Origin of the sequence: Candidatus Nitrospira neomarina (genome assembly GCF_032051675.1) — a bacterium.
Classification (GTDB): Bacteria; Nitrospirota; Nitrospiria; order Nitrospirales; family UBA8639; genus Nitrospira_E; species Nitrospira_E neomarina.
Map to the genome: position 1 here is coordinate 4,674,398 of NZ_CP116968.1, position 115,343 is coordinate 4,789,740.

General features: G+C 51.3%; 99 protein-coding genes (1 of these 99 cut by a window edge). 53 read left to right on the top strand and 46 right to left on the bottom strand.

Annotated features, from left to right (window positions below; translation table 11 throughout):
* The 3 genes in view from PQG83_RS20280 to PQG83_RS20290 are tightly spaced (at most 6 nt apart) and all read left to right on the top strand, a layout consistent with a single transcriptional unit that may run on beyond the window.
* On the top strand, positions 1-563 hold the 3' portion of the coding sequence (locus PQG83_RS20280) for a glycosyltransferase (RefSeq protein ID WP_312744999.1). Its footprint begins 520 nt before the window's first position; the window shows 563 of its 1,083 coding nt (coding positions 521-1,083); its start codon lies off the left edge, out of view; its stop codon occupies positions 561-563.
* Positions 564-569: 6 nt separating this feature from the next.
* Entirely contained in the window at positions 570-1,754 is a 1,185-nt protein-coding gene (locus PQG83_RS20285; protein WP_312745001.1) for a glycosyltransferase, read from the top strand.
* Positions 1,748-3,148 carry an undecaprenyl-phosphate glucose phosphotransferase gene (locus PQG83_RS20290; RefSeq protein ID WP_312745003.1) on the top strand — a complete coding sequence of 467 codons (1,401 nt, stop codon included), beginning with the start codon at positions 1,748-1,750 and terminating at the stop codon, positions 3,146-3,148. Before PQG83_RS20285 ends, PQG83_RS20290 begins: the two co-directional genes overlap by 7 nt.
* A 207-nt stretch (positions 3,149-3,355) precedes the next feature.
* Here the strand turns inward: PQG83_RS20290 and metG (PQG83_RS20295) are convergent, their stop codons facing one another.
* The 4 genes from metG (PQG83_RS20295) to tmk form a co-directional block, all read right to left on the bottom strand.
* The gene (gene metG / locus PQG83_RS20295; RefSeq protein ID WP_312745006.1) at positions 3,356-3,736 is read right to left on the bottom strand and encodes a methionine--tRNA ligase subunit beta; all 381 of its coding nucleotides are present in this window, start codon (positions 3,734-3,736) and stop codon (positions 3,356-3,358) included.
* Positions 3,737-3,830: 94 nt separating this feature from the next.
* Positions 3,831-5,342, bottom strand: coding sequence for a methionine--tRNA ligase (gene metG / locus PQG83_RS20300; protein ID WP_312745009.1), 1,512 nt, complete (start codon positions 5,340-5,342; stop codon positions 3,831-3,833).
* An 86-nt stretch (positions 5,343-5,428) separates the two neighbouring features.
* Positions 5,429-6,460, bottom strand: coding sequence for a DNA polymerase III subunit delta' (gene holB / locus PQG83_RS20305; protein WP_312745012.1), 1,032 nt, complete (start codon positions 6,458-6,460; stop codon positions 5,429-5,431).
* Entirely contained in the window at positions 6,420-7,217 is a 798-nt protein-coding gene (gene tmk / locus PQG83_RS20310; protein ID WP_312745014.1) for a dTMP kinase, read from the bottom strand. The genes holB and tmk overlap by 41 nt, the downstream gene beginning before the upstream one ends.
* Before the next feature lie 165 nt (positions 7,218-7,382).
* Between tmk and PQG83_RS20315 the strand changes: the two genes are divergently transcribed.
* From PQG83_RS20315 to PQG83_RS20350, 8 genes are all read left to right on the top strand, one after another.
* Positions 7,383-8,060 (top strand): DUF502 domain-containing protein, encoded by a 678-nt coding sequence (locus tag PQG83_RS20315; protein ID WP_312745016.1) that lies wholly within the window; start codon positions 7,383-7,385, stop codon positions 8,058-8,060.
* Between the two features lie 34 nt (positions 8,061-8,094).
* Positions 8,095-9,606 carry a bifunctional UDP-N-acetylglucosamine diphosphorylase/glucosamine-1-phosphate N-acetyltransferase GlmU gene (gene glmU, locus PQG83_RS20320; RefSeq protein WP_312745019.1) on the top strand — a complete coding sequence of 504 codons (1,512 nt, stop codon included), beginning with the start codon at positions 8,095-8,097 and terminating at the stop codon, positions 9,604-9,606.
* A 132-nt stretch (positions 9,607-9,738) separates the two neighbouring features.
* The gene (gene glmS, locus PQG83_RS20325; RefSeq protein WP_312745021.1) at positions 9,739-11,568 is read left to right on the top strand and encodes a glutamine--fructose-6-phosphate transaminase (isomerizing); all 1,830 of its coding nucleotides are present in this window, start codon (positions 9,739-9,741) and stop codon (positions 11,566-11,568) included.
* 76 nt (positions 11,569-11,644) lie between these two features.
* Positions 11,645-12,739 carry a dTDP-glucose 4,6-dehydratase gene (rfbB, locus tag PQG83_RS20330; RefSeq protein ID WP_312745024.1) on the top strand — a complete coding sequence of 365 codons (1,095 nt, stop codon included), beginning with the start codon at positions 11,645-11,647 and terminating at the stop codon, positions 12,737-12,739.
* Between the two features lie 72 nt (positions 12,740-12,811).
* Positions 12,812-13,687 carry a glucose-1-phosphate thymidylyltransferase RfbA gene (gene rfbA / locus PQG83_RS20335; protein ID WP_312745027.1) on the top strand — a complete coding sequence of 292 codons (876 nt, stop codon included), beginning with the start codon at positions 12,812-12,814 and terminating at the stop codon, positions 13,685-13,687.
* A 6-nt stretch (positions 13,688-13,693) separates the two neighbouring features.
* Complete coding sequence (gene rfbC / locus PQG83_RS20340) at positions 13,694-14,248, top strand: dTDP-4-dehydrorhamnose 3,5-epimerase (protein WP_312745030.1); 555 nt, start codon at positions 13,694-13,696, stop codon at positions 14,246-14,248.
* A complete protein-coding gene (gene rfbD, locus PQG83_RS20345; RefSeq protein WP_312745033.1) occupies positions 14,245-15,081 on the top strand; it encodes a dTDP-4-dehydrorhamnose reductase in 837 nt (278 codons plus the stop codon). The genes rfbC and rfbD overlap by 4 nt, the downstream gene beginning before the upstream one ends.
* 68 nt (positions 15,082-15,149) lie before the next feature.
* Positions 15,150-15,959, top strand: a complete 810-nt coding sequence (locus tag PQG83_RS20350) for an undecaprenyl-diphosphate phosphatase (protein WP_312745035.1) — start codon at positions 15,150-15,152, stop codon at positions 15,957-15,959.
* 37 nt (positions 15,960-15,996) lie between these two features.
* Here PQG83_RS20350 and PQG83_RS20355 read toward each other — a convergent pair whose 3' ends face one another.
* Positions 15,997-17,475: an NAD-dependent malic enzyme gene (locus PQG83_RS20355; RefSeq protein WP_312749157.1), complete on the bottom strand. Its 1,479-nt coding sequence runs from the start codon at positions 17,473-17,475 to the stop codon at positions 15,997-15,999.
* 448 nt (positions 17,476-17,923) lie between these two features.
* Here PQG83_RS20355 and PQG83_RS20360 point away from each other — a divergent pair, with 448 nt between their 5' ends.
* Entirely contained in the window at positions 17,924-19,384 is a 1,461-nt protein-coding gene (locus PQG83_RS20360; protein ID WP_312745038.1) for a CPBP family intramembrane glutamic endopeptidase, read from the top strand.
* Positions 19,385-19,418: 34 nt separating this feature from the next.
* Here the strand turns inward: PQG83_RS20360 and PQG83_RS20365 are convergent, their stop codons facing one another.
* The 5 genes from PQG83_RS20365 to thiD form a co-directional block, all read right to left on the bottom strand.
* A complete protein-coding gene (locus PQG83_RS20365) occupies positions 19,419-20,216 on the bottom strand; it encodes a Rossmann-fold NAD(P)-binding domain-containing protein (protein ID WP_312745041.1) in 798 nt (265 codons plus the stop codon).
* Positions 20,217-20,306: 90 nt separating this feature from the next.
* Complete coding sequence (locus tag PQG83_RS20370; protein ID WP_312745044.1) at positions 20,307-20,822, bottom strand: gamma carbonic anhydrase family protein; 516 nt, start codon at positions 20,820-20,822, stop codon at positions 20,307-20,309.
* A 55-nt stretch (positions 20,823-20,877) separates the two neighbouring features.
* On the bottom strand, positions 20,878-21,354 hold the full coding sequence (locus tag PQG83_RS20375; protein WP_312745047.1) for a hypothetical protein: 477 nt from the start codon (positions 21,352-21,354) through the stop codon (positions 20,878-20,880).
* Positions 21,355-21,372: 18 nt separating this feature from the next.
* The gene (locus PQG83_RS20380) at positions 21,373-22,227 is read right to left on the bottom strand and encodes an alpha/beta hydrolase family protein (RefSeq protein ID WP_312745051.1); all 855 of its coding nucleotides are present in this window, start codon (positions 22,225-22,227) and stop codon (positions 21,373-21,375) included.
* Positions 22,190-22,981: a bifunctional hydroxymethylpyrimidine kinase/phosphomethylpyrimidine kinase gene (gene thiD, locus PQG83_RS20385; RefSeq protein WP_312745054.1), complete on the bottom strand. Its 792-nt coding sequence runs from the start codon at positions 22,979-22,981 to the stop codon at positions 22,190-22,192. Before thiD ends, PQG83_RS20380 begins: the two co-directional genes overlap by 38 nt.
* Positions 22,982-23,227: 246 nt before the next feature.
* Between thiD and PQG83_RS20390 the strand changes: the two genes are divergently transcribed.
* Positions 23,228-26,644, top strand: a complete 3,417-nt coding sequence (locus tag PQG83_RS20390) for a PAS domain-containing hybrid sensor histidine kinase/response regulator (protein WP_312745057.1) — start codon at positions 23,228-23,230, stop codon at positions 26,642-26,644.
* Between the two features lie 137 nt (positions 26,645-26,781).
* Here PQG83_RS20390 and PQG83_RS20395 read toward each other — a convergent pair whose 3' ends face one another.
* Complete coding sequence (locus PQG83_RS20395; RefSeq protein WP_312745060.1) at positions 26,782-26,994, bottom strand: hypothetical protein; 213 nt, start codon at positions 26,992-26,994, stop codon at positions 26,782-26,784.
* A 791-nt stretch (positions 26,995-27,785) separates the two neighbouring features.
* Here PQG83_RS20395 and PQG83_RS20400 point away from each other — a divergent pair.
* The 16 genes from PQG83_RS20400 (at position 27,786) to PQG83_RS20475 (ending at position 48,557) form a co-directional block, all read left to right on the top strand.
* Positions 27,786-28,478, top strand: coding sequence for a hypothetical protein (locus PQG83_RS20400; protein WP_312745063.1), 693 nt, complete (start codon positions 27,786-27,788; stop codon positions 28,476-28,478).
* Entirely contained in the window at positions 28,475-28,699 is a 225-nt protein-coding gene (locus PQG83_RS20405) for a hypothetical protein (RefSeq protein WP_312745066.1), read from the top strand. The genes PQG83_RS20400 and PQG83_RS20405 overlap by 4 nt, the downstream gene beginning before the upstream one ends.
* Positions 28,700-29,101: 402 nt before the next feature.
* Positions 29,102-29,773 carry a hypothetical protein gene (locus PQG83_RS20410; protein WP_312745069.1) on the top strand — a complete coding sequence of 224 codons (672 nt, stop codon included), beginning with the start codon at positions 29,102-29,104 and terminating at the stop codon, positions 29,771-29,773.
* A gap of 69 nt (positions 29,774-29,842) precedes the next feature.
* Positions 29,843-30,250, top strand: coding sequence for a hypothetical protein (locus PQG83_RS20415; protein WP_312745072.1), 408 nt, complete (start codon positions 29,843-29,845; stop codon positions 30,248-30,250).
* A 299-nt stretch (positions 30,251-30,549) separates the two neighbouring features.
* On the top strand, positions 30,550-31,101 hold the full coding sequence (locus PQG83_RS20420) for a hypothetical protein (RefSeq protein ID WP_312745074.1): 552 nt from the start codon (positions 30,550-30,552) through the stop codon (positions 31,099-31,101).
* A 224-nt stretch (positions 31,102-31,325) separates the two neighbouring features.
* A complete protein-coding gene (locus PQG83_RS20425) occupies positions 31,326-32,018 on the top strand; it encodes a hypothetical protein (RefSeq protein WP_312745077.1) in 693 nt (230 codons plus the stop codon).
* A 392-nt stretch (positions 32,019-32,410) separates the two neighbouring features.
* Entirely contained in the window at positions 32,411-32,698 is a 288-nt protein-coding gene (locus PQG83_RS20430) for a DUF433 domain-containing protein (RefSeq protein WP_312745080.1), read from the top strand.
* Positions 32,695-33,057: a DUF5615 family PIN-like protein gene (locus tag PQG83_RS20435; protein ID WP_312745083.1), complete on the top strand. Its 363-nt coding sequence runs from the start codon at positions 32,695-32,697 to the stop codon at positions 33,055-33,057. Before PQG83_RS20430 ends, PQG83_RS20435 begins: the two co-directional genes overlap by 4 nt.
* A gap of 683 nt (positions 33,058-33,740) precedes the next feature.
* Complete coding sequence (locus PQG83_RS20440) at positions 33,741-34,424, top strand: response regulator transcription factor (protein WP_312745086.1); 684 nt, start codon at positions 33,741-33,743, stop codon at positions 34,422-34,424.
* A 112-nt stretch (positions 34,425-34,536) separates the two neighbouring features.
* On the top strand, positions 34,537-35,130 hold the full coding sequence (locus PQG83_RS20445) for a toxin-activating lysine-acyltransferase (RefSeq protein ID WP_312745089.1): 594 nt from the start codon (positions 34,537-34,539) through the stop codon (positions 35,128-35,130).
* 487 nt (positions 35,131-35,617) lie between these two features.
* Positions 35,618-36,220, top strand: coding sequence for a toxin-activating lysine-acyltransferase (locus PQG83_RS20450; RefSeq protein ID WP_312745092.1), 603 nt, complete (start codon positions 35,618-35,620; stop codon positions 36,218-36,220).
* 146 nt (positions 36,221-36,366) lie between these two features.
* Positions 36,367-37,017 carry a hypothetical protein gene (locus PQG83_RS20455; protein WP_312745094.1) on the top strand — a complete coding sequence of 217 codons (651 nt, stop codon included), beginning with the start codon at positions 36,367-36,369 and terminating at the stop codon, positions 37,015-37,017.
* Between the two features lie 2 nt (positions 37,018-37,019).
* Positions 37,020-44,966: an SPM autocatalytic domain-containing protein gene (locus PQG83_RS20460; protein WP_312745096.1), complete on the top strand. Its 7,947-nt coding sequence runs from the start codon at positions 37,020-37,022 to the stop codon at positions 44,964-44,966.
* Complete coding sequence (locus PQG83_RS20465; RefSeq protein WP_312745098.1) at positions 44,854-45,507, top strand: calcium-binding protein; 654 nt, start codon at positions 44,854-44,856, stop codon at positions 45,505-45,507. Before PQG83_RS20460 ends, PQG83_RS20465 begins: the two co-directional genes overlap by 113 nt.
* A gap of 9 nt (positions 45,508-45,516) precedes the next feature.
* Positions 45,517-47,253, top strand: coding sequence for a type I secretion system permease/ATPase (locus PQG83_RS20470; protein WP_312745100.1), 1,737 nt, complete (start codon positions 45,517-45,519; stop codon positions 47,251-47,253).
* 5 nt (positions 47,254-47,258) lie between these two features.
* Entirely contained in the window at positions 47,259-48,557 is a 1,299-nt protein-coding gene (locus PQG83_RS20475; RefSeq protein WP_312745102.1) for an HlyD family type I secretion periplasmic adaptor subunit, read from the top strand.
* 97 nt (positions 48,558-48,654) lie between these two features.
* Here PQG83_RS20475 and PQG83_RS20480 read toward each other — a convergent pair whose 3' ends face one another.
* Positions 48,655-49,128, bottom strand: a complete 474-nt coding sequence (locus PQG83_RS20480; RefSeq protein WP_312745105.1) for a response regulator — start codon at positions 49,126-49,128, stop codon at positions 48,655-48,657.
* A gap of 1,394 nt (positions 49,129-50,522) precedes the next feature.
* Between PQG83_RS20480 and PQG83_RS20485 the strand changes: the two genes are divergently transcribed.
* Positions 50,523-51,473, top strand: coding sequence for an OmpA family protein (locus PQG83_RS20485; RefSeq protein ID WP_312745108.1), 951 nt, complete (start codon positions 50,523-50,525; stop codon positions 51,471-51,473).
* A 555-nt stretch (positions 51,474-52,028) separates the two neighbouring features.
* A complete protein-coding gene (locus PQG83_RS20490; protein ID WP_312745110.1) occupies positions 52,029-52,355 on the top strand; it encodes a cupin domain-containing protein in 327 nt (108 codons plus the stop codon).
* A gap of 333 nt (positions 52,356-52,688) precedes the next feature.
* On the opposite strand, the gene mddA is transcribed toward PQG83_RS20490, so the two are convergent.
* The 3 genes from mddA to PQG83_RS20505 all read right to left on the bottom strand — a co-directional run bounded on the left by mddA (position 52,689) and on the right by PQG83_RS20505 (position 56,465).
* The gene (gene mddA / locus PQG83_RS20495) at positions 52,689-53,462 is read right to left on the bottom strand and encodes a methanethiol S-methyltransferase (protein WP_312745113.1); all 774 of its coding nucleotides are present in this window, start codon (positions 53,460-53,462) and stop codon (positions 52,689-52,691) included.
* Between the two features lie 78 nt (positions 53,463-53,540).
* Positions 53,541-54,242 carry an OsmC family protein gene (locus PQG83_RS20500; protein WP_312745115.1) on the bottom strand — a complete coding sequence of 234 codons (702 nt, stop codon included), beginning with the start codon at positions 54,240-54,242 and terminating at the stop codon, positions 53,541-53,543.
* Between the two features lie 285 nt (positions 54,243-54,527).
* Entirely contained in the window at positions 54,528-56,465 is a 1,938-nt protein-coding gene (locus tag PQG83_RS20505) for a sigma-54 interaction domain-containing protein (protein WP_312745117.1), read from the bottom strand.
* 303 nt (positions 56,466-56,768) lie between these two features.
* On the opposite strand from PQG83_RS20505, the gene PQG83_RS20510 reads away from it, so the two are divergent.
* The gene (locus tag PQG83_RS20510; protein ID WP_312745119.1) at positions 56,769-57,434 is read left to right on the top strand and encodes a DsbA family protein; all 666 of its coding nucleotides are present in this window, start codon (positions 56,769-56,771) and stop codon (positions 57,432-57,434) included.
* A 58-nt stretch (positions 57,435-57,492) separates the two neighbouring features.
* Positions 57,493-58,185, top strand: a complete 693-nt coding sequence (locus PQG83_RS20515) for a YceI family protein (protein WP_312745122.1) — start codon at positions 57,493-57,495, stop codon at positions 58,183-58,185.
* 157 nt (positions 58,186-58,342) lie between these two features.
* On the opposite strand, the gene PQG83_RS20520 is transcribed toward PQG83_RS20515, so the two are convergent.
* The 6 genes from PQG83_RS20520 to PQG83_RS20545 all read right to left on the bottom strand — a co-directional run bounded on the left by PQG83_RS20520 (position 58,343) and on the right by PQG83_RS20545 (position 66,489).
* Positions 58,343-59,884 carry a M28 family peptidase gene (locus PQG83_RS20520; protein ID WP_312745125.1) on the bottom strand — a complete coding sequence of 514 codons (1,542 nt, stop codon included), beginning with the start codon at positions 59,882-59,884 and terminating at the stop codon, positions 58,343-58,345.
* A gap of 112 nt (positions 59,885-59,996) precedes the next feature.
* Complete coding sequence (locus PQG83_RS20525) at positions 59,997-60,599, bottom strand: Tll0287-like domain-containing protein (protein WP_312745126.1); 603 nt, start codon at positions 60,597-60,599, stop codon at positions 59,997-59,999.
* Positions 60,596-63,067 (bottom strand): ATP-binding protein, encoded by a 2,472-nt coding sequence (locus PQG83_RS20530; protein WP_312745128.1) that lies wholly within the window; start codon positions 63,065-63,067, stop codon positions 60,596-60,598. Before PQG83_RS20530 ends, PQG83_RS20525 begins: the two co-directional genes overlap by 4 nt.
* Positions 63,054-64,115 (bottom strand): sensor histidine kinase, encoded by a 1,062-nt coding sequence (locus PQG83_RS20535; protein WP_312745129.1) that lies wholly within the window; start codon positions 64,113-64,115, stop codon positions 63,054-63,056. Before PQG83_RS20535 ends, PQG83_RS20530 begins: the two co-directional genes overlap by 14 nt.
* A gap of 211 nt (positions 64,116-64,326) precedes the next feature.
* The gene (locus tag PQG83_RS20540; RefSeq protein WP_312745130.1) at positions 64,327-64,758 is read right to left on the bottom strand and encodes a response regulator; all 432 of its coding nucleotides are present in this window, start codon (positions 64,756-64,758) and stop codon (positions 64,327-64,329) included.
* Positions 64,759-65,322: 564 nt separating this feature from the next.
* Positions 65,323-66,489, bottom strand: a complete 1,167-nt coding sequence (locus PQG83_RS20545) for a mechanosensitive ion channel family protein (protein WP_312745132.1) — start codon at positions 66,487-66,489, stop codon at positions 65,323-65,325.
* Between the two features lie 376 nt (positions 66,490-66,865).
* Between PQG83_RS20545 and PQG83_RS20550 the strand changes: the two genes are divergently transcribed.
* Positions 66,866-67,252 carry a hypothetical protein gene (locus PQG83_RS20550; RefSeq protein ID WP_312745135.1) on the top strand — a complete coding sequence of 129 codons (387 nt, stop codon included), beginning with the start codon at positions 66,866-66,868 and terminating at the stop codon, positions 67,250-67,252.
* Between the two features lie 178 nt (positions 67,253-67,430).
* Here the strand turns inward: PQG83_RS20550 and PQG83_RS20555 are convergent, their stop codons facing one another.
* The 3 genes from PQG83_RS20555 to PQG83_RS20565 all read right to left on the bottom strand — a co-directional run bounded on the left by PQG83_RS20555 (position 67,431) and on the right by PQG83_RS20565 (position 70,944).
* A complete protein-coding gene (locus PQG83_RS20555; protein WP_312745138.1) occupies positions 67,431-68,558 on the bottom strand; it encodes a hypothetical protein in 1,128 nt (375 codons plus the stop codon).
* A gap of 146 nt (positions 68,559-68,704) precedes the next feature.
* Positions 68,705-70,102 (bottom strand): MBL fold metallo-hydrolase RNA specificity domain-containing protein, encoded by a 1,398-nt coding sequence (locus PQG83_RS20560; RefSeq protein ID WP_312745141.1) that lies wholly within the window; start codon positions 70,100-70,102, stop codon positions 68,705-68,707.
* Complete coding sequence (locus tag PQG83_RS20565) at positions 70,099-70,944, bottom strand: LOG family protein (RefSeq protein ID WP_312745143.1); 846 nt, start codon at positions 70,942-70,944, stop codon at positions 70,099-70,101. Before PQG83_RS20565 ends, PQG83_RS20560 begins: the two co-directional genes overlap by 4 nt.
* Positions 70,945-71,163: 219 nt before the next feature.
* On the opposite strand from PQG83_RS20565, the gene PQG83_RS20570 reads away from it, so the two are divergent.
* The 4 genes from PQG83_RS20570 to PQG83_RS20585 all read left to right on the top strand — a co-directional run bounded on the left by PQG83_RS20570 (position 71,164) and on the right by PQG83_RS20585 (position 75,007).
* A complete protein-coding gene (locus PQG83_RS20570) occupies positions 71,164-71,364 on the top strand; it encodes a hypothetical protein (protein ID WP_312745146.1) in 201 nt (66 codons plus the stop codon).
* A 2-nt stretch (positions 71,365-71,366) separates the two neighbouring features.
* The gene (locus tag PQG83_RS20575; protein WP_312745149.1) at positions 71,367-71,624 is read left to right on the top strand and encodes a hypothetical protein; all 258 of its coding nucleotides are present in this window, start codon (positions 71,367-71,369) and stop codon (positions 71,622-71,624) included.
* 263 nt (positions 71,625-71,887) lie between these two features.
* Entirely contained in the window at positions 71,888-74,065 is a 2,178-nt protein-coding gene (locus tag PQG83_RS20580; RefSeq protein WP_312745152.1) for a response regulator, read from the top strand.
* A gap of 522 nt (positions 74,066-74,587) precedes the next feature.
* Positions 74,588-75,007: a hypothetical protein gene (locus tag PQG83_RS20585; protein ID WP_312745153.1), complete on the top strand. Its 420-nt coding sequence runs from the start codon at positions 74,588-74,590 to the stop codon at positions 75,005-75,007.
* Positions 75,008-75,095: 88 nt separating this feature from the next.
* Here PQG83_RS20585 and rbp read toward each other — a convergent pair whose 3' ends face one another.
* From rbp to ychF, 9 genes are all read right to left on the bottom strand, one after another.
* Positions 75,096-75,440, bottom strand: a complete 345-nt coding sequence (gene rbp, locus PQG83_RS20590; RefSeq protein ID WP_312646836.1) for an RNA-binding regulator — start codon at positions 75,438-75,440, stop codon at positions 75,096-75,098.
* A gap of 303 nt (positions 75,441-75,743) precedes the next feature.
* A complete protein-coding gene (locus PQG83_RS20595; protein ID WP_312745155.1) occupies positions 75,744-77,006 on the bottom strand; it encodes a TolC family protein in 1,263 nt (420 codons plus the stop codon).
* 34 nt (positions 77,007-77,040) lie between these two features.
* Positions 77,041-80,157, bottom strand: coding sequence for an efflux RND transporter permease subunit (locus PQG83_RS20600; RefSeq protein WP_312745157.1), 3,117 nt, complete (start codon positions 80,155-80,157; stop codon positions 77,041-77,043).
* 83 nt (positions 80,158-80,240) lie between these two features.
* Positions 80,241-81,443 carry an efflux RND transporter periplasmic adaptor subunit gene (locus tag PQG83_RS20605; protein ID WP_312745159.1) on the bottom strand — a complete coding sequence of 401 codons (1,203 nt, stop codon included), beginning with the start codon at positions 81,441-81,443 and terminating at the stop codon, positions 80,241-80,243.
* A 52-nt stretch (positions 81,444-81,495) separates the two neighbouring features.
* On the bottom strand, positions 81,496-82,926 hold the full coding sequence (locus PQG83_RS20610; protein ID WP_312745161.1) for a sensor histidine kinase: 1,431 nt from the start codon (positions 82,924-82,926) through the stop codon (positions 81,496-81,498).
* Positions 82,927-82,929: 3 nt separating this feature from the next.
* Positions 82,930-83,607: a heavy metal response regulator transcription factor gene (locus PQG83_RS20615; RefSeq protein ID WP_312745164.1), complete on the bottom strand. Its 678-nt coding sequence runs from the start codon at positions 83,605-83,607 to the stop codon at positions 82,930-82,932.
* Positions 83,608-83,842: 235 nt separating this feature from the next.
* On the bottom strand, positions 83,843-83,920 hold the full coding sequence (locus tag PQG83_RS21120) for a hypothetical protein (protein ID WP_376753617.1): 78 nt from the start codon (positions 83,918-83,920) through the stop codon (positions 83,843-83,845).
* Between the two features lie 104 nt (positions 83,921-84,024).
* Positions 84,025-84,381, bottom strand: coding sequence for a PepSY domain-containing protein (locus tag PQG83_RS20620; protein ID WP_312745166.1), 357 nt, complete (start codon positions 84,379-84,381; stop codon positions 84,025-84,027).
* Between the two features lie 246 nt (positions 84,382-84,627).
* Positions 84,628-85,698, bottom strand: coding sequence for a redox-regulated ATPase YchF (gene ychF / locus PQG83_RS20625; RefSeq protein WP_312745167.1), 1,071 nt, complete (start codon positions 85,696-85,698; stop codon positions 84,628-84,630).
* A gap of 859 nt (positions 85,699-86,557) precedes the next feature.
* On the opposite strand from ychF, the gene PQG83_RS20630 reads away from it, so the two are divergent.
* The 3 genes from PQG83_RS20630 to PQG83_RS20640 all read left to right on the top strand — a co-directional run bounded on the left by PQG83_RS20630 (position 86,558) and on the right by PQG83_RS20640 (position 88,556).
* Positions 86,558-87,391, top strand: coding sequence for a sensor histidine kinase (locus PQG83_RS20630; RefSeq protein WP_312745168.1), 834 nt, complete (start codon positions 86,558-86,560; stop codon positions 87,389-87,391).
* 104 nt (positions 87,392-87,495) lie between these two features.
* Positions 87,496-87,969 carry a hypothetical protein gene (locus tag PQG83_RS20635; protein WP_312745170.1) on the top strand — a complete coding sequence of 158 codons (474 nt, stop codon included), beginning with the start codon at positions 87,496-87,498 and terminating at the stop codon, positions 87,967-87,969.
* A gap of 59 nt (positions 87,970-88,028) precedes the next feature.
* Entirely contained in the window at positions 88,029-88,556 is a 528-nt protein-coding gene (locus PQG83_RS20640) for a hypothetical protein (protein WP_312745172.1), read from the top strand.
* A gap of 240 nt (positions 88,557-88,796) precedes the next feature.
* Here PQG83_RS20640 and PQG83_RS20645 read toward each other — a convergent pair whose 3' ends face one another.
* From PQG83_RS20645 to PQG83_RS20660, 4 genes are all read right to left on the bottom strand, one after another.
* Positions 88,797-88,961, bottom strand: a complete 165-nt coding sequence (locus PQG83_RS20645) for a type II toxin-antitoxin system HicA family toxin (protein WP_312745174.1) — start codon at positions 88,959-88,961, stop codon at positions 88,797-88,799.
* Complete coding sequence (locus PQG83_RS20650) at positions 88,954-89,178, bottom strand: type II toxin-antitoxin system HicB family antitoxin (RefSeq protein ID WP_312745177.1); 225 nt, start codon at positions 89,176-89,178, stop codon at positions 88,954-88,956. Before PQG83_RS20650 ends, PQG83_RS20645 begins: the two co-directional genes overlap by 8 nt.
* Before the next feature lie 262 nt (positions 89,179-89,440).
* Positions 89,441-92,128 carry a cation-translocating P-type ATPase gene (locus PQG83_RS20655; protein WP_312745179.1) on the bottom strand — a complete coding sequence of 896 codons (2,688 nt, stop codon included), beginning with the start codon at positions 92,126-92,128 and terminating at the stop codon, positions 89,441-89,443.
* Positions 92,129-92,408: 280 nt separating this feature from the next.
* Complete coding sequence (locus PQG83_RS20660) at positions 92,409-92,897, bottom strand: hypothetical protein (RefSeq protein ID WP_312745181.1); 489 nt, start codon at positions 92,895-92,897, stop codon at positions 92,409-92,411.
* 259 nt (positions 92,898-93,156) lie between these two features.
* Between PQG83_RS20660 and PQG83_RS20665 the strand changes: the two genes are divergently transcribed.
* The 6 genes from PQG83_RS20665 to PQG83_RS20690 all read left to right on the top strand — a co-directional run bounded on the left by PQG83_RS20665 (position 93,157) and on the right by PQG83_RS20690 (position 99,862).
* On the top strand, positions 93,157-93,729 hold the full coding sequence (locus PQG83_RS20665) for a 2-oxoacid:acceptor oxidoreductase family protein (protein ID WP_312745183.1): 573 nt from the start codon (positions 93,157-93,159) through the stop codon (positions 93,727-93,729).
* 26 nt (positions 93,730-93,755) lie between these two features.
* A complete protein-coding gene (gene porA / locus PQG83_RS20670; RefSeq protein WP_312745185.1) occupies positions 93,756-95,009 on the top strand; it encodes a pyruvate ferredoxin oxidoreductase in 1,254 nt (417 codons plus the stop codon).
* A gap of 19 nt (positions 95,010-95,028) precedes the next feature.
* The gene (locus tag PQG83_RS20675) at positions 95,029-96,024 is read left to right on the top strand and encodes a thiamine pyrophosphate-dependent enzyme (RefSeq protein WP_312745188.1); all 996 of its coding nucleotides are present in this window, start codon (positions 95,029-95,031) and stop codon (positions 96,022-96,024) included.
* On the top strand, positions 96,024-97,655 hold the full coding sequence (locus PQG83_RS20680; protein ID WP_376753618.1) for an NAD(P)-binding protein: 1,632 nt from the start codon (positions 96,024-96,026) through the stop codon (positions 97,653-97,655). The genes PQG83_RS20675 and PQG83_RS20680 overlap by 1 nt, the downstream gene beginning before the upstream one ends.
* Before the next feature lie 111 nt (positions 97,656-97,766).
* Positions 97,767-98,633, top strand: coding sequence for a universal stress protein (locus tag PQG83_RS20685; protein ID WP_312745193.1), 867 nt, complete (start codon positions 97,767-97,769; stop codon positions 98,631-98,633).
* 545 nt (positions 98,634-99,178) lie between these two features.
* Positions 99,179-99,862 (top strand): S16 family serine protease, encoded by a 684-nt coding sequence (locus PQG83_RS20690; RefSeq protein WP_312745196.1) that lies wholly within the window; start codon positions 99,179-99,181, stop codon positions 99,860-99,862.
* 391 nt (positions 99,863-100,253) lie between these two features.
* Here the strand turns inward: PQG83_RS20690 and PQG83_RS20695 are convergent, their stop codons facing one another.
* The 3 genes from PQG83_RS20695 to PQG83_RS20705 all read right to left on the bottom strand — a co-directional run bounded on the left by PQG83_RS20695 (position 100,254) and on the right by PQG83_RS20705 (position 103,517).
* The gene (locus PQG83_RS20695) at positions 100,254-101,570 is read right to left on the bottom strand and encodes a Ni/Fe hydrogenase subunit alpha (RefSeq protein ID WP_312745198.1); all 1,317 of its coding nucleotides are present in this window, start codon (positions 101,568-101,570) and stop codon (positions 100,254-100,256) included.
* Positions 101,554-102,390 (bottom strand): NADH-quinone oxidoreductase subunit B family protein, encoded by an 837-nt coding sequence (locus PQG83_RS20700; RefSeq protein ID WP_312745199.1) that lies wholly within the window; start codon positions 102,388-102,390, stop codon positions 101,554-101,556. Before PQG83_RS20700 ends, PQG83_RS20695 begins: the two co-directional genes overlap by 17 nt.
* Before the next feature lie 266 nt (positions 102,391-102,656).
* Positions 102,657-103,517, bottom strand: coding sequence for an FAD/NAD(P)-binding protein (locus PQG83_RS20705; RefSeq protein WP_312745201.1), 861 nt, complete (start codon positions 103,515-103,517; stop codon positions 102,657-102,659).
* A 347-nt stretch (positions 103,518-103,864) separates the two neighbouring features.
* Between PQG83_RS20705 and PQG83_RS20710 the strand changes: the two genes are divergently transcribed.
* The 6 genes from PQG83_RS20710 to PQG83_RS20735 all read left to right on the top strand — a co-directional run bounded on the left by PQG83_RS20710 (position 103,865) and on the right by PQG83_RS20735 (position 109,218).
* A complete protein-coding gene (locus PQG83_RS20710) occupies positions 103,865-104,554 on the top strand; it encodes a type 1 glutamine amidotransferase domain-containing protein (RefSeq protein ID WP_312745203.1) in 690 nt (229 codons plus the stop codon).
* Between the two features lie 159 nt (positions 104,555-104,713).
* On the top strand, positions 104,714-107,038 hold the full coding sequence (gene malQ, locus PQG83_RS20715; protein ID WP_312745206.1) for a 4-alpha-glucanotransferase: 2,325 nt from the start codon (positions 104,714-104,716) through the stop codon (positions 107,036-107,038).
* A 94-nt stretch (positions 107,039-107,132) separates the two neighbouring features.
* Positions 107,133-107,594 (top strand): DUF4385 domain-containing protein, encoded by a 462-nt coding sequence (locus tag PQG83_RS20720; protein ID WP_312745208.1) that lies wholly within the window; start codon positions 107,133-107,135, stop codon positions 107,592-107,594.
* Between the two features lie 10 nt (positions 107,595-107,604).
* Positions 107,605-107,907 (top strand): cupin domain-containing protein, encoded by a 303-nt coding sequence (locus PQG83_RS20725; protein ID WP_312745210.1) that lies wholly within the window; start codon positions 107,605-107,607, stop codon positions 107,905-107,907.
* 236 nt (positions 107,908-108,143) lie between these two features.
* Complete coding sequence (locus PQG83_RS20730; RefSeq protein WP_312745212.1) at positions 108,144-108,617, top strand: hypothetical protein; 474 nt, start codon at positions 108,144-108,146, stop codon at positions 108,615-108,617.
* Between the two features lie 313 nt (positions 108,618-108,930).
* Positions 108,931-109,218 (top strand): encapsulin-associated ferritin-like protein, encoded by a 288-nt coding sequence (locus tag PQG83_RS20735; protein WP_312745214.1) that lies wholly within the window; start codon positions 108,931-108,933, stop codon positions 109,216-109,218.
* Between the two features lie 51 nt (positions 109,219-109,269).
* Here PQG83_RS20735 and PQG83_RS20740 read toward each other — a convergent pair whose 3' ends face one another.
* The 6 genes from PQG83_RS20740 to PQG83_RS20765 form a co-directional block, all read right to left on the bottom strand.
* Positions 109,270-110,391: a 4Fe-4S dicluster domain-containing protein gene (locus PQG83_RS20740; protein ID WP_312745217.1), complete on the bottom strand. Its 1,122-nt coding sequence runs from the start codon at positions 110,389-110,391 to the stop codon at positions 109,270-109,272.
* A gap of 14 nt (positions 110,392-110,405) precedes the next feature.
* The gene (locus PQG83_RS20745; protein ID WP_312745220.1) at positions 110,406-111,773 is read right to left on the bottom strand and encodes a hypothetical protein; all 1,368 of its coding nucleotides are present in this window, start codon (positions 111,771-111,773) and stop codon (positions 110,406-110,408) included.
* Positions 111,774-111,790: 17 nt separating this feature from the next.
* Positions 111,791-112,753 (bottom strand): universal stress protein, encoded by a 963-nt coding sequence (locus PQG83_RS20750; RefSeq protein WP_312745223.1) that lies wholly within the window; start codon positions 112,751-112,753, stop codon positions 111,791-111,793.
* A gap of 106 nt (positions 112,754-112,859) precedes the next feature.
* Positions 112,860-113,285 carry a cupredoxin domain-containing protein gene (locus PQG83_RS20755; RefSeq protein ID WP_312745226.1) on the bottom strand — a complete coding sequence of 142 codons (426 nt, stop codon included), beginning with the start codon at positions 113,283-113,285 and terminating at the stop codon, positions 112,860-112,862.
* A gap of 120 nt (positions 113,286-113,405) precedes the next feature.
* Positions 113,406-113,861 carry an Hsp20/alpha crystallin family protein gene (locus tag PQG83_RS20760; RefSeq protein WP_312745229.1) on the bottom strand — a complete coding sequence of 152 codons (456 nt, stop codon included), beginning with the start codon at positions 113,859-113,861 and terminating at the stop codon, positions 113,406-113,408.
* A gap of 234 nt (positions 113,862-114,095) precedes the next feature.
* Positions 114,096-114,959, bottom strand: a complete 864-nt coding sequence (locus PQG83_RS20765; protein WP_312745231.1) for a universal stress protein — start codon at positions 114,957-114,959, stop codon at positions 114,096-114,098.
* Positions 114,960-115,343 lie beyond the last annotated feature (384 nt).

Here is a 115,343-nt window from a genome sequence, read left to right on the forward strand (position 1 = left end):
GGCCTTTGCCTCAGGGGCTCCTGCATATTGGATTTATCGGACGATTGGAACATCAGAAGGATCCTCTCCTTTTTTTGGAGATGATGAAGTTCTTGCCTGGGTACTCGGCCACGATTGTTGGTGATGGGACTTTGGCTCCGATGATCAAGCAGGAAATAGCCAGGCGGGGGTTAGGTGGACGGGTTCACATGGTGGGGGAATTGTCTCATGGAAAGGCTCTGGACATTCTTGCTACTTTCAGCGTGGTCGTTTTAACCTCCAGGTGGGAAGGCCTGCCGGTTTTGATCTTAGAATCTATGGGCATGGGAGTTCCGGTTGTGAGCATGAATGTGAGTGGATTGGAAGAAATCATTCATGACGAGATAAACGGAATGTTGGTAGAAAAAAGGAGCGGAGAAGACCTTGCCGAAAAGGTCAAAAAAATTACAAACAATGAGGATCTCAGGATCTCCCTCATCAAGAAGGCACAGGAGACTATACAGGAAAAATTCTCCAGCGAGACCATGATGGATTCGACTCTGGAAATATATCAGGAAATGTCTGCCTCACATGCAGGTCATTGAACCCAAGTGAAAGTTGCGCTGGTTCATGATTGGCTGACAGGTATGCGAGGGGGCGAGCGGTGTCTTGAAGCGTTGTGTGAATTGTTTCCTGATGCGCCAATTTATACGCTGTTCCATGTGAAAGGCAGTGTGTCGCGGACGATTGAGCGGCATCCTATTATTCCAAGCGTTCTTAATCGAGTCCCATTTGCAAAGAGTCGATATCGGTATTTGCTCCCTTTCTTTCCTTCAGCCATCCAGCGATTGGAAATCCATCAGTATGATTTAGTCGTCAGTTCGAGCCATTGCGTGGCCAAGGGCATTCGAGTGCCTCGCGAGACCTGTCATATTTCCTACATTCATACCCCCATGCGGTATATCTGGGATGGATTTGATACCTATTTTGTTAACACAGGAATGTGGAATTTTGGCAGGCTGGGCATGGGGCTTTTTCGAACGCGACTTCAGCGGTGGGATGTGGAATCAAATGCCCAGGTGAGTTGTTTTATTGCCAATTCGCAAAACGTAGCAGGGCGAATTGCACGCCAGTATGGAAGGGCGGCCTGCGTGGTTTACCCTCCTGTTGATTGGCAGACTTTTCACGTGTCGCATCGCCATGAAGAGTTTTATTTGATGGTCACCGCCTTTGCGCCCTATAAAAAAGTCGACCTGGCCATTGCTGCAGCCAATGAGCTTGGACTTCCATTAAAAATTATCGGGCAAGGACAAGATGAGAAACGCTTAAGGAGAATGGCCGGTCCAAGTGTCGAATTTCTTGGCTGGCAGCCAGACCATCGTGTCAGAGACTTTTACAGCCGGTGCCTAGCCGTTCTCTTCCCCGGTGAAGAGGATTTTGGTATTGTGCCTTTAGAGGCCATGGCTTCCGGGAAACCGGTAATTGCCTTTGGAAAGGGTGGGGCCCTTGAAACCATCGTCCCTCTCAATCCTTTGCCTGAGCAAGGTGAAAATCCTTTAGGACGCAGGGTCCACGAAAGGGGAACCTCTGCGGTTCCAACGGGGGTCTTTCACTATGAACAGTCGGTCCAAGCCATAGTTGAAGCCATTCAATTATTCACGCAGAACTTCACAGACTTCAATCCTGATGCCATTCGAGCACATGTTGAACCGTTCGATCGCTCCCATTTTAAGCAGCGGATTCAGCAAGTGATCATGTCTCGTTATCGCGCATTCCGTCATACCCCGCCATGTTGAAACGCCACAGTGAATTCTTAAAAAATCTGCTCTTCCTTTCCGACCTGGTTGTGATATGCGCCTGTTGGGTGAGCGCCTATTTCATTCGCTTTTCAGTGCCCCTGTTTCCCATCACCAAAGGCATTCCTCCTATTGACCCGTATCTCTGGCTTCTTGTACCAATTGTCGCCGTATGGGGAATTTGTTTCTATTCATTTAATCTGTATCGGCCTCGTCGAATGGGCTCTCATCTGGCGGAATTTGTGGATATTGCCAAGGCCAATACGCTGAGTATTCTGATCCTGGTCGCATTGACCTTTTTCTCGAAGCCGTTTGAATTTTCCCGTTTGGTGATCATGTATTTTTGGTTATTGAATCTGGTGGTGCTGGGCTGTTCCCGTATGGTCTTTCGGGAAATTCTCAGGGTTTTCCGGCGAATGGGATACAACCAACGCCAGGTAGTTATTATCGGCGCGGGAAAACTTGGGCAGCGCGTTGGCGATACGCTCAAAATGCATCCAGAACTTGGCCTCCAGGTTCGCGGGTATTTGACACGGAATGCCGAAAAGGTTGGTCAAATGTTGGACGGAATTCCCGTTATCGGAACGTTTGACCAGGCGGCAGAAATTTTAACCAGCCATGTGGATATCGTATTTTTGTGTTTGCCTCCGGAAGTGGAATGTGAAGCTGAGGGACTGATGAAAATCCTGTCCTCCACCACCGCAGGAGTGAAGATCATTCCATCCATTTATGAGTTCGTGACGTTGCGGGCGGAAGCCGAAATGTTTGAGGGCCTTCCTATTATTACTCTTCAGGGTTCTCCTCTGTACGGATGGAATTTGTTTTTGAAGCGGATGGTTGATGTCTGTGGTGCCGCCGTGGCCCTGGTGGTGGCCTCACCAATCGCATTGATGATTGCGGTACTCATCAAGCTCACCTCTCCGGGTCCTGTCTTCTACCGGCAGACTCGTGTTGGCCTCGATGGCAAATCCTTCAATATTGTTAAAATCCGGACCATGCGTATGGATGCCGAAGAAAAGACAGGTCCCGTCTGGGCCAAAGCCCATGACCCACGCAGGACGCCCATCGGGACGTTTCTGCGACGAACCAGTTTGGATGAATTGCCGCAATTCTGGAATGTCTTAAAGGGAGAGATGAGTATTGTGGGGCCGCGTCCCGAGCGACCGGAGTTTATCGAGAAATTCCGGGCCCAGATCCCCCAATATAACCTGCGTCACACCATGAAAGCCGGAATTACGGGGTGGGCACAAATTAATGGATTGCGCGGAAATACCTCCTGGGAAAAACGTTTAGCCTACGACATGTATTATATTGAGCATTGGTCCTTATGGCTGGATGTGAAGATTATGATTATGACACTTTGGAAGGGGTTGATCCATCGGGAGGCGTATTAGGCTTTCACTATTCGTGCGGCAACGCGGCAGTTCTTCCATGTAAGTTTCTTCGCCAATGGGATTGAATTTCCCTCCTCGTGATTATCCCTGACTTTTTCTGAGCATGTATTTTCTTCATTCCGTGTAAGAGCCTCAGCAAGTCTTATCAGAAAGATTCGGGGGGAGTCGTCACTCAGGAATTTTTGAGTGAAAGAAGCATGGAGGGTATCATTTGATCCGTGTCCCCGCAGGGATCTCCTGGGACATGTTAAGAAGTTCAAGAACCTCTTGATCTCCTGCAGCTAATACCATGCCTTGGGATTCAATCCCCATCAGTTTGGCCGGCTTGAGATTTGCCACGACGACAATGGTTCGGCCCACCAATTCTTCGGGGGCATACTTTTTCCCAATTCCAGCCACGATCTGACGCTGTTCGGTTCCGATATCTACCTGGAGCTTGAGCAGTTTTTCAGACTTTGGAACACGTTCTGCCGTTAAGACTTTAGCAACCCTCAATTGGACTTTTTGGAAATCGGCAATGCCGATCTGTATCGCCTCGTTGGGTGGGGACTGCGGTTGGGTGGTTGAAATGGGCTGAGGTGTTTCCATGGGTGTCCTATTTGTGTGAATAGGCGTTTTCTCTTCGGGACTCTTTTGGGAGTCCGATGGACGGGAATCTTTTCTGGGAAATAGGGAAGGGCCTTTACTGGTTTGCCCTGTATAGAGGTATGCCCCCCAACGAGGGAATTCTTGCAACACGGGTGTGGAAAAATCCCATTGATAATCCCAGTCGGGTCTTCATCGTTTCGGCGATCTGTGGCATAAACGGGTATACGGCCACCGTGAGAAATCGCAAAACCTCCGTGAGATGAAACAGGACCGTGTGAAGGCGAGGGGTATGACCAGGATCTTTGGCCAACATCCACGGAGCGGTCTTATCAATATATTGATTAGCTGACTGAACCAAACCCCACGTGGTTTCCAGGGCGCGATTAAATTCTAAGTGGCGAAGATGCGTGTCAATGGAGGGGAAAAGGGATGAAGCCGCCTGCTGGAGTTGACGATCCTGATCGGTTTCGTGGTTGGCGTCGGGTTGAGGGACGGTATTGTTGGAAAAATTTGCCAGCATCGTAAGAGTTCGGGACAGCAGATTGCCAAGATCGTTGGCCAATTCAGCGTTATACCGGCTACCGAACGCCGTAATGGAGAAATCTCCATCCTGGCCGAATGGGACTTCCCTCAACAGAAAATAGCGAAAGGCATCAACGCCGAACTCGTTGACCACGGCATGGGGATCGACAACATTCCCTCGACTTTTTGACATTTTTTCCCCATTCACCGTCCACCAGCCATGCGCAAAGATGGATTGGGGAAGCGGCAGGTCCAAGCCCATTAACATGGTCGACCAGTAGACGGCATGGGTGGTCAAAATATCTTTCCCGACGAGATGGAGCGACGCGGGCCAGAATTTTGAGGTGCTGGGAGTTGGAGCGACGTACTCCAGGGCTGACAGGTAATTCACTAAGGCGTCGAACCATACATAAGCCACGCAATCCCGATCAAATGGCAATTCGATGCCCCACGATAACCGTGATTTGGGTCGGGAAATTGACAGATCTTCCAGGGGCTTTTGCAGAAACCCTAGGACTTCATTGCGACGGGTGTCCGGCTGAATGAAGTCGGGATTTGCCTGGATATGCTCCTTCAACCGGTTCTGAAAGCGACTCATGCGATAAAAATAATTTCGTTCACTGACCTGTTCTACTGGTCGCCGACAATCCGGGCACAGACCGTTCTCCACATCCTTTTCTGTCCAAAATCGCTCGTCAAAGGTGCAATACCAGCCGGTGTATTCGGCCTGATAAATCAGGTCTTTGTCATAGAGGGCTTGAAGGTAGCGTTGTACGGTGGCCTGATGTTGAAGATCGGTGGTGCGAATAAATCCATTGTTGGAGATATGCAATTGCGACCAGAGATTCTTGAACTTCGGGGTGAGGAGGTCACAATGTGCCTGCGGATCGATTCCGGCCTTGGCTGCAGCCTGCTGGACTTTTTGCCCATGTTCGTCTAATCCGGTGAGGAAAAAAACCTCATGTCCTGTAAGACGATAAAACCGGGCTAGAACATCGGCCGCGATGGTGGTGTAGGCGTGGCCAATGTGAGGCACATCGTTGACATAATAAATAGGGGTGGTGACATAAAACGTGTTGGACATGAGAAGACATCCTCTGTTAGCTCCGAACCCACATGTGCCACACGACTCGGGTGGTTGCAGAACCGGGGTAAGCAGGTTATTGATGGTTAAGCGAGCCCTGGTGAATGCGAGAATTCCAATTGGTTGTGGAGATGGAAGAAAAATTGTTCCAATCCGATTTGCATATTAAGATTTCGTTGTTGCCCTCGTTCGAGTTGGTTGAGTTCATGGATTAAGTTCAGAAGTGAAGAAGGGGTGATCTGTAGAGACAACTCGCGAAGCGCCGTTTCTTGATCCTGGTACAAGGTGGGAGACAAGGACTGATCCAGGGTCAGCAATAGCAAGTCCCTGAGCCCTGCCCAAAACCAATGAATCGCTTCCTGTACTTGGTTCGATTTGACCAGGCCTTCACTCATATCCATCACCCGTGAAGCCGACGCCGTATGTTCCCCAAATAACAATGCCCAGTATTGACGGATTTTTACCTTTAATTCTGTGGGGTCACAAGCCAAAGCTGAACCCAACCGGCCTTCGGCAAATGCTGCGACTAACCGGTTATCCTGGTCTTCCCTGTCCGTCCGTTCCTTCAGGAATTCATAAATGCTGGCAGAGGGCAGCGGGGCAAATCTCAACGTAATACATCGAGACCGAATCGTTGCCAAAAGGTGCTCCGGACGGCTGGTGATCAGGAGAAAGAGGCAATGATCTGGCGGATCCTCCAATGTCTTGAGCAAGGCGTTGGCTGCTTCTGTCGTCATTGAGTCGGCCTGATCAATGAGGCAAATCTTATGTGATCCCAGGAGAGGACGATAAATGACCAGATGTTCGATGTCCCGAATTTGATCAATGGTAATTTTGGGATTCTGCTTTTGCGTATCTTCAGGTTGAACCAACAAAAAGTCGGGATGAGTGGCCTGGGCGATTTGATGACATGACCGGCACTGGCCGCAGGCATCGGGTGTTGGTGCGATTTCTGGGACCTCGCAATGGAGATATTGGGCAAGTGCGATAGCGGTGAGTCGTTTCCCAATGGTCGGTTCTCCGTGAAAGAGATAGGCATGACCCAGATGATTGGTGGAGACCGCTGTTTGGAGCCATTTAATTGGGCGTTGATGCCCGATGAGATCTCGAAACGCCATGCTGAGGGGTCCCTTTCGTCCGGACTCGCTTGATGATGCGTCTGGGTTGAGGAGTGATGTGAGCCAGGCATGTCGATGGCAACGACTGAATGAGGCGTGTCATCTCGGATGTAATGAGAGCGTTCAGGATCTCGGGGGATTGCCTGGCATCCAATGTTTGAATGCGTTGGGGGTGCTGTTTAGCGAGGGCGATAAAGCCTCGACGCACTCGTTGATGGAAATCCAAGGATTCCTGGTCAAGCCGATTTTGGTGTCGGGCCTGCTGTCGCCTCGCCAACCCTTCTTGGGTCGGGAGATCGAGTAAAAACGTAAGGTGTGGAGTCAGTCCTTCCGTGGCGAATTGATGGGAATGCTTGAGAAAGGTGATATCACGGTGTCGTCCGTATCCCTGGTAGGCCAGAGTTGAATCAAAAAACCGGTCACACAGAACAATCATGCCTTTTAACAGGGCTGGCCGAATCACATGAGCCACATGTTGGGACCGGGCAGCAAAAATTAGAGCTGTTTCGCATTCTGGAGTTATGATTTCTTTGTTGGATTTGGTTTTAGAGTGGGAAAGCAGAAGGCGACGAATGGCCTCAGACAATGGAGTTCCTCCAGGCTCACGGGTTTCTAATACCTGATAGCCCTGGGCTCGAAGTCCTCGTGCCAATCGGTGGCATTGTGTGGTCTTTCCAGAGCCTTCTGTGCCTTCGAAAGTGATAAATAACCCTGAAGACAGGCTCTGGTTCCCTTTTGCATGGTTTCTCGGTTTCATGGAAATCTGCCCTGATCGATCCTAGTCTAAGTCATTGAAATTCGCAAGAAAAGTCTTGCAGGAGTCCCATCCTGATTGTAAGATGCGGTAGTATTACGGTGACTTCCTACCTCTCCCGTAAAGACCGTGCCTGCTCTGTGTGGCGGGTATAAGGTGGATTTTCTCATGAATACCCTTCGCGCCTCTCTCAGACGTTATTTTTTGACAGGCCTGTTGGTAATTACCCCAATTTGGGGAACGATTCTGATTTTAAAAACTTTGTTTGTGACTGTGGATAGTATCCTTGGCACGGCATTAGCGGACCTGGTGTTGCCGGATTATTACTTCCCCGGTCTAGGTATTTTGGCGTTATTGCTATTGATTTTTTCAGCCGGGGTCTTTGCCACAAATTTTTTGGGAAAACGATTGGTCGTCCGGTGGGAAGAAATTTTAGATCGTGTTCCGATTGTACGTGGTATTTATGCCACGTTAAAGTCGATGATGGACATCTTATCATTCAAACAACGGGAAAAATATAACAAAGTGGTGATGATTCAATTTCCCAAAGAGGGAAACTATTGTTTGTCTTTTGTTACGGGGGAAACCCGAAAGGAAATCCAGAATCTGGCTCCGGAGCCTCTGGTCCATGTGTTTGTCCCCACATCTCCGAATCCAACCTCGGGCTATTTTCTCCTGGTTCCCGAGAGTGAAGTTATTCCTGTAGATATGGGGGTCGAGGAAGCCATGAAGCTGATTGTTTCAGGCGGGTTCTATTCTCCTCCTGATAAGTCATCTAGCATTGAAATTGCAAAAAAACGGGATAGAATGACCCTCAAGGACTCACCGAAAGTCCAAACCCCATGAGAAGAGACCTTTAACGAAGGGTATGACAGGCGTAATGAGTGGTAAAAAAAACACGGCCGCCATGATTCTGGCGGCGGGACAAGGAACCCGCATGAAATCGGCTTTGCCTAAAGTCTTGCATCGTGTGGCCGGTCGTCCCATGCTGTGGTATGCCGCGAACTTAGCCAGGCAAGTGTCTACCCAGACCGTTGCCATTGTGGTTGGCCATGGATCGGAACAGGTCCAGGCCTATCTCGAACGAGAAAAGGCTAATTTTGAGCCGTTTGAAGTGGTAATTCAGGAGAAACAATTAGGGACGGGACATGCCGTTCAACAGGCCTACCCAGTCTGTACCAGGAACGACGCCAAGCAGGCCGACCAATTCTTAATTCTCAATGGCGATTCCCCCTTATTAACGCAGGCCACTCTCACTTCCCTTGTTGATTATCATCAATCTGAAAAAGCCGGCCTGACAATCTTAACGACGGTCATTCCGGAATCACGAGGATACGGACGGGTGGTTCGCGGGCCATCAGGCGAAATCCGTCGTGTTGTCGAGGATCAAGATTGCTCAGCGGAAGAACGAAGTATTTCGGAAATCAATGTTGGGACGTATGTCGTGGATGGCCCCTTCCTTGGAAAGGCGTTGAGCCAATTGCGTCCGCAAAATGCCCAAGGGGAATATTACATCACCGATATTATTGAAGTGGCTGTCCAGCAAGGACTGAAAGTTGTGGCATGGATAACCAATGACCATTTGGAGACGACTGGGATTAATACCAGAGAACATCTGGCTATGGCCGAAAAAGAAATGCGACGACGAATTTGCCAGCGTCTCATGTTGTCAGGTGTCACCATGCTGGATCCGGAACGAGTGATTATTGACGATGGAGTTGAGGTCGGAAGGGATACCACCCTGTATCCAGGAGTCATGCTTGAAGGCCGGACCGTCATTGGAGCCAATTGCGTTATTCAAGGCAATTCGAGGCTGAACAATTGCCTTGTCGGCAATAATGTTCTCATTCAGGATTCGTGCGTCTTGCTGGAAGCCAGGATAGAAGAGGGGGCGGTCATCGGGCCTTTTGCGCATTTGCGTCCAGGGAGCCATATTCACCGAAAAGGCAAGGTCGGTAATTTTGTGGAATTAAAACAGACGGAAGTGGGAGAAGGGTCGAAGGTCAATCATTTGAGTTATCTCGGAGATACCATGGTTGGCCGGAATGTGAATATCGGCGCCGGGACCATTACCTGCAACTACGATGGATTTCGAAAGGCACAGACAAAGATCGAGGACAATGTCTTTATTGGGAGCGATGTGCAATTAATTGCCCCGGTGACGATAGGGGAAGGGGCGTTGATTGCGGCAGGGACCACTGTCACAAAAAATATACCGCCCAATGCCTTGGGCATTTCTCGAGTCGCGCAAGTCAATAAGGAAGGTACGGCGGCGAAACGGCGAGAAATTCTGGCTTCTTCCTCAGCCGCCCATGGTCAGGCCAAAGAGCAAAGTGACCCGGCAGAGTCGCCACTCCGACCGAACCCTCAGGAGCAAAAAGACCCTGTCTAGTGCCCAATTTTGAGAAACGAAGTCGAGCGATATCTGGCCGGGCCCATGAGTTTTCATCCAGGCTGATCGATACCATCCCGATCTTTCCAATATCATTTGGAAAAAATGGTGCGATGTAAGGAGCGTTAGAGTATGTGTGGAATCATCGGATATGTTGGAGATGAATCAGCGACTCCTATTTTAGTGGCGGGGCTACAACGGTTGGAATATCGAGGGTACGACTCCGCCGGAATTGCGATTCAACATAATGGCGAGTTGAAAATTCGAAGGACGGTGGGCAAGCTCACCAATCTTCAGGCCGTATTGCAAAGCGGGGCCGTTGCCGGAACAATAGGAATCGGTCATACGCGTTGGGCCACGCATGGTCGGCCATCTGAACAAAATGCCCATCCTCACCGTTCGGGAGAGATTGTTCTTGTCCATAACGGAATCATTGAAAATTTTCTTGATCTCCGCCATCGATTGGAATGCGAAGGCTATCGGTTTGAGTCTGAGACCGACACCGAGGTGATTGCACACCTCTTATCTTCGCTCACGATAAAAGGGCATGGGCTTCAAGAGGCCGTCAGATTAATTGCCAATGAGCTCCATGGGAGTTATGCCATTGCCGTGATGTCGCTGGCTGAGCCGGGACGCATCGTCGTCAGTCGTTCAGGATGTCCCCTGGTGATTGGTCAGAATGGAAAAGGGGCCTTTTTGGCCTCTGATGTCACGCCTCTCCTAGCCCATATCCGGGAGGTGGTGTTTCTCGAAGACGGAGATGTGGGCATTTTAGAAGATTCCGGTATCACTATTTTTAATTCCGATGGCCAACCGAAAAGCTTCAACCCTGTTACCATTGATTGGGATGCTGAGGCGGCTGAAAAGGGAGGCTATCCGGATTTCATGATGAAGGAAATCCACGAACAGCCACAAGTGATCATGGATACGCTTCGGGGCCGGTTTCAATATGAAACGGGCGAAGCGGATCTTCCGGATTTGGCCATGACTGACGAGGAGTTGCTCAACGCCAGGCGAATCTGGATCGTGGCATGTGGGACGTCTTGGCACTCAGGGCTCGTCGGGAAATATTTATTTGAAGAAATGATTCGACGCCCCGTTCAGGTGGATATTGGTTCAGAGTTCAGGTACCGGGAGCCAATGATACAAAAAGACGATTTGTTTATTGCCATTTCACAATCAGGCGAGACGGCGGATACATTGGCCGCAGCACGGGAAGCCAAGCACCGGGGTGCCCGTGTCCTGGCGATTGTGAATGTGGTGGGAAGTACGCTGGCTCGCGAAGCCGATGGAGTGATTTACACGAGATGTGGTCCTGAAATTAGTGTGGCTTCCACGAAAGCCTTTACCGGGCAGGTGATTGCCTTATATCTCTTGGCCTTGCATGTGGGACGTGTGCGTCGCACGTTAAGTCCGGAAGAAGGACGGTGGTGGTTGGACCATTTTCTCAAGCTTCCCGGCCAAGTCGAGCATATTCTCAAGCAGGAAGCGTCGATCCAAGCGATTGCCCAGCGGCATTATGAAAAACGAAATTTTTTGTATTTGGGTCGGGGGATTAATTATCCCATTGCCCTGGAAGGTGCCTTAAAACTCAAAGAAATCTCCTATATCCATGCCGAGGGATATGCGGCGGGGGAGATGAAGCATGGTCCCATTGCATTGATTGATGAGGACATGCCTGTGGTTGTGCTGTCGCCGAAAGATCGGCTCTACGAAAAGTCTGTCAGTAATCTGATGGAAGTGCGCGCCAGGAGTGCCCCCGTGATTGCCTTTGTGACCGAAGGGGATCATGCCTTGGATCAGGTTGCCGATCATGTGTTCGCGATTCCTGCTGTCCATGCGCTCTTGACCCCGATTCTGTTTACCGTCGGCCTTCAACTGCTGGCCTATCATATTGCGGTGTTGCGTGGGGTAGATATTGACCGTCCGAGAAATCTTGCCAAGAGTGTGACGGTTGAGTAAGGCGTCCTTCCGATTTCCCACCAGAGTTTTTCCTGCTTGGTTCTCACGGCTTCTAACAGGTGGAGTGTATTGAGTCATGGAGACCATGATTGTGACCGGAGGCGCTGGTTTTATTGGCGCCAATTTTGTCCGGATGGCCCTTCAAAAGACCGAGGCACGAATTGTCGTCGTGGACAAATTGACGTATGCGGGTCATCGAGAAAACCTTGATGGATTGTGGGACCATCCTCATCTAGTATTTATCCAGGCAGATATTGCCGATGCGGGTGAGATGACCAGGATGATGGATTCATTTTCTCCCAGGTGGTTACTGAATTTTGCCGCTGAATCGCATGTGGACCGGTCCATCGACGACCCTTATCCCTTTATTCACACGAATGTCACGGGTACCCTGGTCTTATTAGAGGTGGTCAAGCGATTTCTGAAACAAGGACATGCTGATCATCGCCAACGTTTTCGGTTCCTGCATGTTTCAACTGATGAAGTGTATGGGACGTTGGGGCCGACAGGATTGTTCTCCGAAGAGACCCCTTATGCCCCCAATTCCCCGTATGCGGCGTCGAAAGCCAGCGCTGATCATTTGGTGCGGGCTTTTCATCACACGTACGGTCTTCCAATCCTGATGACTAATTGTTCCAATAACTATGGGCCCTATCAATTTCCCGAAAAGCTTATTCCTCTCATGGTCTTGAATGCCTTAGAAGGGAAGCCTCTTCCAATTTATGGGAACGGGCAGAATATACGGGACTGGTTGTTTGTAGAGGATCATTGTGAGGGCCTACTCCTGGTCCTTCAGGAAGGAACGCCTGGAGAAAAATATAACCTGGGCGGGCGATCAGAACGATCGAACCTTGATGTGGTGGACGCCCTATGCCGGATCTTGGAAGAGGTCGCCCCGGGTGGATCCAATCCTTTTCTGTCTCAACGGGGCATCACACGATATGCAGACCTGAAAATATTTGTGGCTGACCGGCCCGGGCATGATTTTCGTTATGGCATTGATACCACCAAAGTTCACTCGCAATTGGGGTGGAGCCCACGCCACTCTTTCGAATCTGGCTTGCAGCAGACGATTGAATGGTACGCGGCCAATCGTCAATGGTGTCAGGCCGTGACCGCGAACTCCTATCAACGGGAACGGCTCGGGCTAGCCTCTGTCCCATCGATTTAGGGGCGGGAACGTTCTCGCCTTTTGGCAAAGTATCATGAGGATGATGAAGACATTGGGATGCAAAGGGATACGATGAAGGGAATCATCCTAGCGGGTGGATCGGGAACCCGGCTCTATCCCCTAACCCACGCCGTCAGCAAACAACTCATGCCGGTTTTTGATAAACCGATGATCTATTATCCCTTGTCGACTCTCATGCTGGCTGGAATCCGGGATATTTTGGTAATCACCACCCCGCATGAGCAGGAAGGGTTTGTCCGGTTGTTAGGTGATGGCAGTCATCTTGGGTTAACGATCGGCTACCAAGTGCAACCCCGGCCGGAAGGAATTGCGCAAGCCTTTGTGATTGGGCGTGAGTTTATTGGAAAGGATCGGGTGGCGCTCATTCTTGGGGATAATATTTTCTATGGGCATGGACTGTCTCGCTATCTTCAGGAAGCGGCCTCTCAGTCCACAGGGGCTCAAGTCTTTGCCTACCAGGTACGGGATCCCGAACGATACGGTGTGGTGACCTTTAATGATCACGGGCAAGCCACCAGCCTGGAGGAAAAGCCCGCCCGTCCCAAGTCGCCCTATGCCGTAACCGGATTATATTTTTATGACAACCGGGTTGTGAGTATCGCCGACTCTCTCAAGCCTTCGGCGAGAAATGAACTAGAAATCACTGATGTGAATAAAAACTATTTAGAAGCCGGATCGCTACATGTGCGGGTGCTCGGGCGTGGCATTGCCTGGTTGGATACGGGGACTCATGAATCTCTCATGCAAGCGGCCCATTATATTCAAGTTTTACAAGAACGACAGGGCCTGATGGTTTCCTGTCCGGAAGAAATCGCCTACAAAATGGGGTACATTCAGCCAGATGACGTATCCCGTTTAGCTACGAAAATGAAAGACAACGGGTACGGACAATACTTGTTGCATTTGATCAATCAGGGGCAGGAGTAACCGGATATGAAATTTCTCCCAACCCGACTCCCGGAGGTTCTGATCGTCGAACCTGATGTGTACCGGGACCAACGCGGATGGTTTTTAGAAACGTATCATATACAAAAGTATCAGGAGGCAGGGATTCTGCCTCCATTTGTCCAGGATAATTGCTCATCGTCGGTTCTCGGGACCCTTCGTGGGCTCCATTTTCAAATGGCTCGCCCACAAGGGAAGCTCATTCGGGTGATACGTGGGGAAATTTTTGATGTCGCAGTCGACATTCGCAAAGGGTCTCCGACCTTTGCCTCATGGGTGGGGGTGACCTTATCGGCAGAGGAGTTCAGACAGATTTATGTTCCTATGGGGTTTGCCCATGGATTTTGTGTCCTCAGCGATGTGGCGGAAGTGGAGTACAAATGTACCGATGTCTATGCACCGGGTGGTGAAGTGACCATTCGATGGAATGATCCCCGTATTGGCATTCAATGGCCGATCGCACAGCCACTTCTCTCTACAAAGGATGCTGCCGGACAGGTCCTTGACGAACTGTGCGATCAGCTTCCGGAATATCAACCATGAGGCAGAGTCGAGTTTTAATCACAGGGGCTCAAGGGCAATTAGGGCAGGCGCTCCAACGGCAGTATGCCGACCACGAGGTCACGGCCTGGGACCTCCAGGATTTGGATATCACGCAGTTCGAGGAAGTCAGGAAAGCCCTTGATCAACTACGACCACACATCGTCATCAATGCGGCCGCATTTACGCAGGTGGATGAGGCAGAAGTTAAGCAGGATGCCGCATACAGGGGCAATGCCCTGGGCCCGAGAAATCTTGCCGTGGTGACGAATGACTTGGGGATGACGCTTATCCATTTTTCCACCGATTATGTGTTTGATGGTCAGCAGAATCGGCCCTATCATGAATTTGATTGTACGAATCCGTTAGGCGTCTACGGGCACAGTAAATTAGCCGGGGAAGAGGCGGTGCGGGTCGCAAACCCACGGCATTTTATTGTCCGGACAGCTTGGCTTTACCACACCGTAGGGAGGAATTTCCCCAGTACGATTTGTCGAATGGCGGACCGAGAGGTCGTGAAAGTTGTCAGCGACCAGTATGGGTCACCGACCTTTGCCCCTCATCTTGCCCAGGCGGTATGCCAATTGGGTGAGACCGATGCGTTTGGGACCTATCATATGGCCGGTACAGGCGGAACCAGTTGGTATGAATTGGCCCAAACACTTTATCAGGCCTTGGATATTCAAACCTTGGTTGTGCCGATAGCCACTGCTCAATTTCCTCGCCCGGCCCGACGGCCATCTTATGCCGTGCTGACTTCTTTACAGGACCCTTTGATTAAGTTGCCGCCCTGGGAAGAGGGCGTTCGTGATTTTGCCAGTCAGTGGAAAGGCTAGGGGTCGTCATCTGTTCTGTGAATCATCTGCTCCCTGATCATCCGCGATAAGAAAGGCAGTCCTAAACGATGGGTTACATCGAAGCGGTGGTGCTTGCGGTCATTCAAGGACTCACGGAATTCCTTCCGGTATCCTCATCCGGACATTTAGTTCTGGCTCAACACTGGTTTGGTCATTTTAGTGAGACCAATTTGTTGTACGACATCATGTTGCATCTCGCGACGGTGACTGCGATCCTGGTGTATTTTCGTCATGATCTCCTCACCTTGGGCTTGGGGTATGTTGGATGGACGACAACACAAGGCAGCCTGTTTCAAGGATTTGAGCGACGCACCATTCATTATGTTCTGATCGCATCCATCCCGACCGCGATCATTGGATTAGGTATTCGATCGATCGGTCTTGAAACGCTGATTCAGCCCTCCGTCGTGGCCGTGATGTTGTTGGTGACCGGTGTGATTCTCTGGTTGGGACACGGGAGAAGTCGTGCCCGGGGCATCCAGGACATGAGCATCCGGGATGCCCTGGCGATTGGCATGGTACAAGGTGTGGCGGTCTTACCCGGGATTTCCCGGTCCGGATCAACCATAGCCAGTGGAGTATTGTTGGGTTTGGATCGGGAATTATCGGCCCGGTTTTCTCTTCTGATTTCCATGCCTGCTATTGTGGGGGCGACGATCCTAGAGATTGGGAAAGGGATGGATCAGATCCATGACCCGATAGGTGTCTATCTGGTCGGAATGGTCGTCGCGGCCTTGGTGGGGTATGGATCTATTTCGTTGATCATTAAACTCGTCAGACAGGATCACTTCCATTTATTCTCTTATTATTTGTGGCCACTCGGCATAAGCATCCTTCTTTGGGATTCTTTGAAGTAGATCCTGCTGTCTCTTTAACCTCTGTCATTCACTGCGCTTACATCTCCTCTTCCATGTCCTTCTTTGTCCGGCGTGCCACGCCGGAGTCTATAGCAGCCTGAGAGACCGCCTTGGCGACCTTGGGTACTACCTGTTTGTCGAACACGCTGGGAATGATATATTCCTCACTGAGTGCGGAGTCAGGAATCATCTTGGAGAGGGCATGAGCGGCAGCAATGAGCATCGGTTCATTAATCGTTTTGGATTGCACATCAAGGGCTCCACGAAAGATGCCGGGAAACGACAAGAGATTGTTGCATTGATTGGGATAATCCGATCGCCCACTGGCATAGACGCGACAGTGGGGAATGGCGGCCTCGGGTAGAATTTCAGGGTCAGGATTGGCTAAGGCAAACACAATGGGATCCTTGGCCATGAGGGCTAAGTCTTCGGGCTTTATAATGTTGGCTGTGGAAAGACCAATTACCACATGGGCGTCTTTCAGGGCGTCCTGAAGGGTTCCGGTTGGCTGATCATACGGAATGATGCTGCGAAGCGTATGTCGATTCGGCAGAAGTTCTTCCACGGGGCGATCCAACACCAGCCCCTGCTTGTCGCATCCCTTGAGCCTGGTGACTCCGGCTCCTAAAAGTAATTCACAACAGGCCGTGCCTGCGGCTCCCAATCCGACGACCACCACGGTAATTTCATTGATGGTTCGGCGTGTGACTTTTAAGGCATTGAGAAGTGCACCCAAAATGACCACAGCCGTTCCATGCTGATCATCATGCATGACCGGAATATCCAGCTCGGCTTGCAGTCGTCGCTCAATGTCAAAGCATCGGGGGGCACTGATGTCTTCCAGGTTAATGCCTCCAAATGACGGAGAGATGGCGAGCACCGTCCGGATAATTTCTTCTGGGTCCTGGGTATTGAGACAGAGAGGCCAGGCATCAATACCGGCAAATTGATGGAACAACATTGCTTTGCCTTCCATGACCGGTAAGGCCGCGAGAGGGCCGAGGTTTCCTAAGCCCAATATGGCCGATCCGTCTGTCACGACAGCGATGCTGTTATTTTTCGTGGTAAAGGAATAGGCTTTTTTCTCATCCGCGGCAATGGCTTTGACGACGCGCCCGACTCCAGGCGTATAGACCATGGACAGGGTATTTCTGGTTTTGACGGGGAACTTGCTCTCCACCCGGATTTTCCCGCCTAAATGCATGAGGAAAATCCGGTCCGATGAGGCGATGACACGGACATCCGCCAACGAATTCAGGCGTTTCATGACCCGTTCGCCATGTTCTTCACTCTGGACATCCAGGGTAATATCCCGGATCACTTTGGTACGAGTGGCCGAGACCATATCGTACGCGCCCAAACTGGCACCTTCTTCTGCGATGGCGGTGGCTAATTGGGCGAAGACGCCGGTGCGTTGAGTCAATTCCAATCGCACGGCCATCCGGTAATTGGAATAGGGGCCGAGATCTTGCGAGGAGCTTTGCCCGTTTTGCTGTCGCTTAAAAAAATTCCACACCAAGGAGTCCCTCCTCTTCAGTTGCGCAATGAATCAATTTTGATCGGGTTACCCATAGGCTACAGACCTTTTTCTTATATTGTATCGGATTATCCAAGTTAGGGGTATGTGCTGGAGACTGAACAAGGCCATTACTATCGGCGGAAAACCTTTTGATGCTCGACGAAACCAGCGGCGGCACAACTCAGGTGGCTCAGGCAGTGCTCGCCATATCTCTGGATTGAGCTCCGCGTCTCGGCCACGCCGAATGGCCGATATAATGGGTAATGAAAAATAGAGTAGGTCAGTGAGATAACTGGTTGCCTTTGTCGTAATCCCCGGACAGGAGTTGTGGAGGGAATCCGTGGCGAGTGCGGTATGGTTTGTTTCGGCATGGCGCCTGCAGATCATGGTATCTTAATCCGGTAGTTAAAATAAGCAACTTTCTTGCATCTGTGAACCCTCGCTTATGGAATCAGATAATACCGTCGATCTCCTCCCGGATACCCGCTCAGACCTTCAAGAAGAAATTCAATTCTCCCGTTGGCTGACCGGCCTGTGTCTGTTGTTCTGCGCATGTGGGCTGGGATTGCTCATTTGGGCGGTGACGCTGTCCGATGATGTGCGCCTGGCATCACCTGCAAGCCGGGATCTGGAGCGGATCGCCAGTCGGATGTTGGGTTTTGAATCTCGCCTGCCGGAACTCTCCTCGTTTGAACAGGTGATGTACCATTTGGGAGGACAGGACGGGGAAACGCTGGAGCAAATCCGACTTTGGTATGAAGAAAGGGTGGATGATCAATCCTCAGCATTGGATAAATTGTATTTGGGCATGCTCTATGGCGAAGCCGGGTTGACCGACCAATTCAACCAGTTTGTGATGAATTGGGGGATGGAGCACAATTCGCCTGCTTCTTTTCGTCGATGGTTGGAAGTGGGATATGGGCAGAGCGAACTCTCGCCTGCTGAGTATGTCTTCCTGCAGGCGAGGTTGGCCGAAGAGGTCCCCGCAAATTGGTTTTACTTTCATCTTGCGCGACGAATAGCCGTTCAGGCCGGCGATCGGGATTTACAGAAAAATCTTCAATTACAAGAGTATCAGTTGACCGACCCCCCATTATGGAGATGGCGTGTGCTATTGGGGGGTGAGGTTGTGGTGATTGGGTTTGGGGTGGCGTTCTTTCTTCGTCTGGGATTCGCCCGGTTGAAAGGCCGGATTTTCCCGTCTCAAACCGGCTTGGCTGTCTGGCGCATTCCTTGGACATTCCGGGAGGGTATCGCGGTCTTAGCCCGTGGAGGGGCCCTGACGATTCTGTTGATGGGACTGGTGGCGGTCCTGCCTGATGGTATAGGCATTATTGAGGATTTCGGGATCGCGTTACTGTATCTTCCTCCCGTCGTCCTGACCGCTATTCTGTTGTGTCGAACCAGGAAACAATCGTTGCTACAGGTGGTGGGTTGTTCGAATGTGTGGCAACGATTGAAATCCGGTCTGCCATTGATCGTGATGTTGGTGACGCTTGGCCTTGTTGGGGACTGGCTGATTGTGCTCGGGGGGGAGGCGTTTCAATCTTCGGTGCATTGGACAGAATGGTTTGTCCCCCAGCTGATTTGGGGAACGCGGATGGAACTCATCAAAACCACAATCGACTTCGTTCTTCTGGCGCCCTTTTTCGAAGAACTCATTTTCCGGGGAATTCTCTATACGACACTTCGAATCAAATTCAGTTTTCCCCTCTCCATGGTTGCAAGTGGATTGATTTTCGCCTTGGCCCATGGCTATGGGCTGATCGCGTTTCTGACGGTTCTCTGGAGTGGGTTGTTGTGGGCATGGGCCTACGAACGAACGGGGAGTGTGATTCCCGGCATGGTGGCGCATGCCGTCAATAACGGGGTGGTGGTGTATTCTCTTGTCTCATTTTTCCGCTAAAAATGATCATGGAGCGGTTTGTTGTGATGTGCCTTCATAATGATGAATGCCGTTCAATGTCGTCCAAGGCCTGATAGAGATCAGGAAATCGAAGGGTATAGTGAAGGGTGGACAGGAGTTTGTGAATGGAGACCTGTTTGCCGATTTCCTGAAGGGGCGTGGGTGGGGGAATGGGCATGCTCCACTTTTCTGACGCAATTGAGAAAATCTCAGACCAGGTCCGTGGGGTTCCATCGCTAGCCAGATAGGTGCTACCGTTTTGAGCCCGTTCAAGGGCTCGCAAACAGATGCCTGCCGCATCTTCCACATGGAGGAGATTGACCCATTTCGGAGTATTGCGAATCCTGCCTTTTCTCATCCAATCCAACACATGACGACCTGGTCCGTATAATCCTGCCAGTCGAATGACCACAGCGCCCAATTGTGTCCGGAGATATTCTTCTCCTTGAACCCGAGGAAGGTCCATGTTGACCGGAGTCTCTTCCGTGACGATTCCGCAGGTTGCCCCATAGGCGGATGTGCTTCCCATCACCAGAATTCTACCGGACTCCCTGGGACGGCTGGTGAAGAATTTCTGGACCACATTCAATGGTGTCGCAGGAAAACACCAGATGAGATGGGCCGGGAAGGGAACGGATCGCCAGGTTTCAGGCTGGGTCAGGTCAAAATGAATTCGATGTGCAGGTGAAATATCTGAGAGATGGATATCCGGCATTCGGCTTGTTGCGAACACGTTCCACCCTGCTTCACAAGCCTGGTGGTAGATTCGTCGACCGGTATAGCCCGTGCCAAGAATGACGAGTGGATCATGGTAAAGGGAATTGTGGCTCAAGGAAGAGATCTTATCCGAATGTGTGGTTGGAAAGAGAAATTGTTCAAAAGCCAGGGCATGACCGGATTGGGGCTTTCTGGAATTCCGACATTACTCATTCTCTGAGACATATTGTTGGGCGTATCGGATGTAGTTCGCGGCAGATTCTTTGATCCACTGCACTTCAGCATCCGTCAACAGGCGATTCACTTTAGCCGGAGACCCCATGACCAGGCTCCTCGAGGGGATGTGGATATTCCGGGTAACTAAGGCTCCAGCGCCAATGACACAGTCTTCTTCGATCACGGCTCCGTCCATGATGATGGCTCCCATGCCAATCAGCACCCGATCATGAATCGTGCATCCATGGAGGACCACATGATGGCCCACCGTGATGTCATCGCCAAGAGTGAGAGGGTGGGTGTCATGCGTCACGTGCAACAGGCAGAGGTCTTGAATATTGGTCCGATGGCCAATGCGGATACTATGTACGTCTCCGCGTATGACGGCATTGAACCAGACGCTCGATTCAGATCCGATGGCCACATCCCCGATGACGACGGCCGTGTCTTCGATAAACGCGCTGGTCGCGACAGAGGGGGCAATCCCTCGATAGGTTCTTAACATGAGCGCGGTCCTTTCGCCGAATAGAGTCTCTCCATGTGAGAACGTGAGGTGAAGGTTAAAGGCGAATGAGCATGGCGCCGATTGCCAGTCCTGTAAGAACAATGAGGACGGTGAGGTACGTCGCCACGCTTCGGTCTGAGAGCCAATCGGTTTGCCAATGTTTCGGATAGGTGGTCTTTCCCGAAAACATCCAGTCTTCTTGGTACAGTCCCATACCCCTCTCGAGTTCAATTAATTGTTGTTTGGCCATTCGGTGTCGAGTGGCTTGTTGAAGAATCAGATAGACCACAAACCCTGACAAGATGACCACACCGGAAATCGTTAACCATCGCATGGTGGAGTCGGGGTGCCCAGGGGACACCACGGCAATGATCATGATCAAGAACACCAATATGGTATTGTGGAATACCGACAACCGGCTCATGTATTCCCGTCGCCGGAGCACCTCGTTTTTAAATAACGGATAGAGCATACGAATGGTTTCGAGTTGCGCCTGGGATAATTCCGGGTTGGTGTGTGGTGAGTCAGGCATAGTTCAGGTCCGGCCACCTCAAGAGAGAGGCAGATGAGCGATCATCCACTTGGCCAAATGGGTGGTCATGAGACGAAAATCTTCAGGCCGTCCGAATTGATGGTTTGCACCGGGAATGAGACGAAAATCCTTGGGCACGTTCAGAGACGTCAGTAAGCGATCAATCTGATGGACGGGAATGATTTCATCTTGATCCCCGTGCACAATCAGGGTGGGAGCTTGAATGCGCGAAGCTGAATTGTAGCCGTTATAGGTGAGACATTCCTCAAAAAAGGCATACGGCAAGGGTGTCGGGAGTTCGCCACCGAAGACGTCGGGTATGTGGTCGGTGCGTTTCCATCGGTCCATGGCGTCTGCTCCCAATTCCAGGCGAAGCACTTCAGAGAAGTCCACCACGGGGCATTTTAGGCCCAGGGCCTGTAGGAGAGGATATCGGGGGGCCGAAAGAATGGCCATGAATCCACCAAAACTGGATCCAATGAGTCCGAGCGCCTTCATGGATCTTTCGGTGAGAAAGCGGACGGCTGCATCCAGTTGTTCCTCACATTTTTGGATGCGGAGCTGTGACAGGGGCTCCGGAGAGTCACCCATGCCATACCAATCGAATCGAAGCGTCGCGATGGATTGAGGGATGAGAAGGTCCGTCAACCGCCGATTGGTTCGACTGTTTTTATCGGAGGGAAATCCATGACAAAGGATTACCGCTCGATGCGTGGAAGCAGCCGGTTGAGCGAAAATCCCTGTCGTCACAATGCCGGATGAACCGGTAAAGCTGACAGAAGCTTCAGTCCTCCCATCCCAGCTTTCTGTGGGCGATGCGGTCTCCACGAGTTGGCTATGCTTGCAGAAAGTAGAAGTGGTCGGTCGGGCCATTTCCCTGGCCAAGAGGAAGGCCGTGACGAATGGCCTCAGTCGTATAATGTTTTGCGGCCTCAATCGCGTCGGCGATGGGTTTTCCCTTGGCCAGGTTGGCGGCAATGGCAGAGGCCAGGGTACAGCCGGTTCCGTGAGTTGTATTCGTCTGAAAAAATTCCCCCTTAAACATGCGGAAAAACCTGCCGTCGTACAGTAAGTCCGTTCCCGGCTGTTCCAGCAGATGCCCGCCCTTGATCAGGACATGTTGGCAGCCGAATTGATGAATGACCTTCGCCGCCTCTCTGGCATGGGCCAGAGTCGTAATGGAGAGGCCGGATAACATTTCGGCTTCGGCAATATTTGGGGTCAGAAGGGAAGCCTGGGGGAGCAATTCAGTTTTCAGTGTGGCCATCGCTTCCTGTTCCAGAAGTGGATATCCTCCTTTGGCGACCATAACCGGATCAACAACCAGGTGCTCGAGGGGTTGTTTGGCCAGATGACGACTGACGGTTGTGATGATATCGGAGGTTGCCAGCATCCCGGTTTTAATCACGGTGACAGGAATATCGGAAAAGAGCGCCTCGAGTTGTGCGGTAATGATCGAGATAGGCAAATGAAAAACGGCAGAGACGCCGCGCGTATTTTGTGCGGTAATGGATGTTATCACCGACATCCCGAACACCCCGTTCGCGGACATGGCTTTTAGATCGGCTTGAATGCCGGCCCCTCCACTACAATCAGAGCCGGCGATGGTACAAACAGCTTTTTTCATGAGTGTCAGCGAATGAAGAGTTGTGGACGAACGGTGAGTCTAGCATGTCATATTCTGATGATCCAGGGATGCCGCATTCTAATAATCAGTACGCGTAGAAATCCTGCTGTTCCAGCTTACGTCTGAGGGCCAGGTGTTTTTGCGTATTTTTTCTTGACATTACAGGAAAAATATTTCATGGTGTTTGATTATAGAGTCACTCCTTGACGAGCCGGTCATTCCGGGCTTTTCAAGGATAGATGCTGTATGGAATCTCCCCATTCTTCAAAGTCTTCTCCTCCTTCCGATGAAGAAATTCATCGAAAGCGCCTGGGAGATCTGACGCTTTCCCTTGGGTCTTCCCAAGGGTCACCTGGACAATTATCTTCGAAATCTGAAGCTTCGAGCCATATTCCCCGATTGCCAGAGACTCGCCAATCCAAGATGTCCCCAGGTACTCCACAGCCAGATTTGCAAGAGGAGTTGCATGCTCTCCGACAGCAAGTTGAGCGGTTTATTCTGGCCTCTCAGGGGTCTCGTGAGGGGTTGTGGGTGGCTGAAATTCGTCCGGATATTCCCTGGTATTCTCCAGAGTGTCCGGTGTGGTACTCCCCTCAGTTTATCGCGATGTTGGGGTATGAGGAATCTGAGTTCCCGGGAGTCATGGGGAGTTGGGAGCAACGGTTACATCCTGACGATCGGGAGCGTGTGTTTGAGGCCTTAAGCAATCATATTGAAAAAAGGATTCCCTATCATGTGGAGTCCAGATTACGCACGAAATCAAATGGTTATCGTTGGTTTGAGGCCACAGGGGAGGGAACCTTTGATGCCAATGGCCGGTTACTTCGAGGAGGAGGAACCATACGCGATATCACGGAGCGCAAGTTGGCGGATGACCTATCAAGGCGGAACCACGCTCTGTTGGATGCTGTCCTCGCAGAAATGAGTGATGTGGTCTATGTTAAGGACCAGGATGGTCGTTACCTCCTGGTGAATCCTTCGGGCGCGGAGATTATGGGAAAGGCCATCCATGAGGTCGTCGGAAAAACCGATGAGGAAATATTCGGCACCCAGCCGCATGCGTTGTTTGTCGAGGGGGATGACCATGTGATGCAATCTGCGGGGACTCAGACCTTTGAGGTTGAGGTTCAGGAGCAGCATCCTGTTTCCCGAACGTTTTTAGTGACCAAAGACTCGTTTGGATCTTTACCGGATGGTCAGAACGGGGTCTTGGGTTTTGCTCGCGATATTACGTTCCGAAAAGCCGCTGAACTCATCATTCAGGAACGAGAAAAACGCTTCCGGGCCATTATGGAAAATGCCTATGATCTGATCACGGAAACCGATGCCGAAGGACGATTCCTCTATGTGAGTCCGAATTTCAAAGAATCTCTTGGGTACAGCTCCCAAGATCTGCTTGGCACGAGTGTCTTTGCCCCGGTGCATCCTGAAGATCGAGACAGAGTGGTGGAGGAGTTTTGTCAAGGCATGAAGACCCACGGTTCCGGCCGTTCGGTCTACCGCTATCGGCATCAGGATGGGGAGTACCACTGGTTTGAAAGCACCGGACGAGCCTTCCAAACGGCGCTTGGAGAACTGCGAGCTGTCGTGATCTCGCGAGATATCACACAGAGAAAACAATGGGAAGATGCGCTGGAGGCGATTGTTAAAGGCAATGTGATCCCCGGCTCTCCAAATTTCTTCGAAGTCCTTGTCGGTGAATTGGCGAAAGCGCTTCAGGTGCCCATGGTGTTTTTGTCGGAGCGGATTGAGCCAAATGCCAGCAAAGCCCGGACATTGGCTTTTTGGAACCACGACCAATTTGAGCCTTCAACGGTGTATGAATGTCTGGGGGGACCTTGCGAACTCGTACTTGGGGGTAACCCTGTGGACCAGCCTTCCGGTGTCCAACAACTCTTTCCTCGCAGTGAAGCGATTCAAGCGTTGAGAGTTGAGGCGTATTATGGAACGCCTCTTTTCAATTCCAAAAATGAGGTCGTGGGAAATCTCGCGCTTTTAGATACGAATCCGCATGTGCTTTCCTCTCAAGGGCATAATCTTTTGAAGATTTTTGCCTCACGGGCAGGAGCGGAACTTGAGCGCAAGCGGGCACAGGAAGAAGTTCAAAACAGCCAGGACAAGTATCGTGAGCTCTACGATCAGACTCCCTTAATTTATTTTACGGTGAATTGTCAGGGGATCATTCTCTCCGTGAATCAATATGGGGCTCAAGTGTTAGGGTATCGGGTTGAGGAATTACTGGGCACCTCTGCGTTTTCCGTGGTCTATGAGGAGGATCGTGGCCTGTTTCAATCAGGTCTGGAGAAGGGATTGCGTGAATCCACCAAAGGTATTCTTCCTGAATTCAGAAAAGTAAAAAAGGATGGAACCATCATTTGGGTGAAAGAGACGATTCAGGCCATTGAGAAACAGTCAGGGCCTCGGGTGTGGTTGCTGTCTTGTGAGGATATTACAGAGCGGAAACGGACTGAAGAGGCTTTATTATTGAGTGAGATGCAATTGCGGCATACCCAAAAAATGGAGGCAATTGGTACATTGGCCGGGGGCATCGCCCATGACTTTAATAATATTTTAGGTGCGATCCTGGGATATTCCGAATTGGCGATGGCCTACGCCACTCAGGATGAACGCTTAAAATCCTATCTAAACGAAGTGATCGCCGCCGGGAATCGGGCCCGTGATCTTGTGAAGCAAATTTTAGCCTTTAGCCGGCGCTCGGAAAAGGATAAAGAGGCCATTGATCTGCGATTGGTGATTGGGGATGTTCTGAAAATGGTTCGAGCCAGCTTTCCGTCCTCGATCGAAATTCGAACGTCCTTGGATCTTGAGTCCACGGTGATTTATGGTGACCGGACGCAAATGCAACAAGTGATTATGAATCTGTGTGCCAATGCGGAATATGCCATGCGGGAAGAGGGTGGTCTGTTGGAAATAGCCTTAGGCCATGAGTGTATTCCTGATGATGGAATGCCGGGCCTGGGCCTATGCAAAGCCGGTTCCTACCTTCAGGTGGTAATTCGTGACACAGGAAAGGGCATTCCTCTCGAAATGGTCGAGAGAATTTTTGAGCCATTTTTTACCACAAAACCTGCCGGGGAGGGCACGGGGCTCGGGCTGGCGGTTGTCCACGGGATTGTCCATAACCACGGGGGTGGGATTGCGGTGTCCAGTCGTCCGGGGGAGGGCACGACCTTCACGGTACTTCTGCCGCGCTTGGATGTGATTGCGCCGGACAAACCGGAGGAAGTCATTGCCTGGCCGACCGGATCCGGAAGGGTCTTATTTGTGGATGATGAAGAAATGCTGACGCGCTGGGGGACACAATTTCTCAGCCATTTAGGCTATGCCGTTGTAGCAAGCGTCAATCCATATGAAGCGTTAGATCTGTTTCGAGCACACCCCTCGGATTTTGATGTGGTCGTGACGGATCAAACCATGCCGACGATGAGCGGGGAGGCCTTATCTCGGGCGTTGTTAGGTATTCGAGCGGATATTCCCATTCTGTTGTGTACGGGGTTTAGCCACACCATGACTCAAGAAAAAGCCAAGCAACTCGGCATTCGGGCCTTTTTGATGAAGCCGGTCAACGGACTGTCTCTGGCTCTTGCGCTCCGGGACATCCTGGGTAAGGGGTCCACACCGGACTCAACTCAAACTGCCTAAGGAAATATCCCGTAATAATCCCCATCCATAGTTTCTGTTTTCAGCTCCTCAATCCTCCCTGAGAAATTGTCCGACCCGTTCGCCGCATGCCAACGACTCATCGGCGCCTTGGCCGGTTATTCTCCTCCTGTCGTTGGTTATTTCACCTCAATCTCGATTGCATCCGATGTGGCAAGAAGCGCATGGTCATGATCGGCCACTGTGACCATGATCTGATGCTTTCCCGTGTGCCTTTTGGTATGGGCCGTCGACAAAGCCTGCACGCGGTCGCCCTTCGTCCCTTTTTCCAAGGCATACGTCAGTTCAATCGTTGACCCCACGATGTCCCCATTGCACGGAGAGATAATCATCGGCTGAGATCCTTCATTTTCCGGCAGAGGCCGGCGCCCCTCCCATGGCCATCATGCTTCCCACCATTGCCAGTCGAACCCTCCGGAGATTGTGCCGAAAAAATTGGCACTAAAAACGATGACGCGCGAAATGCAATGTCACTGAGGATAGGCATCGCCAATGAACAATGAAACGAATCTGGTGGGAATCTGGAAGAGACAGGCTTTTTATAGAAACCGACGAAGGTGAGGGAGCCCACGCGAACGGATCGATTATTGCGCGATCTTAGTCTTGGGAAGTTTTTCGCCGATGTATAGGTACAAAAGTTTCAGAGATCCTATTAAGTCGGGGTTCGTCCCGGCAGCCGAGGTCCTTTTGTTTCGGCAGAAGGACCCAAAACCAGGGACGCCCCGTCCGGGCGCATCAGAGGGGACGGACGCGAACTACGGAAGAGCGGGCCAACTCGCATGGCTCAAACAAGGCCAGCAGGGAAATAAGAGCGTCCGTCCTGGGGCCGGGCGACAGGCGTCGAAAGGGGAAGGGGAGAGGGATAAGGCTTTGGAATATTCACCCCATGTCTAGTGTTTGCTGCACAAGTCGGCCTCGCCACAGGGCAGGATACCGTGGTCGTATCTGTCAGGCGTGGTCGAGATCGGCGTTGGAAGCGGCGCTTTTCCAGCCAACCAAAGAGAGTGCAGGAAGGCTCTGCTCCACGTGAGGAATAATTCATTAGGGGAAAGAAATGTTTGGGATAACCTGGAGGCAGGCAGAGCATCCAACACATAAGTGTCCAAGGATGGAGTAACGAGACATGAAAAAAATCCTGCTTATCGGTGTCTTGGTGTTAGTGGGGGTGTCGCTGGCCTATTGTCAGCATTTTTGGTTTCCCTACACGTGGCATCAAAAGATGACACTGGAAGTTGACGTCGATGGCCAGTTCTATACTGGCTCAAGTGTCGTGAAAGTGACCGTGAGGGACAGCGATCCGCTAACGAAGGGCCTGGGATTTTCATCCCAGTTTGGGGCGAGAGGGGAAGCGGCTTTTGTTGAACTCCCAGAAGGAAAAGTGTTGTTTGCTCTGCTCGATGGCGGTCCTCCGGATAGTGGTCCGCAGACCAATGCCATCAATATCTTTAAAGATCAATTGCCACGGCGTGGCGACGAACGGTTTGCGATCGTGGCGAAGTCGCGATTCAGGAAAGACATTCCGCGGTCTCACTACCCCCTGCTGGTGACCTTCACAGATATTAGCGATCCTACGACGGTAAAGGTCGTCGATCCGGACAATTTGGCGGAAACGTTTTGGCCAGGGGTCTCACTCAAACGCATCACCCTGGAAATTACCGACGAGCCGGTGACGGAGGGGAAGGTTGAACAATTTAGGTTTTTGAAGGTTCTAAAAAGACAAGGTACATTATCTGGTCTAGTGATAGCTGATAAGGACCATCCCGAACCCATAAATTATATAACCAGTAAAGCATTCAAAATTGGAGGAGAAAAATGAGTACGTCCTCGGAACTGATGTATGCGATTCTTGCCATGGATGCCTACAATCGAGGCTACGATCCTGGAATGGTTTTAACAGGTTCACAAATTGGTCGTGCCACTATTCCACCGATTCAACCGAGGAATTTCGTGTTTCCGGGTCTAATCCAGAAGACCCAACTCCTGACCAAGCCGCCGGCTTTTATGCGGTGGCGTATGAGTGGAATGGCGAGACCATGATTTTGTATCGGGGGACCGAAACGGATGCTGGGGTTCGTCCCGGCGGCCGAGGTTCTTTTGTTTTGGCGAAAGGACCCAAAACCAGGGACGCCCCGTCCGGCCTCATCGGAGGGGACGGACGCGAACTATGAAAGAGCGGGCCAACTCGCATGGCTCACACAAGGCCCGCCGGTGCATGAGAGCGTCCATCCCTGGGGCCGGGCGGCAGGCGTCGATAGGCGAGGAGAAATGGACTGAGAGTGTTCGAAAATCCTACTTGCGAGTTGAGGGACGCCTTTGAGCCACAGTCGGGGAATGAAGGCTGTACAACGTGATCCAAGAAAGGAACGCGTAGAGATGACCAGGAAGGGAACTTACTATCAGATGTTCAAAAAGGGAATCAGTAGAAAAAGATTGTTGCTCATGCTCTGTCTATTTCTTACCCCGCTTCTGACAGGATTCGAGTTTTTGGGATTTGCTTCGAACTCGTGGCATCAGAAGATGACGGTGGAAGTGAGGGTGAACGGGGAAGTCTACTCGGCGGCCAGTGTGGTGGCCATGAGCGTCTTTCGACACCCTGATATCCCCCTGGTGCATGGGAATCTGGATCTGGATATGGCGGGAGAAGCGGTCGTGGTTGAACTCCCTGACAATCGGCAGTTGTTTGCGCTGCTGACCTACAATGCCTATTTGGCGGTAAAGGCGTTTTCGGATGTAATGAGCCGGAAAGACCGCCAATCGTCCGACCAGTGGGCCATCGTGACTGCCCAGAAGGGCAAAGGCCGTGAGCTGGCCCCCAAGGACTACCCGCTGCTGGTGACGTTTACGGATATCACCGATCCTACGACGGTTAAGCAGGTGGATCCGGACAACTTGGCGGCCACGTTCGGGCCGGGGGTCTCCTTGAAACGCATCACGCTGGAAATCACTGATGAGCCGGTGACGGAGGGGAAGATTGAAAGTGTGTTGGGGTGGTGGTGTGCGTTACGTGAAAAAAGAGCTCGCCTGAATGGGAGCACTAGTATAGCGATTAGCGATAATGAGCTCTCAAATAACTTAGGTAGTGGGGCTTTTAAAATTGGAAAGTGTCAATGAGACGCTTACTAGGCTTATTGCAAATAATTTATAGCAATATTCAATAGGCGATCTTTCTGAGGAGGCAACATGGCGACGTCAACAGAACTCATGTATGCGATTTTAGCGATGGATGCGTACAACCGTGGCTACAATCCAGGCATTGGTGATTTGAGCGACGATATAGGGACGCAAATTGGTACTGCAACGATTTCTAATCGGTCGAGTTCCGATCCCAATGGCCCCGCCTTTGCATCCGGCTTCTATGCGGTGGCATATGAGTGGAATGGTGAAACCGTCATTCCGTATTGGGGGACGGATACGGATGCCGGGGTTCGTCCCGGCGGCCGAGGTCCTTTTGTTTCGGCAAAAGGACCCAAAACCAGGGACGCCCCGTCCGGCCGCATCGGAGGGGCCGGACGCGAACTACGGAAGAGCGGGTCAACTCGCATGGCTCAAACAAGGCCCGCGGAAAGATCAGAGCGTCCGTCCCGTTAGCCGGGCGGCAGGCGTCGGAAGGGGAAGGAGAGAGGGATAAGGCTTTGCGAGCATTCACCCCATGTCTAGTGGTTGCTGCACAAGTCGGCCTCGCCACAGGGCAGGATACCGTGGTCGTATCTGTCAGGTGTGGTCGAGAATCGGCGTTGGAAGCGGCGTCTTTCCAGCCAACCAAAGAGAGTGCAGGAAGGCTCTGCTCCACGTGAGGAATGATTCACCAGGGGAAAGAAATGTTTGGGATAACCTGCAGGCAGGCAGAGCATCCAACACATAAGTGTCCCAGGATGGAGTAACGAGACATGAAAAAAATCCTGCTTATTGGGGTCTTGGTGTTAGTGGGGGTGTCGGTGGCCTACTGTCAGCATTTTTGGTTTCCTTACACGTGGCATCAAAAGATGACACTGGAGGTAGAGGCTGATGGGCAAGGGTATCCGGGATCTAGCGTCGTAGAGGTGAGTTGGCGTAAAAACGATCCGATCGGCGCAGCCAATGGTCCAGAGTGGATCGGAGGGATACGCGGCGAAGCTCCCTATGTGGAGGTTCCAGGACACGGGGTCCTCTTTGGATTAATAAGCTTTGCAGGAAATTCATCGTATGCGGCCGACTTGGCTCCCCAGGTCATAACCGACCGGAAGGGGTGGGCACGTGGCCCACAAGAATTTTCATTAGCTAAAGCCGCAGAGGAACAAACGTTGACTATTCCTCATGATCGGTATCCCCTCCTGGTGACGTTTAGCGATATTACCGATCCAAAAACCGTCCAACAAGTCGATCCAACTAACCTGGCGGCGACGTTCGGGGCGGGCGTCTCGCTCAAGCGCATCACGTTGGAAATCACCACGAGCCGGTGACGGAGGGGAAGATAGAACGTGTGTTGGGGTGGTGGAACAACTTAACTGTACCCATTGGTGGAAAAGTAGATCGGAAATATGGTGATCCTTTATATGGGCTAGGAAAATGGAGTTTTGTGAGGAAGTAAATGGCTATTCCATCAGGCCTCGTGTATGCCTAATTCAATGATGGAGGATGCGGTGCCGAAGAGAGCACAAATCTTTTTTGGCTGGAATAATCAGACATGAGAAAAATAATTCTTATCGGTGTATTGGTGTTGGTAGGAGCCTGGTTGGCCTATTGTTTCATGGGACTGCCTACCTACACCTGGCATCAAAAGATGACTCTAGAGGTTGAGGTCGAGGAGCAGCTTTATACGGGGACGAGTGTAGTAAAAGTGAGGGTTAAAGAAAGCGAACCGCTCACGAAACAGTTGGGGTACCCGCTCCAATTTGGGGCGAAGGGGGAGGCTGCGTTCGTGGAGCTGCCGGGCTCACGCTATCTCTTTGCTTTGTTGGATGGAGGTCCCCCGGATAGTGGACCGCAGACCAATGCGGTGAATGTTTTTAAGGACCAACTGCCAAAAGGTAATCCAGAGCGTTTTGCGGTTTTGTCGAAATCGCGATTCATGACAGACCTTCCGCGGTCCCACTACCCCCTGCTGGTAGCGTTCATGGATATCAATGATCCCAACTCGGTTAGAGAGGTAGATCCGGAGAATCTGGCGGCGACGTTCGGCCCGGGGGTCTCCCTGAAACGCATCACCCTGGAAATCACCGACGAGCCGATCACGGAAGGGAAGATTGAAAGTGTGCTGGGGTGGTGGCTTGCGCAAGGAAACGAAAAAAAAGGTCCCCCTTCGCTTCGTGTTCCTAATGACAGTCCCCGTGGCTGGTATCACATAGGAGTTACTAAGTTCATCATGGGGAAGCAATGACTTCCTGATAGATAGTATGCTCAGGAATTTCTTTTGAAATTTTAATTTTCCAAGGAACATCTTTGGCTTAGCTTAACACCTACGGGGTTCGTCCCGGCAGCCGAGGTCCTTTTCTTTCGGGAAAAGGACCCAAAACCAGTGACCCCCCGTCCGGCCTCATCGGATGGGACGGAGGCGAAATATGGAAGAGCGGGCCAACTCGCGGGGCTCAAACAAGGCCCGCAGGGAAATAAGAGCGTCCGTCCTGGGGCCGGGCGACAGGCGTCGGAAGGTAAAGGGGAGAGGGATAAGGCTTTGGAACATTCAACCCATGTCAGGTGTTGGATACGCGGTTCAGCCGTGACTCAGGCCAGGCTACGGTCAAATTTGCCTGGTATAAGCGGGCATTTCCAATGCCCATTATTCTTGTCAACGTTTGCGAAGTGGGGTATTCTGCACCCATGCCTATTGAGCAATTATTAACTCGCATCACCTTTGATTCTAAGATTTGTCACGGAAAACCCTGCATTCGTGGGCTCCGGTATCCGGTGGATTGGGTGCTGGAACTTATGAGCAGCGGCATGTCGTCCCAGCAAATCTTGGCTGACTATCCGGATTTGGAAGAGACTGATCTACAGGCCGCTTGTGCGTTTGGGGCAGGCCTGGCGCGGGTTCAAGGAATTGAGCCGTTGATTGGGTGAAATTCCTAGTCGATGCGCAACTTCCCCAACATCTCGCCCAGGAATTGACGGTTACAGGACACGGCACCCTCCATACCCTGGACCTTCCCGGTGCCAACCGTACGCGGGATGAGGAATTGGCCGATCTTTCCGCCCAGGAGAATCGCATCTTAATTACAAAGGATGCCAACTTCGTCACCACCTTTCACCTGCAACCCCGCCCACCAAAGCTCTTATTGGTCTCTACCGGCAACATTGATAATGCTACCCTCCTGCACCTGTTCGTCACGAACATTAACTCCGGCTTGGGCAACACGTCATTTGTGAGTTCAGCTGAGGCTAAACCAATTTTGCTTCAGAAGTGCTCTCGTCTTATATAAACTGTCTGGATCCGCAAGCATGGGATCTCGCCCGAAGGAGCCGAAATATAATTGGTGGTGTGCTCCGCTCATGCGGCCGGAAAGATTCGGATGCCATTCACCCGGTGCGGGCGTGGGAAGCATCTTCGGCTTGAGTAATGGGTTCTTGAAAAAATTGAACCCTCGGGTTCTATCCGTTCGCGTCGGATCTGGCCTCCCGAAAACTCAATCGAAAAGTCGGAATGGAAGATTGGCCCTGCGGGTAAGCCTGAGGCACTCCAACATGGCTGGGCACAACCCGGAAATCCCCAGAGCCCACCGACGCAAAAAATCAGAAGGTGGACCCGGACATGCGCTAAAAAGAAGGGCGCGATAATGGAAATATTTACAATGAAAGATAGTCGGACCGTGCCGTGATGAATGTTACCCATTCGTCAGAAGGATAGAGTTCCTCTATCCAAATAGATCCTACCAAGTTTCAATCCCATCCCTTTGGGGAATGCCCAGAATATTCAAACCGGTTGTATATCGTAGGAAGCCTCAATGGGGCACCTTCATCACCAACATATGCATACTTTAAAAATATTTGCACCCAGCTTGAAGGTATTCCACGAATAGAAGTTAATAGGCGGCGGTGCATGCTCAGCGGTCAGATCAAAGAGAGAGTAAGGCCGCTTTGAACTGTTCACTTAAGGAGGCCTTTCATGGCACAGGTGCAGACTGAAATGCATGAGCCAAACATGCCATTCACGGGAGGGAAACCGGAATGGCATCAGTTTCTGGACCCGTCTGCTCATAAAATTTTCGTGTGGGATAGGAAAGGCGTTTATCGAGATTGTTTGTTCCTCAATCCCATATATGGACATTTCCTGGGTGGCAAGAAACTCAAGGGAAAGAAAATTTCTGAAGTCTTAGGGAAAATGGAAGCCAAGGCGGTACTCAGTAAAATCAAGCAGGCTCTGGCCTTTCGTGAGCCCGTTCAGACGGAAATAAAATGGGTGACTGATTCCGGAACTTTTCAGACGGTCATTCGATTCTTTCCTATACTAGATTTGGTTATTGGCGTGGTGATCGATCGACCGGTTTACCGTGCAAGCATGTCGACGGAAGGCCTACAAACCGTTAGCAACGGGAAGAGTCAAAATTGGCACGTAAGAGCGCCTTTGACCGAACGCGAATGGCGAATTGTGGAAGAAGTGAAATCGGGCAAAACCAATAAAGAAATTGCCCAGCATCTTGGCATCGCACCACGGACGGTGAAGTTTCACATCTCCAACATATTTGCAAAACTCCACATATCAACTCGGGAAGCTTTAAAGGAGGCGAGCCCATTGACCCTCACTCGTCCCGGCAACATCTTGGAACTTCCCCAGACTGTTGTTCATTAGGGAAGTCTTGGGGAATGCGGCAGTTGTTTTCCTAACTGTTTTCATAGAGATCCCAACATTCAGCGAATGGCGAGCAAAATATTAACCACAAAGACGTGAAAAAAAGGAGACAATGATGACTCACATGCAAAGTGAAGCCCCCTTCAATGCAGAGAGCCAGCTTGCCGGTAGTGAAGGAGCACTCAATCAAAATCATGGAACAGGTCAGCTCACTAATAACGGATCTACATCAAATCCTTCTGCCATGGATCCTAGTCAACGGGCACGCGTGGCGACGGCGACATTTGGAGAAATTGTGGCCTTACTGTGTTTCTCTCCCGTATTCAAGCACCTGAGCCTGGCGGATCTGGAATGGCTGGTGATCCCGGCCTTGGCTACCAACCAAGTCACGGTGGTGCGGGGGAAAGTGAAAGATCAAAATGAGCTCATGGTTCCCATCGGTTTAGCGCTTTGGGCGCATGTCTCGGAGGATGTGGATAAAAAGCTGGAAGGGCAACAGAAAGCCCATATACCCTTTCGCCTGGCCCCGCAGGACTGGAAGAGCGGAGAGATCCCCTGGTTATTGGCGGTGCTCGCACCCAAGGAAATCTCACTGGGGTTAGTCAAGAAATTGGAAGACTCCGTCTTTAAAGATAAACAATATAAGCGGTATGCATTGATGTCTGATCGGGCCCATTCGGTTCAAACCTCACCGACTCCTTCCTGAGAAGTGAAGAAAGCATTTGAGCGAATGACCAGACCATTATTTCCTATAGGGAAGATGATGTGCATGCCGGGGTTCGCCCCGGCAGCCTGTCCTTTTATGCGCAAATCTCTGGAGCCTGTCCTGAGCCAGATCAAAGACCTCACACAGCGCGTCGTTCTCTAAAGTCGGCTGCACAAGTCGGCCCCACCCCACGACCTCTATACAGCTATCGGACACGAAGGCAACCTTGAATTGTTGTTAAAGCGTATCTTCCACAAGTCTGAGGTCCCGTATAACTATGTTGAATCTTGCCTAAGTAGTTTTTCCCTGTACCATAGGACAGGTTTATTTTTCAAAAAACTATGGTACGTTTCCTCGGCTTCGCTAAGAGAAATTTAAGGAAGAATGCAAGCGCAATGGAAAATCCCATCACACAGCGAGGTATGACAGATCGGATGAACATGCTTCATGCCTTTTTTCGCATCGCTGATGAGAGAAGACTTTAAGAATGGAACAGATCGCCCAAGAAACCTTGACGGCACAGATGCCGGTGCAATCCAACGGTGGAATAACCAGTCATGAAGAAGTCACAGGTCATAACAAGGGAACGAGGCAGGAAGGTTCTGACTCGACGCAAATCCCTTCTGCACATGAGGCGGGGCAGCGAGCCCGTGTGGCCACGGCCACCTTTGGTGAGATTGGGGCGATGCTGAGTTTCTCGCCCGTATACAAGCATCTAAGTCTGGCAGATCTGGAATGGCTGGTGATCCCGGCCTTGGCCATCAACCAAGTGACCGTCGTGCGCGGGAAACTCAAGGATCAGAATGGTCTTCTGGTACCCATGGGATTAGCGCTCTGGGCGCATGTCTCGGAAGATGTGGATAAAAGACTGGAGGCGCAACAGCAATCGAACATCCCGTTTCATCTGGCCCCGCAGGACTGGAAGAGCGGTGAGATTCCGTGGCTGCTCGCGGTATTGGCGCCTAAGGAGGTGGCTCAGGAGTTAGTAAAGAAATTAGAAGACTCCGTTTCAAAAGATAAAACGTATAAGCGGTATGCATTAACGTATGGGCGGGCTGATTTGACTCAATCCTCACCGACCATTTCTTGAGGATTACGAAATGAATGTGAGCCAATGTCGTTGAATTAAGAAGAACCGTACAACGTGATCCAAGAAAGGAACGCGTAGAGATGACCAGGAAGGGAACTTACTATCAGATGTTCAAAAAGGGAATCAGTAGAAAAAGATTGTTGCTCATGCTCTGTCTATTTCTTACCCCGCTTCTGACAGGATTCGAGTTTTTGGGATTTGCTTCGAACTCGTGGCATCAGAAGATGACGGTGGAAGTGAGGGTGAACGGGGAAGTCTACTCGGCGGCCAGTGTGGTGGCCATGAGCGTCTTTCGACACCCTGATATCCCCCTGGTGCATGGGAATCTGGATCTGGATATGGCGGGAGAAGCGGTCGTGGTTGAACTCCCTGACAATCGGCAGTTGTTTGCGCTGCTGACCTACAATGCCTATTTGGCGGTAAAGGCGTTTTCGGATGTAATGAGCCGGAAAGACCGCCAATCGTCCGACCAGTGGGCCATCGTGACTGCCCAGAAGGGCAAAGGCCGTGAGCTGGCCCCCAAGGACTACCCGCTGCTGGTGACGTTTACGGATATCACCGATCCTACGACGGTTAAGCAGGTGGATCCGGACAACTTGGCGGCCACGTTCGGGCCGGGGGTCTCCTTGAAACGCATCACGCTGGAAATCACTGATGAGCCGGTGACGGAGGGAAAAATTGAAAGCCTGTTGGGGTGGTTAGGACCTCATCCGGAACCAACGTTAGGGCATTCAAAAGATATTTTTAATCCAATTTTTGCTGCTACTGTTCACCACGGAGATTTCATAAGGAGATAACTATGGCCATATCTTCCGAACTCATGTACGCCATTCTCGCCATGGATTCCTATAATCGAGGGTACAATCCAGGCATTTTACTCAGCGGCAGCAATATTGGCACAGCAACAATAGGAAGTGACGAACTACTTCCGGCGGGCTCTCAAGAAGCCGGCTTCTACGCGGTGGCATATAAGTGGAATGGTGAAACCGTCATTTCATATCGAGGCACGGATGAAGTGTTGGAACTCCCTCTTGTTGATTACCCTATTGCAGCCAATGATGATTTTGATGAAGCCGAGGTTCATCTCGCGTCCCAGTTCTATCAGGCAGTGGCGGCGACTGTGTCCCCCTCCACCATCTCCTTCACCGGACATTCGTTGGGCGGCGCATTGGCGGGGATGATGGGTTCTATCTACGGTCACTTCAGTTTGGCGGTCGATCCTATCGATTTTTTTCCGGCCGTTCAAAACTTTAAAGCGCTCCTGGATCGATATCTATTGGTCAAAGATACGTCTGAGGCCAGCTCCGATATGATTACCCTTCCCAACATGGGCACGTTCAACACGGTGTCTTTTGCTGAGGCACAATTGAATGCCATGGGAATTCCGCTGACCAATCTTCCGGACGTAAGTGAGCAGCTTCAAAATTTCATAGGCGTTCATTTGGCTGGATCGGTGGCTGAACTGTCGAGATCCGCCGCAACGCCCTCCACGCCGATTCTGGATGGATTGTTGCCCAATATCGGGATTACGGTAGGCATTTTTGATGCCCATAGCGCCTCATTAAATGTAATCGTGCAGTACGTAAGAGACCAGTGGGTGTTGAGCGGCGCTGATCCTGACCAACTGGCGTTCAGCTCCATTATTGATCCCCTCTTTGATGGATTGTTTGATAACACGATTGGAGACGCCGCACATGTGGTACCAAATGGAGAGGAGGATGATTCTGGCGATGTCATGCGAGATGCCATTGGCTATTCGGCGTTGGATGAGGGAACCCTGGTCTTTGGCAACACGGGTATTCGCGCACTCTTGGATGACGCCAATGGGTTGGGGAAATTGGTCACAGAAGGAAATGCTCCGGTCAGTCTACCCAATGCTATAACAGGGTTGTCCCAGGCGATTGTTCAGTTTGCCGGGCAGATGGCCTGGCAGAAGGTAGAGTATTCGCAACACGGGGACAAGAATCCAGAGAAAGGGTTCTTAACCAAATATGAAAGCGATCGGTTACTGATGGCGGACCTGACTAAGGACCTCTGGAATCTTGGTGAAGCGAGCGCGAACGAGCCGGTTGAGGTGATTGGCATCCAGTCCATACTCTATCCCTTTTTTACCTATGACCCGGGGGCGGGGGTGTTGTTGGCCAGCATGCAGCGACTGTACGGGAATGCCGAGACAAACGATTCTTCCGTCATCAATCGGATTGATTTTGCTCTCGGGACAGGAGCGCTAGATGTAGAGCTGAGTGAGCCGGAGGCGAATGCAGAAACCTCCCATGCAAACACCACCAGTTTGTTCGTCGGATTGGGAACCGATGATCGGGTGAAAGGCAACAAAGATAATAATATGCTGTTAGGTCGTGATGGCAACGATCGTCTTTATGGACGGGAGGGGAAAGATATTTTGCTGGGAGGCGAAGGTGACGACACCCTCTTTGGCGGCAGCGGCAACGATGTGTTGCATGGTGGGGAAAATATGACGATCTTTCCCGCGGACGGCACCGACACGGCGGATTATTCGGAAGGAGATAGAGGGGCACCGACCCCGGGTGGGATCACCGTGCGCTTGGATTTAGGTTCTGGGGCGGCGATTGAGGGCAAGCATCCCGTGTGGGTGGAGAATGACGGGTATGGAAACATCGATTATTTATATTCTATTGAAAAGATTGTGGGCACCGCAGTTGGCGATACGGTGATCGTCAATGGGGGCAATAGCGTCCTGCAGGCCTCCAGTTATGCGCTGTCCACGGGCAAATTGGAGATTGATGGCGGGGCCGGGGAAGACACCTTAGATTTTACGGCGTTTTCGGGGACTCTACAGATTCCTCGCTTGAGCAATGGGGCAGGGCAGGCAGGCAATGTGTCGTTTACCAATTTTGAAATTGTGAAAGATACGGACAGCACCGGGCAGGTCGGAGAAGGGGCCAGTGGAGACAAGAGTTCATTTTTCGAGAGTGCCTATGCCTATATTACCGGGTTGCATACCATTTACGGCAACGGGGGTGATGATGGATTAGTGGTCGGGCCAAATGGAAAAAAAATCGATGGGGGAGCGGGCAACGATGTAGTGGTGGCCATCGGAGCGTCCAACGCGACGTTAGATGGTGGATCGGATGATGACTTCATTATTTCCCTGGGCGGGCAAGGCAATCAACTCTTTGGTGGTGAGGGCAATGATCGCCTATTTTCGAACACCACGGGAGCACAGATGACGGGTGGGAATGGTGCTGATACCTTTTATTTTTCCCGCAACACGCGCATCGAAGATGCCAAAGGGGAGGATCGGATCTCGGCCTTTGGCGCCTTTGATCTGCATGGCGGCTTTCGCTACTCGGACTCGGAAAATCCCTGGGCGTATGGCGCGTCTTTTTTTCGCTATGGCATGAATGGCGACGGCGAACTGGTTATCGAAAACGTGATAGGCAACTTGTTTAGCTGGGGAGCGACCTATGTAGCCAATGCCGAGGTGAGTCCCTTTGTGGCTCACAGTGAGCGATCCGCCGGCATTATGGTCTTCGAATATGAGGCGGAAGCCATTCTTCTGATCAATAACGATACCGGCAAGGGGCTCTATGAATTTTACGAGCTGGTGTTCGGATATATGTTCAAGGCGTTGTTAGGGACCTCCTATTTTGCCGGGGTGGACCCGTTGGTATTGGATTTAGATGGAGATGGACTGGAGCTGACGGCCCGGACAAACCTCTCCCCGGTGTTCGATTTGGATGGCGACGGCTTTGCCGAACAAACCGGTTGGGTGCGCCCGGATGATGGGCTCCTGGTCTATGACCTGAATGGCAATGGACAGATTGATGATATTGGAGAATTGTTCGGCTCTCCGACCACCTCCGGATTTGCCGAACTGGCTGCTCACGATGCCAATGCCGATGGGGTGATCGATGCCAAAGACGCGATCTTTTCCAGTCTGCGCGTCTGGCAGGATCTGGATCAGGATGCGGAAGTGGATGCGGGCGAACTCTCCACCCTCAGCGACCTGGGCATTGCTTCGCTCTCTTTGGCCGCCACACCCAGCGGGGTGGAGAATACCACCAACCTGGTGGCTGAAACGGGCAGCTTTTCACGGGTTGATGGAACCACAGGGCAAATGGCCGATGTGAAGTTTCGTCTGAACAATTATGACTCGGTGTGGCTGGGGGATACGACCGTTGATCCGTCGGTGGCGCACCTTCCCAATCTGAAAGGGCACGGGACTCTCGTTGACCTGCAGGTGGCCATGACTCTGGATGCCACCGGGGCCCTGCAGTCCACCTTGGAAACGGTATTACCGACGCTCAACATCGTGGATCTTGCCACACTCCGTGAACGGGCCATGCCGGTCCTGGAAGCATGGGCGGATGTGCAGGTCGATGTGAATATGCCAGTGCCGCCGGTTAAACCCGATGTCCATGCCTTTGTGAATCGGACCGTTGAGGGTACCGACATCGTGGATTTTGCTGTTCAGAGCCTGTCCGGGGACTGGTATTTGGCTAGTGGAAAGGTCGTTCGCGATGAGAATGGTGTGGCCATTCCCGAACCGACCCTTGGCGATATTCTGGCATTCTTTCCCGGCGAGGAGGGCGGATGGGAAATCATTCAAGGCAAGCAGATCGCATTCTTGGAACGGTTTATGGGGGAAGAGATTCCTATAAATCAGGTCGAACCCGGCAACCAGGCAGCCATTTCCGCGTTTGAAGGTATTTTGGATCTCCTGGTATCGCGTCTGGATGCCTTGGCCGTGCGATTGGCGGCCCAGGGACCTCTTCAATCCTATTTTGCATCGGTGGAATATGACGTGGAAGCCGATGCCCTTCAAGCCACGACCAACCGGGATTTGGTGCCCATGTTCGAGGCGGTGTTCGCCGGGGCGCCTGGCTCCGCGCAGGGAGACCAGGATTGGCTTTCGGCATGGAATGAAATTTTCGACGTGGTGTTTGAAAATTTTCAACGGTTCGGCGGCACCCATTTGCAAAACACCCAGTCCTTTCTCTTCACCAATATCGTCGCGGCCTACGAAAATGTCGGGTTGACGGTCGATGTGAAAACCGCTGCGATTTCTCTCGGCGTGCCTGAAGAGTTGCTCTTTGTGGGGAATGGAGAAGTGGTCGGAAATTCGGGAACCAATATTTTCTACTTAGAAACCGGAGGTCAGGTGCTCAAAGGGGAGGCCGGACATGATATCTATGTGGTCGGCCGGAATTTCGGGCATGACGTGATTGATGACTATGAAGCTCCTCTCACGGAAAATTCCGAAGATGTTCTTCGATTTGCTCATTACAATCCCGAGGATTTGACGTTTACCCGCGACGGCATCGACCTCGTGATCACCGTGAATAATACAACGAATGAACTCCGGATCCTGGAGCAGTTTATCGGGGAGAAACCGCATCTGTTTGGCGGCAATGTGAATCCTGACCGCGGCATTAACGAGATTGTGTTTGCGGACGGGACGGTGTGGCGGTCCTTTGATATTGCTGAAGCGGTCTCGCGACCATTAGCCGCCGATCAAACGATAACGGGGACCTGGGAAGCGGATGTTCTCGATGGGGGTGGCGGCAACGATGTCTTATCGGGTGGGGACGGCGGCGATGTGTATTTCTTTAATCGAGGGTATGGTCACGATCTCGTCATTGATGAGTTGACCTATGTGTTGGTGGATGATCCGGACTTTTTGGTATTCGGCCAAGGGGTCACCCGGGATGATGTGTCGTTTTCCCGCGTGGGCGATTCGACGGACATTGTGGTGACGATTGATGACACGGGTGAGACGATCACCATGCAGGAATTCGCCGAAGCCACCTATACCGGTCCCTTCGGCACGCAGTGGTTTAACCGCATTGAACATGTGGTATTTGCCGATGGTACGTTCCTTCAGTGGTATGAAATATTGGAACAGGTAGTGGCCCGGCAAGCGACGACCGGGGACGATACGATCTATGGATTTTCCTATGAAGATGTGTTGGATGGTGGTGCGGGAAATGATTTTCTTTCCGGCGGGAATGAAAATGATACCTACGTGTTCAACGTGGGCTATGGGCATGACACGATTCACGAAAATATGACGCGAATCAATTCCGGTCAGACCGACACGGTGAGGTTTGGGTCAGGTGTCCAATTGAATGAGGTGACGTTTGGCCGAACCGGAAATAGCGATGATTTGGTCATTGGTGTCTCCCCGACCGACACCCTCACCATTGAGCAACAATTTACGGCAACCTATACCGGGCCCTTTGGCACTCAATGGATGGAGCGCATCGAACGCTTCGAGTTTCAGGTGGACGGGCAACTGGTCACGCTGACCGCCGACGATGTGATTCTCAAGGTGTTGGAACAAGCAAGTACGGAGGGTGATGACATCATATATGGGTTTGATCGGGAAGATGTACTGGATGGAGGCGCAGGTAACGATTTCCTCTCCGGAGGAAATGAAAGCGATACGTATCGTTTTGGCCTTGGTTACGCACAGGATACGGTTGAGGACGCGCACGACAATATTCTGAGCGGGGACAATGATCGGATCGAATTTATCGGAGCACTTACCCCCGATGATATAACTCTGGTGCGTTCGGGTGTTGATCTGGAGGTGCACTTAGCGGATGCCTCCGTCCTGACTCTTGCAAAGATGTTCGATGAACATCCCGTTATCAATCTGAATTTCAACCGTATCGAAGAATTTTATTTTGAAGGACCGGATATCCTGCTCACGAATGAAGACATTATGCTGCGGTTGATTGATGAGGCTCAGACCAGCGGAGATGATGTGGTCTTAGGATTTAAATGGGATGATCGGCTGGACGGTGGGACCGGAAATGACCGCCTGGAAGGGCAGTTGGGCAGCGATACCTATGTGTTTGGGCGGGGCTACGGTCACGATGTGGTGTACGACATTGGAGGCAACCTTGATGTGGTGGAGTTCGCAGCGGATCTCGCGCCTTCCCATGTTCGTGTCGAGCGGGGGGCTGGCGTGAGCGATGTACGATTGATCATTAATGACACGGGCGACACCCTCACCCTTGAGCAACAAAATACCTACTTTACCCTGGGGCAACCGCCATACCAAATTGAAGAGGTTCGTTTCGCTGACGCGACGGTGTGGACCGCCAATCAATTACGGGCCAAGGTGCTGGAGGGAGAACGCACGAATGGTGATGACACCATCTATGGGTTTTTCACGGCGGATATCCTGGATGGCGGTGCGGGGAATGACCGTCTGGAGGGAGGAGTCGGTGGAGATACCTATCTGTTTGATCGAGGCTCGGGGAATGATGTGGTTTTGGATGATAACACCAATATTTTTTCGACTGATCCTGACACCATTCAATTCGGAGGAACACTTAACCCTAATGATTTGCTGGTCACCCGCGTGGGGAATGATCTCCGTCTCGAAATCCAGGATACGGGGGAGTCTCTCACGGTTAAAGATCAGTTTTATTCTTCCTACCGTCTTATTGAACGGTTTGTCTTTTCCGATGGTCAGGTGGTGACAGCCCAAACGATGGAACAAATAGCGGAAACGGGTTCCGGACAGAGCCCAATTATAATGGGAACCAATGGGGATGACACGTTAGTAGGAACGGCCGATGCTGATATCTTCGATGCCCAGGTTGGGAATGATGTGCTCCAGGGTCTTGGAGGAAGTGATACCTATCGTTTTGGCGTCGGATATGGGAGCGACACCATCCAGGACGTAGGCCTGTCAGGGGACCAGGATCGTATAGAGTTGGTAGACCTACTTCCTATTGACGTTCGGTTGGAACGTGAAGGAAATGATCTCAGGATTGTGTTGTTAGCAGGTTCCGATACCCTCAAAGTCGTGAATCATTTTTCTTCACAAGGAACCGGGATTGAACAACTCGAATTTACAAATGGAGAAGTTTGGGATCGAACCCAAATACAACAAAACTCCGTATATCCGGGCACCAGTGGGTCGGATAATCTCGTCGGAACAGCCGAGGCGGATGTCTTTCTCTCAAGTGCCGGGGACGATATCGTGGATGGGAAAGAAGGCGGTGATACATATTATTACGTCAGCGGTCATGGCCAAGATCAATTTTTGGATACGGGAGTGCAGGGCGGAGTGATAGACACATTGTACTTAAGCGATTTGCTCCGTACCCAAGTATCGTTTGCCCGGACAGCCGAGGATGTTCTGATAACCGACAACGCCACCCAACAGGTCATACGCCTGACGGGACAGTTTACTTCATCTGAGAAAGGTCTGGAACGCCTCGTATTTGCGGACGGGGAAGAATGGAATCGTCAGGCGATGCAAACCAACATCACGGTGTTTGTGGGAGCGATCATTGGCACCTCGGCCAATAATACTCTGAATGGGACTTCGAGCAACGATGTTCTTATCGGGCGCGAAGGCAACGATCTGCTCTATGGCCTGGATGGCTCGGATATGTACGTGTTTACGCGAGGGGACGGGCAGGACACGATCGACGACAATGGGTTAGCGGATACTGATGTGCTCCGGTTGTATGGGTATACGCCGGGGGAGGTGCTATTGGGCCGGTCGGGCGCCACGGCGACGGTGGTCCTGACCTTTGTGGGGACGGCGGACAAAATTACGTTAGTCAATGAAGTGAATAGTCTGCAGGATACGATTGAACAGATTCAATTTGACGATGGGAGTAGTGGTGGGCGGCCTGGGCAACGATCTGCTCTATGGCCTGGATGGGTCCGACACGTATGTGTTCACGCGAGGGGACGGGCAGGATACGATCGACGACAATGGGTTAGCGGATACTGATGTGCTCCAGTTGCATGGGTATACGCCCGATGAAGTCAGTTTAGGAGGGAATGGCATAGCTGGAACTCTTGTGCTCAATTTTGAAGGAACCTCTGACCAGATTACCCTCGTGAATGAAATCAACAGTTTGTTTGACACCATTGAACAAATTGTATTTGACGACGGCACGGTCTGGACGGAGGTAGGTCTTCGGACCCGGGTGATTACCGGAACTGCCAATGGAGAGACCTTGACCGGCACCGCCAATTCGGATTTGCTGACCGGATTGGGAGGGGCTGATGTGTTGACCGGTGGAGCCGGCAATGACACGTTTGTCTTTCGGGGATTGGCAGTGGGCCATGACACCATCACGGATTTCAGCGGTGGAGCCGGCTTAGAGGATCGGATTGAAATTGATACCTTTGATTCCTTTGATGAGATTTTGACCGCGCTCTCACAAAATGGGACGGATGCCGTGATCACCATCGATGCCAATAATTCGATCACCCTTGCAAATGTTGTGATGACCGATCTTCATCAGGATGATTTTCGGTTTGTCTAATTGCACACGATGAATTCCTCCCTTTTGAAAGGGCCTGGGCCAGCATCTCCGGTGGCCGAGGCCCTGTCTCTCCGCACGACGACTTTTCTGTCGGTAGGTCTCATCAGCTTGGTCATTAATATGCTGATGTTGACTGGTCCGCTCTTCATGCTTCAAATTTATGATCGTGTGCTGACGAGCCGAAGTGTGCCCACTCTCTTGGTGCTGTCGGGTTTGGTGGCAGGCTTGTATCTTTTTTTTGGTCTGCTTGAAGGAATCCGGGCTCGGAGTCTTGCCCGGGTCGCAGCGTGGGTGGATTCGCGTCTATCTTCACAAAGCTTAGAAGCCAATATTGCTCTCTCTCTGCGGTTGGGTGATCACTTTCGAGATCGGGATTCCGTAAGGGATTTAGATGCGGTTCGGCAGTTCTTATCCGGACCGGGGCCTGCTGCGATTTTTGATATTCCGTGGATGCCGGTCTATTTGGGTCTGATCTTTATCTTTCATGTGTATCTGGGCTGGTTGGCCCTGGCAGGAGCTTTGGTCATTTCGCTGCTCATTGGCCTGAATGAAGTCCTTTCCCGGCAGCCAGCGCGGGAGGTGTCCATTTTTGTAGCCCGCCGAAATGCTATTGTGAATGCGACACGCCGTAATGCCGAGGTGCTAACCGCCATGGGGATGATAGAAGCGTTTACCCGTCGATGGAATTTACAGAATTCGGACTATCTGAAGGTACAGGAGCAGGCTATTGACCGGGCCACGTATTTTTCCACCACTATTAAGTCCTTTCGATTTCTTTTGCAGTCTGGGGTACTTGGTCTAGGAGCTTGGCTGGCCATCCAACAAGAAATCTCCCCTGGAGTGATGATCGCCGCTTCTATCATTACTTCCAGAGCTCTGGCCCCTGTGGAACAAGCGGTGGCTCATTGGAGAGGGTTTGTAGCCGCTCGCCAAGGAGGGAAGGCCTTGTCAGATGCGCTACGGATTCCACTGCATCATCCACTTATCATGCAGTTACCCGCCCCTAGGCGGTCGTTAGATGTGCAACAAGTAGCAATTGCGGCTCCCACTGAACGGTCCCTGTTGGTGCAGGGCGTAAATTTTCACCTGGAGGCAGGGGATGGGCTAGGTATTATTGGACCATCGGGATCGGGGAAAACCAGCCTTATTCGCACGTTGGTTGGTGTCTGGCCTCCCATCAAAGGAGCGGTGCGGTTAGACGGGGCTGAATTGAATCAGTGGGATCGAGGTATGTTGGGAAAGGCTATAGGTTATTTGCCTCAAGATGTCGAGTTATTTGATGGCACAGTAGCAGAAAATATTTCACGGTTTGATCCGAGTCCTGCATCCGAAGATATTCTGATTGCAGCGAGAGCGTCTAATCTCCACGATATCCTGACAGCTTTGCCCAAAGGGTATGACACCATAATTGGGGAAGGTGGCAACCGGCTTTCGGCAGGATTACGCCAACGGATTGCATTAGCTCGTGCCTTGTATGGAAGCCCATTTCTCATTGTCCTCGATGAGCCTAATTCCAATTTGGATGCGGAAGGTGATGTCGCACTTCGAGAAGCCATTCGCAGCATGCGCGTTCGGGGAAGCATCGTGATTGTCGTCGCGCATCGTCCAAGCGCTATTGAGCCGGTTGATCAGCTTTTGTATCTGCGAGAGGGAAAGCAGGTGGCCTTTGGGAAGAAGGCCGATGTGTTGTCCAAGGTCCTGAGCCCCTCGAATGATTCTGTCGCCTTGCATGCGGGGGCATTGTGACCGACATGGACCGGCAAATTGTCACTAGTCTTAACCGGCATATAGCCGTTGGATTGCTGCTGATCCTGATTTTGGTTGGAGGTGTTGGCGGTTGGGCGGCGGTTGAGGAAATCAGCGGGGCGGTTATTGCACCTGGCATAATAGTGGTGGAAACCAAGGCCAAGCGGGTTCAGCATCAAGAAGGAGGTATTATCAAAGAGATTCGAGTTCAGGCGGGTGATTTAGTCAAAGCTGGCGATTTGGTTGTTAAGTTGGATGATACCGTGGTTCAGGCTAATCTTTCCATGATTATGAGTGAACTGGGTGAACTGGAGGCCCAAGAGGTGCGATTGATTGCAGAACGGGATGGTCATGCTCAGATGCACTATTCATCTGAGTTGATGGACAGGGGTAAGCAGGAGCCTGCCATTGCCGGTAGCCTCTCGGATCAACGAGCCTTACGCGAGGCGCGGGGGTCGGCCCTTCAGGGGCGAAAAGCCCAACTTAATGAACAAATTGCTCAACTTGAAGATCATATTCGAGGATTGGCTGTTCAACGGTCGGCCAAAACAGAAAGTATTCAGCTTATCAATGAGCGGTTGGAAGCATTGGAGCCTCTTCTCCTTAAAGGGTTGGTCCTGGCGACCGAAGTTACGATACTCAAACGCGATCGAGCGGAACTGGTTGGTGATCGTGGTGGCTTGGTGTCCCAAATCGCCCAAGCCCATGAAACGATTAGTGAACGTCGCCTACACATTATTCAGATAGAGGACGAGTTTCGTTCCGCTGTCCTGGAGGATTTGCAAGTGGTGCGCGCGAGAATTGCCCAACTTCATGAAGAACAAATTGCGGCTTTGGACAAATTGCGGCGTGTGGAAATCCGAGCGCCACGGACAGGGTATATTCACCAATTGAATGTGCATACAGTGGGTGGTGTGGTTGGTGCAGGTGAAACTCTCATGCTCATTGTACCTCGAGAAGATGTGCTCATCGTGGAAGCGCAGCTTCAACCCACAGATGTGGATCAAGTTCAGGCGGGGCAGGCCGCCATTATTCGTTTGCCGGGGTTTAATCAGCGGACCACACCCGAATTGACGGCACACGTCACAACGATTTCTGCCGATTTGACTCGCGATGAAGTTACGGGGACCAATTACTATCTGGCTCAGCTGCTAATCGGTGACAGGGAACTTACCAAACTGGAAGATAAGAAGCTTGTGCCCGGGATGCCGATAGAGGCGTTTATTCAAACCGGAGAACGGACCATACTTTCATATCTCGTCAAACCAATGACGGATCATATTGCCCATGCGTTTAAAGAATGAATGAGTAGGGTTATTAGATTTGGTGAGTGTCGCCTTGCCCTGCTCTGGGAGAGCCTTCATCAGAACCAAAATTTGTCTTTTGGAAGAGGGCTGAATCTTAGAGGTATCTGGCGGAAGAGTATTTGTTGGTCGTCGATTGATGGATGTCAAATTTCGTGACCCAGTCTACGGCATTACAGAGTTCTTGAAAATCCAGGGGCTTTTCAAAGACGCGATTGACTCCGTTTTTAAATGCGCGAAGACGGACGATGTGGGATAATTCGGCAGTGATGAGAAAAATGGAGAGAATTTCCTGAGAATATGTATGATTGACTTGTTCAATGAAGTCAAGTCCATCCATCTGTGGCATATTGTTGTCGGTAATGATGATGGAGACCGACTCTTTCTGCAAAATTTCTAGCCCTTCTACACCATTTCCTGCTTCTGAACACACATACCCCCGAAGCTCTAAAAATTCTTTCAGGCAGGTTCGATGATGTCGATCATCGTCAACTAACAGGATTCGGTCTTTGATGGGTACCTTGGGAGGGCCGGATTTTGATAAATGCTGATACACGCCTAAAATTTTCATGATGCGTTACAATTATTGGTGTCGAAATGATTTCTCTCAAAAGGTGGCGGAGGGACTTTTGAGAAGGTGGCTGATGAGGAGACCAGACTTCGGGTGCGGTCGAAATCGTAGTTCCCCTGAAACCAGTCCCTCCGCCGAGGCTCATAAAATGGCGCTCAATTCCAGTGTGGCCATGTTTCAACTTTTATGATACGGACATCCAAACCACGTCGGGCTCCATATCGTTGAGCTAGTTAATGAAACGGCAATTAATTACTCGCCCCCAAAAAATGGTGAGTTTGGAATATTTAAGGGAATTAAATGCAAGGGATGTTCCAGGTGAAATTTTTAATAATAGTTTAGCAATTTCATATGTTTATGAATTGCCTTGGTATAAGATTTGTTAAAAATCATGCAGGTGAAACCCTACAGGACGCAGTCGACTTCCTTCAGAAGTAACGGAACATACGGGTGAGAACTGGTCATGGACTTTATGATTGTTTGATTAATCCATCAATTAATAATATTCATCAAACGTCTCACTGAAGGGAAGCCTGTGATAGCATGCTGGAGCTCGGGAAAAGCTCATTTCGAACGCCAGAAATAGAGGGGTTCTCGAACTCCTCATATTTGCGAAAAGGGAAAAAATAAGAGAAATAATCAACAGTCCCGGAAATGGCTGATTAAGGAAACGAAAAGTGTGTGGTGAGCATGAAACAAAAAGCCCGGTTCTTATATTAGGATTGACCGGGCTCAAAATAATTTCCAATTTGGGCTGACGGTCTTGGGAACCTCATTATGAACTGAAGCGTATGAGTTGAGTCCTGTTTCGATGTTGCCCTGAGGAATCGGCTCGCTCTTCGGGAAATCATTTTTGGTGGCCATCTTGGGGAACTTTAAAGCCCATAAAAAATGCTCGGGTCTTACGGTCTCATGTTGCCAAATAGTTGGTGAATGCCATTCTCTGAAAAATCCTGACGGAGTGGACTGGGAATTTTCCATAGATGTTCTGGATAAACAAACAACAGGATTCATAGTTGGGGAAGCCACCAAGCTATCGTGATGCAACCTAATTAAATATTCGATCGGGCAAGGCTTGATCCATTGAGAGTGAAAAGATCAGGAAAAAAGGTTGTTTTATGAAGGGATTTCATGTAGCTTTGCTCGCAAGATCCTTGACCTGGATCCTACCAAAAGACATTCTTAAATGAGGAGCCTGAAGTAGCGGTCAGGAATGCCACATTCGAGTTCTTGACACAATTCGAAGGGACTGCATACAGTTTTGAAATAAGATTATCAGGAGGAAAGACAGAATCCTTGTTAGAGTAATTCTTGAAGGGCATGGGGGATCAAATTGGACGGGATGTCGCCGAGGCATCCGTCAGTCAAGAAAGGGAAATGGTGGAGGTAAAAACATGATCGAAGTATTGTCTTTTTCGAATGTCAGGAGAGTAGGGAAATTTGGCTTATTGGGTGGATGCCTGATTGCGATAATGGCGGGGTGTAGTTCCAAACTACAAACGACGGTTGTCAGTGTGACTGAACCTCCTGCCAAGTCCGAAGAAGTGGCAAAGGTTGAACCTGTGACGCCACCTGTTGAGGCGGTCGTTCAGCCACCCGTGCAGGCTGAAACTTTCATTGGGATTCCGCCTATGGACATTCCTGTTGAAGAGCCTGCCCGCCCGGTTATTCCTCCCTCGGCTCCCGCTGATATATTTGCCACTCCTCGAACGACAGTCGCCGAACCTGCTGCCTCTTCGCCTTTAGAAGCTCCCCTGGTAGCTGAACCCGTCATTCCTCCGTCTCCTATCATACCATCCGCACCAGGCCAGGCTTCTCCTCAAGAATCATCACAAGATTTGGGGATACCGCCGATTGCATTTGAACCGGAAATGCCGGCACGACCGTTAATTCGGGAAGACGCGGCTCCGGCGGAACAAATGATCGCCCGGGTGGAACCCGAGGCGGACAAATCGGCTCAGCAAACCCCAGCGCTGCCTGAAGGGATTGAAAAGAAGACGGAAGCTCTGCTCAAATCCCTGGGAGATATTTATTTTGATTATGACCGATTTTCTATTCGGGCGGATGCGATCTCCGTTCTGCGAGAAAATGCCCAAGCACTGGCTTCCGGCTTAGCGAATAACAAGATTGTGATCGAGGGACATTGTGATCAGCGTGGCACGGAAAGTTATAATATGGTGCTTGGTGAGCGACGAGCCAATGCGGTGAGAGAATATTTAGTGGATTTGGGCGTCCCCAGTGAAAATCTGCAGGTTGTGAGTTATGGAAAAGAGAAGCCGTTCTGCACCGATCAGAATGAAGAGTGCTGGCAGGAAAACCGACGTGGTCATTTTGTCGTACAGTAAGAGTTTATAAGTCAATTTGGCTAGAGGCATGTCTTGGGGGAGCGTCTGGAGTGGAGAATAGAGGAGTCAATTCTTCCTAAGGAGTCTGTCCGGTCCATTGTTTGTGCTCCCCCATTTAAATTATCGGCAATCTGCTGATTCTTCTGCCTGGGCCTTTACATCTTTCGTACCCAGCCGCTGATCCATCCTTCGGTTTTTCCTCATTTGAGATGGCTGACTCTGGATTATTCTCCATGAGCAGAGTTCGCCTCAATCCCCTTATGGGTCTGTTGAAAAAAGCCGTCAGCGGCGTTTTCGCCATTTTCCCGTGCTCACGTACTAGGCGTACGCTCCGCGCGTAAAAACGGCTGCGGCCTTACTGGACGGACTTTTTTGAACCGACCCGGAGCCTTTGATGAGTAATCTAATCCTGGGAAAATTTGCCCTTGAACATCCTTATATTTCAACACTCCATTTAAGGCGGTCAGCCAGGCCTAAGAAAGAGAATGCCATAAGGCCGGGACCGTTCTATGAGCTTCATTTTATGGGACCGATTTGTCAAGAAAGGTGCAGGGAATGGAACTATGTCAAAATCTGTTCGCCAATATTCCTGAACACTTTGATCACGAATTGACGAGTGAGGTATTGAGGAGTCGTTCTGTACGAATTGAACGGATAGTCTCACGGGGTCAGGCGTCTCCACCAGATTTTTGGTATGACCAGGCCGAGCATGAATGGGTTGTGGTACTGGCAGGAAAAGCCACACTCAAAATTGAGGGACAACCTGAAATGATGCTTGGTCCTGGGGATACGCTTTATCTTTCCGCCTATACCAGGCATCGTGTGGAATGGACCGATCCCCAACGAGATACGATCTGGCTTGCAATGTATTGGAGGGACTGAGCCTTGCCGGGTGCAAGCTTAATCCCGTGGGATACGTTCCTCTGTGTGAGATTCATTGCTCAGCGTGCTCATGAGTCGGCGGCCCGGAAAACGGGCGAGAATATTTAGTTGAATGCAAGAATAATGAAAGGGGTGATAAGCCAGAATGCTCCTTTGAGCAAGAAAAAGACCACTCCATACCATCCAAACTTTTTTATCCAGATAAGTTCCTGTAAAGGATTCTGGAATATCCCGGTTTTCAATGTGCGCATGCTTGTCTTCCCTTCCCCGGTAAAGAGATGAAGCCCGCCGCTGCGTGGGTTTTTCACGCAGCGGATGGCGTACTTTTGTCCTTCATGTAGCCATGGTCCTTGGGGCTTGTGGTTTTTCCATAAAGCTCCCTCTAAATAGCCGTGGAATAAGTTTGGGTACTCGTTCTTGATAATCTTTATACGCCTCTCCATGGAAAGCCACCAAATCCTTCTCTTCCCATTGAATGGCCATCAGGATATACATGGTGGTCGTCACCGAAAAAACCAGATGGGCAACCGTCATCGTGGGGGTGGCCCAGAAGGCCAAGAGCCAACCGACATAGAGAGGATGCCGTACCTGCCGATACAGGGCCGGGGTCTTGAACGGTAATGGTGTGTATTCTTGTTTTCGCAGATAGAGCCAGACCTGCCGCATACCGAACAAATCAAAATGATTGATGAGGAATGTGGCCATGAGGATTAACCCCCAACCCGCCGCAAACAGGCCATACAGCAGACCCTGCCCGACAGGGCTTTGAATATGCCAAATCCAGCCTCCCATGGGTTGCCAGGCATAAAACAAGAGAGCCAGTGCCATGTTGGTACAGAGCACATAGGTGCTACGTTCAATGGGTTTGGGAATATATTGTGTCCACCATTGTTTAAAGGTCTGCCGGGCCATGACGCTATGCTGGACCGCAAAAACCCCCAACAGAAAGGAATTGATCACCAGAGCCTGCCAGACTGGAACCGCGGGTTGGCCATCAATGGTATTGGAGACGCCAAAATTTCCCAGAAAGCCTACGGCATATAAAAAGATGCCCAGGAACGATAGGTAGCACAGGGTGCCATAGATAAAAAATATTAGACGTTTCATGATCGTAGCTCCTTTCATTCGGACATGTAAGGACCGACTGCCTCAGGTTGGGCTTGAGGCAATCAGTTATATCTCTTGTCAGTTGGTCCCTTTCGTATTCACCGAAATGGCCACCGGCACGGGATTGGAGACAATGTCGAAAACCGGTGAATACTTCGTCAATTCCCGAAGCGTCTCGGCTGGGGCGTCACTTTTGACGGTGAAATGAACCCGGAGATTTTGATACCCCGGTCGAACGTCTTTGGACAGCCCCAGAAACCCGCGAAGATCCAGGTCGCCCTCTAATCTGGATTCCACGGCGTCGATTTTGATGCCTCGAGCGGCCGCATGATAGATCATCGACGTGGTCAAACAGGAGGCCAGGGCATGCAATACAAACTCCACCGGGTTGGCTCCCTGATCCTCGCCTAACAGGACGGGCGGTTCATCGGCATCAAGCACAAACGGCTCAGTACGGGTCGCGTCTTCTTTGCCCACTCCGTAAAATTCCTTGATCGTGGTGCGATTGTGACCGCCATTGATCCAGGTGTTGGTGGCCCGGAACTGAAATTTGGCCAAACTCGTTTCGCCTTGAATCGCATGGATATTAGCCTCTAGTTGTTCGACGTTGACCCCATTGATGGTTGATGGTGTGGCGACTGATGACATGGCACATCCTCCTGGTTGAGTGTGAAACAGCATGTGAAAAAAAAGTTGATCCGCCTGACGGCACATATTCTGGAAGTTCCGTTTTTCAGCGAGGGCCTCGGAGTTGGAGTATCGCTTATCCTGACTCGTCATGGTGTTCCTGCCTGCTCCTTCAGAACCTGCTTGATACGTGCTGTCTTCCATGTCAAAGACAAATTGCAGGGGATGTGCCAAACTGAAAATCTTAACAAAGATAAATAAAAACAATTCTTTGTCATGACAGTGGGTGAGAAATTCGCTCACGAAATTTGCTGAATTTCGAAATTTCATACAACGAACTTGCGAAAATTCGCAAAGACAGCAGATCACTGGGTATGAAGAGTCCTGAAAGGGGAATGGTGAAGAATTGAAAAATGACAGGAAGAAATGGAGCAGGAATTATCGCGCGCGGATAATCCCTAGGGCTCTTATACGAGATGCGAGGGTTGAAGCATTCATGCCCAGCAGCTTAGCGGCTCCTTTTTCCCCGGATACTTTCCACCCGCGTTGTTCAAGGGCCAGTAGAATGTTTTGACGCTCGAAATCTTGAATTTCCTGAATGGTTCGGATACACGTGGGAGATTCCTGTTTGACGCTTTCATGAGTCGAAGGGGTTTTTTCTTTAACCTCGGGGAGGGCACGGTCAAGATTCAATTGGCCATTTTGCGCAGTAATGACTGCCCGCTCAATCACGTTTTGCAATTCACGAACATTTCCCGGCCAATGATAGGCCCTGAGGCATTCCAACGCATCCGGAGAGAGTGGAGCCACCGTACGACCCATCCGTTGGGCAAAGTGCTGAACAAATGAGGCAGCCAGCAGAACCACATCCTCACCTCGTGCGCGAAGTGGTGGGAGATGAATGGGAAAGACATTGAGTCGATAGTAAAGATCTTCACGGAATTTCCCTTCCTGGACTTCCTTTTGTAAGTCCCGGTTTGTGGCCGCGAGGACCCGAACCTTCACTTTTTTGGTGTGGGAACTCCCGACCGGTTCGAACTCCCCTTCCTGAAGAACGCGCAACAATTTTCCTTGAAGATCCAAAGGGAGTTCGCCGATTTCATCTAAAAAAATGGTCCCGCCGTCGGCTAATGAAAAACGCCCCTCCCGTTTTTTGGTGGCCCCGGTAAACGCACCCTGTTCATGTCCAAAAAATTCACTTTCGATCAAGGTCGCAGGAATTGCGGCGCAGTTCACTTTGATAAATGGATGATCCCGCCGCCGGCTGTTAGCATGAATGGCGCGAGCCATCACCTCCTTACCTGTTCCGGTTTCGCCCGTAATGAGTACGGTGGCTTCGGTATCTGCCACCTGTTGGATGTCTCGAATGACGTGCACCAAGGCGGGACTATTCCCCAAAATTTCCCCAATATGTTGGAGCTCATGTAATTCTTCTTTGAGAAATTCTTTTTCAATCGTGAGGGACCGAATTTTTTGTTCCGCTTCCAAACGTTCATTCACATTACGAAGAATCAGGGAGTAGTAGACCCTTCCCTCTATATGAAATTGGGAAAGCGTGGCTTCCGCGGGAAATTCCGAGCCGTCCGGGCGGAGGGCCTTGAAGCCACCGGAAATCCAGAGAGATCGCTGGCCTGCAGGTTTCGTGTTGAGATCCTGGATAAGAAGTCGTAATTTTTCAGAGTCTTTTTGGGCAAGAGAGTGGGAGAAATTCTTTCCAAATAAATGGGTGGCTTTACATTGAAACACCTTCTCGGCAGCCGGATTAAGTCGAGTGACTCGAAGATCTTCATCTAATTCAATAATGGCATCCATGGCACTGTCGACCAATCGCCGCAACTTTTGTTCACGTTCACGTGTCGTGGATTCTGCTTGGATCCGCTGGAGTTCGGCGCTCGCTCTTGATGCAAAAATTCGAACAATCGTCTGCACCCGTGGTTCCGCCGGCATGGGTCTGGTATCCATCACCGCCAGATGCCCAAGAATATTTCCGATCGAGTCGACAAGTGGGAGACCCATATAGCTGGCTGCCTTCATGCCGATGATCTCCGGATCAATAGGAAAGAGATTGAGTAAGTTGTCTGGAAAATGTATGAGTCGGGCTTGCTCGATAACGTGCTCACACGGAGTTCCGGCAATATCCATTTCCCAATTTTTGAGGAACGTGCCATCTAAATAAAAGGCCAGGGCTTTCAAATGGCGGGATTCCGGAAAATATTGCGTGATCCAGGCGGCATGGGTGTGCAGGGCTTTGGCGAGGTTTTCCACCAGGGCTTCAAAAAATCGTTCCCCCGTGACAGTGGCGGTTCCCTCCAGGATAGTTCGGAGTGCAGTGTCTTCGTTGAGGTTCGCTAACGGATTGTGTTGTGATCCTGGCATAGCGTTTCTCAAATAAGAATCCTATTATGATCCATCATTTTTACCCCTGTAAAGATTGGGCAATTTTAGGTGCGAGGATGCTGGATTTTTTACAGCATACATCGGTAGGGCGGTTGATGAGGTTTGGAAGGGGATGGAGTTCCCGTGTGTTATTTCGGACGCACATGAATCGACAGGAAATTTAGCAGAAACCTTGAGGGAAAATTGATAAGTTCCATATATCCGGTGTGGTAAAGTATTTTGATTTCCTTAGTAGGATAGTACCTTGTTGGGTATGTCTGGGCAGATCACCGAGGGAACCAGATGGCAGACATGATGGTGAAAGCGCTTATCTATGTGGTTGATCCCATGTGTTCGTGGTGCTGGGGATTTTCACCAGTCTTTGATGAGATCGTTCGGCGATATCGGGATCGGGTCACGATCGAGATATTGTTGGGTGGTTTGCGCCCCGGCAATACTGAACGGTTTGATGAGCGACGGCGTGCCTACATTCTCAGTCATTGGCATGCGGTCCATGAACGAACCGGTCAGCCATTTAACTTTAATTTTCATCCTGGGCCTTTGTTCATGTATGACACCGAACCGCCCTCGCGAGCGATGATGGTGATCCGGCAATTGGCTCCGGATAAGGAATTTCTGTTTTTGAATGTTGTGCAGGAAGCATTCTACGTGAAGAACAAGGATGTCACCCAGCCGGAGATATTGGCGGATCTTGCCGGCACACAAGGTGTTGACCAAGACAGGTTTTTGGAATGGTTTCATGATTCTGCGATGAAACAATCGGTCTGGCAGGAGTTTGATCAGGCTCGCCAATTGGGAGTGAGTGGTTTTCCAGCACTGCTTGGTCAAAATGGTCATGATCGCATCAGATTGACGCAGGGGTATCAACCCACAGGGGTGATGGTTTCACTCATTGACGAATGGCTGGATGGTCCAGCTTCCCGCAACGACAGCTCGTCGGTCGGATAGATCATTCTTTCAGCATAGCATGTTGGATCATTCGTAGATCATGAGCTGTTGTTTATTCATGAACGAAGACCATACAACCGGTATGTCTTCAATTTTCACGGGAGGTTATATGATGCGGAAGGTTTCGAAAGTGTGTTGTGCGATTGGAACGGTTCTGATCGTTGGTTTTGGGTTTGTCACGGCTTCGGTTGCAGAAATGGCTAAGTGGAAACTGGATCATGATCATTCCAGGGTTGGATTTCAAGTTGCCCATATGGTGGTGTCCAAAACCAATGGCAGGTTTACAGAGTATTCAGGAATTGTGGAGATGGACGCAGAGGAGAAGGAATTTAAAACCATTGAAGCGGTCATTCAGACCGCCTCGGTCACGACTGATCATCAGAAACGGGATGAGCATTTACGAAGCCCGGATTTTTTTGACGTTCAAAAGTTTCCGACCATGACCTATACCATGAAAAGCTATAAGAAAACCGGAGACGACTACACCGCTGTCGGAGATTTGACTTTGTTGGGAGTCACTAAAGAGATCACATTAGTCGGAACATTTAATGGGGTCGCTCAGGATCCTTGGGGCAATACACGGGCTGGCTTCACCGCTTCCGGCACACTGAACCGAAAGGATTTCGGCATGAAATTCAGCAAATTATTGGATAGTGGTGGAATGCTCGTGGGTGATGAGGTCAACATCATTCTGGAAATTGAAGTAATCAAAGAAAAGACAGTCGAAAAAGTGAAACAAGAAAAAGAATAATGTGATAGGGGGGAATGTGTGGTAACCGTCTGCATGTTCCCTGTGAGTATTAACGAGGAAATCTGAACAGTGAAGATTTGGTGAGGCCATATCATGATAACCCAATCGGTAACCTCAGAACATTTTCCTCAAAGGGTTCTGCCAATTCCAGATACCTTCACCCTGGGCACAGATCCTTCGCGGTAAGCTGAGGAGGACAGGCTGCTTGAGGCTTGTCAGCCAACAGGGTAATCAGTGAGAAGAGAAATTTGGTAGCGATAGCCAAGTTTGCGGGTTGAATGGACTCCAGGGTATCAGATGGTTGATGAAAATGGGGGTGCCTGCCGCTGCTGACAACTGTTACGGTCGGCACCCCGGCCTCAAAAAATGGGACATGATCGCCACCTGGGAAATACCCATACAAATGAATCTTGTCACCCAATTCCGCCCGGTCGGCTGCTTGCTGAGCCAGCATCTTATCCATTCGAGTGATTCCAACCGTTAGTGTTCCATCCCCCGCTCCTAGATGATCAAGGTTGATCATGGCGACCGTTCGATCCAATGGAAAGGCGGGATGGCTGACATAGAGCACCGATCCTAGTAGGCCTCGTTCTTCTCCGTCAAAAGACACGAAAAGCACGGTCCGTTTCGGTGAGATGGCGCTTTGGGAGAGCATTCTGGTCAGTTCCAACATCACTGATGTGCCGGATGCATTGTCATCGGCTCCAGGAAATAACAAGCCGGCTTGCTGGCCAAAGTGGTCGCGATGCGCACCGATGAGAATGACTTCTTCGCGTAGCTCCTGATCGCGACCCGGTAACATGCCGATGACATTGGTCAGCGTTCCGGGCTGACTGTGGCTATCCCAATGGAATTGGACCAGAATCGGAAGGGGTCTGCTACGAAATGTCCGGATATCGTTGGCGGCCTGTTGCAAGGCTTCGAGCGAGTCATTGGCTGCATTCAAGGCCTGGTCGAGAAGTTTCCCATGGATCCATGCCCCAGGGATGGGGCGGTTATCGGGTGTTTCCCCATAGATGGCTAAAGGACCATGCCCCAGACCTTTGCGGGCTTCATAACGACCGAGTAGTGGACCGGTTACCGTCAAATAACCTACCGCGCCTCTTTCTTTGGCGATGGCCGCTTTTTCTTCATGCGTGACCCACCCCGGGTAGGAAGGAGGTTTCCCCCGAAGAAATAGGACGATGCGATTGTCGACATTCATCCCTTGATATTCATCTATTCCGCGGGCAGGGTCGACAACGCCGTATCCCACAAAGACGACTTTGGCTGTGGTTCTGGTGGAAGGAGAATCCAGGATTGGAAGAAACTCCTGTCCTGGAACAAGTGACATCGTCATTGGCCTCCCGTTCGCGCCCATCAGGGAAAGGGTGAGGGTCGATGGCTCCAGCAATTGAACCGCGGTCATGAAACGTTGTTGCAACCAATGAAAATCCTGTTCGTGTTTTGTCACGTGGTTAGCCGGTTGTAAGCCGAGAGATCGGAATCGATCAACCAGATAGTCGGCTGCTTGCAAGCTACCATCCGTGCCGGCCTGCCGGCCTTGATACGATGGATGACTCAGTTCGCGAATGTCTTGGATGATATTCCCAATAACCAGGGGAATGGATGGAGAAGAGGAGGGCTGAGGGTCAAAGCCCAGAACAGGAGTCGTGAGGGCGAGTCCGATCAACATTTGGACAATGGGAAATCGTAACAAGTTTCTTACCTGTTCCTTGTCATAACGGAGATTAAAAGACTGCGTGTAACAGGGGAAGGGTATAATCGAATGTGTGAAAAAAAGGAGCCTGTGGCGGAACCCGTGCCCGGCGTTAGTCCTCCAAAGGAATGGTGATGACAATGGCCCCCATGAGGTCGCCCTTTTTGAAGTCACGCTTGGGGCTTAAGGGGTGAGCATTATGGCAAGTCGTGCAGGTATCGTTGATCGCTGTATCGGCATAGATGGCCTGGAACAAGCGTTTTTTGCCGGTGGATACAATTCCACGTTGAGGTGTATCGGAATTGAGCGAAAGTTGCTCCAAGGCCTTTCGTTCGAAATCCGTCGCAGGCCCATTCCTTCGATAAATCGGCCAGAGACTAATTAAGCGGAATCGAATGCCGTGCCCTGATTCCGCGACCAATTTACTGGAAATATGGAGAAACTGCGCAGGAAGAGGAATGGCATTTTTGTTTTCCCAATCTTCTCGCGCCATGACGACATTTTGCTCCTGCATCCTTTTCACGATATGCGTCGTGTAGACGTGACGGTCCGCCTCCACGATGGCATGAATAAAATCGGCAACTTTCTCCGGTGACAGATTTTTCATGGCGTTGGATTCACCTGCTTGAAGAGATGAAGACACACCCATTCCTATGAGGAGAGTGGAAAGTAAAACCATGGATAAGCGGATCCTACGACCCCGTAGGCTTGTCATGACGTCGTACTCCTTTCCTTCGCCAGGTGGGCATTCGAGACGGGTAAGGTGATCAAACAGGTCGTTCCCCGGTTTTCTTCACTTTCCATTCGAATGTGTCCGCCTAATTTATTGATGATACGATAGGCCACGGTGAGTCCAAGGCCCGATCCTTCTCCCTGCCCCCTGGTGGTAAAAAAAGGGTCAAAGACTCTGGGCAAATGAGTCGGGGCGATGCCGCGCCCCGTGTCTTTAATGTGGATTTCCAGATCGTGCCCTGACGCTTCTGTTGAAATAGTCAGCTTCCCACCTTCCTTCATCGCTTGAAAAGCATTGGTGATGATGTTGGTAAAGGCCTGTCCAAGTTCCAAGGCTTTTCCCTGAATGGAAGGGATGGGTCCCAGGTGAGTCTCTATTTCAATCTGGACTGATGGAAAGAGATCCTTGACCGTCCTCACGGATTGTTCCAACAGTTCATTGAGATTAATGAGCGTTTGCCCTTCAGTCAAATTTTTTCCGGATTGACCGGTAAAGTCCCGAACGACGGAAGCCATACGTTTTCCATGTTGAACGATGCCCCTGGCATATTCTTTGATCTGCTCGGGATTGGTCTCTTCTTGTATCGCTTCGCCTAATCCAATAACTCCCACTAAAGGATTATTAAGCTCATGTCCAATCCCGGCACTGAGAACGCCCAAGCTGGCCAGTTTTTCCCCTTGGATCACCCGGTCCTGGAGAATACTTTCTTCCGTCGTATCTCGTAACACCAATCCGGCACTTGGCCCCCTTCCCGGGCGGGCCTGGACACCAAACCAACGGTACCGGAACGTTCGCTGATTGATCCGAATTTCCTGTCGATTGGTGCCCGATTGTGCCCAATTCGTGGGAACCAGGGGATCTTGCAACGAGGCGTTGGACGGATTGGCCTTTGTATTGCCTGAAAATGGAGGTTCCATAACCTGGACCGCGTGCATTTCCTGTTTAAGCCGGTCTTGTGTCGCAGGATCCAAGGAGAAAATTTGGAACAGTGGGGTGCCGATGATTTCGCCGTTCGTGACGGCGAAGGCTTCTTTCGAGGCCTTATTCAAATATTCGATGTGTTCGTCCGGGCCAATCATCAGGACCGGGTCAGGCACATTATCGAGAATTTTAATGGTTGACTCTTCAAGGTATTTCACTTCCTGGGTTTTCAACTCAACTTGGCTTTCCAACCCGGCGAACTGTGAAGCCAGTTGCTGGTTCATGCGATTGACTTCATCGGCCAATTCCTCAATTTCATCGCCGGTGGATAATGTTATGGGCTCACGATATTCCCCTCTGCCGATTTGCCGGGCAGCTTCCTGAAGGCGACGAATGGGTGCAGCAATTCGATTGGCCGCTATGTAGCCCAATGTGACGAGCAGCGCCACGCCGAGTAATCCAAAAGCTGCCGTCCATTTGAAGAAATGCTCTATGGGGGCAAAAACCTCACCGGATGACTGCCAGACAAACATATGCCAGGTCTGGCCGGTGGAGAATTTGGTAATCTGATTGGTATTACTCAGGGGGGCAAATCCAATGATGGAGGCTGCAGTGCCCCCATGGCCGTCGCTTGGTGCCGGAGTCCATCCGGCCTTAAGGGGGGTGACGAGGGGAATTAGGCGGGTGTCCGCAATTGAGGTACCGGTGGGAAGGATCGGGCAGCTCAAGACGACGCCACGGCTGTCAATGAGCATGACATGGCCGGTTTTGCCAAATCGAATAATGTCGATGGAAGGGGCAAAGAACTCCTTGGCATCATAAATCCGGTGCAGGACGCCGATGGCTTCATACCGCAAACTATCCATGATGGGGAGCGCGATAGTGAACGTATAGACTCCCAGTCGTGAATCAAACGCTACCTGGCCTATATACGGTTGACCGACTCCATTGTGGAAGGCACCTTGCCACCATACTTCTTCCCGATGAAAGTAAGGAATGTCGGAATCCAGACTCGCAATGACCCGTCCTGCGCGATCCGTGATAAATAAGCCGCGTGTGGCAGATCGGGTAATCAGTGGAATGGGATGGCCCGGATCCATAAAGGTTCCCCCCACATGTTGTTGCAGGATCTCGGCAAATGGTCCTTTTAGAATCCGTTGAAGCATGTCGGCATCCTTAGCGTTCCAGGCTTCTTGTTCTTGTTTGAGGGTGCGAGCCCGCTCTTGGGGATTCAACTCACTGAGGGCATCGCGGGTGTGTTCCAGGCGTGCAATGATTTTAACATCGGTTGTCAGTAAGGACGTGCGGGCCAGTTCATCTGCCATGACCAGATCAAGCTTTCTGGCCGTCTCTGTTGCGAGAGCCTCAAAGCTGGATCCATTGACCTCGCGAATTTCCTGTGTGCCCTGGTAGAAAGCCAGCAGGAGTCCAATGATCAAGGGAAGTGCGCCGACCAACAGCATGGACAGAACCAGTTTTTTGGTTAGTCCCTTTTTGCCTTTGGCGGGTTTAGGTTTAGGGTTGTCCACCGGATACCTTACCTTCTACAGGAGGGATGGCGGGAAAGGATAATCGGAAGGTGGTCCCTTTCCCCTGTTCGCTTTCGACTTGAAGATCCCCATGGTATTTCTTGACAATGGTTTTGACGTTATAGAGTCCGAGGCCGGTTCCCTGGCCTTTCGGTTTGGTTGAGAAGAAGGGATTGAAAATCTTTGGGAGGTGTTCCGGGGAAATGCCGCAGCCGGTATCGCTGATCGCAATTTGTACGGTTCCGTTGCTGTGTGAGGTGGTGATGGTGAGGCTGCCTTTCTCTTCCATGGCGTGAATGGCGTTGGTGATAAGGTTGATGAAAACCTGGAGTATTTCTTCGGGTTTAGCCTGGACGGTCAAGCCGTTTTGGTAATGTTTCTGAACCGTAATTTCTCGAAATTTTGTCGCAAACCTGGAAATGCTTAAGGCTTCATCCAGTCTGGCATGGAGGTCGATTCTTTCGAGTTCCTGATGACCGGATGTGCGAACATAATCAGTGATATTTCGTGAAATGGCTTGAATGCGTTGAGCTGCTTCATGGATGCTGGCGGCATGGAGTCGAATGCGATCGAGATTGTTTTCCTCTTGAATTTCTTCGGCCATCGCCAAAATGACATACAGTGGATTATTAATGTCATGGGCAATCCCTGAGGCAAAGGTTCCCATGCTGGCTAATTTTTCCGAATGAAACAATTGTGTTTGGATAAATGTTTGATGTTGGATTAACTCGGAGAGAACTTTGGCGGCTGTCCCTCCAAGTACTTCAGCCCCGCTGTGTTTGTGCTCCGTAATGTATGATGGAAGAATGGGGTCCCCGGTCACGTCAATAATCAAATTCAGCTTGTCTTCCTGAATAAGCTTAAGGGGGTGGGAGACTGTCGGAATATTGTGAAGTCTGGCAAGTTGAAACCCCAAGGCGTGAGGATTTGTGTCGGCAATGCCCAGGAGACGGATATGGGGTAAATTAAGAAAGGATTCCAACATGGCCGTTCCCCCTCTGCCGGCTCCGAGAATGGCAATGTTTATTGGAGGTTCACCGGTCGGCATGGAATCCCTCCCTCATTGTCGAAGTGGAGGAGGATGGAAGGCTAAAGTCGGGTGGGGAGCATGAGAAGTTTCTCCATGTCTCAACGTTCATATGGTAGAAAGCCCTATCATGAGGATAGGGCTTTACTCGATATACCATAGTCTTCTTCATCATGGGGTACCATTTACCCGCGAGAAGAAACTCGAAATCTGAAACGTTCGATCTGTCAGATTACAGGCGATTGAGATCTCGTTTTTCCATAGCGGTGGCCACGGATTTAATGAGCTTTTCTTTTTCAACCGGTTTGACGAGATAATCCACAATCCCCTGCTTGAGAAATCCCGTGGCCATTTCCATATCCGGGAATCCCGTCAGTACAATGAGTGGAACACGGGGGTATTGCTGTTGGAAATAATTAATGGCTTCCACACCATTAATTTTCGGCATGCGAATATCGGAAATGATGACGTCCAACATTAAGGGATTTTCGCCTTTCTGTACTTCCTGAATAGCCTTTTCCCCATCCTCCGCCTCGATGACATCATATCCGGACTTTTCGAGAGTCATCCGTACAACTTTTCGAACATCCGGCTCATCGTCCACGACGAGAACCAGGCCGTTGGTCTTGTGTCCTCCAAACATTGCTGCAGTTGTTTCTGCCATTACTCTTCTCCTTTGTTGGTAGGTGAGTAGCCTGATTGGATTCCCATTGAATTGGTCAGAGGAAAAAGAAAAATGTTCCTATCTCTTTTGAAAGCACAATATTATCTTAATCAACCAATAAGAGAAAGGGTTAATTTGACCTTAAAATTTGGCATATTGGGAATGACATTGGCGAATATAGGATAAATCGCCTTGGCGTGCTCGATATTATTCCTGAAGCCTGCTGGGAATAGTCCAGTTTCACTCCCTTCTGTTCATATCGGTATTTCCAAGACGAGTCCGTCAATATTGTAGAGGATTTTCTTTCCCCTGAGGCCGAAAAAAAAGGGGAACTAACATTTTTAAAATGTGTTGGCAGTGGGTTGTATTCGCTGCAAGACTGGAATCCATCATTAGGTTTCACAGCTTAAATGGTCAGATCCAATTGAGGCAGGTAGGCTCGACTAGGGAAGGAAAGATGGAAAGGGAGGGAGTCGATTCGGATGAAAATAGGAAAGAGGAGCGGACACCATCTGGCCCTGCGGACAAATTGGCAGTTCATGCCCAGCTCCAGAAACATGCCAACTATGTGGGCGATCGAGTAGAAGGCGACTGGGAGCGGGGAGGCATGAAAGATTCTGGTGTGCCGAATGGCAGACTTTCGACATAAATGGAACTCGATGGAAACGCAAAGCTAGCCTTCTCGCCCTCGACGATTTCCTTGATTTTGTATGCCAAGCGTTCTTTCGCTTCCAACCACTCACCCCACACAATGGTCTTCGTAAAACAATACAGCTTAATGTCAATACTCGAGTTGCCGAATGAATCCAAAAAAATGAATGTTTTGGTCTTTTCGGGATTGGTTTCAAAGTCACCACATTCGTAAATATAGGTCGAAATGGCTTGGATAATATTCCGAATTTGATCATGAGTCGAACGATACTCGATCCCGATCATCCAATGAATTCTCCGGTTCGTCATGCGGGAGTAATTGATTAACGCTTCATTGGCCAATTTGGAATTGGGCAGTGTGACCAGAGCTTTGTCGAATTGACGGACCTTTGTCGCACGAAACCCAATTTCCTCCACCGTGCCTTCCACGTCAGGCGTTTTAATCCAGTTACCTTTTTCAAAGACCCGGTCCAAAAATATCGTGAACCCCGCAAACATATTCTTAATGAAATCCTGAGCGCCGAGGGCGACCGCCATGCCGACCAGTCCCAAGCTACCGAGGACCGCCGCGACATTGAATCCCCATTCCTGAAACACAGCGGCGATGCCTAAGCAGACCACCACGAACTTGGCAACCTTGAGGAAAAACCCCTTAATAGTTTCGTGCATACTTTGGCTGCCGAAGAGTGTGATGGATCGATCCAGTAGGGTTGACAGCGGATCCAGTATGCGAAAAATAGCCCAGAAGATCGTGAAGGCAATCAAGGACCGGATGATTTGTCCAAAGATCGCACCCAATGCGGGGGACAAGGAGATGACCTGTCCGGAAATGTACAGACCAATAATGACAAACGTGAATTCAAGTGGGCGTTCAATCGCTTCCAGGATGCGATCGTCTATGTCCGTTTTGGTTCGTCCGGTAAACCGTCGCAAGAGATGGGAAAAGAAACGGAAAAAAATTCGACGGACAAATAAGAATGCCAGAAACACCACTAAGGCCAGGAAGATATCACCCAGGGTAGTATGTAAAATGCCGATCTGCCAGACCGTAAGAATTTCTTGCCAAAAATCTTGAAGCATCAATCGAAGGTTCCTGACCTTAATGAAAAGGGTGAAGATTGGTTGAATGAAGGTATACGTTGACAGGCAGGATGAAGCGCGGCGCGCCTATGAATGACATTGCTGGACGGATCGATGAATGCGGATCAATCATGTTGTGAACATGTTCACGGGCAGGGTAAAAGAATTCTATGTAAAGGTCAATTTTCATAGTGAAATCGGAGAGAAATATCGTGGGTATGAAAGAGAGAGGTGAGTGAATGGGAGTGGAGTTGCTGACGTCATACCGTCTGGTATGAGCCCTATTCCCTGGACTCTCTGGTCGCGTGTGATAGGATAATTCGTATTGGCAGTATTTATGATGTATCTAAGTGAGTAGGAGAAAGGAAAGCCGGAAATGGCATCAAGTCATCAGGGCTGGATGAGCGTGACATTGGCCATCATTGGACTGATGGGATGTGTAGGACAGCAGGAATTCGTGGATGCACAACAAGCGGCTATCGGGCGTGGCATTGTCGAAGGCACCAAAGGCTATCAACAGATTCAACAAGAAGCGTTGTCCGCCCATAGGCATCTGAGAAAGGTTCAGGGGCAGGTGTTTAAAATCGAAGGCGCGGCCTATGTCGTGCACGTAAACGATCAGATTGAAGCTCGACTGCCTTTTGATGAAAATACCCAGATTGATCGTCCGGCGCATGTGGGGGACTGGATTGAAGCGCAGCTCGATCAGTCCGGTCGTGCCAGAATCATCCGGAATATCGACGGCCAGATTTCACTCGAATAAGTGCCTTTTCTTTCAATCTTGACCGTCTTCGGTTTCTCGTTGAGCCGTCCCAATAATCCACCCTCAGAAGTCTTGTCTTGCAAGTCTTTTCAACTGAGAATGTTGAGTCACCTGGTTGTGCCCAAGAAAGTGATTGGGAGGGACGCCGGGTGGGGAATCCTAAGTTAACGCAATCAGCCTAATATCCGGGGAAACCCGGGATAAAAGGCAGGAGAATGGAGATCGCAATCAGAATAATGATGATCCATTCAAGAATTTCCATACGCTGGTTCCCGGTTTGACCGGCCATTTTGTCATACAAATTATCCAGTGTGTCTAACTTGCGAAGAATGCTGGCATCCCAGCTTTGCAAATGAAAACGTTGAGACGCCAGCCGCGAGACTCTTGCCAGATATTGATCGCCGAATAATTTCAGAGTATTGGTCACCCGTTCAAAGAGAATGGCGCTATCGACTTGCATGCGTGCGATTCGGCGAAGATTTGCATCTGATGATCCCGGCCAACGAAACCTGTGCCGGGTTTCCTGTGTGAGAGCGCCATACGCGTCGTCCAGCGCCTCGTCTAACTGGTGATCGAGAAATCGCCGCTCGACTAATTCCACATTGGCAAATTCTAAGACCGCCAGCACGTCATCCATCTCTTGCCCGATCATCAGCGCGGCATTCCAATCAATGAGGGTCAGGTCCTGCGTTCCAAAGGCAATTTGACTCGTGGTGGCATCCCGAATTTCCTGGTCTGACAATGGTTGATCCTCACAACGGAGGATTTGAGACAGAAGGGTGCCGTGTTGGGTCACAAATTGTGAAAGATCCAAAGCGGGTTGCGTCGAGAAAATATGAAATATCGCGTAGTCCTCGACAAATTCGGAGATATTCGGTTTTTCAATGGCTGAACCCAACGTCGTCAGGAGAGATTGGACGTGTCGAAATGTATTTTCAAGCAGTTGAACATTTTCATAGAGCGCTTCACTGAGCGGAAGCAACGATGCAAACGGTCCCGCCAGTGGAATCTGATAGGTGACCATGATCGCGCCGAAGTCATAGAGGACGGTTTCGACCGTGCGAAGGGTGCAGTGCGTTCCGAGACTGATCGATTGCAGTTCTTCCGTAATGCGGAGCGGTGCGGGGTGATAATCAAAGTATTCCGGTGCCGGCCGTTTTCGTTTAATCCGCCCTCGTTCCTTAATGGCCGTAATGCGTTGCTCGGCTTCCTCAATTTGAATGGAGGCGCCCACGTCATAGGCAAAGACGGCGATACACCTCCCGTCTTGTATGTGAAAATTACCTGGGGCAATCATGGGTGGCATGTGTCAGGCATGTGTTAGGTGTGTGGCGATGAATGGAGGACTGACGCACTCGGAATCCATATGTGTTGCTCGCGGGTTGCTTGGGAAACGGAGATGGGGAAGCGATAGAAATCATTCACATCATTCAATTGCAATCGGACATGGAGTTAGACGTCGTGAGTAGAGTCAACCCGTGGGACTTCCACTTCCATGCCGGGGAATTCCGCTTTCAGTCTCATGGCAAACGCGAGGGACTGGCGTTCTTCGCCATGCACCACAAAGACTTTTCGAGGATGCGGTGTAATCGCGCGGACATAGGCGAGGAGATCATCCCGGTCCGCATGGGCGGAATATCCATTTAATCGGACTACTCGAGCTCGCCGTTGCGTAGGGATTCCAAAAATAGGCACCGTGTCCCATTCCTCAGCCAGTTTGCGTCCTAAGGTGTGCTCGGCTTGCCATCCCACCAGGACGATGACATTGGCTTCATCCTCAATAGTATGCTTGAGATGATGCACGACGCGTCCCCCTTCACACATGCCCGATGCGGAAATAATGACACATGGGCCGCTGCGCCGGTTCAGGAGCTTGCTGTCTTGAGCCGTTGAGATAAAATTGATGTATTTCGCGGCAAAGACATCGCCGGTCGAGGTAAAGGTTTGATAAGTTTCTTTGTCGTAGCATTCCGGGTGCTGGAGAAAGACCTTGGTGGCTTTCAACGCAAGAGGGGAGTCGATATAAATTGGAATGGGGTCGACCTCTCCATTGTTCACGAGTTCCTTCATGCGCATGATGATTTCTTGAGTGCGGCCGACCGAAAAGGCTGGAACAATAATTTTGCTTTTGTGTTGAATGGCATGGGTCACGAGTTCTTTGGCGATCGCTTTTCGTTTGGCTTGGTCGTCCTCATGCAGTCGGTCGCCATACGTCGATTCAATGATCAGGACATCACAGGAGGGAGGCGCATGAGGATCCCGAAGGATCGGCATGTTGGCCCTCCCCAGATCTCCCGAAAAAAGGACCGAGGTGGTATTACCACGACTTTGATGCTTAACCCAGATTCCCGCCGATCCCAGAATATGACCGGCATCATGAAATTGCACCTTTAGATTAGGGGCCGCAGAGGTTCTGGTCCCATACCGTAATCCTCGAAACTGATTGCCGATGATTCGAACATCCTCTATCGAATAAAAGGGTGTGACACAGCCTGGACCCCTCCGTCGTTCTTTTTTATTCACGTATCGACAGTCACTTTGCTGAATCCTGGCGGAATCCTCCAGTAAAATTTTTGTCAAATCGGCTGTGGCCGACGTCATATGGACCGATCCGCGAAAGCCCTCTTTTGCGAGGACTGGAAGTGCTCCGGAATGGTCGATGTGGGCATGGGATAAGCACACGGCCGTCAGGGATTTTGGATCAAAGCCAAGGTGACGATTCAGTGTGGCCGCGAGGTCTCGCCGTCCTTGAAACATACCGCAGTCCAGAAGCAGACGGGAGGGTCCCGCGTGAATGAGATGACGACTCCCCGTGACGGATCGGGCGGCTCCATGAAACGAAATCTTCATGATGGGGCTTCAAGGGGATGTTCGGCCATGATAATGTTCCAGGCTTCCCCTGCGGTTTCAGCATAATGAAACAATTGCAGGTCTTCTGCCTCGATCAAGCCATTCTCCACAAATTTCTCCCAATTGATGAGATCTTCCCAAAAGGGTCGTCCGACGAGTACGACTGAGACGTCACGTACTTTTCCTGTTTGAAGAAGGGTCAGGGTCTCAAATAATTCGTCCATGGTCCCGAATCCGCCGGGAAAGACCACCAGGGCTTTGGCTCGATTGAGAAAGTGCATTTTCCGAAGGGCAAAATAACGAAATTGAAAACACAGTGCAGGAGTAATGTATGGGTTGGGTAATTGCTCATGGGGTAACGCAATATTCAGTCCGATGGATTTGGCTTTTACATCGGCTGCACCTCGATTGGCTGCTTCCATGATACCGGGACCCCCGCCGGTGATGATGACGAATTTTCGACGTCCGTCTATCTGACAACTGGAAGACACCAGGCGGCCGAATTCACGTGCTTCCTGATAATAGGGAGAATACGCCTTCTGGTTTTTGGCAATGGCGACGGCCCGTTTTTTTTCAGGATCGTGCGGTGAGGCGGCCAGCTCTTCTTCCGCGATCAAGAGCTTGGCTTTGGCTGCGGCCGGTTCCAGAAGCCTGGCACTGCCGAACACCACAATGGTGGATTCGATACCTTCGTCCTGTTGGATCAGTTCCGGTTTAAACCACTCCAGTTGGAGCCGGACCGCCCTGAGGTCGTCTCGCTGCAAAAAATCTAGGTCGGAGTCTGCCCGTTTGTATGCCGGAGAAGACAGGAGAGGAGGATCGGATTGTGGCAAATTGGTCATAGGCAGATACAATTTTTACGAAGAGGGCAGTGCGAAGATTATAAAGACCCAGGAAGTAATTTGAAACTGCTGAAGATGCATACGGGGACATATTCTTGCGTGAGAGACGGGTAGGGACACTCATACTCCAGAAATAATCAAGTCTACTGAGCGAGGAGGGTTAGTTGAATATCGGAAATCGGGTAGAGTCCAATGGTTCGGATCGTACCGGGGTGAGCGATGAAAGCATCCATTTCTCCAGGCATTCCTGAATGTACAGTCTGCCCCCATCGGGAATCGTCCGATATCTACCAACTCGTCCCTTCCGTGGACGAACCCTTCGGGCACATTAAACACAGGACCATGTATCAGGCCGGCCAATTCGTGTTCTATGAAGGGCATGTGGCCCTGGGTCTATACATTCTCTGCCAGGGGGGGTGAAATTGACCCGATTCAATCGCAAGGGGCCGCAGCGGCTGGTGGATATTTTGGATTCAGGCCAACTTCTGGAAAAACAGGCCTTTCAGGAGCAATCCGGTTCATCAGGTCACTTGTGCAGTCTTGGAGCCTTCGCAAATAGGTCTATTGGGTTTCTTCATGATTTCCAGGAAGAGCACCTCATTATGGTGCATGGACGGGAATTGATGATTATAAATGTCGATCGCTTAACGAAAATCGCCGGTATGCCCCTCTCTCGTTGAAGTATTCCTCCCCAATGCTTCCTCTCGCTTCTATCGTTTTTCCCCGTTTCCTCCCTAGCCCCGGCTCTGATCGGATTTCATAAACCTGGCCCTTTTCTGATTGGGGTAATGGATCATCCTTAAACCCAAAAATGTGAAATCTCAAAAACAACTTCAAGAGTGACATTTCCTTGTATTTTAGCTAAAATTTCCCTCATATCTGTTACTCCGTGCAGTTTACGGGAATCGAAGGGCTAAGTTTCACTTACCTGGAGGGCAAGCCCGTGTATACACATGTCTCAAAAATTATGACTGAAAGCCAGCATGAGGTGCAGTTTTACGATCATGATGCCTTTCTCATAGAAATATTGGGGCGTCACGTGGAAGAAGGTTTGGCATTGGGAGAGTCGGTGCTGCTTCTTACCACTCCACCTCACCGCGAGGCCCTTGTCAATCGTCTGAACGGCCATCGTTTGGTAGACCGGTATATGGAGTTCGATGCGGCTGACACCTTGTCACAATTTATGGTGAATGATTGGCCCGATTCTGCAAAGTTCCAGGCCGTCATGGGTCAGTTGCTTCGACAAGCCACCGAAAATGGGAGTGGACGTGTTCGGGTATTTGGTGAAATGGTGGCCATTCTCTGGGAAAGGGGAGAAGCAGCGGCCGCATTGCATTTAGAATCACTGTGGAATCAGCTTGCAGCCCTACATTCCTTCTCACTCTTATGTGCCTATCCAATCCGTGGCTTTTCCAGCCACACCCACACTCATACCTTTCAGAATATCTGCAGTGCGCATTCGGTGGTCAGGCCAGCTGAGAATGCCATCGTTCCCGGGCCGGGTGACCATATGCAGGCCGATACAACTCTTGCCACTTTACAACAAAAAGCCGTTGCTCTGGAAAGTGAGGTGAGGCGTCGGGAGGAACTTCAACGAACACTTCTGCAACGGGAGGAAGAACTTGCTGATTTTCTGGAGAATGCTGTGGAATGTGTGCATCAGGTCGGCCAGGATGGAAAGATTTTGTGGGCGAATAAAGCCGAACTGACAATGCTTGGCTATGAGGCACATGAATATTTTGGTCATAGTATTACAGAATTCCATGTGGATGAACCTATAATAAACGATATTTTGCAGCGGTTATTACGAGGTGAAACCTTGTGCGATTACCCTTCTAAGCTTCGCTGTAAGGACGGGTCGGTCAAAGATGTGTTGATCCATTCGAATGTCCGCTGGGAAAACGGGGCATTCCGCTATACGCGGTGCTTTACGAGGGATATCACGGAACGGAAACGGATCGAGCAGGAACTCGATCAACGGGTGGAAGAGCGGACCCGGGAGCTCGTGGAATCACAACAGAAGCTTCGTGCCTTAGCCGCCCAACTCAGTCTTGCTGAACGGCGAGTACGGAATGAGATTGCCACTGAACTCCATGATTACCTGGCGCAAATGTTGATCGTGACCCGTCTCAAATTGGTCCAGGCCACACAGGAAACTGAAGAGCATACGAAAATTCGACAGGTATTGAAAGAAGCGGATGACGTCTTACATGAATCCATTCTTTATACGCGCTCCTTGATGGCCGAACTCAGTCCTCCAATCCTCGAGTTCGGGTTACCCATGGGGCTGCGTTGGCTGGCTGAGAAATTCCAATCCTATCAGCTTATTGTAGAAACCCATATCCCGGACGGCCTAGTTTTACATCTTTCCGAAAGTCAAATCGGCTTGATTTTTCAATCCGTTCGAGAACTGCTCATGAATGTGGTGAAGCATGCCCAGACAGATCGGGCTCAAATTTATCTCCGTCTTCAGGACCATATGCTGTCTCTTGAAGTTGTAGATCAAGGGAGAGGATGTGATCAGGCAACCACCCTGACCCCGAATGCCCCACCACTTAATTTAGAGAAATTTGGCTTATTCAGCATTCGTGAACGAATGGAGGCACTGGGTGGACGGTTTGAATTCCATTCCTCTCTCGATCAGGGGACGCGGGCGAGCCTCCTGCTTCCTCTGGAACCTGTCCAAGAAAATCATTGCTCCGGTGAGGGCACTTCCACGTTTGTGGCGGCAGTCAGTGATCGTACCAAGAGCATAGATATGGTGCGGGTGCTGCTGGTCGAAGATCACGCGGTGGTGCGGGAAGGATTACGGGGTGTGCTGGAAACGTATCCGGATATTGAGGTCGTGGCCGAAGCGGAGGATGGTGAAGCAGCCGTCGCGCAGGCCATAGCGTATGAGCCCGATGTCGTGATCATGGATATTAACATGCCAAAACTGGATGGTATTGAAGCCACGAGGCAAATTAAAGCTCGCTTTCCCAAGACCACCGTGATTGGGTTGTCAGTTCATCAAGCTAATCAAGTGGAGCCGGCGCTCCTGGAGGCCGGCGGTTCGGCCTATGTCACGAAGGAATCTGCCGCGGCCTGTCTGTATAAGGCCATTCAGAACGCCATACGATAAGACGATGAGTGTAAAGTTCATCACCATGGGGTGCGGTCCAAACCCTCTTTCCTCCCTTACCTGACATCGGATTTTATTTCATTAAAAAAAATCATTTGTCCGCAATGAGAGCCACGAATGGCTTGTCCTCAAGACCATGCAGTTCACTTCCACTAGGCAATTCTGGCATGGGGAATACAGACCCATCCACCTCATCGCGGCCTGTTCCACCGTCACACTGTATGCAATCGTCAGTGGATGTTTAGTGGCATTGAGGCGAGTGGAGCACGTAAGCGAACATTGCCTGCCTTCAGGAAAGGAAATGTTGGGCCATGCTGCCATTTTTTCCTCAAAAACGGGCAATTGGTTAAAATGCAAGGGATGAGACAGCTTAATCATGGCTACATGTATATCCCGGCGGAGGAGGGATACTTCATGCTGTGGTGAGTATGGAGCAATCCCGCTACAATCCCTGAGGTGAATTTCTTTTACATTATTCTGGTCTGGACTCATCTGATTGCAGCAACCTTCTGGATTGGAGGGATGCTGTTCCTCTCCCTTGTCGCAGTGCCCCTCATGAGACAGGACTCCGACCCTCTTACCGCTCAACGCGGATTTATAAGCCTTGCTCGTCGATTCAGAACGCTCGTATGGAGCGCCCTATTCATTCTAGTGGTGACGGGATCGGTCCTTCTTGGAAATGTCATCAATTTCCAGGCTCCGCTTACCTCCTGGCCACCTGTTGTCTTCACGAAATTGATACTGGTGTTCCTGTTAGCGGTGGTTTCCTTCAGTCACGACCGGATAATGGCACAAAAAGTACGCACCCTGAAGAGCATGGCTGCTTCAGAACTATCAGCTGGCGAAAAGCTCCTGCTCCGATTATCCCCGCTGCTTGGCCGACTGACCCTGTTGTTAGGGTTGGGAGTGCTTTTGTCTGCCGTCATCATGGTGAGATCCTGAGGATAACGATCTGAAATCCGGGAATGGAATAAAAAAAAGGGAGAGGTCACAAGACCTCTCCCTTATTATCAGACGTTTAGAGTGATCGTTAGAATCGGCTGCGCCGTTTTCCTCCAAAATCTCCTCCGCCTCCGCCACTGCCACCGAATCCACCACGGCCTCCTCCGCCGCCACCGGTTCGTGGAGCTTGGGGTTTGGCCTCGTTCACCGTCAATGTGCGGCCACCAAACTCGGTAGAGTTCAATGCTGCAATTGCGGCCTGTGCTTCCTCTCCGGTAGACATTTCAACAAATCCGAACCCGCGCGATTGGCCGGTGAATTTGTCGCTAATGACGTTAGCTGATTCGACGGTGCCGTGTGCCGAAAACAGGTCGGTTAATTCTGCTTGAGTCGCTGAATACGGCAACCCACCTACATACAATTTTGAACCCATGGGGTTCCTCCTTTTAAAAAGATGATATTGTCTGATGCTCGAGAAGGGTAAAACATTTGGAAGGGGTAGGCCACGGACGCTGTTTCCACGCCACTCAGGTCAGACACTTCCGAGTTATTCTCTCGGGCTAAACAACACCGGTTACGGGCTTGAGTGATTGAACTCTCAAAGCTAAGCCCAGGGCGATGAGTTAAAAAATCGTAGCACACAAGGGAAGTAAAAGATAGTAGCGGAAAAATGGCACTTTTACCTATGAGTAGATCGGATGGTGTTATCCGGAATGGATCGCATAACCGGGATGCTTCACGGTTGTACGGTTCCGCCGGTGACGCGTTCCAGTTCGGTCAGGGCAATCGAGAGATCGAATTTGGCCTGCGCGTAATCTACCTGTGTTTGCCGCAAGACCCGTTGAGCATCCAGCACATCCAACAGACTGGCTTCTCCGTATTTAAAGCTGACTTGGGCGATACGGAGTGCCTCTTGTGCCTGCTTGAGCAGGCCTTTTTCGTAAGTGGCAATTTGTGCGGCCGCGGCTTGAGAAAGTTGGATCTGCTGGGCGATGCCTTTGAGAAGGTCCTGCTTGGCCCGAAGGAGGCTCGCTTCTCGTTGCCGCAAGGCGCCTTTGGCTTGGGCAATGTCCCCCTGTCGTTGATTCCAGACCGGAAAAGGAATGGAGACCCCAGCGATATAGGCTTCCCGGCCTGCGTCTCGTTGGTAACCTCCACTCAGCGTCACATCGGGCACGCGGGCCTGTTGCTCCTGACGGTGGGTGTGCTGCGCTTGTGCTATCAGTTTTTTCCATTTAGTAATGATGGGATGGTTCGCCAGAGTCTGCTCCGAGAGTGTTTCGAGCTGTAAGACTCCAGGCCAGACGGCGAAATCGCCCTGAATGGAGAAATCAAGCCCCAATGCCCCGGCAGTGAGGCTATTTAGTGAGGCTTGGATAGACTGGACGACACCCCTGGTTCGGGCGACCTCTTTTTGAACTTTCATGCTCTCTACCTTGACTTTCACGGCATCAAAAGGGGGTGCTTCACCGGCATCGACGCGACGAATCACGGCTTTTTGGACTTCTTCCATCGTCCGAACATTTTGGATGGCCGTCTCCGTTTGACGTTCGGCGAATAAAAGGTCATAGAAAGCCTGTTTGGTTGCAGCAATCAAATTCAGTTTGGCTTCTTCTTTTGAGGCCAGGGCTCCGTCCAATCCTGCCTGGGCTGCCTGTTTGCGTGCCGCCCGTTTTCCCGGCCATTCGATGGGCTGATAGAGGGTGGCATACCGTTCAGTGAGTGTAATGCCGGTAGGATCTTTGACGGTTCCACGTCCACTCTGTATCCATAGCGTGGGGTTGGGATAAGCGGAGGCAGAGATTTTGTCTCCTTCCCTTTGTTCGATGACGCCCTCACTTTCGCTCATAAGGGGATTTTTCTCTAAGGCCATGCCCAGAATATCTTGCAGGCTATAGGTCGGGGCCGCAGCCTGGGGTGTGGTGTCAGTCGCTGCCAACACGGGTTGCCAGCAAAGACCGTATAGCATAATGAGGCAAATGATCTGTTTGAACCACATGACATGTTCCCTTCTTGTGACAACACCATCCTGCTCAGGTTGAGGTGGTGCTGGTGTGAGACTGATGGGGTAAGGCTGGTTGTTTGTTGGAACGGCAGACGGTGCCGTACAGCGCTGGAATAATAAATAGGGTCAAGGCCGTGGATGTGATCAAACCGCCGATCACGACTGTGGCCAAAGGCCGTTGGACCTCGGCTCCCATACTGGTGGCGACGGCCATCGGTAAAAACCCAAGACTGGCGACGAGGGCGGTCATCAAGACAGGGCGAAGTCGATCCATGGCTCCCTGTGCCACAGCGTCCCGGGTCGGAAGCCCTCCGGTTTCCAGTCTTTGGATACGGCTTACCAATACAACACCGTTTAAGACCGCAATCCCGAAGAGGGCCACACAACCGATGACCGCCGAGATACTCAACGGAAGGCCTCGAATCCAAAGAGCAAAAATACCGCCCGACAGAGCAAGGGGCACATTCAAAAATATGAGGAAGGCCGGACGAATTGTTCCAAAAATCACCGAAAGAATGGCGATGATAAGCAGTAAGGTGATCGGCACCACGACGGCCAGTCGGCGTGACGCTTCTTCGAGATGTTTAAATTGTCCGCCCCATTCAAGGTAGTATCCCTGCGGGAGCGTCACGTGCTCTCTGATCGTCTGTTGGGCTTCGGTGACGAAGGAACCCAAATCCCGACCACGGATATTGGCTTCGACGACCAGCCGGCGTTGAATATCTTGTCGACTGACTTGCGCAGGCCCTTCATCGACGCTGATGGTGGCTACGCGGGACAACGGAACCAGTTCCCCATGCGGGGTGGGGATCAGGAGATTGCCAAGCGCCACCGGCCCGGCCGAGGCATTGTCTGAGAGGCGGACAATCAGATCAAAACGGCGTTGTCCCTGAAAGACGGTTCCGACCGTCTGGCCCACTCGTGCCGTTTCAATGATGGTTAACACGTCTTTGGCGGTCAACCCGTATCGCCCGATTTGATCACGGTCCACGATCACCCGAATCCTGGGGACGCCGGTCACTTGTTCCACTTTCACATCGGCAGCGCCTGGCACCTGTTCGAGTGAACGTGCCACCAAATCTCCTTGATGGCGTAAGACCTCCAGATCCTCCCCGAAGATTTTGATAGCGAGGTCGGAACGGGTGCCGGCAATGAGTTCATTGAATCGCATCTCAATCGGTTGCGTAAAGCTCAGACCAACCCCGGGAACCGCTTCAAGAACAACCGATTTGAATGCGTCGATCAACGCTTCTTTGGAGGTGGCCGTGGTCCATTGGTCTTGCGGCTTGAGGACAACAAAGACATCAGATAGTTCAATGCCCATCACGTCCGTGGCCACTTCCGGACTTCCCGTTCTGGTCACCACCTGGACGACTTCGGGAAATTTTCGCAATGCCCGTTCTACCTCCAAGGCCGTTTGCACTGATTCGGTCATGGAGACGCTGGGGAGGCGCCACACTTGAATGGCCATATCGCCTTCTTCTAATCGGGGAACAAATTCGATCCCTAAACGCGATCCGATCACGAGGCTGAGGGCAAACAGCACGATGCCTGGAATCACGACCCATGCCGGCCGGTTCAAAGACAGGTCTAACCAGGGTTGATACAGTCGCCGGGCATGTTGAATGAGCCAGGTTTCTTCATGATTCGGCCTGGCGCGTGCGAACCAATAGGCCAGTACGGGCACGCCTCCTACCGCAAAGAGGAGTGAAGCGGCCAGGGCAAAAATGACGGTCATAGCCATGGGCCGAAACATTTTGCCTTCCAACCCAACCAAGGACAAAATGGGAAGATACACGACGATGATAATGCCGACCGCAAACACAATGGGTCTTAACACTTCCCGTGCCGCACTCTGAATCGTTGCCAGTTTGTCCTCCTTCGACTGGCCGGTGACGTTCCCGAGCTTTCGCAGAATATTATCGATCATGACGACCGATCCATCCACCAGCAGTCCGAAGTCAATCGCCCCCAGGCTCATCAGATTTCCGGAGATGCCGGCGTGATACATGCCGGTAAAAGCCATCAGCATGGAAAGAGGTATGGCCAACGCCACAATCAATCCGGCCCGAACGTCTCCTAGAAACGAAAAGAGAATCGCGATGACCAGCAGACCCCCTTCGAGTAAATTATTTGTGACGGTGTTGATGACTTTTGAAACAAAAAGGGTCCGGTCATAATAGGGTTCAATCAGGACACCCGGTGGAAGCGTCGCTTGAATCTCCTGGATCCGTTCCTTCACCCGTTCGACGACCTGCTGAGCATTGGCGCCTGCCAGCATTTGCACCATCCCGATGACCGTTTCTCCCTCCCCCATCCGCGTGGCCGCGCCTATCCGCAAGGCGGCGCCTTCTTTGACTTCTCCAATATCCCGGACGAAAATGGGCACACCACCCGGACCATGACTCACGACGATTTGTTCTAAATCGGCAAGCGTCGAAGCCAGGGCCTCCCCTTTGATGAGATAGAGTTCCCGCTCATGTTCTATGTAACCGCCGCCAGCGAGGGCATTGTTTTGTTCGAGTGCTTCAAACACCGTCTGTAATGTAAGATTGAATGCCAGGAGTTTGCTGGGGTCGACGACCACTTGAAATTGTTTGGTCTCTCCGCCCCAAATATTGACTTCTACCACGCCGGGAACGGTCCGGATTCGCCTGCCGATATCCCATTCCAGAAGCGTTCTCAAGAACATGGGACTGTGTCCTTCTCCTCTGAGTGTGAATTGGTAGACTTCACCCAGGCCGGTTGATAGCGGACCTATCATTGGGCGCCCATAGACGGCGGGAATGCGTTCAGTCGCTAACGCCAGACGCTCGTTGACGAGTTGCCGGACAAAATAGAGATCAAGGTGTTCCTCAAAAATTGCGGTCACGGCGGAGAGTCCATACCGTGAAACCGAACGCACTTCCTGCAATCCCGGTATCCCGTTTAGCGCGGTTTCAATAGGAAACGTGATGAATTGTTCCACCTCAATCGGCCCGAGCGCGGGGGAACGGGTGAGGATCTGCACCTGGACGGGGGTGAGATCTGGAACGGCGTCGATCGTGAGATTGGTCAGGGACCATACTCCGGAGGCGATCACCAGAAGAAGGGCAACGAGGGTAAAAAACCGATACCGAAGCGAGAGGGTAAGAAGACGCTCCATTAACAGGGCTCAATAGTGTGAAAAGGGAAAGGTGAAATGTTCAGAGGGATGCTTTTCACAACCAACTTTTTACTTCTCACGTCCTACTCCCCCTCGATGGAGGGTTTCATAATGGCGTTTTTCAGGTCGAAGACACCTTCGGTGACCACGTGTTCTCCTAACTTCAAGCCCCGTTTGATTTCCACAAGTCCCCCGCCTTCCTGGCCGGTTTCGACAAACACGAAATCGTATCCGTTGTCCCGTTGAACGAACACGCCGCGCACCCCCTCTACCATCGTCAAGGCCGACAGAGGAATGGATAAGACGGGCTGTTGTTGATCGATCAGCCGCACGTCCACATATTCATTGGGCTTTAGCCGGCCTTTTGAATTCTCAACGTCGAATCGCACGCGGATGGTGCGGGTGGTGGCATCTGCGACCGGAGCAATATAGGTGAGTCGGGCGGTGATGGCCTCTCCACCACGGGGAAGGACCTCCCCTTGATCGCCTTCCTTGAAACGACGGGCATGTTCGATTGGCAGATTGGCAAACACCCACACCTGACTGGTATCCACAATTTCAAAGAACTCGTCTCCTGCCGCTACGCCCTGGCCCAGCACGATTTTTTGATTCACGACGGTTCCACTAAGAGGGGCCCGGAGCAAATATTTGTGGCCCTCCAAATGGCTCCCATGCTCCATTTGTTGGAGTTCCTGTGGGCTGAGCCCCATATTCAGGAGCTTTTCCCGGACGTGTTGATAGACCGCCTGGGCTTCAATCTGGTGACCACGGTCTTCCAGAAACCGACGTTGAGAAATAATGTTTTCAGCCAGGAGTTGTTTGGTTCGCTTAAAATTGCTGGAGGCCACATCCAATTTGGATTTGGCCACCAGGTATTCCTGGACTAATTCATCCAATTGAAGGCTTTCGACGGCCGCGAGCGGCTGATCCTTTTTCACCCGATCCCCCAATTGCACCATCACCTTATCCACTTGTCCGGGGATGCGGGAGGAAACCTTTGCCACGTGGGAGAGATCAAGGGCGACATGACCCGGCGCCGAAACTGAATGCGGGGTCAGGCGTTCTTTCACTTCTTCAATTCGGATTCGTTGACGCGCTTGTTCAGGGACATGGTCCGCGTGAAGGGGTTGTCCCGGAGAGGGAGAGAGATCGGGGGAGGAAGCCGTCACGTCTGTGTCCGGTAGACTGCCAGTTGGTGGCTGGGTGTCGGAGCATCCCATCGTGAACAGCCCGATAAAACCAAACACAAGCAGACATCTCCAGTGTCTATGATTCAGATTCTTCATGAATGACCCATGTGGACAAAAAATTTCCTACAATAAAATACTATCATGGTGCTCATGTGAGTCGTGGTTCTTCCCAGGTTGGGAGTGTGACCGTGAATATGGTGCCCTTTCCTACTTGACTCTGTGCATGAATAGTTCCTCCGTGGGCTTCGATAATTTCCTTGACGATCGCCAACCCCAGTCCTGTTCCTCCTGATTGGCGATCCCGTGCCTGTTCAATTCGATAGAATCGCCCGAAAAGGTGAGGAAGATGTTGGGAATTAATTCCCGGCCCGGTGTCCTCCACAGATAACCGGATCGATCTATCCTGAGACCGGACCCGAACAGTGATGGTTCCCTCTGACGGTGTATGCCGGAGCGCATTATCCAGGAGATTGATCAGGGCTTGTTTGAGCTGTGAAGCATCTCCCATGAGAGGAGGAACAGGCTCAAACTCGGTCTGCAGATGGATACCGCCTTCATGAGCTAACACCGACAACTCGCTCACGATTTCTTTAACAAGAGGCTGGAGGGCAAGGGTTTGCAAGACGAGTGGGGGGCGATCGCCGGCGAATTGTGCCAGGGTGAGGAGGGATTTGGTCATGGCGGTGAGTCGGTCGACTTCAGCCAGGTTGGAGAGGATGGTCTCCCGGTATTCCTCTGCCGACCGTGCCCGTTGCAAGCTGACCTCAAAATTGCCTTTCATCGCCGTTAACGGGGTTTTCAGTTCATGGGCCGCATCGGCCACAAAGCGACGTTGTCCTTCGAAGACCTGCTGCAAGCGGTCCAACATGCCGTTAAAGGTGTGGGCCAGGCGTTGAAATTCGGCGTAGGGCGAGCTGAGTGTGAGGCGTGTGGAAAGCGTCTGCCCGGACACGGTTTCCGCTGTCTGACTCAATGCCTTGACGGGTGACAGGGCTTCATCGGCCAAACGTCCGCTTCCCCATAAAGCAAACAGGAGGGAAATCGCGGAGGTGCCACAAAGTAGCCACGCCAACCACTGAAGGGTTTCCTGAACAAATTGCAAGGATTTTTCCGTTTGTAAAATGAATCGCCCGTGATCTTCGATGATGAGAGGAATTGAGATACGGCGAATGGGCGGATGATCCGGCTTGTGAAAGGTTTCAAAAACCGTTTCTCCATTGAGGACCTGCATAATCAGTTGGGATGTTACAGGAAGACGGTTCTCTGTGCTCTGCCCACTCCAGAGAATACGGCCGGCGGAATCCAGAATAGCGCTATAGCGGATAGCCTGCTGTAACTCATCTTCGTCATCAAATTCTTCTAATTCTTCTTCATGTTTCCGGTGGGAAGACACACGAACATGGTCGGTCGCCAGGTCCACGCGGAGGCTTTCCTCCTTTGCGAGTGCAACCAATTCTCCATCGATATGGCGGTGTAAAATTGTGGATAGTCCCAGGTACAGGATCAGGCTGAAGAGGCCTAGGAGGATCACAATAAAACCTAAGGACACACGACGTATGCGGGTGCGAAAGGCCTGCATGATTTAGGCCTCCGGGATTTTTAAGACATAGCCGATCCCCCGCACCGTATGGATCAACTGTGGAGAAAAGTCCCGATCCATTTTGCTGCGCAAGGTTTTAATGTGCACATCCACAATATTGGTGACGGACTCGTAGTGAATGTCCCACACGTGTTCGGTAATGGCCGTTCGGGTCAAAACCCGTCCCACATTTCTCATAAGATATTCCAATAGTGAATATTCTTTATTGGTCAGAGTGATGGTTTGGCCTGCCCGTGAAACACGGTGGGTCACCGGATCCAGCTCCAGGTCCGCGATCGTGAGGCGAGGTGTGGGGAGGCCACTGCCACGACGGAGAAGCGCCCTCAGACGTGCCAATAATTCGGCAAAGGCAAACGGTTTCGTCAAATAATCATCTGCGCCTGTATCCAGGCCGTTCACTCGATCTTCAACAGCCTCCCGTGCGGTCAAAAGAAGAATCGGGGTCGCGTGGCGTTTCGCTCGAAGCCGGCGGCAGACGTCAATGCCGTTCATTTTGGGGAGCATAATATCCAGAATGATCACGTCATAGTGCGTCGTCTCGGCCATGGCCAATCCCATTTCACCGTCGGTGGCGAGATCCACAGCATATTGCTCTTCCCGCAAGCCTTTCACGATAAATCCGGACACACTTGAATCATCTTCCACTAAGAGAATACGCATGGGTTTCCCACTGAAAATAAAAATCGGCAGGGTTGTATGTTCTTCGGCACATTATAGAAGGACTTTCGTAAATCCCAAAGTCACGAAGGCAGGTATCTGGTGCGCCCCAATCATCGATTCGGCAATTCCGGCCTGTTCAGCAGCTTCCTCTGCCCGATTGTCAGCCATAGCGGCAGCCACCCCTCCGAAAAGACCGGGAATAAGAAGCCATAAAAACGCGCCGTTACGAAAGTTCTCATGATTTGAAACTGGCTCCTGCGGCATCAAATAGCGCACTGGTAAAGAGCAAGGCGATGGGGAAATGAACTAACATGGGATGTCATCGTAACTCAAACATGATTTCTCCTGTGTGTCGTCAGTGTGGGGAAACGAGAGAAGGCCCCATGCCCTCTTGCGCACGGGGCCTTTGCCGTTCTCTTAGGATTTTCCAGAATCCTGGTGAGAAACGCCCTTCTCGTGCCTTTCCTCGTCCTCAAGTTCAGAGCTCAGAATTTTCCCCGACTGGGCGTCAATCTCAAACTCCCTGATCTCTCCGGCGGCATTGACGATCTCGACCTCATATATTACCTTCCCGTCTTCACTTTCCATCTCGGCTTCAAGCAGCTTACCTGGAAATTGAGTCGTCGCAGTGTTGATAGCTTCTTCCATGGTGACCGACGTGGTCAGGTTGGCCACGGCCGCTTTGTCTTTGCCATCATGACTCATGGCCAATCCAACCGAACTCAATAACAACGCTAAGGTGCCCAATAAACTGAATGCGTGTAACGGCTTCATGAGACATCCTCCTTAGTGAAAAATTAAAGAAAGCAACCGGCTGTTCATGAATACAGCATAGACTGTCTACATGAAGACGATATGAAGCGGACATGAAAGATTCTTCATCTCGAGAGGATAACATGAGCCAAGATAGGCGCTGGTCAGCGCACGCGGAAGGGCGGAAAGGTCGCTATTGGGAGGGGAAAATGCGGTGTCGGTTAAATCCGAAGGTGCGCGCCAATATGGCGGCAAGGAAAAGCCGGTCTAGACATTGAACTTGAAATGGCAGACGTCGCCGTCTTTGACGACGTATTCTTTCCCTTCCGAGCGGATCAGGCCCTTCTCACGCAGAGCGGCTTCCGACTTGTATTTGTCGATGTCCTCGAAGGCGTAAATGTCGGCCTTGATAAAGCCCTTCTCAAAATCGGTGTGGATGACGCCGGCGGCCTGTGGCGCTTTGGCTCCGATGGGAATGGTCCAGGCTCGAACCTCCTGCACTCCGGAGGTGAGGAACGAGCAGAGCCCGAGTGTTTTATACGCGGCGACGACGACCTTTTCCAAGCCGCTCTGCTCCATGCCCAAATCTTTCATGAAAATTTCCCGGTCTTCGCCGGACAACTGGGCGATTTCGCTTTCGAGTTTGCCACAGATCACGACCGATTCCGAGCCGCGCTCCTTCGCGAATGCCTGAAAATCGGCAAGGATGGCCGGATCCGGATTTTCATCGGTATTCCCGACATAGAGTACGGGCTGTGTGGTGAGCAGGAAAAAATTCTTGAGGATTTCCGGCTCGAGGCCCAGGGCTCGCGCGGGTTTACCCGCTTCGAGACCGTTCTTCAGAATATCGAGCACCACAAGGGCCTCTTTCGAAGCCTTATCTCCTGACCTCGCCTTGGCCGTGACCTTGTCGTACTGTTTGGTGAGACTGTCGAGGTCCGCAAGCATTAATTCAGTTTCAATCACCTCGATATCACGACGATAGTCCACGCCGCCCATGGTGTGCACCACGTCGGGATCCTGAAAGAGTCGCACCATGTGAAGGATGGCGTCGACTTCCCGAATATTCGCAAGGAATTTATTTCCCAGCCCTTCGCCCTGAGAGGCGCCTTTTACCAGACCGGCGATATCGACGAAACGGCAGGAGGTTGGCACGGTTTTCTTGGGTTTGACCAACTCGGTCAGGCGCCCAAGACGCGCGTCAGGAACGGCCACGACACCGACGTTGGGCTCGATAGTCGTAAACGGATAGTTCGATGCGGCCGCGTTGCCAGAGGTCAACGCGTTAAAAATCGTAGATTTGCCGACGTTGGGTAGACCGACGATGCCAATTTCCATAGGAGATGCAAGGTATCAAATTAAAAGCCTGCAGGTCCTTGAGCCAAAAGGCCTATACGTATGCGCTCGGGCTCTCGTCGTAAAATTTCTCGAAAGGTGAATAATTTTTCTGCCGTTTCTCCGTACCCTACCTGTAAATTGAAACAGAAAACTGTATACCGATCGATTCAGGCATGAAGGAAGCGGCATGTGCCGTTGATTTCAGAATAGCAAGTTTTGAATGTGATCACTCCACTGTATTCGAAAGGATAACGGTGCGTATCGATTTTTGAAAATCCACTTCAGGTCATTTGTCCAGAGATCCAGGGGACGGCCTGGCCGTAGGAAGACCGTATGGACAATGCATCTTGCAATCAGAACAAGCATGGTAAGGGGCTTGTGCAGAGAGGGGATGGAGGTTTTTTAATAAAGGGTAAGCCAATCAACTGTTGCCGTGAAGGTTTGGCCATGACGGTTTCAGCCAACTCCGGATTCGAACAAAGTGTCCCTCGAAACGGGTAGTTCTTGAAATTGGTGAGGAGAGGAGGAACGGCTCTTTTGGGCGTTCTCCTTTCCAAAACCAAGTTGGCAACCGCTTGTTTTTTCTTGACTTAATTCGGTGGTTGAAGAAAAATTGATTAAGCTGTGCAGTCGTTACGCATTGAGATGTGGGCAGGAGAACAAATGCGGAAAAGCCTGGCGGCACCGTTGATTCATTATTGTCATGCACAAGAGATTCAACTGCATTCATCATGAAATCCAAATGGACCTGATGATATTGAGGAAAACAACATTCCGCAGGGGAGGCGGATCAGGATTGAGATTGTTTGAGTTTCGCTGACTCCGGGAAGATTGCCCATCATCGCAGGGAGGAAAGTTCATGCAGGAGGAGAAGAATCAGATTGTGTCGGGCATCCTCAAGGCCCGGGCGGAATTGGAGCAGGTGCTGTATGACCTGGAGAAACTGCCGGTCGTCAGTGAAAGTGCTGTTCATTTTGCCGCCCATGCATTGAATAACTTTCTCACCGTGGTAGGGGGGACAGTCGAATTGCTCCTGTTAGTGCTGGCGAAACATCCGGACGACCAGGTTCGCACCGGATTGGAAGCGTTGCAGCATGCCACTCAATTGATGACGCACACCGTCAGTCAAATGGTGAATGCCGAGACAGGACGGGATGCGACGCTGCGCTTCGAAAAGGTGGAACTGCCGATCATGGCTCAGCGGTTCAGGCTTTTTTATCAACGCATTGCAGATCAAAAACAGATTCAGTGTCTCTCGGTAGCCCCTGCGGATGTTCCTTCGGTGTGGACGGATCGGGTGGCGACGGCCGCCGCGCTGGATAACTTATTCTCGAACGCGGTGAAGTACTCACCACCCGGGAAGCGGATCTGGGTAGAAGTGGAGCCCCAGGATGATTGGGTGATTTGTCGTGTTCGCGATGAAGGTCCCGGCCTGAGTTTGGAAGACCAGGCCAAACTCTTTCAACCCGGTATTCAACTCACTCCGAGGCCCACGGCAGGAGAGCCGTCAACAGGGTACGGCTTGGCGGTCGCGAAGGAACTGATCGAGAAGGTGGGGGGACAGATTTGGTGTGAGAGCGTGTTTGGCCAGGGGGCCTGTTTCTCTTTTCGTCTTCCACAATACCGGGAAGCGGTGCATGGATCGGGGATGACCCAATCAGGTCCGCAAGAGGGAAAGGAGCGCAGGGACTGACCCGTATGCCGGGGCTGGTCGTGGCGCTCACAGCATGAGCTCCCTTCACGGCTCCCGGTGGCGGCCCAGACAGGTGTAGGCTTGAGTTGGGAGTCGGCCTAGCTATGACCTTTCGCAACAACGTCGCCGCGTTTCTTTGGGGCTTTTCGGCCATTTTCCTGGTGCTTGTTGCGGCTATGACATATGTGTTTATCCGCGACGGGGCACCATTCGGCTATTCTCCCATCATCGTCACTGGCGCGATGGCGCTCTTGTGGATCGGTGCGGTGGGTCTCACCGTATATTCCACGAGCAAACATTGCCTTCGAGTCACCGTCCGATCAGATTCACCCGTCTTCATTACATGGCGCTTCCCGTTCAGGAAGGAAGAAAGAATTGTGGCGCGTACCGACATCGCTCCTGCAACAGTGGTCGAGTCAACTGACGATGAAGGTGCCCCATACTTTCATGTTCGCGTCCCGATTCAGGATGGAACGATGATAGATATCGCAGAAGGTCACCATCGGGCGTCCTGTGAAGCAACGTGTCTACGCTTCAATGCGATACTGGGGCAGCGCTCGACTGAAGCAACTGTGTGAGGGAATGGCGAGAAGGTCTTAACGGTGTTCTGAGCAAGGCCCTTGAAGGAGAAACTCCTATGAAACCGAAACAATGCATCCTGTTCCCGCTTCTGACCCTGATCGCCTCGTTTCTTGGTTCGTCCCCGGCCTTGGCGGGTGGAGAAACCGCCAAGGCCGGGCTTGGGCAAGCGCAAGCGTCTGCAGTCAAATGGCAGGCGGACGCGGTCCTGGTCCAAATCATCACCATCTCAGGAAATATTGACGGCACCGCGGAGAAATGGAGCTTTCTCTTCCATTCACCTCAGGGGAAAAAGAGTTACAAGGTGGACGTGAAGGGCGGCAAGATTGACCAAACAACTGAAGTGTCGCCGAGTTTCACCGATGCGATGGCTGGAGACTTTATTGATAGTGACCAGGCGATGGCAGAAGCGAAAAAGAAAGGGCTCAAAGGGAAGCGCAGAGCCATGTTGACCCTTCATGTCATGCTTCAAGGCACCAAAAGCGAAGGCCCCTATTGGAATATTGTCAGTGATCAGGCGGAAGGCAGGAGCACGCTCATTAAGGCTGAGACCGGGAAGTTCTTCAGACACCAGCCACTCAAATAGAGGGTAATTGACCCCGGTCCGCTTTCTGCCAGGGCGAGGAAACCCCACATGCATTATTGAAAGTCTAACCCCTGTGGTTATGGCCGGGCCAACCCAGCTGTGTCACCTGACCGATTTTTCACGGAGAACAAGACGATGATTGCGATACCTATTAAGCAGTTTTAATGTCGAAAATGGGGTGTATCAAGATTCGAAGAGTTCGCGGACCAGACCCCTCTGCGGAATGATGGAACGGAACGTTCAAATGGCAAGCATTGTATGATCCGGGACCGGCACTGTGACTGTTCCTGCGTCAGTGCGGCACTGCATGATAATGTGGCTTCCCCGTCGGCGTACTTCAGAAAATCCTTGTCTTTGGAGTATTTTGCAGACATCTTTCCCAGAGAGAACCCGCAGCTTACCCATGTGCGGCTTCGAATCGCGTCACATACACTTCGGTGTGAAGACGACGCCCGATCTCGTCAGGATCCGCGCATTCGAGGAACATTTCTACCGCTTCCTTCAAATTAGCTGTCGCTTCTTCCACGGTGGTTCCCTGGCTGGCCACATCCAACTCAGGACAAAGGGCCACATACAGATCGCCCTCTTTTTCGACAACCGCAGTATAGCTGCTTGTCCCCATTATTTTTCCTCCTCGTTATTTGAGACTAAATGACCACTAAACATCTGGACATCACGATTGTATTCTTTTGTTTGTATTTGGCCGGATCGTTCCGAAGGACGTGAATTTTCTCACAATAGACCACGACATTCCGCTTCTTAGAATTTGGATGGGAAAGTTGGTTAAGGCTAGGCCACGGATAAGATCATGTCAAGCGGCTAATCCACTATGTTCCTTTCAAAGTGAGCTAATGAACTGGTGGGATGACGAAACACGTTCCAGATTACGGAAAGGAAAATAAAATTCGTCTGACCCATTTTTCGAATTCAACGGCGAAAAACACGATTGTTGAAAGGATGAGGCAGAGGCCGAGTTGGTTCAGAGTTAACGGCATCGTATGAAAGATGGGATTGAAAAATGGCACGTAGATTGTGGCCATTTGAAGGGCGAATGTGAGTACCACGGCCCCTAATAACCATTGATTGCTCAACGGCCCTCGCTGCAGAAATGAATCCTGTTCTGCACGAATGGCCAGCACATGTCCCATCTGGGACAAGGTGAGGACGGTGAACACCATGGTCTGCCATTGCGCCAGATTGGTCTCATAAGCCCACATTTCGGTGGCCAGCGACACGCCGCCCATGAGCAGGCCTACCCACAAGATATGTTGCCAGAGGCCACCGGCAAAGATGCTTTCATTCGGCGGGCGGGGAGGGCGCTGCATGATGTTGCGCTCTTCGGGTTCCATCGCGAGAGCGAGGCCGGGTAAGCCGTCGGTGACGAGATTGATCCATAAGATCTGAATCGGGAGCAGGGGAATCGGCAGGCCGAATAAGGGGGCCAGGAAAATCGTCCAGATTTCTCCGGAATTACTCGTCATCGTATATTTCACAAATTTGCGGATGTTGTCATAAATCCGGCGTCCGTCCCGGACAGCAGTGACAATAGTCGCAAAGTTATCATCCAACAGAATCATGTCGGAGGCTTCCCGGGCCACGTCGGTGCCGGTTTGCCCCATCGCGATGCCGATGTTGGCCTGGTTTAGCGCGGGGGCGTCATTCACCCCGTCACCGGTCATCGCGACAAACTCTCCTCTGTTTTGCAGGGCTTTGACGATGGCAATTTTTTGCGTGGGGGTAATGCGGGCATAGACCCGGGTATGCTCAACCAGTTGCGCCAGTTCTTCAGGGGAACGGTGTTCCAATTCCTGGCCGGTCAGCACCTTGGTGTCCTTATTGATAATGCCGACGCGTGAGGCAATGGCTTTGGCGGTGCCGGGGTGATCGCCGGTGATCATGACGGGGGTGATTCCTGCCGATTGGCAGAGGGCGACCGCCTTGGCGGCTTCTTTCCGTGGCGGGTCCATCATGCCGGCAAATCCGAGGAAGGTGAGTTCGCGTTCGACAGTCGAGGAAGTCATTTCCGTGGGTGCTTGATCCCATTGCCGATAGGCCACCGCCAACACCCGCAAGCCTTCATTGGCCATCTGTTCGGCCTGCTCTAATAGACTATCGATGTCTAGTGACACAGGGCCGGTCTGTGTGAGCATGGATTGGCAAAGCGGAAGAAGTTTTTCTGGCGATCCTTTGGTAAAAGAGATGGTGCCCTTCGGCATGCGATGCATTGTCGTCATGCATTGGCGGTCTGAGTCGAAGGGGATTTCTTCTATGCGGGGATTGGTGGTCTCTAATGTGCCTTTGTCATACCCGGCCTCCACGGCCGCCAGATACAAGGCCACTTCGGTGGGATCACCCAGGGTTTGGCCTTCGGTCTGTGCCTTTGCATCGTTGTTGAGCGCCAACCCCAGAAAAAACAGATGAATGGGATTGTGGAGGTCGGCGTCGCTGTCGGGTTGTCTACACGCGGAAGGGCGCAATACGTTCCCGGCCACCGACATCTGCTCCACACGCATGGAATTTTGTGTGAGCGTGCCTGTTTTATCGGAGCAAATATAAGTGACGGAGCCTAAGGTTTCCACAGCGGGCAGTCGACGGATCAACGCCTGTTTGCGGGCCATTTTCCGCGCACCCAGAGCCAGCGAAATGGTGACGACGGCTGGTAAGGCTTCAGGAATTGCGGCCACGGCCAGACTCACGGCCGTTAGGAACATGAGCACCGGCGGCTCACCTCGCCAGACGCCCACAGCAAACAACACAATACAGATGGCCAGAACGGCCAGCGCGAGACGTCGTCCAAACACCGCCAGGCGTTGTTGCAAAGGCGTTTTGATGTCTTCGTCCTTATGCAGGAGCGACGCGATCTGTCCTAGCTCGGTCTTTTGGCCTGTGCCAATGACGATCCCTGTGCCGCGCCCATATGTCAGGAGCGTGCCTTTATAGGCCATATTCCGTCGATCACCCAGGGGAAGCTTCGGGTCGTCCAGCGGGTCGGTCTGTTTGTCTACCGCAACGCTCTCGCCTGTGAGCGCGGATTCATCCGCTTTGAGTTGAATGGCTTCGACTAATCGAAGATCGGCAGGAATGAGGTCTCCGGCTTCCAGCAGGACGATGTCGCCCGGTACCACATCAAGCGTGGAGAGCGAGGCGATCTGCTGCTCACGTCGAATGCGCGTTGTAGGCGTGGCGAGCTTCTTGATAGCCTGCATGGCGCGATCCGCCCGATATTCCTGCACAAATCCAATGATGCCGTTGAGTACCACGATGATGACAATCGCCAGGGCATCCAGACGCTCCCCCAACATGCCCGAGACAATGGCGGCGCCAATGAGCACCAGGATCATAAAATCGGTGAATTGATCAACGAAGATTCGCGCGAGGCTACGCTGGCGATGTTCGGGAATGGTGTTTTGGCCATGTTGTTGCAACCGGCGGCGGGCTTCTCCGGCATTGAGCCCCGTGTAAGGATCGACTTCCAGCCGTTGACTGATATCCGGGATAGAAAGAGTATGCCAGACCGTGTCGCTTGGCGATGCGCGAGGGGTCTCCGCTCTATTGTTGGGTGTGTTGGTCATCTTGGCTGGAATGTGTCTTCAGAAGTGTTTGGAACATTGGTGAGTCTGCGTGGCGTCATAACTTTAATTTCATCAATTACAAATGGGACGAATAATCTGTGATCAGATTAGTCGTGGTCATCCTGAGACCATGGCGAAGGATCTGTGCCCTGGTTGAGATGTCACACCTTAGCCAGATCCTTCGTTCCACTCAGGATGACATATCCTTATTAGGATGGGTGCTTCTTATTGATGATTCAGCGCATTTAGCAAGCCGTGCCTGGCCGGTGAAACTTATAAGCTATCCCTCTTTAATTTGATACATCTTGTGGCATGCCAGGCATCTGGTCGTGATAGTCGACAGGCGTTGAAGAATGTCCTGTGATGTCGTACCCCCGTTGATCGCATCCGCCAATTCGTCAAAATCCCGATGTACGGACATTCCAAGCTGTTTGAGGGGAAGAGGAAGTTTAAGCATGAGTGAAGGATTGTCATCTACGGCCATTTTCATTCCGGCCGAACGGGCCGCCGCTGCAGCCTGAGCATGTCCTTGGGTCTGGTCAGGATCGCTCAGGCCCGTTACGACGCCATGCACGGCCTGGAGCAGTTGCCGCATTTCCGTCAGGATAAAGTCACGTTCGGTTGGAGCAAGATGCACAACAGTTCGCCCATCGGCTGAAGGGGTGGTCGCCCCTTGAAAAAAAAACCAGCCCAGCAGGCCTGCGCTGACTATCCAGAGCACGAGTGTAATCCGGCAAAGATTTTTTGAGAATGAAGGGAAAGATGCCAACTGGAGTCTCCTTATTTTTTCAATACCTGTTCGTTTAAGAAATCAACTGGGGCATTATTCTACATGACTAATGATTTTGACTGTACCTCTTTTCCCCAATGTTCCAGCGAAGCGTACTCGGCCTATTGAAGATTGTTGAGGTTTTGCTAGTTATATCGATCATTTCAAGTTCCCAAAAAATAAGGCATATCTCTTGCCAAATACATTATTAGTGAGTGCTAGCGACAGGATTACATTCAAGTGAATTGTTGGGAGGCCGATGATCCAAATCCGTATTCATGGCCGAGGAGGGCAGGGCGTGGTGACTGCTGCGGAGCTGCTTGCGTTAGCGGCATTCCGGGATGGGAAGGAAGCTCAGGCCTTTCCCAGTTTTGGATCTGAACGGACCGGTGCGCCGGTCACGGCATTCTGCCGGATCGATTCCCAACCGATTCGCAGTCGGGAGCCGGTCTATCATCCGGATGTCCTGCTCATACAGGACTCCACCCTGCTGCATCAGGTGGATGTCTTTGCCGGATTGGCTATGTCAGCCTTTGTTCTGATTAATTCCACACGAGATGTTGACGCGCTTCATCTTAGGGACTTTGTCATTCAACATCCCGAAATGCAGATGCATACGCTTCCGGCATCCGATCTGGCCCTGAAACATCTTGGGCGACCGTTTGCCAATATCGGGATGGTGGCCGGTTACGCGGCCCTGACCGGGGAAGTCAGCAAAGCTTCCGTGAATCAGGCGATCACAGAGAAGTTTCCGGGAACGATTGGAGAGTTGAATGCGGCGGTGGCTGCAGAGGTGTATGACTATGTTGCGGCAAATCTGGCCAAGGTCTAATGCAATCAAGGAATCAATGGACGACCATGAAACAACACATTGAAGGATCTCAAGCCGTGGCCCATGCCGTCGCGTTGTGTCGGCCTGAAGTGATGGCCTGTTATCCGATCTCTCCTCAAACCCATATTGTCGAAACTCTTTCACGCAAGGTGAAAGCCGGAGAAATCGGCAATTGCCAATTCCTGAATGTCGAATCGGAGTTCGGCGCCCTAAGCGTGCTGATCGGCGCCTCGGCCATGGGCGCGCGAACCTATACCGCGACGACGAGCCAGGGGCTGTTATTCATGGCGGAAGCGGTCTATAACGCAGCAGGGTTGGGGCTCCCCATTGTCATGACCATTGCCAATCGCGCCCTCGGCGCGCCGATCAATATCTGGAACGATCATTCGGATAGCATGTCTATGCGGGATGCCGGCTGGATTCAATTGTTTGCGGAAGATAATCAAGAAGCTGTCGATCTTCATATTCAAGCGTTTCGCCTGGCTGAGGAACTCAGTTGCCCGGTGATGGTCTGCATGGATGGCTATATTCTCACTCATGCCTATGAGGTGGTGGATCTTCCTACGCAAGAGCAGGTGGATGCGTATCTGCCGGCGTTTGAACCCGTTCAAGTGCTAGACCCGCAAGATCCGGTGTCCATCGGCGCGATGGTCGGACCGGAAGCTTTTGCCGAGGTACGGTACCTCGCGCATGACAAGCATCTGCGAGCATTAGAGGCGATCCCACGCCTCGCTCGGGCTTTTGAGGATATTTTTCAGCGTCGGTCCGGTGGACTGTTGAAGACCTATCACACGGATGAGGCGGAAACGATTCTGCTGGCACTGGGATCGGTGAACGGTACGATAAAAGACGCGGTGGATGACTTGCGGAAAGACGGATGGCCGGTCGGTTCTATTGCGCTCTGTGCATTTCGTCCCTTCCCCTCCCATGCTCTTCGCCATGTTGTTCAGGATGCCAAGCGGATCATTGTTTTTGAAAAAGACCTGGCGGTGGGAAAGGGTGGCATCGTGTCCAGCGATGTGAAGATGGCACTGCGGGGATTACCAACTATCGTGGATACGGTGATCGCCGGACTTGGAGGTCGCCCGATTCCTACAGCCTCGGTCATTGATACCGTGAAGCAAGCATGCCTGGAGGGTTTGGAGGAACCTCATTTCCTCGATCTGAATTGGGACGCCATTAATCGGGAATTGACCAGACAACAGGCGCAGCGGCGTTCGGGACCCACCGCAGAAAATATTCTCCGGGAAATCGGTGCTCCCGGTGCATCGCCCATTTAATTTTAGTCGTGAGGCCGGTATGTCCTATCAACGAGTGAAATTTTATCAAACGGGAACCTTCACGGTTGGCAACCGGTTACTGGATGAATCCGATCGCACAGTCCAAGCGGGGATGGATCGAACGAATTCACTCAATTCCGGCCATCGCGCCTGCCAGGGGTGCGGTGAAGCGCTGGGCGCCCGCTATGCCCTTGATGCGGTGATGCGCGCCACGCATCAGCAGATGGTTGCGGTGAATGCCACCGGCTGTTTGGAGGTCTTCTCCAGTCCCTATCCGGAAAGTGCCTGGCAGATTCCCTGGCTGCATTCGTTGTTCGGGAATGCACCGGCGGTGGCAAGCGGCGTGGCGGCAGCCCTGCGGGCCAAAGGCAGGACGGATATCCGAGTCATCGCCCAGGGGGGAGATGGTGCGACGGTTGATATCGGGTTCGGGTGTTTGTCGGGAATGTTCGAACGCAATGATGACGTGTTGTATGTCTGTTACGACAACGAGGCCTACATGAACACGGGAGTGCAGCGTTCGGGATCCACCCCGCCACGAGCCTGGACCAATACCACGCAGGCCGTGGGAACCGACCCCGGCAACCCCATGGGCATTGGAAAAAATCTGCCACGCATTGCGATGGCCCACGGTATTCCCTATGTGGCCACGGCCTCGGTGGCCGATCTCCATGATCTGGAAGCCAAAGTGACGAAGGCGATGAACTTCAGGGGCGCACGGTATATTCATATCCATGTGCCCTGTCCGCTAGGCTGGAAGTCCGATCCTGCGCACACGATCAAGGTCGCCCGCCTGGCGGTGGAAAGTGGCCTCTTTCCCTTGATTGAAGCCGAAGGGGGCGAGATGATCGATCGAACACCTATTAGAAAACAAGTACCTGTCGAGCAATACCTCGATCTCCAAGGTCGGTTCAAACATCTTTTGCATCCACGGGACGAGCGTGCTCTTGCCGCGATTCAGGCGATGGCAGATGCAAATATTCACCGGTATCAGCTACTTCCTGTAAAGGCATGATGATGGAACAGAAGCCCTTTGCCATTACTTTGAACCCCGCTTCAAGCCTGGCCAATCATACGGGAAACTGGCGGTCTATGCGTCCGATCTATGTTGATCACCTTCCGCCCTGCAATCAGGGTTGCCCGGCTGGCGAAAATATTCAAGGCTGGTTGTATGAGGCGGAGGAAGGGAAATATGAGCAGGCCTGGCGAAAAATTATGGAAGAGAATCCTTTCCCGGCGATTCATGGTCGGGTGTGTTATCACCCGTGTGAAACGGCCTGTAATCGGGGCCAGCTCGATGAGCCCGTGAGCATTCATGCCGTTGAGCGATTTTTAGGCGATTACGCGATTGAGCAGGGTTGGCAGGTGGAGGCGGGCGTGGCAACCGGAAGGCGGGTCCTGGTCGTCGGCGCGGGACCGAGCGGGCTTTCTGCTGCGTATCATCTCGCCCGTTTGGGACATACGGTAACAATCATTGAAGCGGGGCCGAAGCCGGGGGGTATGATGCGGTTCGGGATTCCACAATACCGTCTGCCACGGAATGTCCTGGACGCCGAAATTGCAAGAATTGACGCCATGGGCGTTTCGATCCATCTGAATCAAAAGGTTGATCATTTAGAAAGGACCATCCAAGAGGGCGGATTCGATGCCGTGTTTCTGGCCATTGGGGCTCATCTGAGTAAACGGGTTGATATTCCCGGCCGGGATGCCGGCCGGATGATCGATGCCTTGGGATTTCTGAAAGGAATGGATGGCCAGACTGTTCCCAAGATCGGTCGGCGGGTCGTCGTCTATGGTGGAGGTGATACGGCTATTGATGCCGCGCGAACCGCCAAGCGCCTGGGTGCCGAGGAAACGATCCTGATTTATCGGCGTGATCGCGGGCATATGCCCGCCCATGATTTTGAAGTGGAAGAAGCCTTGGAGGAGGGGGTGCTGACACGATGGCTGCATACCATCAGACAAGTGGACAATACGACGTTGACGGTTGAAGAGATGACATTGGATGAGCAGGGGCGCCCTCAACCCACCGGGCGGATTGAGACCTTGGAAGCCGACACGGTTATTCTGGCGGTGGGCCAGGAAGTGGATACCGGGTTTTTAGAGAATGTGCCGGGATTGGATATTTCGTCCGATGGGGTGATTCAAGTCGATGCCTCAATGATGACCGGACGTGCGGGAGTGTTTGCCGGGGGAGATATGGTTCCTGCAGAGCGTACGGTGACGGTGGCCACGGGCCATGGGAAAAAAGCGGCACGGCATATTGATGCGTATCTCTGCGGAAGTGAGTATCGGAAATCATCGTCCAATACCGTTGCGACGTATGACCGGCTCAATACCTGGTATTACACCGATGCGGATAAGAGTCGGCAGCCCTACCTGGATCTAGCCAGGCGTCGCGCCAGCTTTGAAGAGGTGGTCGGCGGTTTGGATACGGACACGGCCTTGCTCGAAGCCCGACGCTGTCTCTCTTGCGGAAATTGCTTTGAGTGCGATACCTGTTATGGCGTGTGTCCGGACAACGCCATTATCAAATTAGGCCCCGGTCGACGATATGAAGTGAATTATGACTATTGCAAGGGTTGTGGTGTGTGCGCGGAAGAATGTCCATGCGGCGCCATCGATATGGTTAAGGAAGTCAGATAGGAACAGGACATTGGTGCACACAATGGAATTTAGTAGTTTGAACAGGTACGAAGAGTTATTTGACAGCCATACACACGGCACAAAGGATGTGTCACACCCGGGAGACGACGTATGAAATACCTACTAGCAGTTGATGGATCGGATCAATCGGTTGATGCGATACGTGCGTTGGAAGCGCTGAGCCCGGCGGAGAGCCTGATGGTGTTACATGTGGTGAATGTGCCGGGTATCCCCTATCCGTCCATCGGGGCGGGGATCGCAAAAGATTTGAGGTTGGCGGTGGACAAAGCGATGAGGGAAGAAGGCGAACGCATCATTGAGCAGGCATTGTCCCTCCTGCCTCTTCATCCGGGATCGGTCATGAGACGACTGGAAATGGGGACTCCTGCCGAAGTCATTCTTACCATGGTCAAGGAAAAGGGAATCGATCTCGTGGTAATGGGCGCCAGGGGTATTGGTCAGATTCGAGAGCAAATGTTGGGGAGCGTTTCGCATCGTGTGATGACGCATGCGTCGTGTTCAACCCTGATTATTAAGAAGCCCACTCGCAAGATCCAGCAGGTATTAATTCCTGTTGAAAGTCAGGAAGACGGCAAAATGGTCGTGGGGTTTTTGAAAAAGAAGCCGTTCCGAGAGCCGATTACTGCGACCGTTCTGCATGTCATTCCGTTTTCAGAACCGGTCTGGCCGATGGGGGCGATGATTTCTCCGGAATTTCGAAAAGAGATGATCGCCTATGGGGAGAAATTTACGAACGGGCTCAGCGCGGAATTGAAGCAGATGGGGCATGAGGCCAAAGGGGTTGTTGTGGTCGGGGCACCCTCACCCACGATCATTGAGGAAGCGAACAAATATGGTGCTGATGTGATCCTGATGCGGACACATAGCCGATCCGGCGTGAGTCGCTTTCTTTTGGGGAGCGTCTCCCATTCCGTGGTGCATCACACTGATTCTTCAATTTTGTTTGTGCGAGAATGACTCGGTTTAAAGGATCAATCTGGACAAATAATCCGTTTCCGAGGCTGTATGCATAAAACCTGGTACCTTTTTGGTGCAATTGCGATAGGTGTGTTAGTTTTTCTCTATCTGGTGTTTTGGTGTCCCAGCCCCTGCCAGTAAAGGCAATCTCGATTTCAGTGGCACGTCCTCCTGCATCCGCTGGCGACACATTTTTTGTCGATTGTGCACCCTGTCCGGCTGCACTCCCCGAAGAGGTCGATCTGGTCCCTTTGGAGTGGTAGACTGGAAATTGGCTCCCCGGTCCCGCCAAATTTTTCGGCCTGTTCAGGCCACATTCCTGAAGAATCTGCTGGGATATTAAGTTCTTTTAAATATTTGTGTATTTGGGGCATTCCGGCCCACCATATGAGGGTGCTGGAAAAATATCAGGGGGCCCTATACGCTGGTGGACCCTTCGGGGCGCTCAGAAGCTGACAGGCGACAAAAAACTAGATTGTCCGTTATAATAAGGTAAGTATAAAAAGGAGAGGTATTTCCTCTTTTGTTTAAAAGGATATCAATACATGATTAATAAAGCGGACAGGAAGAAGGTCTCAATGCTTCTGGGGTTAGTCTTAACCCTTAATGTGGTATGTGCCAATAGTCTTGGGGCTAGTCCGTCTGTTCATCAGATTCCGCATCTGATCATTCCCATCCTGGGGACATCTCTCAACAAACAATTCAGGCCGGTGGGCATGGTGAGCCAGGTGGTGATTGATGTCTATGAACGTCAGGATCATAACGGCCTTCAAATCCAATTTCATACCGAACCAGGAAATTTTTCGTTGTTTGCCCGTCAGTCGATCCATGCAGCCATCACTCGGGCGCTGGCTGCTGCCAATCTTCCGTCGGAATCCTGGACTGTCCTCCTGAAATTTCCCTATACCGGACTCACGGTCTATGGGGAAAGCCTTTCGGCCATGGTGGGCCTGAGCGTGGTGTCCATGATCAAGGGAGATCATCTCCTGGAAGGACGGGCCCTCACCGGAACGATCACGGAAGGAGGATCGATCGGAGCGGTGGGAGGGCTTCAACTCAAAATCTTAGCTGCTTACGAAAATCACTTTGAGCGTGTGTTAGTTCCCAGCGAGTATGATGTACGGGATGGAGATTGGCGTACCCCGTTTTTGATGCAGGTCTCCCCTGTTGGGACGGTCGATGAAGCCTACTTCGGGCTGACCGGACATCATTTGGCGACCCTTCCTTAAGACCTACCGTTCAGTTTTCCTGCAGTTGCCGGGTACGATGGATTCCGGCCTAAGACCCTGGTTCCTTGCCGCAAAACTCAATGAAAGGGGCTGTTGAAAAAAGCCGCCAGCGGCGTTCTCCCCATTTTTCCGTGCTCACGTACTGGAAGTACGCTCTGCGCGCAAAAATGACTGCGGCCTTACTGGACGAACTTTTTTGAACCGCCCCGAGACCCTAATATGCCACGTGCCTCTGGGGCAATATGCCCTTGGAAATTGGTTTTATTCAACACTCCATGAAATGATCTCCACAGTGTGGAAAGTCTTATTGAATTTCGCCCACAGGCCGGAACCCTATCGCTTGATTTGGTCCTTCCCCTTGCGAATTCTCTTCAGCAATTCTTTATGAGAATTAGGACATCGCCGGAGGGAGGTTTTCTTTGGTCAGTGTTAAAAAATGTGTTGCGCAGGAGATGCAGGGATCATAACTGCGAATCAGTTCTTCGCATTTCATCGCCGTTTCCTGATCGTTGAGATGAAGGATGTCTGGCAGAAGGTTTCGAAGATCGTCCTCCATGCGGCGTTGATTTTGGGAGGTTGGCGGCACAATCTTGGCGAGGCGAATGGTTCCATCAGCCTTGACCTCATAACGATGATATAAAAGCCCTCGCGGGGCTTCGGTCGCGGCCATACCGGTTCCTGCGCGGAGTGTCACTGGAACGTCCGGAGCAGTTGGTCGCTCATACTGGTCAATGAGTCGAAGGGCCTCGTCAAAGGCATAGAGCACTTCCACCGATCGTGCCACGATACCCATGGACGCGCGGTTGAAAGGGAGAACCAATCCCGTGCTCTGTAAGACGTCTTTGGCCAACAACGAAAGCTGGTCCTGGTTGAGAGCGAGCCGGGCTAACGGCCCTGTGAGATAAGATTGTCCATTCAACGTGCAGTGGAGGGCATTGGAATAGGGTACTTGTTCTTCATGGAAATGATGTTCAAACTCCGATGCGGCCATGCGGAGCCCTCGATTGGTGACGACGTCGCCTTCATTCATCGGATATTCAGAAGGTCCCCGGAGGGCGAGGAAGGTATAAGCCTGTTCGGGATCTTGAAACTCAAACCCGCTCACCCATCGAAGCGTTTCCGCAGCGGCATCTCTGGCCCAAAGGAATTCGTCCTTCAGCCCATGTAAGGCATTCCTGGTCGGCACTTGGGAGAATCCGCCAATCTTCACGGAAACCGGATGCACCGATCGTCCCCCTAACAGCGTTAACAGATCATTGCCCGCTTTTTTCATTCGAAGCCCTCGCTTCACAAGGTCTGGATGGGAACGAGCCATTTCAAACCCACTGTCGAATCCTAAGAAATCCGGACCCTGGAGCATATAAATATGCAGAACATGACTTTCAATCCATTCCCCGCAATAGAGCAGTCGACGTAAGTCGCGAAGGCTTTGTGGCATCTGCACATGGAAGATTTGTTCCATGGCATGGACTGCACTCATTTGATAAGCCACAGGACAGATACCGCAAATACGGGCCACAATATCGGGCACTTCGGTGACGTGACGTCCCTGAAGGAAGGCTTCAAAAAATCGTGGAGGTTCAAAAATCCGGAGTTGGACATCCCGGACCTGACCATCCTGGACGGTGATGTGAAGGGCCCCTTCCCCTTCTACCCTGGCCATCATGTCGATTTTGATGGTTCTTGATTTGTCAGGAGTCCCAGGCATCGCTTTCCTTCCGGAACGGCTGAACCGATCCGTTGATTCCTCGAAAACGGCGAACCATCTCCAGGGGAATGAGTTGCAGATGCTCATGAAATTGTTTGGCTAGAGATCCCGTATTTGGGGGCACTCCGGGAATCACTGATTCCTGTTCGGCCGGGCCAAAGCACCCATAACACTCCCGGCCCATAGCGGGGCAGATGGCCCCGCACCCGGTACGCGTCACCGGTCCAAGACAGGGCAGTCCCTTTGCGACCAGGACGCAGACATGTCCCTGGCGTTTACAGTCCAGGCATACACTGTGTGCGGGAATGCTGGGAGTGACGCCTCTCAGCAAATCGGTGAGCACTCGAAGGAGTTGTGGCTTATCAATCGGGCATCCCCACAATTCATAGTCCACCTTGACGTGTTCGGAAATAGGAGTCGATGTGCTTAGGCTGTGAATGTATTCGGGGCTGGGATATACCGTTTGCTTAAAGGCTTCCACATCGCCCCAGTTCCGAAGAGCCTGAATGCCGCCGGAAGTCGCACAGGCACCGATGGTGATCAAGATGGTTGTCTGTTGCCGGAGATCGAGAACTCGAGAAAGATCTTCAGGACAGGTAATGGAGCCTTCAACGAATGTAATATCATACGGGCCAGGCTGCAAATTGCTGGAGGCTTCGGGAAAATAGGCGATGTCGAGGGCCTCTCCCAACGCCAGCAAATCGTCCTCCATATTCAGGATGCTTAGCTGGCATCCGTCACAAGAAGCAAATTTCACCACCGCAATCCGGGGGCGGGGCCTGGTGGAAGGATTCTGAGTTGGGGTAGTTGTTCGGTTCATATTCATCACCGGCTATTAAACAGGGAAAATCCCATTTTTGAACACCCACAGCAGAGAAAGAAGTTTATTCTTTTTCTGCGTCATTCCCGACTTTTTTCATCGGGAATCCATTTATTCTCGTTCCCCTCCTTTGGGAGGGGCGAGGGGAGGTAGAGTTTCCCAGGCTGAAAGATGTTCTCCTATTGCGACGGATTTTCCCTTTGACAATTCTACCTCACCTCAATCCTCCCCTTACAAAGGGGAGGAAATCTGGTTTTGAGTTTCTCCTACACACCCACTTTTCCGAAATGCGGCACCACCCGGTCTAATCGCATGACGGGCCCGTCCTTACAGACAAAGAACGGCCCGAGCTGACAATGCCCGCAGAGTCCGATGCCGCATTCCATATGCCGCTCCAACGACACATACATGGCGTCAGGGCGCAGACCTTGATGCGAGAGGGTATGACAGGCAATCCGCATCATGATCTCCGGTCCGCACATCATGACCAGCGTATTGTCAGGGTCCAACTGCAGTTGGTCAAACAATTCGGTGACCACGCCCACATGGCTATGCCAGGTTTTGCCGGGTTCATCGCTGGTCAGCAGCACCTGCGTGCGGGGTTGGTGGCGCCAGGCATCGAAGCGTTCCCGATAGAGCAAGTCGTGGGGGGTTTTGACCCCGTGAAGAATGGTCATGGCGCCATACTCCTCCCGCCTGCGGAACATAAATTCAATGGCTCCCACCACGGGGGCACAACCCAATCCGCCGGTGACGATAACCACGTCCTTTCCTTGCGCTTCCTTCATGGGCCATCCAATGCCGAAGGGCCCACGAACACCCACACTTTCACCTACTTGCATCGCGCCCAGTACCTGCGTGATCCGTCCCACCACACGAATGGTGTGGTCCAGAAATTCCGGCTCGCCAGGGTCCGAGACTATGGAAATGGCTACCTCCCCTACACCAAACACATAGAGCATGTTGAACTGCCCGGCCTCAAAGCGGAATGACTTCCGGTGATCAGGGTCGGTGAGTTGCAGTCGAAAGGTGACAATGTCGGTGGACTCCTGTTTCCTGTCCACGATCACAGCCGGATGTATGAGGTAGGGATTATGAGGCATGGTTTGGCATTTTTGGTATGACACTGTCGCTCCAGATAGGAGAAGTTTAGTCACGCAATGGGTTACCCTAACAAAATGAAGCAACAATCACTTTAATTCTCATTTCTCCCAATGAAGAATTCATGGTAGTGTGGCATTTTTCCTCAATGGCTAAGCATTTAAGATTTCTATTTAAAGAGCAGCAAGATCAAAGCCAAATTTTTGAGGAACTGCTAGTTAAGCATCGAGATTAAAAATTTTTAAACCAAGTTCAGAAGATAGTTATATTTGTGAAACCTTTAAAAGGACTTTTTCTGTTCCCCTAAAGTTTTAGAGTAAAAACAAATTGTTAGAAAAATATTCAACTCTGCACGAAGCAGGGAGGGGGCGTTATGAGCAAGAAAATCCTAGTAGTTCTTACCAGCGTGGCGAAATATCCAAATTTAAATCGTGCGACCGGATTATGGTTGGGTGAGGCCGTACACTTCGTGAAGAAAGTTCAAGAGGCTGGCTATGAAGTCGATTATGTCAGCCCAAAAGGAGGCTATACTCCGATTGACCCGCATAGTCTTGCGCAGGCAGATGCGACGGATTGGGAATGGTACCAGAAAAAAGAATTTATGAATCGCCTCGGGACCACGCGACAAGCAACCAATGTTAATTCAGATGATTACGTGGCGATCTACTATACCGGCGGTCATGGGGTGATCTGGGATTTCCCTGAGAATGAAACATTACAGACCCTCAGCCGGAAGATTTATGAGAATGGTGGACTCGTTTCCTCAGTGTGTCACGGCGCTCTCGGTTTGCTGAACATTCGCTTATCGGATGGAACGGTACTCATTAAGAACAAAAACGTCACCGGCTTTTCCAACGAAGAAGAAAAGCTGGTGGAACTCGACAAGGTCGTGCCATTGCTGACAGAGACTGAATTGGTTAAGCGAGGGGCCATATATAAAAAATCCGATAAGCCGTGGGGGCCGTTTGCGCTGGAAGATTCCAGACTCATCACCGGACAGAATCCGGCATCGGGTGGTGCTGTTGCTGATCTCCTGATAGCGGCCATTCGAAAAAGTGCCTAATCAGGAAATATGAACCTGGTGGGTTCTTATTTTGGTCAAATTTCTTACTGTTCCTATATTCATATAGATAAATAGTTAAATATACCTTTACCTGCCTATCCTGTTTAGTTTCTGATAACTTCTCAAATAGACTTTCCTCAAATTCAGCCAAGGACCAGGATGGGACAATTACCGGCTACCCAAACTTCACAAAAGAAATCTTCTGTTTCTCTCTTGCATCAATTAGCACGGCGTCATGGGATTCAGCCCGTCTTTCGCGACGAAAGCGGCAATCGGAGAGTGGTGCCTGATGAAAGTTTGCGAGGCCTCCTTCGTCTAATGGGTGTTTCCGCCCACACACCCCAACACGTCCGGAAATCGGTTTTGGCGTCGAAGGCCAGTGAATGGACAAAACCTCTTGAAGAAACGTTCGTCATTCCTCAATCGAAATTGTCCTCAGGATGGAGGTTGCACATTCCTCTAGGACCGGAATCACTTTCTTCCTTACACCTCGACTGGACCATCCGGGGAGAAAACAAGTTTCGAGCAACCCATCAGGCCAGTGGAACTTCGATAAAGATCCTTGCCCGAAAAAAAATCAACGGGCGGCACTATCTGCGTGTCAGTCTTCCTTTTCCCCGCCAGTTGCCGCTGGGATATTATACGCTCCAATTGTCAATCACCTCTCCTTCGTTCCGGGCACATGAAACTTCGCGTGTCATCGTCACTCCAGACAGCGCATATGCCCCGCCCTCTTATAAGCAGGGCCGTGGTCTCTGGGGATTGACCGTTCAACTTTATGGTGTACGGACTAAACGGAATTGGGGAATCGGTGATTTCGGTGACCTGAATGATTTAGTTCAGTGGGCAGGGAACGATTTAGGCGCAGCCATGGTTGGCGTCAATCCTCTCCATGCGTTGCTGCCGGGTGAAATTAGTCCCTATTCCCCTTCAAGCCGGATGTTTCACAATCCCTTATATTTGGATATTGAGCGAATTCCCGAACATGATGAAAGCCCGGTTGCCCAGCGACGCGTCAAAAGCCGAGTCTTTCAGAACACGTTGAGCGCCCTTCGAGCATCTCCGACGGTTGATTACGATTCGGTGCAGGCCATCAAATATAAACATTTCGAAATCCTGTATCGTCAGTTTCTCAAAAACCATCTGGTTCCCCGGTCACGCCGGGGATTGGCCTTTCTGCGATTTATTCAACAGCAAGGAAGCAATCTCGAACACTTTGCCTGTTTTCAGGTATTAGGTGAAATTTTTTCGCGTACCCGTTCTCCCAAGAAAAAGGCAAAAAGTTGGCAGAATTGGCCGAAAGAATTCAGAGACCCGCTCTCTCCTCAGGTGCAAAGGTTTTCCCGCAAACATGCTACACGCATCAATTTTTTTCGATACCTTGAATGGATATGTCAGGACCAGCTTGAGGAAGTGAGAAAAACTGCGCGTCGCCTGCGTATGCCCGTTGGCCTCTATCAAGATCTCGCCGTAGGGATCGATCCCAATGGCTATGAAGCCTGGGCCTTCCAGAATCAATTGGTGACGCAGGCATCCATTGGGACCCCACCGGAAATTTTCTCTCCCAAAGGCCAGAATTGGAACCTGGTGCCGCTTTCCCCCGAACATCTCCATCAACAAGGCTATGAGGTCTTTGTCAAAACGTTTCAGGCCATGATGAACGGCGGCGGCTTATTGCGTATTGATCATGCCATGGGGCTGTTCCGATTGTTCTGGATTCCGCGAGGAAAGTCGCCCTCCGAAGGCGCCTATATTCATTATCCCGCCGAGGCGTTATTAGCGATTCTGGCTTTGGAGAGTCATAAGTCTCAGACCACCATTGTTGGAGAAGATCTGGGAACAATTACCCCTCACATTAGAGCAACCCTCAGTCTCTCTGGTTTGCTGAGCTACCGGCTTTTATTATTTGAAAAATCCAGGAAAGGGAATTTTATCCCACCGCACCGGTATAAAAAATCTGCTATGGTTGCGGTCTCCACCCATGATTTACCGACATTGAAGGGGTATTGGGAAGGTCGGGATATTCACTGGAAAACACAATTGAATGTCTATACTGACTCGACAGCTAGAGGGAAAGAATGGCGTGCACGTAACCACGAAAAAAGATTATTACTGCAAGCCCTCAGAAAAGAAGGATTGTTGGCCGGTCCCCATTCCGGAACACCACAATCCCTCCCTTCCTTCACCTCTGAATTGCAGCAAGCCGTGTATGCCTATTTAGCTAGAACCCCGAGCTTTCTCTTAGCGATATCCCTGGAAGATCTCCTTGGGGATACAGACACACCTAATATCCCGGGGGCACCTTCTCGTGCCTATCCGGTCTGGAGGATGAAAGCCGGTTCCCAAGGATCTGATTTGCACGAATGGCGAGATTCGCCGGACATTGCCAAGTTGGTGAGGGTCATCAATCGTGAACGAAAACGACCCCAATCGGCTAAGAATAAGCAATCTAAAACAACCAGGTCGCCGTCTCGGCATTCCTAAGGTTCAGAGAGCGTCGTCAAAAAGGGGTAAGGAATTCAAGGCGGTACCTGGGGGAACGAAGTCTCGAGAATCCAGTGTAGACTCCGGTAAGTCCATGTCATTCGATTACACACTGGATTTCGACGCCGTTGATTTCAGAAAGCATCCGGAACTGTATCGTATCGGAAAAGGAGAGCAGGGAGTCCTTCTGGTTGAACCCTATAAGAGCGAGATATTACCCCACTGGAAATTTAAAACCCCCCAGATGGCTCGCAGGTCGGCTAACTGGATTTACAAGTTATTTCTCGCATACAAGGCCAAGGGCGACTTTGTCGGAATGGATATGGCACGTAAATACTTGCAGATGGGGTATACGAGGTCGAGAAGATATGCCAACCACAAATCAGGCCGTAAGTATACTCAACAGAGCAGGGAAATCCTGCCGGTTGTAGAAGATGAAGAGAAGGCTGAATCAGCTAAAATCTTTTACCAGAAGTGGAAGAAAGCCAAAGAAAATAAGGAATATTTGAAACTGAAGCAGAGGCACAAAGATAGGTATTTCAAACAGGAGCTCTGAGGATAGGGACTTGGAATATTTTACCTGTAAAAAGTTTTCTCTCCCACTTACTCGCCAGGAGGTGGCTCAGTCATGGAGTCAGCGGGGGTATTCGTGCGATGTGTTTGTCGATCCTCCCGGGCGGGAGTGGAATGATTTCGTTCATTCGACCAACGAACTGGTCACCGTTGTGGAAGGAAAATTGCGAATGACCATTGAGGGTGAAGAGATTATCGCGGAACCCGGAGATGAGGTATTCATTCCGAAAGAAGCCTGTCATTCGGTAAAAAATATTTATCATGCGACGACCACATGGCTGTATGGATATGATTGAGAGCATGAAAGTTCGAATGCCATCCGGTAGCCCTTGTTTGCGAAGTGATAAATGGTTTATGACACACAGACGTTCTGGGAGGCGAGGGCATTCTATTGGGATCAGACCCTTCGCCGCCGGCTCAGGATGGCCAGATGATTAAGGTTTAATCAAAACATTATTTGTTCCTTCAACGACTGGGTGGTGAAATTTAAGTTTTTACATTTTTTTCCATATGTCCTATCCTATGAGCTGCGATGCGATTTATCCGTCTGTCCGATTACACCTGGTGGATCTGGTTGTGCCTCGCCGGTTGCTTGCTGGCCGGCTTGCTCGTTGATCCGATTTACTTCTTTCTGGCAATCCTCATTTCCACCATCCAAGCCTTGGTCTTTTTTGCTCGCGAAGAAAATGCCTCGTCTTTTCCTGCGCAACTTCGTCTCGCGTATCTGCTTCTCCTCGTCGTGCTGTATCTGCCGCCACTTCGATTTCTCTATTGGGTTCCGGCTATTGGCACATTGATCCTGTGTTGTACCGGGTACTGTCTGTTGGCACGCAGTCTTTCCTTGCTTCCATGGAACCGGGACTCGCCTCTGACATTTCAGGAAGTCGTCAGGACCTTCAGTGTTCCTCCTAATCTTGATGTCACTCTGCGAGGCAAACCTGCATCCGGGTGTCCCGGTGGAGTGTGTTCATTGGAAGTGCAAATCGGTAAGTCCGCAAAGGCCTGAGGAGGCGATCACCGATTTGCGAGGGCCGAGGAAATGTATATGTGGAGGAGACGCACGTATTGGGATATCGTCATGTGAATAGTGGATTCCTTCTGTATTCATTGGTGTCGATAACGTGGGAATGTCGTCAACGTAGCCATCCTGAAGGCTGCATGATCAACTTGTGATAATTGAGTGGTCATGGCCATCTCAAAAATTCTGGTGCCTGGAATCGGATCATTGGGCAAAGGTTCAGGTCCCCTTTCCAATATCTTTTCCGGTTAGAGTTGTTGTACGCAGTATTCATTCACTTCACACAACATAGGAGAACAATATGGCGAGTGTCGGCTATCACGAACCCATTGAGGAATTGTCCCATGAAACACGTGACATGCATCGAGCCATCTTTTCGTTGATGGAAGAACTGGAGGCGGTTGATTGGTACAATCAGCGCGCGAATGCGTGCAAAGACGCGGACCTCAAAGCCATTCTTGCGCACAATCGAGACGAGGAGAAGGAACATGCGTCGATGGTGCTTGAATGGATTCGACGCAAGGATCCTTCATTTTCGAAGCATTTGAAGGACTATCTGTTTACGGAGAAACCCATCGCGCATACATAACCGCACAATGTCGATCGAATCGACCTCTGCCAGGATTCAGTGCCGTTTGGCTTATTCTGGTGGCTGGCAGAGGACGTGGACCTCCTCGGTGAGGTCAATGCCCACCGGACACCAGGTGATGCAGCGTCCACAACCGACGCATCCCGACATGCCGAATTGGTCGATCCATGACCCTAATTTGTGAGTCAGCCACATGCGGTAGCGGTCTTTGGTGGTGGGTCGGAAGTTTTTCCCGTGGATGTAGCCGTGATCCGACGTGAAACACGAATCCCAGACTCGAGCATGTTCCGATTGTTGGTGGTCCAGGGACGGAGTTTCCTCCACCCCATGACAAAAACAGGTGGGGCAGACCATCGTACAGTTGGTGCAGGCCAGGCAGCGTGCGGCGACCTCGTCCCATCTGGCGTGATTGTGAGCCTCATATAAGCCATGTGGTAACGAAGCATGTGGAAGTGTCTTCGTCTGGCTGGCTGCGCAGGCGGCTATCCGTTCTTCGTCCTGCTGAATCCGCGCTTCAGAGGCCACACCGCACGCAAGGTGTTCCAAAACTTCCAGTCCGGTGGGGCTTCCGGCTTGAATCAGAAAATCTTCATCGGCTTCGGTCAGGCTGAGATCGTACCCTTCCTGGGCTTTTGGTCCGGTCCCCATTGACGCGCAAAAGCACGTTTCCAGCGCCCTCGTGCAGTTGACGGCGATGAGGAGGAGATTGTTCCGTCGCTGTTGGTAGTAGGGATCAGGATAGGAACCGTTCAGGAAAATCTGATCTTGAATGCCGAGTCCTGCAAGATCGCACGCTCGTACTCCCAGCACGGCGGTTCGTGGTATCTCAGGAACGGTCTCTTTGGCACAAAATGTTTTTCCGTTGCGGTCCAGGACTAACAGGGTTTCTCGTGGAGTAAACACCAGTGGCTTGAGAGATTGTGGGCCGTGAACGATATTAAAATACCGGGGATTGGAGTCTGGTTCCAGTCGATAACTTCCTGGGCGTTGGTGGTCTTTCCACCCGATCGGGAGGTCTTCTCCCCGGGTAATTTCTCCCCATTGAATCGTGCCGTTGAAGAGGACCGGACCAAGAATCCGATAGCCAAGGTTCTGGAGAATGCGAATGAGATGAGAAAAATCCTGGCGGTGTAAGAGTCCAGGCGGAGAAGGTTTAAAAGATTCGTGGGTCATGATTGCCTTATAACTTACAGCCCAATGTGACCACGGAGAATGTTGAAATTATACGCGGATTGGCCTGTGCGTCGCAGACCCAGATCATGTTGTTCCATGTGATCAATGATGGCTGCCACCTCCTTTGTGTCCTGTTGCGCAGAGCAGAAATGCCGAGGGCTTTCTCCTTTTAGAAGCGGCGAAGGCCTTTCTGCCCATTCCAAATAGACGGTTTCAAGCAAGGACTCGAGGATCTGTTGCTCTTCTTCTTTGGGGACAATGGTGGGGGGAACGATGTAGCTGTCTGATAAGAGATCCACTTCAGGAGTCCGATGTTGAGGGGGAGCGGTGGTCTCCCCCTGGAAGTGCAGTAAGAAGCCAAAGGCTGCGGCCAGTTGGTGCTTGACGGTATCCAGCCGGTCTGCAGAATCGGTTTCGACAAATAATTGTGTGGGTGTCAAGGTGAGGCGTGCGACAGGGCATGCTCCGGCATCTGATGGGTCCTGTGGTGGGAGCCATACCCACGTTAAGATATTGGTTTGTGAAGCCGTTGACGTCGGCCTGTCGGCGTGTTCTTGCCCGGGAGTGAATTGATCAAGCTTACGAAGTCCTTCAGCCATTGCGCGGAAGTCATGGTGTTCATACAGGGCGATGGCATAGAGAAATGTTTCGCCTTGGGTATTCTGATAGTCAATCTGTGAGTCAACGACCGCCCAGGCTCCTCGTCGCACTTTAGCGACACTCCACATGATCATATATCCGAAGCTCTTGGCGAATTCTGCCCATTCTGAAAGGGCAAAATTGCCCGTGCCAATCTCGATTTCCCGTCGCGTCTCATTGGTTAATTCGAAGACGGCTTTTCCCATGCTGGAGGAAAGGATGAGTGGGGGCCCAGGTAGGCGGATGTCGGCCAATCCCCGAAGAAGCCGGGTGAGCAGGACCTGTCCAACTTTGTATGGAACCGGACTCGTGTGAGGGACAACATCAAATATCTGTTGGTCTCCCAACGATTGCAGACGGGTTTGAGTAGACTGATTCCCCTGTTCCAGTCCTTGCACCTCGAGCAGATCCATATAGGAATGTCGCAAGGAATCCAGCCAGACTCGTTCCTCTTGCGGAACATGTTCCGTGACCAGGTCTCGCACCTGCTCGATGAGAGAAGCATGGCCGTCAGTCGGCAAATAATCGGCATAGACGAACCACCTGGCCAGGTCCTCTTCTTCCGGCAAGGGAACCAAGGGCGGAACCATGAGTGGATGGAAATAGGGCTGAAGGGCGTGGCTTAGGGCCAGTTGTCGCTGTATCTGAAAATCCGGTTGGAGCGATTGATGCTCCAATCGGGTTAACAGACTTCGAAGGCCTTTTTCCGATCCGGCCATGGGGTGAGAGTGTTTGTCTGCCATGGTCCCACGTTCAGGGCTTAGGCCTGAGAGGATGTGGTCTTGTCATTGGCGTGCGATGGATGATGTCCTCCTTCGAATTTCGGACTTTTAATCGTGAGGACGGGATAGGGACTTTGTTCGAGTACCTTATAGGCTGTGCTTCCCAGGATCATCCGGGTCAGTCCTTTTCGGCCATGGCTACCCATGATAATAAGATCGGCTTGCTGAATGGCACTGGTTTCCAGGATGCCATCCACGGTTGGCTTATCGAGTAACTCATATTGGGCGGATAGACCCTGTTCGGACAGGACGGCGGTGAGGTCAGCCAATCGCTTTTCGACTTTATCCCGGTTGGTTTTTTCTTGAAGCGGATGAGTCAGGGTGAAGTCCAAACTGTAAGACAATGGTTCAATGGCGTGGACCAGGGTCAGAGGCACATCAAACCATTTGGCAATTTGGACCGCGTATTCATAGGCATCCATGGAGCAATCGGAGAATTCTAAAGGCAGAACGATTTGGCGCGGGAGGATTTGCAAGGGATGCATCGCGGAGATATCCTCTGATTCCCGGTGAGGAATGGACAGAACCGGACATGGGGCTCGTTGAATCACCCGTTCCGCCACGCTCCCGAATAAGACTCGATTGAATCCCGTCCACCCGTGTGTTCCCATCATAATTAAATCGCATTTTTTCTCCCGTGCGACCTCGCAAATGCATTCAGAAGGGAGACCTGCCAGCAACTCCATGGATGCGCGCGGGACTTGTTGCCGAGCCTCGGCCACGAGTGTGTCCAACTCTTCCCGAGCCACCTTGCGTTGTTCATCCAGGAATTGTTGGGCGACTCCGGCGTCGATATCCAGCCCCGGTTGCAGGGAATGGACATGAAGAATGGTCAGTTGCGCTTCAAAGACTTTTGCCCACTCCACCGCATATCGAAAGGCAGGAGTGGAGCTTGGTGAAAAATCGGTAGGAAGCAGGATATGGGTGACGATCTTGACCATAACGGTATGAGCCTTTCGCCTGAGGGTGAAAGCCAGAGAGCACTCTCAGAAATTCTAATTGCTCGGGCACCCGACCACAACCCGTAGAGAATTCAGAGGTTGCCGCTTACACGGCGTCCACGGTCAGGAGGAGAATTTCCCCTTTCATCTCCTTATGGATCGAACATTGAAATTGGAATCGACCCGAGTGGTTGAGCATCAAACGGATTGAGGCTTCCTGGCCGGGCTCAAGAAGGACGCCTTCCACGCCTTTTCCATAGGTTATGACGCCATTGCTATCGACATGGGTCAAAGTATTGAGGAATATGTCGGATCCAAAATCATGGCGTACCGTATCGTTGTTTGTGATGTAGATAATGGTCTCTGTGTCCAGTTGAAGAGGCATTTGTGTGGTTTGAAAGGTGTATCCCTCAATGGTCACGATCACTTCTTGTATGGGCTGCGCGCTGGGCGAGGATATACCTCCTAGGAGAAAGAATCCCATGGACAGAGCCCAAGCCCTGCGAAATAGGCATTTTCGAAGGATGTGCATGTGTGGATGATCTCCCTTGCGTTGAAGTGACTTATCGCCCTCGACTTGTTGCTACTGACCGTCTTGTCATGAGAAAGCACCCGGGTTCCCCTTTCAATTCAGAAGGGGGAACCTGCCCACTCATGAAACTTTTACAGCAATACTTTTCGGTTTTGCCCGGTCGCTTTTCGGTAAATGGACGTGCAACACCCCTTCCTTGAATTCCGCCGACACTTTCTCGGGATCGGCATCTTCGGGGATGGTGAAACTTCGGGAAAAACTCCCATAGGCCCGCTCGATCCGGTGGTACTTTTTGTCCTTCTCTTCCTTCTCATACTTTCGTTCACCGGAAAGGACTAACACATCGTTTTGTACACTGATTTTAATTTCATCCTTTTTGACCTCGGGAAGCTCGGCTTTGACCAGGTATTCTTTTGTGTCTTCCGTGATGTCTACCAGGGGAGCCCATTCGGCGACGCGCAACGCTTCTTGACGTTCCCCTTCTTTTCTGACCGGTGCCCGGCCAAACAAGGTTGAAAGCCGACCCTGTAACTCATCCAATTCTCGTAAGGGATCCCAATTTGTGATGGCACTCATCTCGTAACCTCCTTTTTTACCCTGGAAGAAAAATATGGATCATATCTACACCTGATAGACAGCAATGGATATGCCAACAGTCCAAAAAGAAAGGCGACGGAATCTGAGGGAAAAGCTATAAAATACCCCACTGTTCTCCAGCCTTCGTGGCAAAGCGCCTCATTCAAAGCGATGAGATCTGTAGCAGATGTCATCAACAGGAAAGAGGAGTCCGGTCCTCCTACTGCTGAAAGCTTACCGGACAATCAATACCGGGCATGGGGTCTGGTGTAATACGGAATGCGAAACGCTCCCCATCAAAAACCGGGAGAACCCTCCCCGGCCATGCATACCCATCATGATCAGGTCGGATTGGGAGGCGTGGCGTTGTTCCAGGATGGCATAGGCGGGATCGCCAATCCCGACATGCGCTTGACACGCGAAATTCATCCGGGTGAGCCGGTCAGTGATGGTTTTCATGCGTTCCTGGGCCTCTTCTATGGCGTGAGCTTCCAGTCGGTCCGATTGTCCAATTGTGGTTGGCCATGACAGTTGGGGTTGTGGCCAGACGGCAAACACCTCCACCTCAACCGGTTGCCGGAAAGGTTGGAGCGCTAAAAACTGTAACGCCGCTTCTGCGTCTTCTTGACCCTCAATGGGGAGAAGAATCTTTTTTAACTGACTCATAGGGGTTTTGACGATCATGGTTGAACACGAGCCATGCATCAGGACCCGATGAGACACGCTCCCGAGGATCAGTTCTTTGATTGGGCCAAGACCCCTGGCTCCCAACACGATCAGGTGGGATTGTGCGGATCGTGCTGTTTCCACAATCACGTCGACCGGATGTCCAATTTGATGGACCTGCTGCACATGGGAGAAATCAGCAGGCAGGTGTTTCTGCGCCTCATCGAGAATTTTCTCCCCTTCTTTTCTCAATTGGTCTTTGATTGCTTCCTGGGCCTCGGTTCGGAGATCCGGCGTAATCATGGGGTAGTTGAAATCGGGAAGGTGGAGAGCATGAACCAGCGTCAATTCTTCAGGCGGCGTAAAATGTGCAAGAGTATGAACAGAAGAAGTGGAACAGGATGAACCATCAACTGGAACCACAATTCTCATGGGATCTCCCTTTTCAATGTTGTGCTCCGAATCCTACTTGAGTTGAGAGACAGCAAGAGGAATGCCACCGTGATACCACGTAATCATCATAGAGGCCTGCTTTTCCCTGATTTTCTAATGTGTAGTCTGGTACCAAGAGAAGGGATCGCGGTGATGAAAGTATGTGGGTTAGCAGGCATCGCTGATTTACTAATGTGGCCACGTAGCATAGCTTGAGTTGGACCAAATGGCGCAAATTGCTACAGTAGTGATACTTCTGATTGGTGAAAAAAGCTACAGATGGTGAATGGTTGTGGTCGCCTCTCGTCGATATTCCGGAATGAAGGGAAGGGAAGAATATTAATCAGAGTGGGCTGAGGCTGTTATTCTTGATAAATCGTGTCT

Excerpts from the sequence above, each read along its gene's own strand:
- PQG83_RS20765 (WP_312745231.1), bottom strand. The coding sequence starts at position 114,959 with ATGAGAATTGTGGTTCCAGTTGATGGTTCATCCTGTTCCACTTCTTCT.
- PQG83_RS20700 (WP_312745199.1), bottom strand. The coding sequence starts at position 102,390 with ATGAACCGAACAACTACCCCAACTCAGAATCCTTCCACCAGGCCCCGC.
- PQG83_RS20675 (WP_312745188.1), top strand. The coding sequence starts at position 95,029 with ATGTCCTATCAACGAGTGAAATTTTATCAAACGGGAACCTTCACGGTT.
- PQG83_RS20510 (WP_312745119.1), top strand. The coding sequence starts at position 56,769 with ATGGCAGACATGATGGTGAAAGCGCTTATCTATGTGGTTGATCCCATG.
- PQG83_RS20615 (WP_312745164.1), bottom strand. The coding sequence starts at position 83,607 with ATGCGTATTCTCTTAGTGGAAGATGATTCAAGTGTGTCCGGATTTATC.
- rfbB (WP_312745024.1), top strand. The coding sequence starts at position 11,645 with ATGGAGACCATGATTGTGACCGGAGGCGCTGGTTTTATTGGCGCCAAT.
- glmU (WP_312745019.1), top strand. The coding sequence starts at position 8,095 with ATGAGTGGTAAAAAAAACACGGCCGCCATGATTCTGGCGGCGGGACAA.
- ychF (WP_312745167.1), bottom strand. The coding sequence starts at position 85,698 with ATGGAAATTGGCATCGTCGGTCTACCCAACGTCGGCAAATCTACGATT.
- rfbC (WP_312745030.1), top strand. The coding sequence starts at position 13,694 with ATGAAATTTCTCCCAACCCGACTCCCGGAGGTTCTGATCGTCGAACCT.
- PQG83_RS20600 (WP_312745157.1), bottom strand. The coding sequence starts at position 80,157 with ATGGAGCGTCTTCTTACCCTCTCGCTTCGGTATCGGTTTTTTACCCTC.
- PQG83_RS20630 (WP_312745168.1), top strand. The coding sequence starts at position 86,558 with ATGCAGGAGGAGAAGAATCAGATTGTGTCGGGCATCCTCAAGGCCCGG.
- holB (WP_312745012.1), bottom strand. The coding sequence starts at position 6,460 with ATGGCGTTTCGAGATCTCATCGGGCATCAACGCCCAATTAAATGGCTC.
- PQG83_RS20350 (WP_312745035.1), top strand. The coding sequence starts at position 15,150 with ATGGGTTACATCGAAGCGGTGGTGCTTGCGGTCATTCAAGGACTCACG.
- PQG83_RS20485 (WP_312745108.1), top strand. The coding sequence starts at position 50,523 with ATGATCGAAGTATTGTCTTTTTCGAATGTCAGGAGAGTAGGGAAATTT.
- PQG83_RS20480 (WP_312745105.1), bottom strand. The coding sequence starts at position 49,128 with ATGAAAATTTTAGGCGTGTATCAGCATTTATCAAAATCCGGCCCTCCC.
- PQG83_RS20400 (WP_312745063.1), top strand. The coding sequence starts at position 27,786 with ATGAAAAAAATCCTGCTTATCGGTGTCTTGGTGTTAGTGGGGGTGTCG.
- PQG83_RS20635 (WP_312745170.1), top strand. The coding sequence starts at position 87,496 with ATGACCTTTCGCAACAACGTCGCCGCGTTTCTTTGGGGCTTTTCGGCC.
- PQG83_RS20370 (WP_312745044.1), bottom strand. The coding sequence starts at position 20,822 with ATGTTAAGAACCTATCGAGGGATTGCCCCCTCTGTCGCGACCAGCGCG.
- PQG83_RS20545 (WP_312745132.1), bottom strand. The coding sequence starts at position 66,489 with ATGCTTCAAGATTTTTGGCAAGAAATTCTTACGGTCTGGCAGATCGGC.
- rbp (WP_312646836.1), bottom strand. The coding sequence starts at position 75,440 with ATGGGTTCAAAATTGTATGTAGGTGGGTTGCCGTATTCAGCGACTCAA.
- PQG83_RS20745 (WP_312745220.1), bottom strand. The coding sequence starts at position 111,773 with ATGGCAGACAAACACTCTCACCCCATGGCCGGATCGGAAAAAGGCCTT.
- PQG83_RS20565 (WP_312745143.1), bottom strand. The coding sequence starts at position 70,944 with ATGACCAATTTGCCACAATCCGATCCTCCTCTCCTGTCTTCTCCGGCA.
- PQG83_RS20500 (WP_312745115.1), bottom strand. The coding sequence starts at position 54,242 with ATGACGAGTCAGGATAAGCGATACTCCAACTCCGAGGCCCTCGCTGAA.
- PQG83_RS20685 (WP_312745193.1), top strand. The coding sequence starts at position 97,767 with ATGAAATACCTACTAGCAGTTGATGGATCGGATCAATCGGTTGATGCG.
- PQG83_RS20665 (WP_312745183.1), top strand. The coding sequence starts at position 93,157 with ATGATCCAAATCCGTATTCATGGCCGAGGAGGGCAGGGCGTGGTGACT.
- PQG83_RS20380 (WP_312745051.1), bottom strand. The coding sequence starts at position 22,227 with ATGGCCCGACCGACCACTTCTACTTTCTGCAAGCATAGCCAACTCGTG.
- PQG83_RS20490 (WP_312745110.1), top strand. The coding sequence starts at position 52,029 with ATGGAACTATGTCAAAATCTGTTCGCCAATATTCCTGAACACTTTGAT.
- PQG83_RS20540 (WP_312745130.1), bottom strand. The coding sequence starts at position 64,758 with ATGGCAGAAACAACTGCAGCAATGTTTGGAGGACACAAGACCAACGGC.
- PQG83_RS20515 (WP_312745122.1), top strand. The coding sequence starts at position 57,493 with ATGAACGAAGACCATACAACCGGTATGTCTTCAATTTTCACGGGAGGT.
- PQG83_RS20710 (WP_312745203.1), top strand. The coding sequence starts at position 103,865 with ATGAGCAAGAAAATCCTAGTAGTTCTTACCAGCGTGGCGAAATATCCA.
- PQG83_RS20720 (WP_312745208.1), top strand. The coding sequence starts at position 107,133 with ATGTCATTCGATTACACACTGGATTTCGACGCCGTTGATTTCAGAAAG.
- PQG83_RS20360 (WP_312745038.1), top strand. The coding sequence starts at position 17,924 with ATGGAATCAGATAATACCGTCGATCTCCTCCCGGATACCCGCTCAGAC.
- PQG83_RS20525 (WP_312745126.1), bottom strand. The coding sequence starts at position 60,599 with ATGACAAGCCTACGGGGTCGTAGGATCCGCTTATCCATGGTTTTACTT.
- PQG83_RS20560 (WP_312745141.1), bottom strand. The coding sequence starts at position 70,102 with ATGAAGATTTCGTTTCATGGAGCCGCCCGATCCGTCACGGGGAGTCGT.
- PQG83_RS20570 (WP_312745146.1), top strand. The coding sequence starts at position 71,164 with ATGAAAGCATCCATTTCTCCAGGCATTCCTGAATGTACAGTCTGCCCC.
- PQG83_RS20395 (WP_312745060.1), bottom strand. The coding sequence starts at position 26,994 with ATGATTATCTCTCCGTGCAATGGGGACATCGTGGGGTCAACGATTGAA.
- metG (WP_312745006.1), bottom strand. The coding sequence starts at position 3,736 with ATGGAAACACCTCAGCCCATTTCAACCACCCAACCGCAGTCCCCACCC.
- PQG83_RS20610 (WP_312745161.1), bottom strand. The coding sequence starts at position 82,926 with ATGCAGGCCTTTCGCACCCGCATACGTCGTGTGTCCTTAGGTTTTATT.
- PQG83_RS20620 (WP_312745166.1), bottom strand. The coding sequence starts at position 84,381 with ATGAAGCCGTTACACGCATTCAGTTTATTGGGCACCTTAGCGTTGTTA.
- PQG83_RS20585 (WP_312745153.1), top strand. The coding sequence starts at position 74,588 with ATGCTGTTCCTCTCCCTTGTCGCAGTGCCCCTCATGAGACAGGACTCC.
- thiD (WP_312745054.1), bottom strand. The coding sequence starts at position 22,981 with ATGAAAAAAGCTGTTTGTACCATCGCCGGCTCTGATTGTAGTGGAGGG.
- PQG83_RS20470 (WP_312745100.1), top strand. The coding sequence starts at position 45,517 with ATGAATTCCTCCCTTTTGAAAGGGCCTGGGCCAGCATCTCCGGTGGCC.
- rfbD (WP_312745033.1), top strand. The coding sequence starts at position 14,245 with ATGAGGCAGAGTCGAGTTTTAATCACAGGGGCTCAAGGGCAATTAGGG.
- PQG83_RS20450 (WP_312745092.1), top strand. The coding sequence starts at position 35,618 with ATGGAACAGATCGCCCAAGAAACCTTGACGGCACAGATGCCGGTGCAA.
- PQG83_RS20755 (WP_312745226.1), bottom strand. The coding sequence starts at position 113,285 with ATGCACATCCTTCGAAAATGCCTATTTCGCAGGGCTTGGGCTCTGTCC.
- PQG83_RS20730 (WP_312745212.1), top strand. The coding sequence starts at position 108,144 with ATGCGATTTATCCGTCTGTCCGATTACACCTGGTGGATCTGGTTGTGC.
- PQG83_RS20415 (WP_312745072.1), top strand. The coding sequence starts at position 29,843 with ATGGCGACGTCAACAGAACTCATGTATGCGATTTTAGCGATGGATGCG.
- glmS (WP_312745021.1), top strand. The coding sequence starts at position 9,739 with ATGTGTGGAATCATCGGATATGTTGGAGATGAATCAGCGACTCCTATT.
- PQG83_RS20650 (WP_312745177.1), bottom strand. The coding sequence starts at position 89,178 with ATGGGGACAAGCAGCTATACTGCGGTTGTCGAAAAAGAGGGCGATCTG.
- PQG83_RS20555 (WP_312745138.1), bottom strand. The coding sequence starts at position 68,558 with ATGCCACCCATGATTGCCCCAGGTAATTTTCACATACAAGACGGGAGG.
- PQG83_RS20290 (WP_312745003.1), top strand. The coding sequence starts at position 1,748 with ATGTTGAAACGCCACAGTGAATTCTTAAAAAATCTGCTCTTCCTTTCC.
- PQG83_RS20740 (WP_312745217.1), bottom strand. The coding sequence starts at position 110,391 with ATGACCCACGAATCTTTTAAACCTTCTCCGCCTGGACTCTTACACCGC.
- PQG83_RS20425 (WP_312745077.1), top strand. The coding sequence starts at position 31,326 with ATGAGAAAAATAATTCTTATCGGTGTATTGGTGTTGGTAGGAGCCTGG.
- PQG83_RS20460 (WP_312745096.1), top strand. The coding sequence starts at position 37,020 with ATGGCCATATCTTCCGAACTCATGTACGCCATTCTCGCCATGGATTCC.
- PQG83_RS20390 (WP_312745057.1), top strand. The coding sequence starts at position 23,228 with ATGGAATCTCCCCATTCTTCAAAGTCTTCTCCTCCTTCCGATGAAGAA.
- PQG83_RS20420 (WP_312745074.1), top strand. The coding sequence starts at position 30,550 with ATGAAAAAAATCCTGCTTATTGGGGTCTTGGTGTTAGTGGGGGTGTCG.
- PQG83_RS20315 (WP_312745016.1), top strand. The coding sequence starts at position 7,383 with ATGAATACCCTTCGCGCCTCTCTCAGACGTTATTTTTTGACAGGCCTG.
- PQG83_RS20445 (WP_312745089.1), top strand. The coding sequence starts at position 34,537 with ATGATGACTCACATGCAAAGTGAAGCCCCCTTCAATGCAGAGAGCCAG.
- malQ (WP_312745206.1), top strand. The coding sequence starts at position 104,714 with ATGGGACAATTACCGGCTACCCAAACTTCACAAAAGAAATCTTCTGTT.
- PQG83_RS20475 (WP_312745102.1), top strand. The coding sequence starts at position 47,259 with ATGGACCGGCAAATTGTCACTAGTCTTAACCGGCATATAGCCGTTGGA.
- PQG83_RS20695 (WP_312745198.1), bottom strand. The coding sequence starts at position 101,570 with ATGCCTGGGACTCCTGACAAATCAAGAACCATCAAAATCGACATGATG.
- PQG83_RS20405 (WP_312745066.1), top strand. The coding sequence starts at position 28,475 with ATGAGTACGTCCTCGGAACTGATGTATGCGATTCTTGCCATGGATGCC.
- tmk (WP_312745014.1), bottom strand. The coding sequence starts at position 7,217 with ATGAAACCGAGAAACCATGCAAAAGGGAACCAGAGCCTGTCTTCAGGG.
- PQG83_RS20735 (WP_312745214.1), top strand. The coding sequence starts at position 108,931 with ATGGCGAGTGTCGGCTATCACGAACCCATTGAGGAATTGTCCCATGAA.
- PQG83_RS20640 (WP_312745172.1), top strand. The coding sequence starts at position 88,029 with ATGAAACCGAAACAATGCATCCTGTTCCCGCTTCTGACCCTGATCGCC.
- PQG83_RS20505 (WP_312745117.1), bottom strand. The coding sequence starts at position 56,465 with ATGCCAGGATCACAACACAATCCGTTAGCGAACCTCAACGAAGACACT.
- PQG83_RS20410 (WP_312745069.1), top strand. The coding sequence starts at position 29,102 with ATGCTCTGTCTATTTCTTACCCCGCTTCTGACAGGATTCGAGTTTTTG.
- PQG83_RS20455 (WP_312745094.1), top strand. The coding sequence starts at position 36,367 with ATGCTCTGTCTATTTCTTACCCCGCTTCTGACAGGATTCGAGTTTTTG.
- PQG83_RS20375 (WP_312745047.1), bottom strand. The coding sequence starts at position 21,354 with ATGCCTGACTCACCACACACCAACCCGGAATTATCCCAGGCGCAACTC.
- rfbA (WP_312745027.1), top strand. The coding sequence starts at position 12,812 with ATGAAGGGAATCATCCTAGCGGGTGGATCGGGAACCCGGCTCTATCCC.
- PQG83_RS21120 (WP_376753617.1), bottom strand. The coding sequence starts at position 83,920 with ATGTTAGTTCATTTCCCCATCGCCTTGCTCTTTACCAGTGCGCTATTT.
- metG (WP_312745009.1), bottom strand. The coding sequence starts at position 5,342 with ATGTCCAACACGTTTTATGTCACCACCCCTATTTATTATGTCAACGAT.
- PQG83_RS20645 (WP_312745174.1), bottom strand. The coding sequence starts at position 88,961 with ATGGGTAAGCTGCGGGTTCTCTCTGGGAAAGATGTCTGCAAAATACTC.
- PQG83_RS20690 (WP_312745196.1), top strand. The coding sequence starts at position 99,179 with ATGATTAATAAAGCGGACAGGAAGAAGGTCTCAATGCTTCTGGGGTTA.
- PQG83_RS20440 (WP_312745086.1), top strand. The coding sequence starts at position 33,741 with ATGGCACAGGTGCAGACTGAAATGCATGAGCCAAACATGCCATTCACG.
- PQG83_RS20760 (WP_312745229.1), bottom strand. The coding sequence starts at position 113,861 with ATGAGTGCCATCACAAATTGGGATCCCTTACGAGAATTGGATGAGTTA.
- PQG83_RS20680 (WP_376753618.1), top strand. The coding sequence starts at position 96,024 with ATGATGGAACAGAAGCCCTTTGCCATTACTTTGAACCCCGCTTCAAGC.
- porA (WP_312745185.1), top strand. The coding sequence starts at position 93,756 with ATGAAACAACACATTGAAGGATCTCAAGCCGTGGCCCATGCCGTCGCG.
- PQG83_RS20655 (WP_312745179.1), bottom strand. The coding sequence starts at position 92,128 with ATGACCAACACACCCAACAATAGAGCGGAGACCCCTCGCGCATCGCCA.
- mddA (WP_312745113.1), bottom strand. The coding sequence starts at position 53,462 with ATGAAACGTCTAATATTTTTTATCTATGGCACCCTGTGCTACCTATCG.
- PQG83_RS20550 (WP_312745135.1), top strand. The coding sequence starts at position 66,866 with ATGGCATCAAGTCATCAGGGCTGGATGAGCGTGACATTGGCCATCATT.
- PQG83_RS20595 (WP_312745155.1), bottom strand. The coding sequence starts at position 77,006 with ATGTGGTTCAAACAGATCATTTGCCTCATTATGCTATACGGTCTTTGC.
- PQG83_RS20430 (WP_312745080.1), top strand. The coding sequence starts at position 32,411 with ATGCCCATTATTCTTGTCAACGTTTGCGAAGTGGGGTATTCTGCACCC.
- PQG83_RS20605 (WP_312745159.1), bottom strand. The coding sequence starts at position 81,443 with ATGAAGAATCTGAATCATAGACACTGGAGATGTCTGCTTGTGTTTGGT.
- PQG83_RS20535 (WP_312745129.1), bottom strand. The coding sequence starts at position 64,115 with ATGCCGACCGGTGAACCTCCAATAAACATTGCCATTCTCGGAGCCGGC.
- PQG83_RS20750 (WP_312745223.1), bottom strand. The coding sequence starts at position 112,753 with ATGGTCAAGATCGTCACCCATATCCTGCTTCCTACCGATTTTTCACCA.